Genomic DNA, 89,356 nt, shown 5'->3' on the forward strand with positions numbered 1-89,356 from the left:
TGAGCTCCAAGGCCGCCGGAGGCATGTGGATCATCATGACCCACCGCTCAGCCCCTCCCCAATAACTCCTCGTCAACCTATCGATACCGCAACCCCCTTCTTCGGCCGGATAAAGAAAAACAACCCCGCGACCGTCAGGATGAGCAGCAAGAAACCGACAAGAGTTATGCGAAGCCCCATCTTAAAATATGGTGGCGTGAACAACCATTCGACCTCATGGCGGCCTGCCGGAACAGGAATGGCCATAAAGGCGTGATTTGCGCGAACCACCGGCACTTCCTGCCCGTTCACGAAAGCGCGCCAGCCGCGATTATACCCATCGCCAAAGAACAACATGCCGGCCTGCGGCGCCTCTATAGTCATCGTCAACTCATGATGGCGCTTCTCTTCGTATTCGACTTTTCCTCCGCGGCCCGGTGAGGCAGGAAAATCCGGCCGGTAGCCCATGAGGAGCAGGCCATTCCGGGCTACAAAGTCAGGTGCCGCGATGCGATCCAGAACCTGATTACCATTTTGGTACACTTCGAAATTTGAGAAGAACATAAAGCGCGACAGAGCCGTAGGACGGATCTCCCGTCCCTGACGATAATTCGGGTCATAGCCGTTCCCAACAAGATCGTTCAGTACGGGTGAGGCGGCTTGACTGTAAAAGCCGGCCGCATTGAAATTTTCCGGTTCCAGGCGCCGGATTATCTCGCCCAGCAAAGCCGGAACATCGGAATTCAATCCGCCATATGACCGCAGGCCATATACCGACGGAATGTTGGATTGTAGTTCGCTTCCGCTCAGTTGAAGAAAAATATGAGGATAATTTACGCGGTAGTTTACGAGCTCGGGATCAAGCGGCTGCATCCATTCGCCGTCAAATCCCTGCTTCAGCGGATCATCATGATCCTTGTCATAGCCGAACGGCAGCAATTTCGGGCCGAATGCAAGTTTGGCTCCGTCATACTCGACAGTGCCGTTTGCCGGCACATAAAGATGCGGGCGGATGTATCTGGCAGTCGGCTCGACCTTCAGCGATGCCTCCAGCCATTGCCAGCGGCCGTTTCCGGAATAGGGCGGTGATCCACGGCCTGTCGTTCCATCTGTCAGCAGAATCTGCGGCAGGCCCGGACCATCAGATCGCGCCCAGACCCCAAAGCTCACGAGCACAGTGCGGTCTGGCGCAGGCCTGTCCTGATAAAGATTGCCTCCATTCACAGACTTCAGCTGCACGGCATACTCGCCACTCACCGGTGAAGGAATACGCGCGGCCGTCATCTCCCGCCCACCTAGAACCCAATCAGCAACACCCCCGCCACTGCTCCACTGTTCCATGGAAGGATTCTTGAGGAGATTCGGCAGCGCTTCCGTTTGCGATGAGGATTGAGGCCGAATAATGGAGTTGCGATCCGGGAAAAGGCGGTCCAACTTCCAAAAGGCTTCTGTGATCTGCCGGGAGTAATTGATGTTGTAAGGAACCAAGTCCACTACAGTTAGCGCCATCAGCAGCAGGAATACATTACCACTCGCCAAGCGTCCGGCTCGAAGTGCAGCGATACTCCCCATAATGATCAGTGCAAATATGATGTAACGCACCATCCCGCCGGCAGCCAGCTTTATCAAACTGGACGGATCAGGCCATGGCATCGACACCGGGAATGGGCCGGCGAGAATGGCGACCGTGAGCGCCAGCAATATCAGGCCGGTATAAGCCGGCCCCAAGGCACCCGCTTTCTGGGCAGCAAACACGGCAAGCCCTGCCAGGACGGCGAGTCCGATGTAGTAGAGTGCCGAAAACATCATCGGCGAAGGCAGCAGATCATAGATCAAGATCAACAGGGCTGTCCCTGCAAGGCCGGCAACCGCCATGACGTACAGGGCATACCGTTCGGGCCGGTACATCACCATGACATAGCTTAATACCATGCAGCCGATGATCGCGAGCAGAAGCCCGCGCAGCGGCCACAGCAAACCCGGCGCCAATACAATGCGCGGAATTATTGCAATGGCGACAAACAGAATAGGCGCTGCTGCCAATATGATGATTGCCCCCGCCGGCAACCGCCTGGAAGATTGTTCCAGATGCATGCCCATATAGCCAATCGCCATTGCCGCCGCGATTGGCAGCGACATTTTAGGGATGATCGTATGGACAAAGGGGAAGAACACGGCATCAAGAATGGTTGTGACCGGCGCAACCTGCAAAGACCAGCAAGCCGCGATCAACAGCCAGACGAGCCAGAAAATCGCCCGCTTGGGACGCCCTATAAGCGCGAGCAGTATCAGGCACAGGCCGACCACACCGAAATACGTGAAGCCATGAAACTGCGCGTGCCCTCCGTCGGAAGGCCAGAGCGCTCGAAAGAACGGCCTTGAATCGGTCGGCACTATTCCGAAGGATTCCGGGAAGGCCGCCATTGCCAGGGTATGTACCCGCCCGGGGATCGACTGAATCAGGCCATTCGCCTCGAAACGCGCGCCATCAAACATGATCGACAGACTGATCGGCACCCAGCGCACAGCCGTCAGCAGCAGGGCGGTAATGGCGGCCGAATAGAAAGTCAGGGTCGGAGCGATAGGACGCCACAGCGCCACGGAGTTCGGCCACCAGCGATAGAGAAAACAGATGGCAACAACGAGCAAAGACCCGAATTCATAAATGATATTCCCATCGAGGATGATGAGAGAAAAACACAAGACGAATAAGAGATAGTTCAGCAGCGCCGATCGCTTTTCCATGGTCCATATCAGGTACCCGCAGGCCGGCATCAGGAAAAAAAGCTGAACGCATGGATAAGTCGTAAGGCTGAGATATAGAAATCCACAGAGCTGATACGTCACCGCTCCGAAGAGCGCCCATTTATCATTCCGGATTTCTTCGCGAAAAAAGAGAAAGGCGAAAAACCCGACCGCCCATATCTCAAGAAAAACCCGGACCGTCTGCAAATAGAGATACCAGCTGGCAGGAAACAGAAACAGCAGCCAGTTGAATGGCGAATAAATCATGTTATGGGTGCTGCTGGAGAAGTCGATACCGGTCTGGATATACGGATTCCACAGACCAATATCCCCCGCCTTCAGTGACTTCACCGTAAACATCAGATTTGGAATCTGGTGATAATAGTTGTCGGTGCTGCCGACAAATATCCGGCCATTAAGCCAACCGGGCGATGTAATAAGCAGGGTGAAGAACAGAAAGACCAGTGCCGCAACTGTCTTCGGATGCCGCATCAGCAGCCCGGGGAAATCGGCAACTGCCTTATTCATATAGGCGATCATCTGTCCCACCTGCATCTCTATTTCCGGTCCGCATTTGCAACAATGATATCCGCCACGGCAGCGGCAAGATCTGCGGCCTGATAATCGGCAGTCGATATACCTGTTGCTGCAACCGGGTGATCCGGTGCAATGCGAATGGTCCGCACGCCCGCGGCATGGCCGCAGGCGACGTCAGTCTCCCGATCCCCCACCATCCAGCTGCGGCCGAGATCGATATTGAAACGACGCGCTGCTTCCAGCAGGGACGCTGGCGAGGGTTTGCGGCATTCGCACGGGCCGGAATAGCCCGGCTCGACTCCGTCCGGATGATGAAAGCAGACAAAGCTTTCCGTGAGTACGCCGCCGCTTTCCGCGATCAACGCCTCCACGCGCGCCTGCACGGCCTTCAGGTCATCCAGCGAACATTTGCCTTTCGCAAAACTCGGCTGGTTGGTGACAATGAACAGCCGAAAGCCCAGCGCGTTCAGCTGACGGATCGAGGTCATCGCTCCGGCGGCAATCGCAAGATCGTCGGGGTGTCGCGGCGCCTCCCATTCACCGGAGGACGCATAGTAGACATTACGGTTGATGACACCGTCCCGGTCGAGAAATACGGCCCGGGACGAGGACATTACCGTACGGCCTCCCACTTCATCTCGTTCTGCTTCAGATCGGGATGCGACACGATCAGATGCCAGACCACCGCCTGGAAAGCCTCGGCATGCGGCGTCACCGTCTCGGGGTTCACGGTCGGCACGATGACGCAGGCATCGGCCACCTGCGCCGTATAGCCGCCATCGCGGCCGACCACGCCAACAACCTTCGCACCCGCCGCCTTGGCGACTTTCAGTCCCTGCACGATATTGGCGCTGATATTCTTTTCCGCATTGCCGCCGCCGACGGAGAAGACAAACACGACATCCCGGCTGCCTACCTTGCTGACTTCCAGCCAGCGGGCGAAGACCGTTTCCCAGCCATCGTCATTGACGCGGGCGGTCAGCTCAGAAACGTTATCAGTCGGCGCATAGGATTCGATGGCCGCTATCTTGCGGAAGTCATTCACTGCGTGGCTTGCATTGCCGGCACCGCCCCCGACACCGAGGAAAAACAGCCGGCCGCCATCGGCACGCGTTTTTGCCAGAATCCGGACTATCTTGTCCACCTGGCCCTGGTCGATCCCCTGGGCGACCCTGCAGACTTCTTCCATATACATGGCTGTGTACGCACTGATCGTCATATCGACTGACTCCTCAGATAAATATCCGTTTCCGCGAGGCCCTGCTGCGAACCAATTTCGTAAAACCGTTCACTGACCTCATATCCCATCAGCATCTTGCGTTGCACCAGATCGGCGAAAACCACATAAAGGTCGAAAGGTGCCGTATCGGCATATCCTGAGAAAGCCTCTCTGCGGAAACCGCTGAGGCCGTAATCCACATGGCTCATCGCCGGCGTCGGATTGAACTTGTCGTAGCGATGCAGCATCGCGCCATCGAATTCGACATTGCTTTTTTCCCATCGCCCTTCATTGCGGAAGACTGTCATGACGCCAAGCGCCTCGCTGGTGCGGAACGCTTCAACGATTGGCGCAAAGGCGCAGGGCAGATAGGAATCGCCATACATCACCAGAAATAAATCTTCGACCTGTGGCAGAGCGCGGACCAGCGCGCCCCCGGTCCCTAGCAGTGCCGGCCCGTCCGGAGAATAGGAGACCCGGATGCCGAAGCGCGCACCATCGCCCACGAAATCCTCGATCATCTCACCCAGGTAACCGGTGCAGATCACAACCCGGTCGATCCCCTCACCGGCCAGCAGCCGCAACTGGTGTGCAATGAACGGCTCCCCCCCGACGTCCAGCAGGGCTTTCGGCACCTTTTCTGTCAGCGGACGCATGCGCGTGGCAAGCCCACCGGCCAGCAGAATCAGTGGTGGCATGGTCATTGTGCCAGCACCTTGGTTCCCTCGAAATCGAAATGGAACCGCACTTCTTTCAGACCAGCTGCCAGCAGGGCGTGGCGCAGCCGCGTCTTGTCCGCGCTGTAGAACATCAGGAAACCGCCGCCACCGGCACCGATCAGCTTGCCACCCACTGCACCGTTGCGCATGGCCAAGTCGTACCATTCGTCGATCTGCGGGTTCGACATGGCACCGGAGCGCTTTTTCTTGTACTGCCAGTGCTCGTGCATTAACTGACCGAAGGCGATCAAGTCGCCCTGTTCCAGCGCATCCTTGCTACGCAGGCCAAGGTCCTTCACGTAATGCAGGTTCGCCACCATCGCACCGGCATCGGCCTTGGATTTCGTCTGATCGTCCTGCTGCTTGAGGATATCGGCGGCACGGCGCGAATAGCCGGTGAAGAACATCACCAGGCCATCCTCCAGATTGTGCCGCGTCTCCTCACTTATGGCCAAGGGCCAGGCCTTCACCTTGCCATCCTTCTGGAAGCGGAAGCATGTGATGCCGCCATAGGCAGCGATATACTGGTCCTGCTTGCCAATCGGATCCTTCAGACGCTCGATCTCGATATGACAGGCCTGCTCGGCCAGCTCTTCGGGATGGACGATATTCCGCTTCAGGCTATGCAGCGCCTTGAGCAGTGCCGTGGTGAAGCTGCCGGAAGATCCCAGTCCGGTTCCAGCCGGAATATCAGCCATGCTGGTGATTTCCATGCCGCGCCCGTCCAGGTTCACCAGATCTAGTGCTTCACGGATGATCGGATGCTCCAACTCCTTGGCGTGGCTAACCTTCTCCAGCTTGGAATACTTGACGATGAACTCGTCGAAGAAGGTCCGGTGAATGGTGATGTAGACATACCGGTCGATCGCAGCGGCGATCAGGAAACCCTCATGGTTTTCATAGTAGGATGGAAGATCTGTGCCGCCGCCACCCAGGGTGATGCGAAGCGGGCTGCGCGTGATGATCATTTCCCACTCCGCCCGTATGTCGCATCGATGATGGCATGCATTGCCACCGCATCGTCAATATCGCCGACCGGACGACGGCCTTCCGCAATGGCGGCAGAAAAATCACGGTATTCACGGATCCATGAATCGTCCGGGAAGGGATATTCCCAGCTGGCGGTCTCCGGCGGTCCCATTTCGGGCAGCATTTTATGATAAGTCAGCTTTTCCACCCCGTACGAGCCCCCCAGCCCTTCCACGGTCAACTTGCCGTCGCGGCCATAGATTTCAAAACTGAATATGTTCTTCCACTCGCTCCAGCTTGCATGGAGCCAGGCCATCTCGCCTTTGGGGCCGCGCAGAGCCAGAAAGCAGTTGTCGTCGACAGAGATGTTCCAATAGCTGGTCAGCGCCGCACCGTAATCCAGCGTGACGTCGCCCAGGAACCAGCGTGACAGGTCGATCAGATGTGCCCCCTGATCGATCAGCTCACCGCCACCCGAAATCTCCGGCACGCAGCGCCATTCCTTATCGTAACCAACCCGTCCACCATGGCCGTATCGTCCACGGATAAACATCAGGGGACCAACCGCGCCTGTGGCGACCATTTCCCGCGCCTTCCACAGGCCGGGATGGAAGCGGTGATTGAAGCCGACCTTGATCAGCCGATTATGCTTCCTGGCCTCGGCTGCCACTGCCGAAACCTCGGCGCCGTTCAGCCCCGCCGGTTTTTCCACCAGGACATGTTTGCCGGCCTGCACGGCCGCAATACTGACCGGTGCCAGCAGGGCGTGAGTCGTGGCCACCACTACGATATCGCAGTCCGCCTTTACGGCTTCCTGCCAGTCCATTGCCACGCGCGCACCCGTGCTGCGCGCCAGAGCAGCGGCGCGTTCGGTATTGATGTCACAGACTACGGTGACAGCATGACCTTCCACGAGGGCAGCCGCCGCTCGCTTGCCGCCGATCAGCCCGCAGCCCACAATTGCCAGGCGCATCTCAGTTTCCCCAAGTCAAGCCGCGATCGGCCGGTACGATACGGCGCAGCGTGTAGATATCCTTCGCCTGCAGATCGTCGATATGCTCCGCCAGCGACGGCCAGGGATCCCATACGGCGGATATCAGCTTGCCCGTTATGCCATGGCTCCGGGGTGAAGCGAGGAAAGCGCACAGATCGGCGGCACGCCCCAGCGTATCTTCCGTGCCCGCTGCAGCCGTTTCCACGGCCTGGCGTTCCTTCGCATTGACGCCGGCGCCCGCCGCGAAGATTTCGCGGGTCATCCGCGTCAGCGCCGCTCCCGGTGCAATGCAGTTGACGTCGATGCCTGTGTCACGGGTTTCGACAGCCAGACATTCGCAATAGCGCACCAACGCTGCCTTGGTGCTGGCATACGCGGAGAAGTCGGCGCGCGGCGCCGTCGCCCCACCGCCCGAAAAGCAGATGATCTTGCCCCCGCCTCGGGCCGGCATGGCAGCCGCGGCGGCATTGCAAAGCGCAATCGCGGCGAAGAGATTCACTTCAAAGGCCGCCCGCATTTTCAACGGATCGTTGTTCCAGGCGGGACCGATCGGTCCCTGCACCGCGGCGGCGTGTACCAGGATGCCGATATCCTGCTGCTGCAGGGCCAGCGCGAGCTGCTGCTGGCCAGCGTGCTGCCCCAGATCGGCCGGCAGCAGATCGATGCGCGTCGCACCAGGCACAGCCTGTTCGAGCCTGGCGCGGGTCTCGGCCAGGCGCAGTTCGGATTGGCCGCTGAGCAGCAGATGCACGCCCTGCCGGCGCAGCGCCGCCGCCACAGCACCGCCGAACGCACCCGATGCGCCGGTCACCAGCGCTGACGTCGCACCGGCCTGCCATTTCGCATTGAAATCTGTGCGATCCATCTCAGCTGCTGACTCTCAAGCCGCGGCAGATCGGCCGATGGCCGTGATCTGCACCGCAACCTGAATGCGCGAATAGGCCAGATAGCTGTATGTCACATCATGTGCCGTGACGAATTCCTGGAAAGCCCTGAACTCATGCTTCTGCCAATTCGGGTAGCCAAAATACTCGTCGAAAACGATGACGCTTCCCGCCTGCAGGCGCGACCGCAGTAAATCGAAAATGGTTTTCGTCGATGAATAGAGATCGCAGTCCACATGCACGAAGGAAACCGGTCCCTCGTTGCGGTCCAGCCATGCGGGCAGGCTCTTGTCGAACCAGCCTGGATGCAGCCGGACGTTGGCTGGCACCTTGGGCAGACGGCCGTCCAGATTGAAGGTGCCTTTGTCCATCGTATAGCCCGACCAGCTTTCTGGCAGTCCCTCGAAGCTGTCAAAACCATTCACGCCGTCCTGCGGCTGATGTTTGGCGATATAGCGGATCGTGCCTCCACGAAACACGCCGAATTCCAGGTAATGCCCATTCCTGGCGGCTTTCTTCAGCGCGACATCCAGAACGCCTTTCGCCGTGTAGCAGCCCAGCGCATCGGACATGTTGTCCTTGATGTATTTTACGGTTTCAGCAAGCGCCAGCTTCTGCATTTCCCGGACGGGATGCAGATGGGCGAAATCGACGATTTCCTGAATTTCGCAAAGCAGCCGCTGCACGAAGGTCTTAAGTGAGAAGCTCGCAATAAACAATGTTATCTCCCGAACAAGGCGGCAAAGGCACGCCGGTATGTGGCAGGCGCGCCGACAAGCACCGCGCCCAGATCGGTTTTGCCCAGAAACGCCTCGAAATCGGCAAGCCGTTCATAGGGGATGGATGGCTCAAGATGATGCAGGAGATGGCGGTCAAATCCTGCCCCGCCAAATGTCGCACTGATCGGGCCGGCAACAAACATCCTAGATGTCGCCGCCCATGGCCCGCTTCCGTCCTGGATGCCCGTTGCCGCTGCCGTGACGTCCGGGCGATGCTCTAGCATGAGGCGCAGATCGGTCAGCAGCGGAAAAACGATGCCCCAACAGCCGAGCCAGGCCAGCACGAAGATCCATTCACCCTGCAACGCGGCCACCAGTACCAGCAAGAGATGAACCGTCACGCTGAAAAGGCGGAAGCCAGGGAAGGGGCGGCCCGGCACAAAGCCGGCATCATCCTTCGCGGCCGGGGTACCAGCCAGCTTGCGTAGGAAACGAAGCCCCGACAGCGCGCCTAGGAAAAAGGGCAGATCGAGACGCTCAATGTAGGAATTCTCCGGATCCCTGTCGGTCCCCAGATGTGCGTGATGCCGGAAATGGACTGTGCGGTAGGTCTGGATATCGTAACCGAACCAGAGCCCGAACAGGGCCGTCGCCAGACGATCGTTCCAGGTGCGATCTGCTGCTAGATTGTAGTGTGATGCCGCATGCAAAAACAGCGACAGGTAATGGAGGCAGTACCCCAGTGCAGTGCCGAACAAGACGGCCGATAGCAGGATGGCGGAAACACTGGTGACAGGCAGCCAGAGTGCACCACCAATCAGTGCCACCAGCGCGCCATAACCGAAACCAATATCCCGCCATACCACTAGGTAACGGGGCTTCAGGCTGGCGCGAAACTGCCGGTATTCAAGTCCATCCACGTTGCGCAGGGTGGATAGCCGCCGTGCATAGTCCTTGATTGCCAGAGCCGTAGGCTCCGCCGTGACGCCAGCCGAGTTTTGCGACCGGTCCCCCATGAATTCCCCAGATCCTCTTTACACCCGCTCGCCCCATACGCGGTCCGGCAATGCCATCGCATGAACTGCCGCCCCGGGCAACAGCAATTACTTTACCATATGTCGTGCCATTGGCCCTGCTCCGCACCCATTCCAACTCACTCGAATAATCTACTTATAATAGAATTAAAGTCTACTATATTGCTACTTTCCGACGCGGCGCGGCGAGTACCCACAGGAGGCCACCCGGCAGGGCCAACAGCGTTGTCAGCAGACCAAACAGGACCGAGATCACCAAGGCATTTTCAGCCGGAATTCCGACAATGGCCAGGGCGGTCACCAAGGCGACCTCGCGGGCACCCCAGCCACCGATCGAGATCGGCAATGAGACAACCAAGATGACCGGCGGCACCAGCGCGAAACAGGCCAGTACAGTGATATCGGTACCGATCGCCAAACCGAGCAGGTAAACCTCGATCACCACGAGGCTGTTGCCGAAAATGCTGAGCGCCAGGGCGAGCATGGCCGTGCCAGGTGCCCGAAGGATGCGGAGCATATCCTCAATGATGCCGCCAAGCCATACCAGCATCTTCCGCTGCATAAGGCGGGCAAGAACTGTAGCAGGCAGCAGCGTCAGCAGCAGGCCACCGACCAAGCCGCCAATCGTGACGAACCAGAATACCTCTATCCCGGGGATACGCGGCGCACCAGGAACAAGCGATATCACCGATACCATCAAAAATAGGGACGCGACCATAACCCCGCGTTCCAGAATGACGCTGCTGGCCGCAATCCGCAGTGACACCCCGGCTTCGCGGATTTTCAACACGCGCACCACATCGCCGCCGATCATGCCCGGTAGGAAAAGCGCTGCGAAAAAACCGATCCAGAAAATGCTGAGCGCCTGCAGGAAGCGGATATGGCCACCGATCGCATTTACAAAAATCCGCCAGCGGAAAGCCGCCATCGGGTATTGCAGCAGCTTCCACAGGACTGCGGCAAAAGCCCACCAGGGAGAGATGGTGGCCATCACCTGAAACACATCAGCCCATTCGACCTGCTCCATCAGATAAACGAAGAAGGCGATGGTCAGTAATGCCTTTGCAATAAACCCGAGGCCCTTCCTGCCGCTTGTGACTTTCCCGGCCAACATTCCTGCTTGTCCCCCCTCGGAGTAAGGGCTTGTGGGGTGCCCCTGAGCTAAGCTATCAACGATTCCATGTAGGAATGCAGCCTAACAGAGCCTTCCGCCAAAAACGAACCTTCCGCAGCGGAGAGCCGCAGCAGGTTCGATCCAGAAAGACGCATCATGCACTATCTTGTCACCGGGGGCGCCGGCTTTATCGGGAGCAATCTCGTAGATCACCTTCTGGCCCGAGGATTTCGTGTCACCGCCTTTGACAATCTCTCTACCGGCTTCGAACAGTTCCTGACCGAGGCCCGAAAGAATCCGAATTTCCGCCTTATCTGCGGCGACCTGCTGGACCGACAGGCACTGACTGACGCCATGCGCGGCGTCGATTTCGTGTGCCATCTCGCGGCGAATGCCGATGTCCGCTTCGGCACCGAGCATCCGAACAAGGATCTGGAGCAGAATACTATTGCCACCTTCAATGTGCTTGAGGCGATGCGGCAAAATGGTACCCAGCGCATAGCCTTCGCCTCAACCGGCTCGATCTATGGTGAACCGGAAACCTTCCCCACGCCGGAGACCGCTCCGTTCCCGGTCCAGACCTCGCTTTACGGCGCGTCAAAACTCGCCTGCGAAGGCCTTATCCAAGCCTACTGCGAAGGCTTCGGCTTCAGAAGCTGGATCTTCCGTTTTGTGTCGATCCTGGGCGAGCGCTATACTCACGGCCACGTCTTCGACTTCTCCCACAAACTGTCCTGCGACCCCACGCGCCTGGAAATCTTGGGAGATGGCAAACAGCGCAAGTCGTATCTCTACGTCCATGACTGCATCGACGCCATCTTCACCGCATTGGATAAAGCTGATGGCAAGGTCAACATCTTCAATCTCGGGCGACCGGATGTTGTCGAGGTGAAGACATCGGCCGGCATTATTTCCGATACATTGGGCGTCTCCCCTGAATTCTCCTTTACCGGCGGAGAGCGCGGCTGGATTGGCGACAGCCCCTTCATCCTCCTGGATATCGCAAAAATCACCAGCCTGGGCTGGCAGCCACGTCACAGCATTCAGGACGCCATCGTCCGTACGACGCAATGGCTGAAGGCAAATCAATGGGTATACGAAATCCGCAAATAATCCGCTGACCGCCTGGCCTGCAGCCACATCAGGCCTGCAGACCCTTTGCGATCAGCCGCTCAGCTTCAGGTACACTTCTGGCAATCCGGACTTCCTGCGGCAGATCGTCCCCTGATGTACTCAGGTCAATCCCGCCGAGACGATGCGGGATAATGAAGATACCATTCTGGAACAGGACCAGATTGCATCCGTCTACGCTTTTCAACAGCTTTGGCGTGAGCTGTAACGAACGCCGTGCCATCAGCCGTTCGTGGACACGTTCGATATCTGCATCCGCGATCCAGCCTTCGCTATCCTGTTCCGCCTGAGGCAAAGCGGTAACATCCACCTTGCCCAGGGCCCAGGGCAGACCGAAATAGCGGCCGCGATAGTAAACGATATTGGCTTCCAGATAGTCGACGCTCTCGATCAGGTGGGGTGGCTGGCTTGCTTCACCTTGCTGCACCAGATGGTCTATCTTCGACCGCGCCTGCTCGATCGTCGTGCCGACGTGATACCGTCGCAGGCTGTCCAGATGCCCTGCCGCATTTACGCCCTGCGGAATGGCATGAAAATACTCGGCGATCCGCACGATATTGTAACCGCAATAGGCTTCGATATTCTTCGGGAGCACCGCAAGTGTGGCCAGCCAAGCTGGCACGTCGTCCACGCCGACGGGTTGCAACGCTTCCTCTCCGCGCGGCGCCTTGTCCACTTTGGCCAGCAGCGGCGCCGTTTTCATATCCTGTAGTACGCTGGCCGGCACCAGATCGCGTCGTGGATTGAATGCTGCCGCATCCGCAGGCACGGCAAACAGCCGCCCGCCAATCCAGCACAAGATATAACCACGATAGCGATGCAGGCTGCCGTAAGGCAGTTCGGCCATATCGCTGGCCGTACCGACCGCTGCCTCAACCTGTTTCGTTAGCTTCAGCGAACGCCTGCGCCATTCCGCGATATGTGCAGGCGTATATCTATCGGAGAAACCAGCAGCAGTGTCGTATCCTAATGGCAGCATTACGTCGTCGCGCATCGCCTCGATCAGGGACCAGTGTGCCGTATTGAAATAGGCCTTATGCGCACCGATCTTTCCCTTGAAGAAGGTTTCGCTGCGTTCGAGCGCAATCGATTCCGCAAAATACTCCGGCCGGCCGGGGACATGCAGTTTGAGCTGCAGCGACCAGATGCAATGCCGCTGTTCTCGGGCATCGCCACCGCCGCGGGCACCCACCAGCTCCTCGTAGGAAACAGGAATGATATTGGGCAGATGCACCCACGGCACATAATGCCGCATCCGCTTGCGCAACGAATCGAGGATCGGATCTTCGTCGATAATCCGCAGTAGCAGCTCTTCGTCCGAAAACTGACGGGCATAATAGGCCAGGGCCGTCTTTTCCCGACGCTTGTAGTAATTCATCTCCGAAACGGCAATATCGCAAGGGTTGCGATACATAAAGACCGCCGGCGTGGCGAAGAAGGGGTGATCGGCGCCACCGCGCGGCGCAGCCGCCAGGCGGCGGAAAAAATCTTCTGCCGGCATATGCGTATGCGCATGGCCCAGACTTTTCCATTTGCTCGGCGCGGGCGGCTGATCGTCTGTCAGGTAACCCTGCTCGTCGTGGAATAGCCGCATGTCGCGCAGCAGATCGTAGAGCATATGCGATCCCGATTTCGGGACCGTGATCACATAAAGCCCCCGCTGCCGACAGTAATGCGGTGTCACAGGCGCCAGAATACGAGCCGGCCGGTCGATGAAGTGCATCAGCAGACCGGAAAGAGCGGCCGCATCCGGTTCCGGCAGTAGCAGCAGCTCGTCTGCCCCGCCGGCAAGGGGCGGTTCCCCGGAAACATCGACCGATAGCGTATCGCCAAACCTTTCCGACAGGAATTGCGCGATGGCCTCTCGCTCCGCTGCCGCACCCGCGACAATCCGCACCCGCGCGGGCCGGACGCCATAGGAGGCGATCGCGTCAGCATAGGCTGCCGGCTTGTGCTCACAGAAATCCAGCGAATACAAAATCCGATCGGTCAAATTCTGCTCCTCATCGGCACTCCGACTTGTATATCAAAGCGGCATACCAGATGCACGCCACAGGGCAACACGCACCCATTAACAATTTGAACCGTAAGTGTTTTTTTACCGAATGCAATGTCACAGAACAGTGCCGCCTGCATGGGTGGCAATGAATAGCCCCGGCAAAGTCCTCTGCCGGGGCTTTGCTACCGGGTTCATTACCGAATCCGGCGCTTCACTGCCTGTACCGTCCCAGCGAGATCGCGGTTTAACATTTGGGCAAGCGCCACCATCTCCACTATATGATCACGGTAGACTAGCATCTGCAGATCAGACGGCTAACTTCAACATTCCGTAAGATAGATCGCGTGCTGCGGCATCAGATCCAAGTCGACAGCGTCGCCAATTTCCCGTGGCGTTTCCATATCCACGCCCGATACATCCACCTGCAACTCACCCGTTATGGTCGCCACACAGTAGCGCATGCTGCTGCCGAGAAATTCGCGGTCGGTCACCCTGCCTGACAACCGCACCCTGCCCTCGACGGATCGAGACTGATCGGAAGCCAGCAGGATACCTTGCGGTCGCAGCACCAGCTGCGCATTACTCGGCGTACCGGCCGGAACCGGCAGAGCCTGCCCGTCCGTCAGTCGATAAAATCCCCCATCGACGTGACCAGCCAGGACATTCGCTGTACCGAGGAAATTGGCCACGAACAGGTTGGCGGGTCGGGCAAACAGCTCCATTGGCGCTGCCACCTGCTGCACCACGCCAGCATTCATCACGGCAATGCGGTCGCAAACGGTATTTGCCTCTTCCTGGTCATGCGTCACGAAGATCGCCGTGATGCCCAGGCTACGCTGAAGGTCGCGCAGCTCGCGGCGCACCTGGACGCGCATCTTGGCATCGAGATTCGACAGCGGCTCATCGAGCAGCAGCACGCGCGGTCGCACCGCCAGCGTACGCGCCAGCGCCACGCGCTGCTGTTGTCCGCCAGACAGCTGTGACGGTCGGCGGTCGCCCAGCGCGCTCAACCCCACCAGCTCAAGCATCTCGCCGACGCGCTTCTTGATCTCTGCTGAAGCCAGCCGGCGCTCCTCCAGCCCGAAGGCAACATTCTCCGCCACCGTCATATGCGGCCATAGCGCATAATTCTGGAAGACCAGCCCGACATCGCGCTGCCAGGGCCGCAGGTCGGTCACCTCGCGATCGCCAATCAGAATCCGCCCGCCCTGGGCATGGGCAAAGCCGGCAATCAGCCGCAGCAAGGTGGTCTTGCCACAACCCGACGGACCGAGGAAAGCGAAGAACTCGCCGGGCTGCACCTTCAGGCTGACATCCTTCAGGACCGCATTCTCGCCATAGCTGAGCGAAACGTGGTCGACGGTGACGGAAACAGGCGTGATGGCGTCGATGGTCATGCAACAACCTTAGCGAATGGCGCCGGAGCGGCGGCGATGCCGCTCGATCAGCAGATGCGAGATGAAGGTGCAGGCGGCGACCAGAATCACCGCGATGATGCCGAGTGCGGCACCCGGGCCACGGCCGGCCGGCGACTGCATGAAGACATACAGCCCGTAGGTGAGCGGCGCATCGGCATTCGACTGCACCAGCATGATGGTGGCCGAGAGTTCGACGGCGGCCGTGGCGAAACTTGTGACGAAACCGGCCAGGATGCCGCCGGTCATCAGCGGCACGATAATGCGGCGGATCACCCGTGCCTTGGTGGCACCGAGATTCTCGCCCGCCTCCTCCAATGCCTCGCTGACCTGCTGCAGGGCTGCAAAGCAGGCGCGCAGGGCATAGGGTAGACGCCGCACGGCCAGCGCCAGCACGATGACGATCCAAAGCGTGGCCAGCGGCGTGCCGTCGGGCAGCGTGATGCCGTAGAAGCTGCGCAGATAGCCGATGCCGAGCACCACGCCCGGCACAGCCAAAGCCGCCATCGCGCCGTAATCGAGCCACTGCCGGCCGACCAGCTTGGTCCGCAGCACCAGATAGGCAATCGCCACGCCCAGCACGATGTCGATGGCGGCGGCGAGGCCGGCATAGAGCACGGTGTTTTTCATATACACCGCGCTTTCCTCGAACACCTTGCCATAATGCGCCAGCGTGTAGGCATCGGGCAGCGGGCTGAAGGACCAGACGGTGGCGAACGACAGCAGGGTCAGTGCGATATGCGGCGCCAGCACCAGCAACAGAATGGCAATCACGGTGCCATAGGCGGCAACGGCCTGAACAGGCCCGAGCTTGCGGCGATCCAGCCCGCCGCCACCACGCTGGGTAGTGGCATAGTCGCGGCCACGCAGGGCGAAAGTGGAAGCCCACATCGAGAGCAACGAAAAGACGATCAGTACCACCGAAATGACATAGCCCATCGGATCGGCAATGCCGATGGACGTGACGCGCAAATAAGCCTGCGGCGCCAGCATGTCCTTCACGTTGAGCAGCAGCGGCGTGGCTAAATCGTCGAATACCTTGATGAAGACCAGCGCCGCGCCGGCGATATAGCCCGGCATCGCCAGCGGGAAGACGATGCGGCGGAACAGACGGATGCCGCTACAGCCCAGGCTCTGTGCCGCCTCTTCCATGCTGCGGTCGATGTTGTTCAGCGCTGTCGTCAGGTTGATCAGGATGAAGGGGAAATAGTGGATCGCCTGCACCAGCACCACGCCGTTCAGGCCCTCCATAAATGGAATGGTGATGTCGAAATGATCCTGCAGCAGCAGGTTGATCGTGCCGTTGCGGCCGAACAGCAGCTGCATCGCCACCGCGCCGACAAAGGGCGGCATGATCAGCGGCACCACGCCGAGCGTCTGAATCAGTAATGCGCCGCGGAATTCGAACCGTGCGGTGATATAGGCGAGCGGCAATGCGATCAGCGTGGCGACCAGCACCGACATGCCCGAGACATAGAGCGAGTTCCAGAACGAGCGGACGAACAGCTCGGTATTGAAGAAGTCGACGAAATTGACCAGGGTGAAACCGCCGCCGCCCTTGGGCTGGAAGGCAGCGATCATCACCTGCGCCACCGGCAGGGCCAGGAACAACAGCAGGAAAGCGGCAATCGCGACGGCAGCCACAATCTGGCCCGCCGTCGCATTGCTGCCCGCCCGCCGCAGGCGGGGAAGCACAGAGGTCAGCATCGCGTCAGACGATCAGGTCAACGCGCCAGCTTCGCGGCCTGGTCGGCCTTATCCTTTGCCTTGGCGTAATTCTCCTTGGCGAACGCCGCCCATTTTTGCTCCAGCTCAGCCTGGCGGGCGCCTGGCTCCTTGCTGCCGGTGAAGGCCTTGGCGACGGCATCGCTGGCGACCTCGGCTTCGGTCACCGGCATCGTGCCGATCAGGTCTTTCGCCTCCTTCACCAGCGTGCGACCCTGCGCATTGTCCTTCTTGGCCAGCGCAGCTTCAGCGTCATGCACCGCCTTGGTCGCGGCCTTGAGCGCTTCATGCTGGAAGGTGATGGTCTGGTCGTAGAGCGCATCTACCGCAGCCGTGCGCTTCTCCGAAGCATCGACATCGAATTTCACGCGCGCGCCCAGCGAGGTATCCTTGAACGGATTGGGCAGGCCTTTCGCGGCCGGCTTGTCATAGACCGCCGGAATCACCGGCAGGCGACGGATGCCCGGTTCGAGCAGCACTTCCTGGCCGGCGGGCGAGAGCAGGAATTCGACAAAGGCCTGCGCGGCAGCCATGTTGGGTGCATTGGCGACGATGCCGACATTGGCCGGCACCAGCGTGGTCACGGTGGGATAGGCAAACTTGACCGGGAAGCCGGAGGCTTCCGACGAGAAGGCGAAGAAGTCAATCACCACGCCGAGGCCGAACTGGCCGCTGTTGACGCCTTCCGGCACGCCGAAACTGCGTTCGGTGATCTGACGGAAGTTGCCGGCCATCAGGCGCAGTGTCCGCCAGCCCTTCTCCCAGCCCTCGCCCTGCAGGATCGTCTCGACGGTCAGATGCGTGGTACCCGAGCGCGACGGCGCAGCAATCGCGACATGGTCGAAATAAACCGGCTTCAGCAGGTCATCCCATTCTTTCGGCTCGGGCAGTTTCTTGGCCTGCATGTAGCGCGTGTTCCACATGATGCCATAGCCCGAGGCGGCGAAACCGAAGTAATAGCCTTGCGGATCGTTGATCGGATAGGAGCCGACCTTCTCTGGGATGCCGGTCGCCTTCGGCTTGTAGGCCTGCAGCAGGTTGTTCGACTTCAGCACTTCGAAGGCATCCGGCGCCGAGGCCCAGAACAGGTCGACCTGGTTATTCGCCTTGGTTTCCTGCAGGAACTTCACGCCGGCATTGGTATTGCGGTTCTGCACATCCAGGTTGGCGCCGGGATAGGCTTTCTCAAAAGCCGTCTTGATCGGCGTGGTGACATCCTTGGAAAATGACGTGACCACCGTGACCTTGCCGGTCTGAGCATGCACCGAGACTGAGATCGACAAAGCACACAGGGTGCCGAGAAGCAGGTGCAGGCTGCGGGTCATGATATTTCCTCCGGATGGCCCTTGGATGGGCGTTATGGTTTTCATCGTCACAAATATGAAAAGAAACTGCAATATTCCCGCGGAAGTCCTAATCTGTCGCCGCAAGGGGATTCGATGACGGCTGCAACTGTAACTGCGCGACCGCGGCCAGCCAGCCAGGGGGTCTGGAACTGGCTGACGCTTGGCTTTATCGGCTTTGTCCTGCTGCCGTGGTATGCGCTGCCGGGCAGCGGCCTGTTCTCGCTGTCCTGGCTCTATGGCTATCCCTCGGCTGGATCGGCATCGGCTTTCTGGCAGATTGTCGCGCAGGATCGCGGCTGGCTATTGCTGCCTGCGCTGCCGCTGCTCGGCATTGCCGCTGCCATAGCCGTGCCGCGCGATGCGCCGCTGCATGGCCGCCTGCTGGTCTGGTGCGGTGCAGCAGGTGTCGCCCTGCTGCTGGCACAGGGTTTCGCCATCGATCATCGCGGGCCGACGCTCGGCAGCCTGCACCTTCTGCTGCCGCTCGATGCCAAGCAGCCCGGCTTCGGCCTCGGCGCCGCCCTGCTCGGCTTTGCCTATCTGATGCTGTTCGCACGCGGCCTGGCACGGCGTGGCTTCTGTCGCGGCGACGCCTTCACCGTCGGCGCCATCACGCTGATCGTGGCGCTGATCGTGCTGTTCGTTTTCTTCCCGGTGCTCAGCGTGCTGCTGCAGGCCTTTGCCGGACCGCCGGCCGAGATCATGGCGAAAGGCTTCGACCGTTCGATCTGGGGGCTGGGCTGCCTGAGCAGCAACCTGCGCTGCGGCGTGGCCTGGAACACGCTGTTCCTTGCCGTCATCGTCGGCGCTGGCACAACCTTGCTGGGTCTCGCCTTTGCGCTGATCGCGGTACGTACCGGATTTCGCTTCAAGCCGCTGCTGCGCCTGCTCACCGTGCTGCCGATCATCACGCCACCCTTCGTGATCGGCCTGGCGCTGGTGCTGCTGTTCGGGCGCTCCGGCGCGGTGACCGCGTTGATGCTCGACCTGTTCGACATTCCGCGCTCGCGCTGGATTTACGGCTTCACCGGTATTGCCATCGCGCAGCTGCTGGCCTTCACGCCGATTGCCTTCCTGGTGCTGATCGGCGTCGTGCAGGGCATCGCACCCTCGCTGGAAGAAGCGGCACAGACCCTGCGCGCCAACCGCTGGACCACCTTCCGCACCGTGACCTGGCCGCTGCTGCGCCCAGGCATTGCCAATGCTTTCCTGCTCGGCTTCGTCGAAAGCCTGGCCGATTTCGGCAATCCGCTAGTGCTCGGCGGCTCGTACGATGTGCTGTCGACCAAGATTTTCTTCGCCATTGTCGGCGCCGCACACGACGAGAGCCGCGCCGCCATCCTCGCCATCATCCTGCTGGTGTTTACGCTGGGCGCCTTCTGGGTGCAGCAGCACTGGCTCGGCAACCGCACCTACACCACCGTGACCGGCAAGGGCGATTCCGGTGTGCCTGCGCCACTGCCGCGCAGCGTCAGCTTCATCTGCTATGCGCTCGCCCTGCCCTGGGCTTTGTTCACCGCCGTGATTTATCTGACGATATTGTTCGGCGGTTTCGTCAAGGCCGTCGGCCGCGACCACAGTTTCACGCTATCGCATTACATCGCAGGCTTCGCCATCGAATGGGGCGCACATGGCCTGATCTTCACCGGCTCGGCCTGGGGTTCCTTCGGCATCACGCTGTGGATTTCGGCGATCAGTGCGCCGCTCACGGCCGGGATTGGTGTGCTGACCGCCTGGCTGCTGACGCGCCAGCAGTTTGCCGGTCGGCGGGCCTTTGAATTCGGCACCATGCTCAGCTTCGCCATTCCCGGCACGGTGATCGGCATTTCCTATGTGCTGGCCTTCAACGTGCCGCCGCTGGAATTGACCGGCACCGGCATCATCCTGGTGATCTGCTTCATTTTCCGCAACATGCCGGTCGGCGTGCGCGCCGGCATCGCCACGCTGAGCCAGATCGACAAGAGCCTGGACGAAGCGTCGCTCACGCTGGGTGCCGGGGCGGCGGGAACCTTCCGCCGCATCATGCTGCCACTGCTGCGTCCCGCCGTGGTGGCCGCGCTGGTCTACAGTTTCGTGCGCGCCATGACGGCGGTCAGCGCCATCATCTTCCTGGTGACGGCACAGTATAATATGGCCACAGCTTATATTGTCGGTCGCGTCGAGGCCGGCGAGTTGGGTCTGGCGATTGCCTATTCCTCGGTCCTGATCGCGGTGATGGTGCTTGCCATCGCCGTGATCCAGTTCATCGTCGGCGAGCGCAGGCTTGGCCGCCGCAGCATTGCCGCCAGCCCGTTGCCGGCGGCCGGTTAAACCCCAACAGGAGCGCATCATGAAACTGGTCCGCAAAAGTCTGATCGCCGTCATCGCCCTGCTTGCCTTCGGGCAGTCCGCACCGGCGCATGCGCAGGCACAGGTCACCGTCTATTGCAGCCTGCTGGCCGAATGGTGCGAGATCATGCGCGCCGAATTCGAACGCAGCACCGGCATCAAAGCGGCCGTGAGCACCAAGAGCACCGGCGAGACCTTCGCACAGATCCGCGCCGAGGCCGAAAACCCGCGCGGCGATGTCTGGTGGGGCGGCCCGAGCGATTCCCACCTTCAGGCCGCCGAGTTGAACCTGCTGGAGGAATACCGCTCGCCGACGTTGGCCAAGCTGCATCCCTGGGCGCAGCGTGCCGCCGAGATTTCGAAATACCGCAGCATTGGCATCTATGCCGGCACGTTGGGATTGGTCTGGAACACCGAGGCACTGGCCAAGCGCAAGCTGCCCGCGCCGCGCTGCTGGGCCGACATGATCAAGCCGGCCTATCGCGACGAAGTGCAGATGTCGAACCCGACCACTTCGGGCACGTCTTACGTGATGCTGGCGACGCTGGTTCAGATCATGGGCGAGGAGCCGGCCTTCGCCTATCTCAAGGCGCTGCATGCCAATATCAACCAGTATCCGCGGTCTGGCGCCGCCCCGATGGCCAATGTGGCGCGTGGCGAGTCTGTCACCGCGATCACCTGGATGTTCGCGGCGGTGGCCGAAGCCCAGCTCGGCGCGCCGGTGACATCGGTCGCGCCCTGCGAAGGCACCGGTTACGAGATCGGTTCGATGTCGATCATCAAGGGCAGCCGCAATCTGGAAGCTGCGAAGAAGTGGTATGAATTCGCCCTGACTCCGGCCGCGCAGGCGACCGGCGTGAAGGCCAAGAGCTTCCAGATCCCGAGCCATGTCGATGCCCCGATCCCGCCCAACACGCCGAAGCTGGAAGAGGTCAAGCTGATCAACTACGACTTCGCCAAATACGGCCAGGCCAGCGAGCGCAAGCGCATCCTGGATCGCTGGGAGAAGGAAATCTCCAGCCTGCCGAAGTGACCACATAAGATTTCATAAAGGAGGAAACCATGTCTGTCCGTCTTCTGCCGGCGCTTGCTGTTGCTGGTATCGCCGCCCTCGTCAGCCCGCCCGTCAAGGCGCAGTCCACCGGCGAACTCACCGTATATTGCAGCGCGCTGATCGACTGGTGCCAGTTGATGAGCAACGAGTTCCAGAAAAAGACCGGCGTCAAGGTGACGATGACGCAGAAGGGTTCGGGCGAGACCTTTGCCCAGATCCGTGCCGAGGCCAGCAATCCGAAAGGCGATGTCTGGTGGGGCGGCACCGGCGATCCGCATCTGCAGATGGCTGAGCTGGGATTAAGCGAGGAATACCGTTCGCCGACTTTGGCCAAACTGCATCCCTGGGCACGCCAACAGGCGGAACAGTCGAAGTATCGTACCGTCGGCATTTACGCTGGCCTGCTCGGCTTCGCCTACAACACTGAGCTGCTGGCCAAGAAGAAAGGCGCTACCGCGCCGCAATGCTGGAAGGACCTGCTGAAGCCGGACTTCAAGGACGAGATCCAGATCTCCAATCCGTCGTCGTCCGGCACGGCCTATACCGCCATCGCCACGCTGGTGCAGCTGATGGGCGAAGACCAGGCCTTTGCCTATCTGAAGCAGCTGCATGGCAGCGTGAACCAGTATACCCGCTCCGGTCCTGCGCCGGCACGCAACACTGCGCGCGGCGAAACCATGATCGGCGTGATGTTCCTGCATGATGCCGTCGCCGAAGCCGTCGAAGGCTTCCCGGTCGCTGTACAGGCGCCCTGCGAAGGCACCGGCTACGAGATCGGCTCGATGTCGATCATCAAGGGCGCGCTCAATCTGGAGAATGCCAAAAAGTGGTATGAATACGCACTGTCGGCCGAAGGCCAGGCACTGGCAGTGCGTGGCAAATCCTATCAGGTGCCATCGAATGTCGACACCCCGCTGCCGCCCAAGGCGCCGCGCCTGGAAGCCACCAAGCTGATCAACTACGACTTCGCCAAATACGGCACCGCCGCCGAACGCAAGCGCCTGATCGAGCGCTGGGAAAAAGACGTCGGCAGCCAGGCCAAGTAAGGGAGTTACATTGATGTCGCAGTCCGGTCCGGCCTCGGTCGAGTTCCGCCAGGTGTCGAAGCGTTATGGCGAGGTCACGGCGGTGAATGCCGTGTCCTTCACCATCGCGCCCGGCACGCTGGTGACCCTGCTGGGGCCGTCGGGCTGCGGCAAGACCACCACCCTGCGTCTCATTGCCGGACTGGAGATGGCGAGCGAAGGCCAGATCCTGATCGGCGGCGAGGATGTCACGCGACTGTCGGCGGCCGAACGCGGCGTCAGTATGGTGTTCCAGTCCTATGCGCTGTTCCCGCATATGAATGTGCTGGAAAACGCTGCTTACGGCCCGACCGTCAGCGGCCTGCCGCGCAAGCAGGCCGAGGCGATGGCGGCCGAGAAACTGGCGCTGATGGGCCTGACGGGTTTCGAGAAGCGCCTGCCGTCGGAGCTGTCGGGCGGCCAGCAGCAGCGTGTGGCGGTGGCACGCGCGCTGGTGCTGGAACCGCGCGTGCTGCTGTTCGACGAACCGCTCAGCAATCTGGATGCCAAGCTGCGCCGCCGCGTGCGCGAGGATATCCGCGAGTTGCAACAGCGACTGAACCTGACCGTGGCCTATGTGACGCATGACCAGGAGGAAGCGCTGGCGGTGTCGGACCGCATCATTGTGATGTCGAATGCCGTGATCGCGCAGGAAGGCACGCCGCGCGATCTCTACGAACAGCCGGCCGATCTCTTCGTGGCCGACTTCATCGGTGATTCCAACATTGTCGATGCGGAAATTCTATCCGTCAGTGGTGACATTGCCGATGTTCGCCTGGGAAATCTGAGACTGGCCCTGCCGCATCGCGGCGTGGCGAAAGGCCCCGCCAAACTGGCCGTCCGCCCCGAAGCCGTGACGGTCACTGCCGCTGGCGGTCAGGACGGCCTGGCCGGAGATATTACCAAAGCCGCCTATCTGGGCAGCCATATGGAATACAGTATCCGCACGGCAGAGGGCACATTCTTCGTGATCGATGAAGATGTGGCCCGGCCGCTTGCCCTCGGCACCCCCGTGACAATTTCCTGCAGGTCCACCGGCGCCACTTTGCTCCTCCCGACCTGATGCCGGACAGCTGCCGCCTTCGTTACTGTCCCCGCACTGCTGGCGTGCTGCATTGGCAGGTCAGGTCAGATCTCCGGCCACAGCCTTGCGGAATACGGCTTCGAGCGCCGCCGCATTGACCGGCATTGGATTGCCGCCGGCCGAGGGATCCTGTTCCGCCATGCGGCCGATTTCGGCAGCCCGGTCTGCCGGGACCTTGATATCGGTCAGGCTGTTCGGAATGCCGAGATCTTTGCGGAATGCCAGAACCCAGTCGAAAACGGCATCGAATGTCTGCTGCGGCAGGTCGAGTACCTGGGCCAGCAGTTTCATGCGATCCGCGATGGCGTTGCGGTTATGCCGCATCAGGTAGGGCAGCAGCACGGCATTGGTCAGGCCATGATGGGTGTCGTAGACCGCGCCGATGGGATGCGCCAGCGCATGCACGCCGCCCAGGCCCTTCTGGAACGCCACGGCGCCCATCGAAGCGGCGGCCAGCATGCGCGAGCGCGCCTCTATATCCCTGCCATCGCGATAGGCGCGCGGCAGATACTGCTTGATCAGGCGCATGCCTTCCAGTGCAATGCCGTCGGCCATCGGATGGAAACCCGGCGCGCAATAGGCCTCGAAGCAATGCACGAAGGCATCGACGCCGGTGGCGGCGGTGATATGCGGCGGCAGGCCGACGGTGAGCTCCGGATCGGCGATCACCAGGGCCGGCAGCATGCGCGGGTGGAAGATGATCTTCTTCTCGTGGCTGGCCTCATTGGTGATCACCGAGGCGCGGCCGACTTCGGAACCGGTGCCCGACGTGGTGGGCACGGCCACCACCGGCGCCATGCCGGCGACGTTGACGCGGTCAGCATTGTCACCGACATCCTCGAAATCCCAGAGCGGCCGGGTCTGTCCCGCCATCAGCGCCACGGCCTTGGCGGCGTCGATGCCGCTGCCGCCGCCAAAGGCTATCACGCCGTCATGGCCGCCGGCCTTGTAGGCGGCAACGCCGGCATCGACATTCTCGCCGGTCGGATTGCCCTTCACCCCGGCAAACAGCCCGGTCGGCAGACCATTGGCGGCATTGCGGTCAAGGCAGGCTTTCACCATCGCAGACTCCGCCAGGCCCTGGTCGGTGATCAGCAGCGGCCTCTTCATGCCGAGCGAGCGGCAGGCCTGCGGAAGTTCTGCAATGCGGCCAGGACCGGACCAGATCGTGGTCGGGTAATTCCATTTGCTGACGAGAACAGGGGCGGGCATGGGATGGACTCCAGAAATTACGTAGCAACACGCAGGTGGAAGGATTTCGGCCGCGTCAGCTGTTCGAAACCGACGCTCGACAACGTGCAGCCGCGTCCGGAATTCTTCACGCCGGTCCAGGCCAGGGCCGGATCGAGATAATCGCAGCGATTCATGAAGACGGTACCGGTTTCGAGTTGCGAGCCCAGTCTGGCGGCCGCGTCGGCATCGCGGGTCCACAATGCCGCCGTCAGGCCATACTCACTGTCATTCATCAACCGGATCGCCTCATCGTCGCCCGACACTTTCATGATACCGATAGCGGGACCGAAGGTTTCCTCGTTCATGATCCGCATGGAGTGATTCACACCGACCAGCACCTGCGGCGCCAGATAGGGCGAACCAGCCTGATCAGCGGCAAAGTCTTGCACCGAGATCAGCGCCTTTGCGCCCTGCTGCACCGCCTCAGCAATCTGGCCGCGCACGAAATCGGCGGCCTGGCCGCGCACCATGGGGCCAAGGTTTGTTTCCGCCGCGGTTGGGTCGCCCAGCTTGTACTGCTTCGTGAGCGTGACGAAACCATCCACAAACCGGTCATACAGCGAGTCATGCACATAGATGCGCTCAATGCCGCAGCAGGACTGACCGGAGTTGAAGAAGGCACCGTCAACCAGATTCTCCACCGCATGGGCCAGATCGGCATCGGCCCGCACATAGGCTGGATCCTTGCCGCCCAGCTCCAGGCCGGCCCCGATGAAGCGGTCGCTCAGCGCATGCTGCACGGCACGACCGCCGGCGACCGAACCGGTGAAGGCAACATAGCCGACTCGCGCATCGCGCATCGCCGCCTCGGTATCCGCATGAGTCATATGCAGGAACTGGAACACGCCCTCGGGCAACCCGGCTGCACGGAAGGCTTCGGCATAACGCTCGGCACAAAGCGGCGTCTGGTGCGAATGCTTCAGCAGCACCGTATTGCCGGCCAGGAGTGCCGGAATCACGGCATTGACAGAGGTGAGATACGGATAATTCCACGGCGCAATGACGAAGACGACGCCATGCGGTTCGCGGCGGATGAAACGGCGGAAGCCGTCCTTCGCCGCCGGCTGCAGATCGGCCAGTGCTTCCGGCGCAATGGCGATCATGTGATTGGCACGCTCGGCGAACCCACGCACCTCACCCGGCGTCTGGCCGATCGGCCGCCCCATCTGCAAGGTCAGTTCCTGCGCGATCTCGGCACTTTTTGCGGTGAAAGCAATCACAGCGCGGCTCAGAATCGCGCGGCGCTCATCCAGCGGCGTGGCGCGCCAGCCGGCACCTGCGGCGGCTGCCTTTGCCAGTGCCGTCTCGATGGCAGATTCATTGGCAAGCGGGCGTTCGACATAGACGCGGCCATCGACCGGACTGATGCACTGAAACGAAGCAGACATGAAGACCAGACCTCAGATGATTTCGAAATAGCGGGCCAGCTGCCAATCGGTGATCGCCTTGCGATACTCGCGCTCTTCCCAGTCGCGCGTGGCAGCGTAATGTTCGACAAAAGCTTCACCGAACAGATTGCGGGCCGGTTTGCTGGCATTCAGTCGGGCCGCCGCTTCCGACAGCGTGCGCGGCAGCTGGTATTTCGCCGGCAGTTCCTTCTCATAGGCATTACCCTGGATCGGCGCGGTCGGCTCGATCTTGTTCTCCACGCCCCACAGGCCGGCCCCGATGGCGGCTGCCATGGCGATATAGGGATTGATGTCGGCAGCAGCGATGCGGAATTCGACGCGCTGCGATTTCGGCGAGCCGGGAATGGCGCGCAGGGCCGTGGTGCGGTTCTCCACGCCCCACGAGGCTTGCGTCGGCGCCCAGAAGCCGGGGATCAGGCGGGTGTAGCTGTTGACCGTGCAGGCGACCATGGCAAGGAATTCCGGTAGCATCGCCTGCTGCCCGCCGATGAAATGACGCATGGTGTCGGAGATCGCATGCGGCTTTTTCGCATCATGGAAGGCCGGCTTGCCGTCCTTCTTCTTGAGCGAGAGGTGGATATGGCCGCTCTGACCCGGCCAGTCATGCGACCATTTCGCCATGAAGGTGGCCATCAGGCCGCGACGTTGCAGCGCCGCCTTGGTGAAGGTTTTGAACAGCGCCGCCTTGTCAGCTGCCGCCAGCGCCTCGTCCACCGTAATGGCGGCTTCCAGCACGCCGGCACCGGTTTCGGTATGCAGGCCTTCCAGCGGAAAATCCATCTTCAGGCCGAGGTCGATCAGTTCGTGATACAGTTCGGCTTCCACGGAGTTGCGCAGCACCGAATAGCCGAAGAAGCCCGGCGTGATCGGCTGCAGTTTGCGGTATCCCTTCTCGCGAATGCTGTTTGGGGTTTCGTTGAAGACGAAGAATTCGAATTCGCAGGCACCAAGTACGGAGTAGCCCATATCGCTGGCGCGCTTCAGCACGCGACGCAGCACGGCGCGCGGACAAACGGTGTCGGCCGGCGGCGAAAACTCGCCGAGGAAGAACAGCGTATCCGGTTCCCAGGGAATCTCACGGCAGGTATCTGGCAGCACGCGGACAGGGGCATCGGGATAGGCGGTATGCCAGCCGGTGTATTTCACGTTGTCGTAAAGCTGGTCGTTCGAGTCCCAACCCAGCACGACGTCGCAGAAGCCGAAGCCGCTATCGAGTGCAGAGAGGAATTTCTCGGCCGAGATGTATTTGCCGCGCAGGATGCCGTCGACATCGAAAGCACCAACCTTGACCCGGTCGATCTTGCGTTCGGTCAGAATTTTGCGAGCATCGGTCGCGGTCCTGACCTGTCTGGGTTTCATCGCCATTCACCAGCCCCCGTTTATCGCCCTGTTCATCCCAGCAGTGTTTCCAGCGCCCAGCGGTGCAACGCGGGCGTGGCAGCCGCCACCACGCGGCCATCCGCCCCCAAGCCGAGCGACTGACCGTTCCAGTCAGTAACGACGCCGCCAGCACCTTCGATCACCGGCACCAGCGGCAGGTAATCGTAAGGTTGCAGCCCGACCTCGACTACCAGATCGATATGACCGGCTGCCAGCAGGGCATAAGCGTAGCAGTCGCCGCCGAACCGCCGCAGGCCGATCTGCCCGCTCAACCGCTCGAAAGCCGCAAGATCCGTGCCAGTGAACATGTCCGGCGAAGTGGCATACAGCGTGGCCTTGGCCGGATCGCTGCAGTCGCTGGCGCGGCAGGGTTGGCCGTTCAGGCTGGTGCTCTGCCCAGCCTGACCGACCCATAACTCGTCGAGTATCGGCATGTCGATCAGACCGAGTTGCGGCCGACCATCGTCCAGCAAGGCAATCAGCGTACCGAACAACGGCATGCCGGTGACGAAACTCTTTGTGCCGTCAATTGGATCGATCACCCAGGTGAACCGCGCGCCGAGACGCTCCGCACCCTGTTCTTCGCCGAAAATGGCGTGTTCGGGATGTCGGGCGGTCAGGATCGCGCGCAGCTCGGCTTCGATACCCCGATCAGCGACAGTCACCGGACTCGCATCGGCCTTGCGCTCCACCGCAAGTCGCTGACGGAAATAGCGTCGCGCGATCGGCCGGGCCACCGCCACCAGATCTCGCGCCGTGGCCAGGTGGATTTGGGAATTGTTGCGGGCCGATGCTGAAGCGACAGGCGACTGTTGCATTTTTGGGCATTTGTGGATTTCTGTGTAATTTTTTATAGACGGCTTTACGGGGGTCTGCAACAATTCCGCATGGTCGCCCGGATACAGGGTCCGGATGCCGGCCGACAGACGGGGGATACTCAATGCTCGAGCGTTTCAAATCCATGCTGCTCGCTGGCGCCGCCAGCATGCTGATGTTCACCGCCGGCGCCGCACAGGCTGGCACCATCACGGTCTACACCGCGCTGGAAGAAGACGAGATCGCCGATTACGTGGCGCTGGCCAAAAAGGAAATTCCCGATGTGACGGTGAATGTGCTGCGCCTGTCCACCGGCGACCTTGGCGCGCGCATCATGGCCGAAGCCGGCAACCCGCAGCATGACGTGATCTGGGGCTGGGCCGTCACCAACATGATGGATCCGCGGATTCTGGCCCTGGTCGAGCCCTACAAGGTCAAGGGCAGCGACAAGCTGGGTGCCGCCTATCAGGCAGCCGACGGCAAGTGGTTTGCCGCCACCGGCTATATCGGCGCCTTCTGCGTCAACACCGAGCGGTTGAAGCAAAAGAACCTGCCGATGCCGAAGAGCTGGAACGACCTGCTGAATCCCGCCTTCAAGGGCGAGATAGCGATGCCGAACCCCGTCTCCTCGGGCACCGGCTATCTGCAGATCGTCTCGATCCTGCAGAAGATGGGCGAGGAAAAGGGCTGGGCTTTCCTCAAGCAGCTCGACGCCAACGTGAATCAGTATATCAAGTCCGGCTCGCGCCCGTGCCGCTCTGCCCGTGCGGGTGAATTCACGGTCGGCACATCGCTGGCCTTCGCCGCGATCAAGTCGATTGAGGAAGGCTTCCCGCTCGCCATGGTGCTGCCCAGCGAAGGCGCCGGCTACGAACTTGAGGCCTCGGCACTGATGGTTGCCTCGAAGAACAAGGCCGATGCGAAGAAATTCCTCGACTGGACCATGTCGCCGGGCGCCTCCGGTCTCTATGCCAAGTACAAGGAACTGGTCACGCTGCCGGGCTACAAGCCTGCCAAGGCCGCGCGCGATGCCGGCATGCCTGATGATCCGGGCAGCATCCTGTACAAGATGGATTTCGCCGCCTCAGCCGTGCAGCGGGAAGCGATCCTGGCGCGCTGGACCAAGGAAATCGGCCGCTGAGCCTGCTACACTGACGGGCGGCTGGAACCCGGCCGCCCGTTCTCGTTTCTGCTGTATCAGGATGTTGCATGCATCTCGCGATTGAGCAGGTCGCCAAGAGTTTCGGTCCCGTTGTTGCCCTGGATAATGTTTCGCTCGGCGTCGGCGCCGGCGAATTCGTCTGCCTGCTTGGCCCGTCAGGTTGCGGCAAGACCACACTGCTGCGCATCATCGCTGGACTTCTCACGATGGATTCCGGCCGGCTGATCCTGGCCGGCCGCGACCTGACACAGGTGCCGGCCCGCCTGCGCGGATTCGGCATCGTCTTTCAGTCCTACTCGCTGTTTCCCAACATGAGCGTGGCCGCCAATATCGGCTATGGCCTGAAACTGCGCGGTACGCCGGCGGCAGACATCGCAAAGCGCGTGAACGACCTGCTGGCGCTGATCAAGCTGCCGCAGATCGCCGACCGCTATCCCTGGGAATTGTCCGGTGGCCAGCAGCAGCGCGTCGCCCTGGCGCGCGCCATTGCCGCCGATCCCGCCCTGCTGCTGCTGGATGAACCGCTCTCGGCGCTGGATGCCAAGGTGCGTGCCGAACTGCGCGAAGAAATCCGCGACCTGCAGCGCCGGCTTGGTATCCCGACCGTGATGGTGACCCATGATCAGGAAGAAGCCCTGACGCTGGCAGACCGCATCGTCTGCATGAGCAAGGGCCGCATCGAACAGGCCGGCACGCCAGCTGACCTTTACGCGCGCCCCACCACGCGCTTCGTGGCCGATTTCATGGGCGTCAGCAACCTGATCCAACCGTCTACGCTATCCGCCCTGTTGCCGCAGATGATGCAGGGCTATCCCGGCGGCGATCACCTGCTCTGCCTGCGGCCCGAACATCTGGCTGTGCGTCCCGGCACGCTGGGCAAGGTGGTAAGCACCACATTCCTTGGCAACATCACACGGCTGAAACTCGACACACCGCTGGGGATGTTGGTCGCGGAGTTACCCGGGCAGGCGAGCTTTGCCCCCGGCGACGGCATCGATATCGCGCCTGATCCGGCGCATGGAGCCTGGGTCGTGGCATGACCGCCGTCAGCGCAGCGCCACCCCAAACGGCTCCTTTGGCGCGAGAACGTACCGACCGGATATTCGATCTCGCCTGCCTGTGGATTCCGGCTGCGGCGCTGCTGCTGTTTTTTGTCTATCCGATCGGCATGATGGGTTACCGCAGCCTGCTGCTGCCCGACGGCTCGCTAGGCTTCAGCAATTTTGCGCAGATCATCGGTTCGCGCAGCTTTCTCAAGGCGCTGGTCAACAGCCTGACCATGGGTCTGGTCACCACGGCCGTCACGGTCGGGCTAGGCCTGCTGCTCGCCTTCGCGCTGCATCGCTGCCGCATCTGGCTGCGCATCGTTCTGCTCGGCGCCATCAGCCTGCCGGTGATCGCGCCTTCGCTCGTTCAGGGCCTGGGCCTGATCTTCCTGCTGGGCCGCAATGGCCTGATCAATAAAACCTTTGGCATGCAGATCGAGATCTACGGCTTCTGGGGCCTGCTGATCGCTAACACGCTCTATGCCCTGCCGCAGGCCGCCATGATCATCGGCGCGGCGTTGCGCAACGCCGATGCACGGCTATTCGAGGCCGCCGAGGTGATGGGTGCCACGGGCTGGCGCCGCTTCATCGACCTGACGCTGCCCAATATCCGCTTCGGCCTGCTCAGCGCCACCTTCGTGGTGTTTACCGTCACCATCACCGACTTCGGCAATGCCGCCGTAATTGGCGGCGACTACACGGTGCTGGCAATCGAGATCTACAACCAGGTCATCGGCCAGATGAACCTGAATCTGGGCGCCGTGGTCGGCATGCTGCTGCTGCTGCCCACCGTACTGGCCTTCTATTTCGAACGCCTGGCGACGCAGCGCCAGTTCGGTACCCAGTCGGAATTAGCCGTGCCCTACCGGCCGGACCGCGATCCGTGGCGTGACGGCATTGTCGGCACACTGGCCTGGCTGGTCGCGCTGGCACCGGTCACCGTGGTCGGCGTCGTGGTCTATGCCAGCTTCATGCGCCTGTGGCCCTACCGCCTCGACTTCACCTTCAGGCATTACGACATCAAACTGGCCGGCGGTTACGACCCGTTGTGGATCAGCATCGGCATCTCTGCGGCTGCCGCCGGATTCGGCACCATTTTCCTGCTCTTTCTCGGTGTGGCGCTGAAACGCTTGGGCGGCCCGGCGGCGCGGGCGATCTATTTCGTTTCCATGCTGCCGGCTGCGGTGCCGGGTCTCGTGCTTGGTCTGGCTTATGTCTTTGCCTTCAACCAGCCCGGTACGCCGCTGATCCTGCTCTACGGCAGTGCGGTACTGCTTGCGATGTGCAATTTCTACCATTATCACACGCAGGGTTTCGCCACGATGACGACCGGCCTGCGCCAGATTCCGCCGGCGCTGGAGGAAGCCGCCACCTGTATCGGCGCATCGGCTTGGGCGGTGCTGCGCGACGTCTACATCCCCTATACCCTGCCGACCCTGATCTCGGTGTTCTTCTTCCTGTTCATGAGTTCGATGGTCACGCTGTCTGCCGTTATTTTCCTGGTCACGCCGAGCCTGATGCTGGCGGCCGTGACGGTGATGCGTCTCGACGAAGCCGGCTTCACGGCCCAGGCTGCTGCCTTCTCCACGGCCATCATGCTGGTGGTCACTGCCGCCCTGCTGATGGCGCGCGGCACGCTCTGGCTGGCGCAGCGACGCATCCGCCTGCCGGCGGAGGCCTGAGCCATGTGGTCGCAGGATCGCCATCGCCGCATCCAGGGCCTGCTTGGCCATCACAAGCAGGTTTCAGCCGATGAACTGGCCCGGCAACTGGATGTTTCGCGCGAAACCATCCGCCGCGATCTGGTCGAACTCGAAGCGGCCGGGCTGCTGCGACGGGTGCATGGCGGCGCCATCCTGCCCGAGCAAACCGGCAAGGAAGCGCCGTTCGCCGATCGTATGCAGGTGCGCAGGCGTGAGAAACAGGCGATCGCCCGCGCCGCCGCCCGGCTGGTGGAACCCGGCCAGACCTGCTTTGTCGACGCCGGCAGCACCACTGCATTGCTGGCGGTCGAACTGGCTAAAATTCCCGGTATCACGGTGATCACCAATTCGATCGATGTGGCCGGCACGATCAACCGCGACGGCATCGAAGCCACGGCCCTGCTGTTGGGCGGGCAGTTGCACAGCGATGTGCCCGGCACTTTCGGCGAGCTGACTTTAAGCGAGGTTGCGCGCTTCCAGGTCGATATCGCACTGCTGTCGCCGGTGGCAATCCACGCCGAGCGCGGCGCCAGCAACTTCGTGCTGCACGAGGCCGAAGTGGCGCGCGCCATGATCCGCTATGCTGACGAATTCGTACTTCTGGCCGATCACGGCAAGATCGGCCAGGTCAGCCGCGCCAATATCTGCAGCTGCAGCCACATCCACCGCCTGGTCACCGACAGCGCGGCCGGCCGCAAGCCGTTAGCCGAGTTGCGCCGCGCCGGCATCGGCGAGATCATCGTCGCTGACTAGTGCCAGGCCCGGTCCGGCTCGTTGATCTTTGACACTTTACAGGCAGCGCTTCTGCATTTGGGCCACGACACCTCCTGGTGGCCTTTCTTCGTCGGCACGACTTCACGAAGATAACGGTCCGGCGCGTCGTAGAGCGTCGTCCGCTCCGCCTCGCTGCGATCGACAAAACCGCCCGCGGCATCTCCGATTCGATGACGAGTTCAAACTTCTCGGCCTCGGTCTTCGTCCGCACATGTTTTCACAACGGTCGGGTCGCCTTTACGGCGGATCCGCACTTCGTAACCCGAGCCACGCTTCCTGATACTGGCCATCGCTGCCTTCCTTCGGTTGGGCCGAGTGTTCGGGCCAGGCCGGTGAAAGGATGGAGACGGGTCTGCCGTCTCCGCTTGCTGCCAGTGGAGCGTTTTTGCATTTGGCCGAATGGCTAAGTAAACAAAAAACCCCGCACAGGCGAACCTGGCGGGGTTTTGATCTTGGTTGCGGGAGTAGGATTTGAACCTACGACCTTCAGGTTATGAGCCGGAACTCGGCCCTTTTCCTGCACCAATCTGGAAACCCAGTTCCAAAATTCTCAAGCACTTAGCTGCAATCCCTTGCACCGGCGCCGACCGCTTTGCATTCGGCAGTGGAGCAAAATTGGAGCAAATGGATCATAGCAGACCCGAGCCAGCCAGCCAACCCAGCCCCCCTGTTCACAGCCCACACATATATAGATGTGTGAGATCGGCCTTGTGGCCAAAAAACTCTCCGACCGCTGGCAGTGCTCGGTCTCGTTTATAGATAAACGGCAGCCTGCCGAACTGCCGCCCCGGTGCGGGTGATCCCGGACAGGCCTGTACTGCCTAACCGACATTCTCCGGTTTGAGACCTCCCGGGTCGATGCTTCTCATACCTCAGGAGCCAAGGCCAGTCCTCAGGGCCCAAACTCTCGGCCGCCCGATACCCGGCTTCCCGATTCGTCTACCTGTTACGGGAAAGGCAGATCGCGCCGGATCAGAGTCCCAGTCAGCTCCGGCCATCCAGGACAACAAGCCTGGTAGATTCCAGCCTAAATGCTATTCAGGCTCTTTTCCGGGCCGGTAAATGGCTTCAAGCGCCGAACCATCGATGCTTCAGACCAAATAATTTCAAATTAGCGCCTCGAAACACGTGTTCCAAAATCAATGGCACGTCGATTAATTTCAGCGCCGTCATAATCGATTGTTGCTACATGGAAGCTTTTCTCGAGCGCAACGTACTCAACTGATTTCCCGAGTTTATCTCTCACCAATGCAGCAGACCCTGGGGGAATAATGTGATCCTGTTTGCTATGCAGTAGGAGAGTGGGAACTTTGATATTCGCCAGCTTCGGCTTCAGCGCTTCCAGGCCATTGATCAGAGACAGCAGGCTTTTCGCCGGGGAACGATCATATCCCAACTCTTTTGCGCTTGGATCTGCAATATCGCCAGCGACTCCAGGAAGGAAGACGCCGCCTGCATCAATCACGCCTTGAGCGCCGGCAACAAAATCTCCGAAATCGTCGGGTTCTACAGCGGGATTCACAAGCACAATGCCGGCAATCTCTGGGTGCCTCTCTGCCAACCACAGAGTAAGGCTTCCACCCATGGACAGGCCACCAACCACGATCGAGTCGGTTCGCGCTGATAGGTCACGATAGGCATTTTCAACAGCGGCCGCCCAATTGCCCCAATCAGTTTCCGCCATATCCTCTGGCGTAGTGCCATGGCCGGGTAGGCGCGGCAATTCCACGGAAAAGCCTGCCGTCGCAAAAGTCTCTGCCAGCGGTCGCATTGATTGCGGACAACCCGTGAAGCCATGCAGGATCAAAGCGCCGCGCCGATCGCCCGCTGCCGAGTATGATTCGGCGCCTTTCATAACCTTGACCTGGTCACTCATTTGGATTCCTCTGGCATCTATGTAGCTGCGCGACGGATTCTCACAATTTAGTTTGAAAGCGTCGCTTCGAGTTCGGGCAGCAGCTTGAACAGGTCGCCGACGAGGCCGTAGTCGGCGACCTGGAAGATCGGCGCCTCTTCGTCCTTGTTGATGGCGACAATCACCTTCGAGTCCTTCATGCCGGCCAGATGCTGGATCGCGCCCGAGATGCCGACCGCGACATACAGCTGCGGCGCCACGATCTTGCCGGTCTGGCCCACCTGGTAGTCGTTCGGCACGAAGCCGGCGTCCACGGCCGCGCGGCTGGCGCCCACGGCGGCACCCAGCTTGTCGGCCACGGCCTCGATCAGCTTGAAGTTCTCGCCCGAGCCCATGCCACGGCCGCCCGAGACGATGATCTTGGCCGCCGTCAGCTCCGGACGGTCCGACTTCTGCAGCTCCTGGCCGATAAACGTCGACAGGCCCGGATCGGCAGCCGCCGTGCCCTTCTCGACGCTGGCCGAGCCGCCTTCGGCGGCGGCAGCGGCAAAGCCGGTCGTGCGCACGGTGATCACCTTGATCGTGTCGCTCGACTGCACGGTCGCCATGGCGTTGCCGGCATAGATCGGACGCACGAAGGTATCGGCAGACTTCACTTCGACGATGCCCGAGATCTGCATCACATCCAGTAATGCTGCCACGCGCGGCATCACGTTCTTGCCCGAGGTGGTCTCCGGCGCCACGATGGCGCTGTAGCCCTTGCCCAGCTCGGCGATCAGCACCGACAGCGGCTCGGCCAGGCCATGGCCGTAATGCGGCGCATCGACATGGATCACCTTGGCCACACCGGCGACTTTCGCTGCCGCAGCGGCGGCCGCGTCGGCAGAGGCGCCGGCAACCAGCACATGCACATCGCCGTCGATGGCCTTGGCGGCCGTCACGGCATTGAGCGTGGCGCCTTTCAGCGTGGCGTTATCGTGTTCAGCGATTACCAGAACGCTCATCTCAGATCACTCCCGCTTCGGTCTTCAGCTTCTGCACCAGGGTCGCAACATCGGGCACCTTGATGCCGGCCTTGCGCTTGGGCGGCTCTTCCACCGACAGCGTCTTCAGCCGGGGCGCGATATCGACGCCGAAGTCTTCCGGGGTCTTCTCGTCAATCGGCTTCTTCTTCGCCTTCATGATGTTCGGCAAGCTGGCATAGCGCGGCTCGTTCAGCCGCAGGTCGGTGGTGACCACGGCAGGCAGCTTCAGCTCCACCGTCTCCAGGCCGCCGTCGACCTCACGCACCACGTTGACCTTGCCGTCGGCCAGCGAGGCCTTGTTGGCGAAGGTGCCCTGGGCCCAGCCCATCAATGCCGCCAGCATCTGGCCGGTCTGGTTGCTGTCGTCGTCGATCGCCTGCTTGCCCACGATCACCAGCTGCGGGCCTTCGGCTGCCGCGATCTTGGCCAGGATCTTGGCCACCGCCAGCGGCTGCACTTCGGCATCGGTCTTCACCAGGATGCCGCGGTCGGCGCCCATGGCGAGCGCAGTGCGCAGGGTTTCCTGGGCCTGGGCCGGACCGATCGAGACGGCGATGACCTCGGTGGCCGTGCCGGCCTCTTTCAGGCGCACGGCTTCTTCGACGGCGATTTCGTCGAAGGGATTCATCGACATCTTGACGTTGGCGAGATCGACACCCGTCTTGTCCGCCTTGACGCGGATCTTGACGTTGTAGTCCACCACGCGCTTGACCGCGACCAGTACCTTCATGGACATCCTCTTTTTTGATAATTGTCTAAACTACTTAGTCGACGACAGCCCCGGAGGCCTTAATTACTGGCGCCCACTTGGCAATCTCTGACTTTATAAATGCATCATACTCTTCGGGCCCCATGGGCGCAGGTTCCGCTCCGATCTCGCGGATACGCGCACTGACCTCAGGACTATTCACAGCCGCTACCACTGCACCAGCCAGCTTTTTAATGATCTCGGGTGGGGTGCCAGTGGATGTGGACAGTCCGAACCAGCTGTAACCTTCCAACTCCCTGATACCGAGCTCAACAACGCTTGGGACATCAGGCGCAAGTGCGGAGCGAGTGCCTTGCGTTACAGCAAGAAGCTTGACCGCACCGCTCTTCACGTGCGGGACGTACAGTGGAAGATTGTCAATGGCGAAAAGCACTTCACCCGCCAGGACACCCGCCATATTTGCAGCCGTACCTTTGTACGGAACATGCGTTGGCTCGGTTCCGGTCTTCTGCCCGAAGAGAACGCCCGAAAGATGCGATGATGTTCCAGAGCCTGCCGATCCGTAGAACGCCTTATCCGGATTGGATTTGATATAGGCCACCAATTCCTGGAAGGAATTGATGCCACGGTCTGAGCGGACAACGACGGCATTGGTCATCCTGGCCATAAGGGCCACTGCAGGCAGTTCCTTGTCCGGATTGAAGGTTGGTTTCTTATACAGCGTCACGCCGATGGCGTTGGTCGCCGAGTTGCTTACGAAAAGATTGTAGCCATCTGGAGGGGAACCCGCCGCAATACCCGCCGCGAGCATGCCGCCCGCACCGGGACGATTATCGAGATACATCGGCTGGCCGAGTTTTTCCCGAACATGAGGCTCGATCAGACGGACATAGATGTCGCTACTTCCTCCTGGCGCACCCGCCGAAAGCACCCGGATAGGCTTTGTAGGCCAGTCCTGACTCTGAGCTGCGCCTGCAAGCAAAGCGACCGCACTGAGCAGACTCAGTCCGAACACCACACAGCGACTACTGCCTAACATTATGTCCTCCCACGTGAGATATTCTCAGACCTTGCGCAAATGGGCTTGCTGTCACTCACCTTGGTCGCGTAATTGGCGGCGCAGCAACTTTCCTGTGGGTGTTCTGGGAAGGCTTTGCACCAGCCGGATTTCCTTAGGCTGTTTCATCCGCCCCAGCCGCCTCTTGCCGAATTCCCGCACTTTCTCCAAAAACTGCTGCGCTTCCATATCCGACAAGCTTGCGCGCACCTGAATGAACGCCACAGCTTTTTCACCAAAGTCTGGGTCAGGAAAACCGGCTACAGCGCAATCTAAGATCTCAGGTATCTCAAGAAGGGCAGACTCAATTTCCTGCGGGTAGATATTCACACCGCCAGAGATGATCATGTCGTCTTGACGGTCTCTCAGGAAGAGGTACCCGTCTGCGTCGACATATCCGATATCTCCGAAGGTTTGGTAACCTTGGGCTGACGTCTTGGCAGCAGTTTTCTCCGGAGCATTAAAATACTGGAATGGAGCAGTACCTGAGAAATAGATTCGCCCTGTGACTTCTTTTCCTGCAGGCCGATCCCCTTCATCAAGGATATGCAGATCTCCTTTACGCGCCTTTCCCACAGATCCTGGCTTTCGGAGCCACTCCTCGGACGTGATAGAACACAATCCCACTCCTTCAGAGCCAGAATAGTATTCGTGCAGAATTGGCCCCCACCATTCGATCATCGCTCGCTTAACGACACCGGCGCAGGGAGCCGCACCATGGATGGCATATCGATGATGTGAAGCCTCAAAAGCTCTGCGCTGAGCGTCCGGTAGACTCAGTAGGCGCTGAAACATAGTAGGCACCCACAGCGAATGGGTTATTTTCTCATCGACCAGAAGTCTTAGCGCTTCGGCTGCGTCAAACCGATCCATAACCGTAACGCGTCCACCAGCCGCAAGGAAAGCCAGGGCAAATCTCAGCGGTGCGGCGTGATAGAGCGGAGACGTGGACAAGTAATGTGCATCCGCAACGATCTCAAACAGGGACAGTAGATCGCGAGCGAATGTCGGTGCACCGCTTCCGACTTGCTCCAATGTCGGCAGTGGCCGCCAGATGCCTTTGGGTGTGCCGGTTGTACCCGATGAATACATCATCAGGCCTCCGGGCTGCTCATCAGAGATTGGCGTCACAGGCAACTGAGACGCTTCACGCTCCAGCGAAACAAATCCATCCAGCTCCCCATTCGCAGCTACCCATTTAACCGGCCTTTCGACCATAGCCTGGAGCGAAGTCGCCAAATCCTTGTACTTGGCATCCAGGATCATCACCTGTGCCTGGCAATCTCGCACAATGTAGGCAGCCTCGGCGGCAGAAGCTCCGCTGGGAATCGGTGTTAGATAAAGGCCGGCTCTATAAGCGGCCCAGACGGTTGCCAGAATCAGAGGGCCGTTGCTAAGCAGGAGTGCAACATGGTCACCTTTTCTCAAACCGGCGCTACGCAGGAAGTGGGCAATCCGGTTGGCGAGTGTCTCGATATCCGCGTAGGTGCTCTGACTCCCATCGCCCATTCGAACAGCGAGCCGTTCTGGATCACGTTGAGCCCAGTCACGCAAGCCAAATTGCATCGCGCTATTACTCACCACCCTCTCCGTCAATGTCCTTTACGGATCAGGCCGATAATGGCTGAGTAATCAAGGGCACCACGCCCTGTATCCACGAATTCGGCATACATAGTGGTTGCCTCTGCACCAAGGGAAGTGTGCACACCTGTCGTCCGAGCCGCTTCCTGCGACAGCTTCAGATCCTTCAGCATCAGTTCGGCCGCGAAGCCCGGCTTGTAGTCGCGGTTGGCCGCCGAGGTTGGCACCGGGCCCGGCACCGGGCAGTGATTGAGCAGTGCCCAGCACGAGCCCGACGAGCTGCCGACGATGTCGAACATCGCCTGCGCGGACAGCCCGAGCTTCTCGGCCATCACGAAGGCTTCGGAAATGCCGATCATGGTGATGCCCAGCACCATGTTGTTGCACACCTTGGCAGCCTGGCCGTTTCCGGCGCCGCCGGCATGCACGATCTTCTTGCCCATGGCTTCCAGGATCGGCTTGGCCTTGGCGAAGGCCGCGTCGCTGCCGCCGACCATGAAAGTCAGCGCCGCATTCTCGGCGCCAGCGATGCCACCAGACACCGGCGCATCCAGCATCAGCATGCCCTTGGATTCGGCAGCCGCAATCGTTTCACGTGCCGTCTTCACGTCGATGGTCGAACTGTCGATGAACACAGTACCCGGCTTTGCCACCGACAGGATGCCCTTGTCGCCGGTATAGACGCTGGCGACATGCTTGCCGGCAGGCAGCATGGTGATCACGGCATCGACATCACGGGCGGCATCGGCAGCGGTTGCCGCCTTGGTGCCACCGGCATCGACCACCTTTTGCACCGGCTCGGGCATCAGGTCGAAAGCCTTCACGCTGTGGCCGGCCTTCAGCAGGTTGCGCGCCATCGGGCCGCCCATATTGCCGACGCCGATAAAGCCGATATTCGCCATCACCATCCCTCCCGAAATATTTATAGTCACTCAGTCGTTAAACGAACCGGACATCAGGCTGCGCGAAATGATCACGCGCATGATCTCATTGGTGCCTTCCAGGATCTGGTGCACCCGCGCATCACGCAGGTAGCGTTCGATCGGATAGTCTTTCAGATAGCCGTAGCCGCCGTGCAGCTGCAATGCCTCGTTGCAGATGGCGAAGCCGGCATCGGTGGCAAAGCGCTTGGCCATGGCGCAGTACATGGTGGTTTCCGGGCTCTTGGCGTCCAGCATGCTTGCTGCCTGCCTGATCATCAGCCGTGCGGCAGCAAGGTCGGTGGCCATGTCGGCCAGCTTGAACTGCGTGGCCTGGAAGTTGCCGATGGCATTGCCGAACTGCTTGCGGCCGGCGACGTATTCGCGCGCAGCATGCAGGCAGGCTTTGGCGGCACCGAGCGAACAGGCGCCGATATTGATGCGGCCGCCGTCCAGTCCGGCCATGGCAATGCGGAAGCCCTCGCCTTCGGCGCCGATGCGGTTGGCCTTCGGCACCTTGCAGTCGTCGAAATTGACCATGGCAGTCGGCTGGCTGTTCCAGCCCAGCTTGCGTTCCTGCGCCCCGAAGCTCAGCCCCGGCGTGCCGTTCTCGACCACAATGCAGCTGACGCCACGCGCACCCGCCTCGCCGGTCCGCACCATGCAGACATAGATATCCGAACGTCCACCGCCCGAAATGAAGGCCTTGGTGCCATTCAGAATATAATGATCGCCGGCATCGGCCGCGCGTGTCTGCAACGCGGCGGCATCGGAGCCGGCATTCGGCTCGGTCAGGCAGTAGGACGCAAACTTCTGCATGCTGCACAGATCAGGCAGGAAGCGCTGGCGCTGCTCGTCACCGCCAAAGCGGTCGATCATCCAGGCCGCCATGTTGTGGATCGAGATATAGGCTGCCGTCGATGTGCAGCCCGCTGCGAGTTCTTCGAAGATCAGTGCGGCATCCAGGCGGCTGAGCGCCGAACCGCCAACATCATCGGCGACATAGATCCCGCCGAAGCCGAGCGCCGCCGCCTCACGCAGCTCATCGACCGGGAAATGCTTCTTCTCGTCCCATGCCGCAGCGTTCGGCTGCATCCGGTCCAGCGCGAAACGCCGCGCGGTCTCCTGGATGGCAACCTGATCTTCGTTAAGCGTAAAATCCATTGACCTGCACCAGGAAAAGTGGGGGTGACAGACGTCACCCCCGAGTTGGAGCGTCAAGGGAGGCTCGACGCTCGATTCCAGATGATCTGGCTTACTTCATGGTCGGGATGTTGAACTCCGCGCCGGACCGGATGCCGGTCGGCCAGCGCGCGGTCACCGTCTTGATCTTGGTGTAGAACTTCACGCCTTCCGGGCCGTGCTGGTTGGTGTCGCCAAAGGCCGACTTCTTCCAGCCGCCGAAGGTGTGGAAGGCCAGCGGCACCGGGATCGGCACATTGATGCCGACCATGCCGACCTGCACCCTCGCTGCGAAGTCGCGGGCGGCATCGCCATCGCGGGTGAAGATCGCCACGCCGTTGCCGAATTCATGCTCGGTCGGCAGTTTGGCGGCTTCCTCGAAGCTCTCGGTGCGCACGACGCTGAGCACCGGGCCGAAGATCTCTTCCTTGTAGATCTTCATCTCCGGCGTGACGTTGTCGAACAAGCAGCCACCCATGAAGTAGCCACCCTCGTAGCCCTGCAGGTTCAGGCCGCGACCATCGACCACCAGCTTGGCGCCTTCCGACACGCCGGTATCGACATAGCCCTTCACCTTGGCGAGGTGTTCCTTGGTCACCAGCGGACCCATCTCGGAGTCCTTGTCGGTGCTGGGGCCGACTTTGAGCGCGCGGACACGCGGCGCCAGCGCCTCGACCAGCTTGTCGGCCGTGCCCTTGCCGACCGGCACGGCGACCGAGACTGCCATGCAGCGTTCGCCGGCCGAGCCGTAGCCGGCGCCGATCAGCGCATCGACCGCCTGGTCCATGTCGGCATCCGGCATGATGATCATGTGGTTCTTGGCGCCGCCCATGGCCTGCACGCGCTTACCATGCGCCGCTGCGGTGGCGTAGACATACTGGGCGATCGGGGTCGAGCCGACGAAGCTGACCGCCTGGATGCGCGGATCGGTCAGGATGGTGTCGACCGATTCCTTGTCGCCGATCATGCAGTTCAGCACGCCCGGAGGTGCGCCGGCTTCCAGCATCAGTTCGGCCAGGCGCAGCGGGCAGGACGGATCCTTTTCGCTGGGCTTGAGGATAAAGGTGTTACCGGCGGCAATCGCCACGGCAAACATCCACATCGGCACCATGGCCGGGAAATTGAACGGGGTGATGCCGGCGACGACGCCGAGCGGCTGGCGCATCGAGTAGACGTCGATGCCGCGCGACACGCTGTCGGAATACTCGCCCTTCAGCAGATGCGGAATGCCGCAGGCGAACTCCACCACTTCCAGGCCGCGCTGCACTGAACCACGGGCATCGGACACCACTTTTCCATGCTCGTTGGCCACCAAAAGCGCCAGCTCGTCGGCGTGTTTCTCGCAGAGTTCCTTGAACTTGAACATGACACGCGCGCGCGTCAACGGCGACGTGGCGCTCCACTCGGTAAATGCACGCTGGCTGTCGGCGATGGCGGCTTCGACTTCGGCCTTGGTGGCCAGCGGCGCCTTGCTGGCGACTTCGCCGGTGGTCGGGTTGTACACGTCGAGGAAACGACCCGATTTGCCGGCGACCTTCTTGCCACCGATGAAATGATGCAACTCTTTTGCCATTATTCTCTCCAGAACCGCGTCTTCGTTTTCGGGTGCGACAATCGCACCGATTGAAATTCAGAATTCCAGCATTAACGCAGTGCGGATCACCGCAGGGTCATGCCGACCACATTATTGCCCCTTGAAAGCAGGCTTTCGGCGCGCTGCGAACGCAGTAAGTCCTTCCCATGCATCGTCCGTTGCAGATATTTGCGCCAAGGCCTGGGCCTCCTCTTCCATTTGAGATTCAAGGCCAAGAATCCTGGCCGAAAGCATCGTGCGTTTGATCGCGCCATATGCCTGGGTCGGCCCGTTCGCCAGTCGAATAGCGATTTCCTTCGCTTGATCAAGAACGGAGTTTGCATCGGTAACGGTATCGACCAGACCAGCAGCCTCAGCCTGATGCGCCGTAAGAGTTTCAGCGAGAAGCAGGAATTTCTTAGCCCGCGAATAGCCCATGCGGGCTGAAAGCGATAGCGTGGATCCGCTATCGGCATTGAAGCCAATCATCGGGAAGGCTGCTGTGAATTTCGCCGTTTCTGCTGCCAGCACAATGTCTGAGAAAGCTACAAGCGATACGCTTCCGCCCGCGACATCACCGTGAACTGCAGTAACAACCGGGGCGTTCATCCGCTGGAAACGCGATAGACCCGAGTGCAAGTCGGCAGTCCAGGCCTTCACGATGTCCGGAAGAGCAGAACGATCGTTGATAAATGCCTTGATGTCGCCACCGACGCTAAAGAAGCGGCCCTTAGCAGTGAGTAGAACAGCACGCACATCTCGGCGATTACTGAGGTGGACAGCGACTTCCCGAAACTCACGGGCAAAAGTACCGTCGATAGGGTTCCCACGTTCAGGCTGGTTAAGCGTTAGCTGCGCGAGGCCAGCTTCCACGACGCACGTAATGCTCTCAAAATGCATGACGTTCGATCCTCCCATGATTGGAGAAACTGTAAGAAAAATAGACCTAGTACGCAAGCGAATAATAATATACCGTACATAAAGTACGTATTTGTCTGGGGAATACCAAATGCGCGCGCCGCCGACCCTGAAGGAATTCCGGCTTGAAGAGATAGCCGATGGGATTGGTCATCTCATTTTCGATATGCCCGGCAGAAGCATGAATGTGTTCTCCAACGCGGCAATCCATGAGTCCGAGCTTGTGGCCGACTGGCTTCCTTCCAGCGGCTTGAAAGGGCTTCTGATATCATCCGGGAAGGCCAGTGCCTTCTGCGCAGGAGCCGATCTGGCAGAGCTATCTGAAGCCTATGCCATGATCGTCTCGGCCCCCGAAAGCGAACGCAGCCAAGTCGCTCGCTCACATTTTGCGCCGATCGGGCGCGCCTTCCGTAAGTTGGAGACTGCTGGCGTACCTATCGCGGTCGCCATCAATGGTCTGGCTCTTGGCGGTGGCTGCGAATTCGCCCTGGCCGGCCATTACAGGGTGCTGACTGATACGCCCAACACCGCGCTTGGGCTGCCGGAATCGCTGGTCGGACTCTTCCCTGGTGCCGGCGGAACGCAGCGCATGCCCCGATTGGTCGGCATCGATGCAGCCTGGCCGATACTTCTGGACGGTGCCAGACTGTCGCCGGCCCAAGCGATCGAGGCGGGAGCCGCACATATGACTGTGCCGGTAGGTCAAGAAATCAACGCTGCACTGGCCTGGCTGCAGACTGGTCCTGAGCCAGTCCAACCGTGGGATCGCAAGGATTGGCCACTCTCCAATGTGAATGATGTCCGGCGCAAGGTGCTGGAAGTCCGCATGGCACGTATGGCAGAAACCAAAGGGCACTATCCAGCGATTACAGCCATACTGGATTGCGTGAAACTAGGCCTACCGGTCACGATGGATCAGGCCGTAGCAATCGAGATCGACATCTTTGCCGAGTTGATCAAGCGGCCTGAACCTCGCGACATGATCAGAACACTTTTCCTCGGCAAGCAATCCTACGCCAAACTGCACAAGAGCAGCACTTTACCTCCGGCTTTCACGCCACTCCTGAAGGATGTCGCGTCAGCTCTGGCGGGCGTCGCTAAAGCGATCGGCCGCGATCAAGCAGACACGCATCGCACTGCCGCCGGCTTTACCAAAGAACTGCCAGAAGGCGATGTCGGGACAGAGCTGACCACAGAAGGACTCCCGCAAGTAAAAGCGATTGCTGCCACCGGCCTGTGGATCGAAACACCTGACAAAGACTGGCAGCGCACTGGGGCCCGGTTGCTGGCCGCCGCGGCAATTGCTGCAGCGCCGTATCGTGATGAGCTGTCGCTTTCTGACCAGCAGGCTGCAGATTATGCAGTCGTAACCGAATTGGGCTTTCCAGCTTACCTCGGTGGGCCCTTTGCGTTGCTGGAGAGTGTGGGCAGCGCAGGTGTGGCAAAGATGTGGGCAACCTGAACGTCAACCGATCTCGGCGATCCCCTGATCCAGCACTTTGCGTTCGCCGACAAAGGCGTCGAACCACACAACATCACCGCTATGCCAGAAGCGGAAGCGAACTGCGTCGCCTGGGAGTACAATACCGGCAAACCGGACACGCAGTGCCTTTAGCCGCCTAGGTTCTGCATCGCAAAATCGCATCATGACAAGTGCGCCAGCCAAGCCATACGTGGCCAAGCCATGCAAGATCGGCCGCTCGAAACCTGCGCGGCGCGCAATTTCATAGTCTGCGTGGAGCGGGTTGACGTCTCCCGAGAGGCGGTAAATCAACGCGCCACGAGGCGAAACTGTCACAGTTTCGTCGAGGTCCGCCTCACGTCCAGGTGGCGCAAGCAGCTCCATATCTGGAGGTGCGGAACCACCAAAGCCTCCGTTGCCACGCAACAGCAGCGTCTGATCAATTGAACAGTAAAGCTCGCCGGTCGATGCATCGCTGATCTCTCGTTCAACGACACAGATTGCCCCCTTGCTGACGCCTCGATCATGCAGAGACTTGATCCGCGCCCGGCCGATAATCCTGGCCTGTGGCGGCAATTCTGCAATAAAACGGGCCGCCTGTCCGACATGTAACAATTTCGGCCAGTCGATGCCGAGCTCAGGTGCTTTGACCCACATTCCTGGGCTCGCCAGAGTCACGGCATAGGTCGGCAGCACCCGCAAGCGGTCTTCCATAAGGAAGCGCAAGTCCGGAGTGTCACCGGGTGTCAGAGGCAACCCCACGCCGAGCGCATAAAGGATGGCATCACGAGCATCGTAGCTATGCTGCTTGTCTTCGAAGCGCCAGTCGAACAGGCGCTGAGGATCGAACAGAGCGCTCACACGGGATCCCAAGTAAAGACATCCCCCGACTTGTGGAGCGGGTAGAAGTCATTGGCGAACTGCGGGAAGACACGCTCAGCGATCGCATCCGGAGTCCAGCCGTCTGCGGTATGGGCTGTTCGGAATGGGCGGGCCTGGGAAAAAAGATAGATTTCGTTGTTGCGGGCACCAAAAACCTGCCCCGTGACCTTGGCCCCGGCATCCGAGCAAAGCGCCACACAAAGAGGCGCAACTTTCTCCGGTATTAGCTTTTTGAGGCCTTCCACGCGTTTCTTCTGCTCCGGGGTTTCCTCTGGAATGGATTCCACCATGCGGGTCCAGGCAAATGGCGCCACCGCATTCGAACGGACATTGAATCTGGCCATATCGATAGCGATGGTTTTCGACATGGCTGCGATGCCAAGCTTGGCCGCAGAATAGTTCACCTGCGCCATATTACCGATCAGACCGCTGGTCGATGTCATATGAACATAGGCGCCAGACACCTGCTGCTTGAAATGCGGCGCAGCTGCCCGGCTGACGTTGAAAGTACCTTTGAGATGCACGGAGATGACGGCATCGAAATCGTCTTCCGTCATCTTGTGGAAAAGGACGTCGCGAAGGTTTCCTGCGTTGTTCACGACTGCGTCGATGCGGCCGAAGTTATCCAGAGCCGCCTGAACCATCGCATGTGCGCCGTCCCAGTCGGCAACGCTATGCCCATCTGCGACGGCTTGCCCACCTAGCTCCGCGATCTCGTCCACGACCTGCTGGGCCGGCGAAATGCTGGCAGCATCGTCACCTTTCAATGAAACGCCGAGATCATTGACGACAACGGCAGCACCTGCCTGAGCCATTGCCAGCGCAACGCCCCTACCGACGCCACGGCCGCCTCCCGTTACCAAGACAACCTTGCCTTGCATACTGGCGCTCATCTCATACTCCTTAATATGACTTCGGCAGGTCGAGGACTTTTTCAGCAATGAAGGACAGGATCAGCTGCTCGGTAATTGGTGCAATACGCGTCACCATCACTTCCCGGAACAATCGCTCGACATGATATTCCTTGGCATAGCCAAAACCGCCGTGGGTAAAGATGGCGCGTTCGCAAGCATCGTACCCGGCGCGCGCACCCAGTAACTTTGCGGCATTGGCTTCGGCACCACAGGGCTTTCCTGCGTCATAGAGATCGGCGGCCCTCATCGCCATCAGCCAGGCCGATTCAAGATAGGCCCACCGCTCGGCGAGTGGGTGCTGGATGCCCTGGTTCTGGCCGATAGGACGATCAAACACCACGCGTTCGCGCGCGTATTTCGCGGCTCGGCGCAAGGCGTCCTGCCCGATGCCAATGGCTTCGACAGCGATAAGCACGCGCTCAGGGTTCAGGCTGTCCAGGATGTAGTAAAAGCCCTTGCCTTCCGCGCCGATACGATGCTCTTCGGGAATGAACAGATCTTCGATGAAGATCGCATTCGAATCGACCGCCTTGCGACCCATTTTCGGAATTCTCTGAACCTCGATCTTGGTGCGATCCAGATCGGTGTAGAAAATCGTTATTCCGTCTGTCGGCTTCTTGCAGTCCTCATACTTAGTGGTGCGCGCCAACAGCATGATCTTGTTGGCGACCTGCGCCGTCGACGTCCAGACCTTTTGGCCGCGTACGCGGTAACCGCCAGGAACCTTTTCGGCGAAGGTGCGAATCCGTGTCGTGTTGAGGCCCGCATCGGGCTCAGTGAATCCGAAACAGCATTGATCCTTGCCTGCCACGAGGCCTGGAATCCACGCAGCCTTCTGCTCTGGCGTCGCATGTACCACGATGGGATGCGGCCCGAACAAATTGATATGGACTGATGAAGTGGCGGCCATACCACCGCCATGGCTGGCTACTTCATGCATCATGATCGCAGCTTCGGTGACGCCGAGGCCAGAGCCACCGTATTCCTCGGGCATCGTAATGCCTAGCCAACCCGCATCTGCCATCGCCCGGTGGAATTCGCGCGGGAATTCTCCGTCCTCATCGCGCTTCAGCCAGTATTCATCGTCGAAACGCGACACAACTCCACGCACGCCTTCGCGAATGGCCGCCCGGGTTTCTTCCAGGGACTCCCTATCCTGAGCTTCCTGCGTCTTGCTCATGACGCTATCCTTCCATTGCGGCCACCAAGGTGCGGCGTGCCAGTTTCAAATGCGGGATGTCATACATCTTTCCGTCGATACCGATGGTGCCGAGGCCGGGGTTGGCCTCAAAAGCAGCAACGATGCGACGCGCCAGTTCCAGATCCTCTGCGCTCGGCGCAAAGGCCACATTGATGCCGCTCACCTGGGCCGGGTGAATAGCCAAACGGCCGGCGAACCCGTCTCGCCGCGACAAGCGGCAGGCGCGCACGAGGCCTTCATCATCTCGGAAATCGGCGAAGAGGGTATCGAGCGCCGGAACGTCAGCCGCGGCTGCACCCATCAGGCATAGCGTCCTGGCAAGCTGATACGGCGTAGACCAGTCGCCATTATCATCCTTATTTGAGGTTGAACCGACCACAGCCGCCAGATCCTCGGCACCCCATGTCAGCGCCACAAGTCTGGGATGAGCTGGCGCATAGCTGCCAAGGGCAAACATCGCAAGCGCCGTTTCAGTCGCAACGACGATGATTTTTACCGTTCCGACCACCATGCCTGCGCGTGCTTCCAATGCATCCAGGCAGTGCCCAAGCCTGACCACATCATGACCGCCATTGCTTTTTGGCAACAGGATGCCATCCAGACCCGGCCTCACCACGGTAGCCAAGTCCTCCATTGCAAGGCCGGTATCGAAGGCATTGATCCGGACCCAGAAGCTCCAATTGCGGGGGCCGGCAGAGGCATCGATCCAGGTCGCCAGCGTTGCGCGTGCCGCCGACTTCATCGGCGGCGCAACACTGTCTTCAAGATCAAGGATTAAGCCGTCTGCGCCGGCTTCACGCGCTTTTGTGAATTTCTTCTCGCTATCCGCCGGGACAAAGAGAAGCGAGCGTAGCCTCATTCCGGCCTCCGCATCATCAGTGCCAAGCGCCGGCATTCGCATACGACTTCGTCGCGCTGGTTCAGGCCTCTATGCAGGAACGTGACGATGCCCTGGGTCGGGCGTGATTTGCTTTCACGCAACGTAACCACTTCGGTTTCCGCATGTATGGTATCGCCGACGAAGACCGGCTTGGGGAATCGAACATCCTCCCAGCCGAGATTCCCCACTGTCGTGCCAAGGGTGGTGTCAGTAATCGAGAGCCCGACTACTAGGCCAAGAGTGAAGACGCTATTGACCAACGGCTTGCCGAATTCAGTCTTGGAAGAATAGTCGTGGTCCAGGTGGATTGCTGCCGTATTCATGGTCAGCGTCGAGAACAGAACGTTGTCGGTTTCGGTTACCGTGCGACGAACATCGTGCCGAATCACTTCGCCCTGCGTGAAGCCTTCATAATAACGGCCCGCCATTCATTCCTCCCTAATTCAGCCGGCCAAGAACCGACACTGCCGCCACACTGTTGGATGGCTGGCCACCAAGATTATGGGTGAGGCCGAAATCGATTTTCTTGATCTGGCGTGCTCCGGCACGGCCAAGCAGCTGATTGTATACCTCATAGGCCATCCTCAGGCCCGATGCGCCAACTGGATGCCCGAAGCACTTCAGGCCGCCATCTGCCTGACAGGGCACTGCGCCCTCCCGATCATAACGACCATCAAGAATGTCGAACGGCGCCCGCCCTTCGTCCGAAAGCCCCAGGTCTTCCATCGTCACCAACTCTGTAATCGAGAAGCAGTCATGCACCTCGGTTAGCTTGAGATCGGCGCGCGGATCTGTCAGGCCCGCTTCCTGGTACGCTCGGCCGGCAGCGATACGGGTATTTCGCACATACGAGCCATCCCAGGCGCCGTACTGCATTTCCCAGCCATTCGAGGCACAAAGCTGGACCGATTTGACAGTAACCAAGTCGGTCTTACCCAGGCCACGGGCGATATCCGGCGTTGTGACGATGGCACACGCCGCCCCATCCGATACGCCACAGCAATCAAAGAGACCCAGCGGGTCCGCAATCATCGGAGCATTGAGGATTGTTTCCATCTCCACCGCTTTTCGCAGATGGGCCTTCTCACTCATTGCGCCGTTCTGATGGCTTTTCCAGGATACATGGGCCATCGCCCGCTTCAGATCTGTCGCTGTAATGCTGTGACGCGCCGCGTAGGCACCAGCAAGTTGAGCGAATGTCCCCGGCGCGGAGCCGTAGGGCATCCACAGGTCGTTTACCGAGCCCTTAGTACGAATCGGGAGACCGCCAAAGCCGGTATCCTTAAGCTTTTCAACGCCAAGGGCCAAAGCGATGTCGCAAGCCCCTGAAGCAACAGCGTAGATGGCACCACGCAGCGCCTCAGTGCCGGTTGCGCACATATTTTCCACACGCGTCACCGGCATCGGAGGCAAGCGCAATGCAGTGGCCAGCGGAATTGCCGAATTGCCAACGTTGAAATCGTCCAGCGCCGCACCAAACCATGCAGCATCGATTTGCCGACGCTCGATTCCGGCATCCTGCAAGGCCTCTTGAAAAGCCTCGACCATAAGCATGTCAGAACTCGCATCCCAACGTTCACCAAAACGGGTGCATCCCATGCCGGCGATGACAACCTTGTCCTTGATACCGCTCGCCATCACACCTTCTCCCGCGCAGAGACCGAGCGCTTGGCCGGTGCGCCTTTCCAGAAATAGGTACGGAAGTCCCGTTGCCGATCGATCGCCTTTATGCGGAAGCGCATCCGCAAGGGATCACCTACGGCCGGCGTATTGCCCTCCACATCACAAATTTCCATTGCTACTCGCGCGCCATTCTCGAACTGGACCAGACCGAAGTAGAATGGTGGATCGGGCGTGAAATTCAGTCGATCGGCGGTGATCGATGCCACTTGAGCCGGCACATCACGCAAGACGACATCGACATAATCTTCAGGCCCGGTTGAATCGGGCGACACCGGCATCGGTGTTTTCGGGAACTGTACGTTGCCGCGCTCATCCCTGCCGCCAACAAAACCATGCATCTCACGCCCGTGCCGCGCCAGCACGGAGGCATTGGTTTTCTGGTTCACTTCGGCACGTGGCCCCCATTCCAGAGGCAGCATGCCAGTAAGACTCAGGAAGCGAGAATAATTTCGCAGCGGTTGACCTTCGGCCAAGGCCTGGGCCGTCAACTTCTCACGGACTGTTGCCGTTACTTCAAGGATGAGGGCTTCGGCCCCATTCCCAAAGCCTACCAGTAGTAGGCGGTCGCCTGGCACAGAGCGCTCCAAAGCAAGACCGAGGCCGAATAGTGGCATTGCGGCACCGAGATCTCCCGCCTCGACCGCAATGTCGCTACAGATGTTTGGGGCTTTAAGGCCAAGCGGGCGCGATACAGCGGCATAAGTGCCCGCGACCGGTTCCGGGACAACGGCAAGCGCAATATCGCTGCCCTGAACGCCGGCCGCGGCCATCGCACGCCTGATCACCGGGGCGTAAACCTCGGCAACCGCACTGTCGCGGACGAAACGCTCCTCCGTCACATACGGCAAACCGATTCCCGCAGTGGTGTAGCTGTCGAGCAGGTCGCGATTGATGCTGGCAGCCCCCAGCAAACGGGCCACACCGGGACCTTCCCCCACCAGAGCTGCTGCGCCGCCATCGCCCCAGGTGAGATGCGGCCCACCGCCTGGCCGTGCCTGGCGTTTTTCACCGGCCGCGATCAATTCCAAACCCTCGGTAGTGCTTTGCAAAGCACGCAAGAGAGCCGCCACGGCACAGCGCCTCGTACCAGCCACGTCGAGCGCGTCGACGAAAGGATCAAGCTGCAGGGCATCAACAAGAATGCCGGCCTGCGAACGGTCCAAGAAGGGTGCAGATGTAGAGGCGAAGGTGACGCGAGATATGGATCCAGCGGCACCCGCGTCCAGGACTAGCCTGGCTGCTTCAACGGCCTGTGTGAGGGCATCTTCATCCCAGCCAGCGACTGCGCGACGCCCGCGACCAGAACCACCCAAGCCTGCCCACCGGAGTTCAGACTTGGCGGTCGCCTGCTCAAAGCGCAATAGTGGTAGGTAGCCCCCCACGCCGTGCAATGACTTCGCCGACATGCCAATTCCTCCCGTCTGGAAAAATTACCTTGCAAGCGTATGGTACGCAAGCATATTATTAGGAGGCAGATCGATTTCCGCTTAGACGGTTACGGTCGGAGGAACTGAGAAAGGCACTCAAATGAATGATCTAAAAGGAAAAATTGCCATCGTCACTGGCGGCGGCCAAGGCATCGGCAAGGCCATCACCTTGCGCCTGGCAGCGGAAGGCTGCCTTGTCGCGATCTTCGACCTCCGCCCTGACGCAGCAGAAGAAACCGCACAGGCCGCCCGCTCCACCGGAGGCAATGTGAAGGTCTACGGCGTCGATGTTAGTGACCAAGCCGCCGTGAATGCGGCCGTCGCTTCAGTCGAGGCCGACCTGGGTCCGGTCTGGCTCCTGGTGAACAATGCCGGCTGGGATCAACCTGCCCCGTTCCTCAGCACCGACAGCACGCTTTGGAACAAGATCATTGCCATCAATCTGATGGGCCCGCTGAACCTGCATAAGGCAGTCTGCCCGGGCATGGTTCAGAGGGGCGCGGGCCGTGTGGTCAATATCGCTTCCGACGCCGCGCGCGTTGGCACCGCTACAGAAGCCGTCTATTCCGCCTGCAAGGGCGGCATTATTGCCTTCACCAAGTCGGTAGCGCGCGAGTTGGCGCGTAACAATGTGCTCCTCAACGCGGTCTGCCCTGGCCCGACTAATACGCCGATGATGCAACAGGTACTCGGCACCGGCGAACAGGCCGTAAAATGGAAAGATGCCATGGTGCGCGGAATCCCGCTCAAGCGCATGGGCGAACCGGAGGACTATGCCGGCATTGTTGCCTTCCTAGCGTCGTCCGATGCCGGTTACATAACCGGCCAGACCATCTCGGTATCCGGCGGACTGAATATGATCTGAAGACCAGCGGTCATACCGCTCCAGGGAGGAAAAATGATACTGACAGAAGATCAGAGGGCGCTGCAGGATGTCGCGCGCCGATTTGCGCGTGAAAGACTACTCCCCGATTACCAGAAGCGCGAAATTGAGGGCACGATGGACCGCGCCCTGCTCCGCGAGATGGGTAAGCTCGGCTTTCTTGGTGCCGACTCGCCCGAGGAGTTGGGCGGCCTGGGCGTCGACGCCGTCACCGCTGGCCTCATTGCCGAAGAGTTGGCCTATGGCGACTTCAATATTTCCGCCCTGTCGGTGGCAACGTCACTAAACATCGCGATCCTCCTGAATCACGCCAAGCCTGACGTCATTCAGCAAGCCGTTCCGAAAATGATCAGCGGCGAGCACATCATGGCGATCTGCTTGACTGAGCCGCGTGGTGGATCGGATGCGGCAAACTTAATACTTCGCGCACGCCGTGATGGAGATTCGTATGTCCTGAATGGCGAAAAGACCTCGATTACCTTCGCTGGGTGTGCCGATATTTTTCTGGTCTTTGCTCGGACCGGAACACCGGAACAAGGGGCGAAAGGTGTCTCGGCTTTCTTCGTCCCCGAAGGAACCAAGGGCATCACATGCACAAAATTCAACGATCTGGGCGGCGCCATTAGCGGTCGTGGCTCAGTCTTCTTTGACGATGTGCGAGTGCCGGCGAGTTGCATGATCGGCACCGAAGGCAAAGGCTTCTCGCAGGTCATGCAAGGCTTCGACTACAGCCGAGCCCTGATCGCTCTGCAGTGTTGTGGCGCGGCACAAGCCTCTTTGGATGAAGCCTGGGCTTACGCGAAAGAGCGCGAGGCCTTCGGGCGACCGATTGGCCAGTTCCAGGGCGTCACCTTCCCGCTCTCCGAAGGGGAAACACATATCGCGGCAGCGCGACAGCTTTCATATCACACACTCTCCTTGCGTGATGCGGGGCTGCCCCACACAGCTGAAGCGGCAATGGTGAAATGGCTCGGACCTCGCACGGCTTTCGATGTCATTCATCAGTGCCTGCTCACTTTCGGGCATTACGGCTGGTCGAAGGACCTTCCGCATCAACAGCGGCTACGCGACGTGATGGGTCTTGAGATCGGGGACGGCACTGCGGGCATCATGAAGCAGATTATTGCTCGGGAACGTATCGGTCGCGCGGCTATTGCCTACTGAAAATCAACAAAAATTCTGGATTGAGGAGACAGCATCATGGCGGACAACACATTCGAAGATGTGATCTATGAACTGCGCGGTCGCGCCGCATGGATCATCATCAATCGTCCAAAGGTGTACAACGCCTTCCGGGGTCGCACCGTGGAAGAACTGATCCAGGCGTTTCAACTGGCCGGCAACGACAAGAATGTCTCCAGCATTGTGCTGACGGGCGCCGGCGACAAGGCCTTCTGCACTGGCGGTGACCAGTCGGCTCATGAGGGCAACTATGACGGCCGTGGCGTCGTGGGCCTGCCGATCGATGAGCTGCAGAGCATCATTCGCGATGTTCCCAAGCCGGTGATTGCCCGTGTTAACGGCTTCGCCATTGGCGGAGGCAACGTTCTTGCGACGCTCTGTGACCTCACAATCGCAGCCGAGTCCGCCCAGTTCGGCCAGGTTGGCCCGAAAGTCGGCTCGTTCGATGCCGGCTGGGGTACTGCCTTCCTTGCTCGTCACGTCGGCGACAAGAAAGCGCGCGAGATTTGGTTCCTCAACGAGCGCTACACTGCTCAGCAGGCCGCAGAAATGGGTCTGGTGAACAAGGTTGTTCCGCTCGCCGAGCTGGATGCGGCCGTCACGGACTGGACTGATAAGCTGGCCGAACGTTCCCCTACAGCGTTGGCCTTCCTGAAGCGGTCGTTTAATGCGGACTCGGATGCGATCCGCGGCATTTCCAACATGGCCCTTCATGCCGTGAAGCTCTACTACGCCACTGAAGAGTCTAAGGAAGGCGTGAACGCGTTCAACGAGAAGCGTAAGCCTGATTTCCATAAGTTCGTGGAGTAATGCATGGCCCCGGCACCAATTCACCCGAGCGACCTGCACCGCCATCTCCCTAAAGAGGGTTTGGTCTGGTGGCACGGTTGCTCGGGTGAATCGGCGGCCTTCAGGTCAGCACTAGCCGCGAGCGATCTGCATAACCTGACGCTTACTGGGATTTACGTTCCTGGCCTGAATCGTCTGGATTCTCTGCTGGCGGCCGGAGCTTCAGCGCAAAGCTTTTTCATGCTGCCCGAACTTGCCGCAAGGCAGGAGAAGACCAAGTTTCTTCCGCTGTGCTATCGCGACATCGGACGTACATTGCGACAGCAGCCGCCGGTTGCGGCAATCTTTTCGGTATCCCCCCCCAATGCCAATGGTTACTGCAGCTTTGGCACGGTCACCGATTTTCTCGCCGACCTTTGGCGTGACATTCCCATTCGCATTGCCCATATAAACCCGCTCATGCCAACGACTCTTGGCGAGCATGGTATTCCGTTCAAAGAATTGACTTTCTACACCGAAGTACCGGAACCATTAATGGAGTCAGATCCCGGTATTGACGCCGTCGCGGAACGTATCGGTGCCCTGGCGGCGGAAATCATCCCCGATGGCTCCACCATTCAGGCCGGACTTGGACGCGCGCCGGAAGCGGTGTTACGCAGCCTCGTTTCTCATCGCGGCCTCGCAATTCATTCAGGGCTGATCGGCGACTCCACATTGCAATTGCTGAATGCTGGCGCGTTGCGGGCAAATGCACCGATCACGGCTGGAGTGGCTATAGGTACGCGCCAGCTTTATGACGCAGTGAGCAGTGCCGCCTTCCAATTCTGTCCGCCGTCACACACACACGATATTCGCGTGCTGGCTTCGCTGAAGCAGTTCGTAACCATCAACTCGGCGATCGAAGTCGATTTGTCCGGTCAGGCGTACGCTGAAGCGGTGCCTAAAGGCATGATTTCCGGACCAGGAGGCGCCTCTGATTTTGCTGCCGGTGCGCGCGCCAATGACGGGCTGCGCCTCGTTGTCCTACCCGCAACGACCGGTAAGGTCAGCCGTATCATCACGCCTGATCTGGCCAGCGGCCCAATCTCTCTGGGCCGCTTCGACACTGACATCGTGGTGACAGAATACGGAGTTGCTGATCTGCGCGGTTTGAGCCATCGCGGTCGAGCAGAAGCCATGATCCGGATTGCAGCACCTGCGTTCCAGGAATTGGCTACGCCTTACCTCACCCGGATCATCAACTAGTACGCTTGCGTACAAGCGACATGCCTGATAGAAATAGTACGCTAGCACACCAAAAGGGATCAGCGGCATGATCGAACGGACCCTCTTTCGCGAAGAGCACCGCATTTTCCGCGAAACCGTGCGCCGCTTTGTCGAGAAGGAAATCGTCCCCTTCCATGCCCAGTGGGAGAGAGACGGCATCGTGCCTCGCGAACTCTGGCTTAAGGCCGGTGCCCAGGGCCTGCTCTGCTGCACGGTGCCGGAAGAGTACGGCGGTCTGGGTCTCGATTATTTATTCGACGTCATTGTCTTCGAGGAGCTGTGGCGTGCCGGCGCCAGCGGTCCCGGCTTCCTTATCCATACAGATCTGGTCGCCACCTATATCCTGAGCTTCGGCACCGAAGAGCAGAAGCGTAAATGGCTGCCCAAGATGGTATCGGGCGAGGCAATCGGCTCGCTCGGCATGACCGAGCCCCATGCCGGTTCGGACCTGAAGGCGATCCGTACGCGCGCCACACGCGACGGCGACGACTTCATCATAAATGGCCAGAAAGTATTCATCTCCAATGGCCAGCTCTGCGACATCCTGGTGCTCGCCACCAAAACCGACAAGGATGCCGGCGCAAAAGGCATAACCCTGTTCCTGGTAGAAGGCGATCGGGAAGGCTTCCGGCGCGGCCGCAACCTTGAAAAACTCGGCATGCACGCCCAGGACACGTCCGAGCTGTTCTTCGAGGACGTTCGCATTCCAGCATCTAACATGCTGGGTGAGGAAGGGCGTGGTTTTGCGATGATGATGACCAAGCTTTCGCAGGAGCGTCTCGCACAGGCCGTTCGCTCAGCTACGGTGGCAGAGATAATCATCGAATGGACGCTGGAATACACTCAGCAGCGCGAGGCATTCGGTCAGACGATCTTCGACTTCCAGAATACCCAGTTCAAACTGGCCGAACTCAAGACCCAGGCGATGGTCGGTCGCGTCTTCACCGACAAATGCATCGACCTGTTCATGCAGGGCAAGCTCGATCCTGTGGATGCCGCCATGGCGAAGATGTTCACAACAGAGTTGCATTGCAAGGCAGCAGATGAATGCCTGCAGCTCTTTGGTGGCTGGGGCTATATGTGGGAATATCCGATTGCCCGTGCCTACGCCGATGCGCGCATCACGAAGATCGCTGGCGGATCCATTGAGGTCATGAAAATGATCATCGCGCGCGACATGGCAGAGAGCCAGAGAGCGCGCTAGAAAGACCGCGACGCCATATCAGGCGCCGCGTCCCTTTCGTTCTTTCTCCGCCGATTCCCGCAGTGCGTTCCGCGCCGCAGCCCAATCTGCCTCGGAAAGCGACGCAAGATCGGCGAAAGTACTCGGCGCCGCCAGATGGTGGCCACCATCGACAGCGATCGTAGCACCATTGATATAGTCGCAAGCATCGCTCATCAGGAAGGTGGTCAGATTGCGCAGCTCATGCATCTGGCCAAAGCGGCGCATCGGTACTTGGTCACTCTGCGTCGCCCCTACTGAAGTGCCCGGGATCGGATTGAGCTTCTCCCAGGCATTCGGCGTCGGAAACGGGCCTGGCGCAATGGCGTTCAGACGGATTTTCTTCGGCCCCCACTCCACAGCAAGTGACATAGTCATCGCCTGAATTGCTGCTTTGGCCATTGCTGACGGCGTAACGAATGCTGATCCGGTCCATACCCAGGTGACCAGATTGCTCAAGACCGTTCCGGGTAACCCCGCCTCGATCCAGCGCTTCCCGCAGTACAGGGTGGCAAAGAATGAACCATCCATCACCGTGGACGTAATGGCCTGATAACCCCTGGGCGAAAGGCTTTCCGTGGGTGCAATAAAATTGGCAGCCGCGTTGTTGACCAGGCCGGTCAGCGGCCCGGCCTCCCAAGCGCGCGCAACGGTCTCCTCCATACTGGCCGCATCGCGGACGTTTGAGAGGAGATAATCGGCCTTTCCGCCTGCAGAACGAATTTCATCCACTGTCTCGCCGAGCACCTGCTCACGTCGCCCGCAGACGTAAACATGAGCTCCGTGAAGGGCGAAGCCGCGGGCCATCTCCTTGCCAAGTCCGGTACCACCTCCAGTGATCAGGATGCGTTTTCGGTTCAGCAGATCATTGCGGAATGGCGAGTTCATGACGTCCTCATTGATGCAGTTTAGAACGCGACGTTATTGCCACCCTTCAGACCCAGCATAGCCCGGGCTTCTTCGGGAGTGGCGATCTCGATAGAGAGGTCTTTCAGAATTCGTACAATCTTTGAGACCTGCTCGGCATTTGATTTTGCGAGCTCGCCGCGTGCAATGAAGATGCTATCCTCAAGGCCGACGCGCACATGACCGCCCATGGTTGCATTGTTCATGGCGATCGGCATCTGGTTCCGCCCCGCAGCCAGCACCGACATGTAGTAATTGTCACCGAACAGCCGGTCCGCCGTCGCACGCATATGTACCAGATGATCAACATGCGCGCCGATACCACCAAGGATGCCGAATACGCCCTGGATGAATAACGGGCCCTTCACCAGACCGCGGTCAACGAAATGCGCCAGATTGTAAAGATGGCCTATGTCGTAGCATTCGAATTCGAAGCGCGTACCGTTGGCCGAAAGCTCCGTCAGCCCGCGTTCGATCTGGGCGAATGTGTTCGACAGAATGAAGTCACGCGTCATTTCGAGATACGGACGCTCCCACGCGAACTTGAACTCGTGCATCTTCTCGGCAGCAGCTGAGATGTTGAAATTCAGGGACCCCATATTCATCGACGCGACTTCGGGCTGCGCCCATTTGGCTGCAGCCAACCGCTCATCGATGGTCATGCCAAGGCCGCCGCCGGTCGTAATGTTAATGACCGCGTCGCATTCGGCCTTGATGCGCGGCAGGAAACGCGCAAAGGCTTCCGGCTTTTGTGTGGGCTGACCCGTTTCCTCGTTTCGCGCATGCAGATGCAGGATCGCTGCGCCGGCCTTGGCGGCGGCGATCGAGTCACTGGCAATCTGCTCGGCCGTAATGGGCAGATACGGCGTCATGGTGGGGGTATGAATCGATCCCGTGACGGCGCAGCTGATGATGACCTTATTGGCTTTGCGCATTTGGACGTTTCCCCTCGATTAATAATATCACCGTACCGTATGCTACCGTATTAATTAAGTAAACCCATGCAGATGACTGGAGTTAGGCGCTCGGATCAGTGTTTCACATTGCAAGCAAGTAAATGATATGTTAGCTAATAAAGATGATTTCTTACTATTATGAATGAAAGTGATCTGCCGGCATGGAAAGTGAAATCCGACACTGGGGTCTGCGTCTCGGCTACCTGATCCATGACGTATCACGGCTCCGCCGGGTTAATTTCGACCGTGAGCTGTCGCCGCTCGGCATCACACGCTCGCAATGGTGGGTCCTTGCATTCATCTCCCGCAACAATGGCCTGCCGCAGACGCAGCTCGCCAATGAACTGGACGTTGGCAAGGTAGCGCTGGGCTCGTTGATCGATCGGCTCCAGGAAGGCGGGTTCGTGACGCGCGAAGCTGATGCGAAGGACCGCCGTGTAAAGCGGGTTTTCCTGACCAAGAAAGCCCACAAGCTCATGAGCGACATCGAACCGGTCAGTTCCGAGTTCAACAGTCGCATACTCGAAGGTGTCAGCCTTGAAGAGATGAAAAACACTTCGCGAATGCTGGCGAAGATGAAGGAAAACCTGGTCGCCCTATCAAACGGTAATCGCCCGAAAGGCGGTGCGGAAAGCGACGACGGACTGGACTAGCGGCCAGAAAATATAGTTCGCTTCATTACCATTATCTTGCGTACTTATTTCCATCCCGGCATAATTTCAGTCTGCAAAATGGAACCGCCGGGAGGAAACCATGCAGGCCCCTACTCTTTCCACGCCAACCGCCGCTCCGACCCCGCGCGGTAGCCGCGGCCAGGCAGAGACCCTGCTTCGCCGTCTGCGACTACCAGTCGTCGGCGCACCGATGTTCATCATCTCAGTCCCTGACCTAGTGATTGCGCAATGTAAGGCTGGAATCGTCGGTTCCATTCCGGCGCTGAATGCGCGCCCCAAAGAGTTGCTGCGCGACTGGATCGATCAAATCAAGGACGCGCTGACCGCACATGACGCAGCCCATCCGGAATCCCCGGCCGCACCCTTTGCCGTGAATCAGATCGCTCACCGCAGCAATGAGCGCCTGGGTCACGATATGCAGGTCATTGCAGATGCAGAGGTGCCAATTGTTATTGTCAGCCTAGCGGCCCCGGCGGAGATATTTTCTGCGGTCCACAGCTATGGCGGCCTCGTCTTTAACGACGTGGTAAGTGCCCGCCATGGGCGCAAATGCGCCGAGGCCGGCGTCGATGGCCTTATTGCGGTCTGCGCCGGCGCAGGCGGCCATACGGGCACGCAATCTCCGTTTGCGCTGGTTTCCGAGATCCGCGAGTTTTGGGACGGTCCACTTGGCCTTGGCGGGGCCATCAGTACAGGTCGCGGAATTCGTGCCGCGCAAATGCTTGGTGCGGACTTCGCCTATATTGGTACGGCCTTCATCGCTTCTGATGAGGCCAGTGCACCTGCCGCCTATAAGGATATGGTTCTGGGCGCCACGGCGGAAGATATTGTGATGTCGGATCGTCTAACCGGCGTGAAAGCGAACTTCCTGCGCCCGTCGCTCGAAGCGCAGGGTATCGACTACAAAGCGGCATCTGAAGAAAAATCCGCATTGAAGGCATTCGGGGAAGAGGGCGCAAGCGCCAAGGCATGGCGCGATGTCTGGAGTGCCGGCCATGGTGTCGGATCGATCCGGCAACGGATTCCAGCGGCCGACCTGGTCGACCAGATGCGCCGCGAGTATGAAGCTCTATCGGCTTGATATCGGGACGTGGAAATTCTGGCAATGATGAACCGACAATGGGTGCTCGATCACTATCCTGATGGCCCAGCCACACTAGATACGTGGCGTCTGATCGAAACACCGATCCCGGAACTTGGCCCCCGCCAAATTCTGGTGCGGGTGCAATGGCTCTCGCTCGACCCCTATATGCGTGGCCGTATCAGCCCAGCACAGAATTATACCGCGGGCGTCAAGCCAGGTGGCGCCATGCACGGAGGGGGGGTCGGTGAAGTCATCGCTTCCAGCCACCCCGATTGGGCCGTAGGCGATCTGGTCGAGACCATGGCCATGAACTGGCAGGAATATGCTGTGGTCACACCGGACCTGCCCGGTGCCGCCCGCGCAAATCGGGTGCCGAAGGACGTACCGCCGCAGGCATGCCTTTCCTGGCTGGGGATGCCGGGTCTGACCGCCTATGTCGGGCTCCTGGAAATAGGTCGGCCCAAACCTGGCGAAACAGTGGTCGTTTCAGCTGCTTCAGGCGCCGTGGGCCAGGTCGCGGGACAGATTGCCAAATTGATGGGCGCCCGCGTTGTGGCAATCGCCGGCAGCGATGACAAGCTCGCACATTGCCTCGGTCTCGGTATGGATGCCGGGATCAATTACCGCACGACCAAAGACCTCGATGCCGCCATTGCCGCTGCATGCCCGGATGGCGTCGACGTCTTCTTCGACAATACCGGCGGCCCCATCCATGATGCCGTGCTGGCCAATCTGGCCGTTCGCGCGCGCGTCATCATCTGCGGGCGTATTGCGGTCGTGGACAAAACGCCGGCCGAGGATATCGGCTTGCGCGCCAGCGCCCGCCTGATCGTTACCAGAGCCACCATTCAGGGACTCGTCGTTTTCGATTGGTGGCATTTAAGGGATGAAGCCTTCAAACACCTCGCCGCCTGGCACCGCAGCGGCCATATCCGTTTCCGTGAGGATGTGCTGGATGGCCTTGAACGTATGCCCGAAGCCTTCCTGCGGATGATGGCCGGCGGCAACCATGGCAAGCAACTGGTAAGGCTCTAGAGCAGGCCGCTGGGCCCCAACTTGGCGAAGCGTTTGCCGGCAGCAAGAAATCGGTTCGACTGCTGAGGATCGGCATAAAAGGGGTCATGCCCCTTTTGATGCGAGAAGTCGTACAGTACCGCCATTTTCCAGGCTGCCATGGCGGCGTACCAGTGCAGCTCGGTCAGATCGCGGCCTGAACGCGCTGCATACCGCCGGAAGATCTCCGCCCTGGTCGGGAATCCAGGTTGGAGAAACGCGGCGCTCAATTCCTGGTTTGGTGTCAAAGACTCGTCCTGCTCCGGATAGCAGACCGCCATATAGCCGAGATCAAGCAGCGGGTCTCCGATGGTCGCAAGCTCCCAGTCGAGAATGGCCAGCAGACGTGGCGGTGCCTCGGAATGCCACATGACATTGCCCAGGCGATAATCGTTGTGGACGATTGTGCCGTCGGATTCAGACGGGCAGTGCTTCTGTAGCCAGTCCAGCATTTCGAGGAAATCGGCCGGTACCGGACCGCGACGCGAACGCAGCAATGCTTCGATACGCCCTAGATGGCGGGCATTGAATCCTTCTGGACGACCGAAGTCGCTCAAACCCCGTGAGCGCCAGTCCACGGCATGAAGGTCCACCAGGGTGTCCACAAAAACTTCCGCCATAGGCCGTCGAAGGTCCGGGGAACCAAGGCTCGGCGGGAGGGTATCCGTGATCACGACCCCCGGCAGCCATTCCATGATGTAGAAAGGAACATCCAGCACTTCGCCCGCGGAGGCTGTTGCCAGAATGCGTGGAACGGGCAGGCCACTGCCCTCCAGCGCGGCAAGAATACGCGCCTCTCTCAAGACGTCATGGGCGCCCTTGGGTTGCGGCGGAGGAGGCGGCCGTCGCAGCACAACGGCCTGCGCGTCATGCCGCAAGACATAGGTGAGATTGGAGTGGCCATCCCCGATCCTCTGCAGCTGGGACACCCCCTTCAGCAGATCCCGGGTCACGAGGAACTCGGAGATTCGTTCTTGTGTCTCGGAAGTCCAATCCCAGACCATCAGTTGGCCTGCAGAGCAATGAGGCGGTCGAGATAAGTCTGTGGCCAGAAGGTCTCATACTGACCTGCTGCCAACTGGCCATCGATACTGGCTGTACAGGCAGCTTCCATAATCATGGTGGGATGCCGCCCTCCAGCCGGCAGCTTCATGATGCCGAAGCGGTTCATTTCCAATACGCAGGTGTTGCCGACCGTGTCGGCAATATCGAGCCGCAATGACCTCTGCGTCATGTCGCGGTCAAAGCCTGCCTGCTGTTTGGTCGTGGCAATCGGACTGAGTAGCCCATCGCGCACAATATATCCGGCCGCGCCCCAGTCCCCCCTCGCCTGCCAAAGCCAGGCATTGACGATACGTGATGCATCAGGGGTATAGGCAATCAGCCATTTCCAGTGCTGCGGCATCGCCCACTGGCGCATACCCCAGGAATGGTCACGGTGAGCTACGTGATCCAGCACGATCTCGCGATCACCGAACCGCACAATTCCGCGTACCCAGCCGGTTTGCTCGAAGCGGTCGATGGCAAACCAAGACGGCAATCCATCTGGATTCTGGTGATAACTGAAAGGATCGTGCCGGCCGGTGAAATCGAAATTCAGCGTAAGCCGCTCACTGCGATAGGCAAGGTTCGCTGAATTCGAACCGGCCGGCTGGACAAGGCTCAATCCCTGGAGCGAAAACGCGTCAAAATCCATTTCTGCCGGGACTTCACCCTGAGCTAAATCCATCACAAGCGGCTCTGACCCTTCGCCCCAGATGACCACATTGAAACCGGCTTTTCCGTCGTCGGTCAGATAAAGATACGCCTGCAGGCCGACCCGCTGTTCCGGCACGACACATTGCCAGAACAGCGAATCACGCATGCGTTGACCAGGGGCGGCGCGATGCCGCAAATCATCGGTTGCCGTAATCTTGGCGGCCGGCATGCCGGTAATGTTGCGGATCATGGCCCGTCCAGATCAAAGTGGAGTGGCGTTCTGGCCTGCACGGCCACGGTCTGACTTGGAGAAGAATGTCTCGGTGCGAGACTCTACAGTCGGATTTCCGCCGCACAGAGCGTAGCCATAGAGACACTCGACTTTGAGCTGTTCGTCCAAGGTACGGCCGATCACCTCAAAAATGGTTTCCTTCGCCGATTCCACCGCGCGACGATCATTCCGCAGGATGCGCTGCGCCATGTCTTCTGCGGCCTGCATGAGCTGGTCATGCGGCACGACCTTAGAGACCAGATTGGCCGCGAGCGCCCGTTGAGCATTGATCGGTTCGCCGGTCAATTCCAATTCCAGGGCAATCCCGACGCCGCAGATATTCACCAGCCGGACAATCCCGCCGTCGGCCGGATGCATGCCACGCCGCAGCTCGAACGACCCAAATTGGGCGCGCTCGGAGGCGATACGGATATCGCAAGCCAGCGCCAGTTCCAGCCCCCCACCCAGCACCCAGCCATTGCAGGCTGCAATGATCGGCTTGTAAATGCGATGCAGCCCGCGCGTGATGCCACCGGCGAACCCATCAGGAAGCTTGTCGCGGCCAAGCGCCGGCCCGGCATCGGACCACTCCGGCACATGCGTCTTCAGGTCTGCACCTGCAGAGAATGCATCACCGGAACCGGTCAGGATGGCCACGCGAACCGCGTCGTCATCGCGAAAATCCTCCCAGACTTCGCGAAGCTGGACATGCACATCGATATCGATGGCGTTCTTCACCTCTGGCCGGTTCAAGGTGATATAGGCGATTTCGCCCTTCTTCTCGTACAAAACCTTCTTCGACATGTTTTCCTCCTGGTATTAACGTTGCGTGGATACGCTGAGCACGTCGGGCGCCGTCGCCCGGTGGAAGCCATTAAATGGCTCATTGTGTTGTGCAGGCTTTAGCTTCCACCACAGCCTGCGGGCGTTCGGGGCCCCGCCATCTATCCGGATACACGATCCAGTGATGAAGCTGGCTGCAGGCGACAGCAGATATACGATCGCCGCCGAAACTTCCGCCTCAGTGCCAAATCTCTGCATCGGAATCTCCGGCGCGACTTCATTACGCAAGAACTCGCGGTCCTTCGGCTCATAGGTGTCCAGTCCACTGGATGCGATGGCACCTGGTGCCACGCTATTCACCCGCACGCCGGCAGAGGCCCATTCGCAAGAAGCGCTCTCGGTGAGTGTGTGCATTCCACCCCGGGCGGCTGCGGAGTGGGCGAAATTTGGCCAGCCATTCCAGATATCAGCGATCATATTCACGATTGCACCGCCGTTGGCTTCCATCCAGCGATTGTAAACTTCGCGCATGAAAATGAAGCCGCCGGTCAGGTTATTACGCACCACCGCTTCGAAACCCTTCGTAGAGATGGAGCGCAATTCGGCGCGGTACTGCCCGCCAGCATTGTTTACCAGGCCGTCGATGCGACCATGCTGCTGCAATATCGAGTCGACCGCGGCTATGACGGCCGCTTCATCCCGGATATCACAAATGTGCGCGCTTGCTCGTCCGCCATCGTCGGTAATCTCACGCCGTACAACCTCGAGCTTCTCCGCGTTACGACCGACAACAGCGACTGTGGCGCCAAGATAGGCCAGTTCGTGCGCCGTACATCTGCCGATGCCACTGCCACCCCCAGTGACGATAACCACTTGACCCTCGAATATCCCTTTTTGAAAGACCGAACCGTATTGCATGTTTCCTCCTGGTTTTTTGCTGGATCAGGCTGCGGTAAGGCGGGCAATCACGCCTTTGTCGAAAGACAGGATCAGCTTACGCAGCAGATAGTCGAACTGCCGAAACTCTTCCTCAGTGAATTCTGCAAAGGCAGCTTTTAGAGGAATAGCCAATTTCGGCACGCCCTCTCGTACCGCTTTGCGACCGGCCGCAGTCACTCGGATCACTGCCCGACGGCCATCGAGTGCATCGGTTTCCCGCGTTGCTAGGCCGCGCCCCACCATCCCATCCAGAATGCGAGTCATGTTTGCGCGCGTAACACCAACCAACTCGGCAAGATCGGCCGGATAGGCTGAGCCCCGGTCGTTCGACACCAACAGGCACAGCGCGTGGAATGAGCTTTCATTCATCCCGATGTCACGGAAAACCGGCTCAAAATACTGCCCCATGCCATACAGAGTGATCCGAATAAGCCGGACCATCAGAGCAGTGTCCGTGGGCAAATCCGGAATGGCCCGCTCCATGCGGGGCGTAGTCGCTTCAACCACGGCCAGACGTTCTGTTCCTCGCATTTAAGTACCTCGATAGTTAATCGGTGAACTACCTTGCAAACGACTATCCGACATTTCCAGAAACACCCAGACCAGATGATTCCTCAGGCATTCGACAGTGGTGGCGCTAGGCGTAAAGCGCCTCAATCACATCGCTGTATTTTTCAGCGACGATCTTGCGCCTTACCTTCATAGTTGCGGTGACCTCGCCGTCGTCGTGATCGAGTTCTTTCACCAACAAATGGAATTTCCGCACATTCTGAACCTGCGGCATCTTCTGATTGACCTTGTCAATCTCGCCCTGGATCAGCGCCTGCACACCCTCATTCTCCGCCAGACTGCGGAACGTCGTATAGGTGATACCGGAATCTTCCGCCCATTTCGAAACTGCGTCGTAATCAATCTGTATAAGCGCAGAGACAAAGCGGCGGCGGTCGGCAATCACAATCGCTTCCTTGATATAGGCCGAGAAGCGGAGGGCATTTTCGATTTCGGACGGCGTAATATTCTTGCCGCCGGCGGTAATCATGATGTCTTTCTTGCGATCGATAATGCGCAGCTCACGACCGCTTGAGGCATCCACCCACTCACCGATATCGCCGCTGTGCAGCCAGCCCTCTGTGGAAATCGCCTCGCCGGTGGCTTCCGGATTGCGGAAGTAGCCCCGGAAGACAGCTCCACCACGCATCAGGATCTCGCCATCTGGACCCAACTGCACTTCGTAGCCTGGCAGCGCAGGACCAACCGTACCTATGGGAGAAGTCTCAAGCTGAATAGTCGAGGGCCCTGAGGATTCCGTCATGCCGTATGCTTCGCGAACCGGGACTCCGATAGCGCGGAAGAAGGCGAGAATCTCGGGTGTGATCGGGGCACCTGCAGACACAGCAATGCGACAGTCCCGCAATCCGATGAAGTTGAGAACCGCACGGATGACGGCAAAGTACCAGAAGGTCCAGATAAGACGCTGGCTCAGAGACCAGGTCGACCGGGGCTTGGTGGCAAAGCCAGAAATACTCCGCATTGCCGCGTTGTAGACCCATTCCCGGAAACCACCGGCTTCACGCACTTTCGTCTGGATGCCAGCATGGAATTTCTCCCAGATGCGTGGCACACCAAAAAATACCTGCGGAGCAATCTCGCGCAGATCCTGTTGGACGGTCCGCAGACTCTCGGCAAAGTTCACGACCGACGCAGTCTTGAGCGGTATCTGGACGGAGAACATCTGCTCTGCCACATGGCAAAGCGGCAAATAGGATACCAGCTGATCATTGTCGGACTGACGAAGCGCCGAGTTCAGACTGATCGAGCCTGCATTAAGGGAGCGCCAGGTGAGCAGTGCGGCCTTCGGCTTTCCGGTAGACCCGGAGGTAAAGACCACCAAAGCAACGTCATCAGGCTGCTGATGGCTTAGCCGGTGCGCCAATGCATCAGGATCAGCGGAGTTCCGCGCCTTACCCAGCTCTACAACCTGGTCAAAATAGTGCAGTCCAGCATTGTCATAGCGCCGCAAACCGCGAGGGTCGATGACAATGATATGGCGCAGATGCGGTAGGTGCTCGCGTACCGCCAGTACCTTGTCGACCTGCTCCTGGTCTTCGCAGACCACAACAGGCGCTTCCGAAAGCTGCAAAAGGTACTGGACTTCATTTGCCGGCGATGTCGGATAGACTCCTGCGGTCACTGCCCGCACCATGCCGGCACCAAGCTGTGCCAGAACCCATTCCTGACGGTTCTCGCTCAGTATCGCTACCGCTTCACCCTCGGCGAGCCCGAGTTCGATCAAACCTGCCCCGAAATTCCGGGCGGTCTCAGCATATTCTTTCCAGGTCAGGGGCTGCCAGATGCCCTCGCGTTTCTGCCGCAAGGCCACGGCATTGGGCTTTGCCTGAGCCCAGTGCAGCAGATGATGTGGTAAGGTCTTGAAAGAGGAATCCGGGGCGGCCTGCATATTCACTGCCTCACGAAAGCCAGCGCTTGCGGCGCTTGTAATGCTTGATGTCGCGGAAGCTGGCCTGATGCTCGCCACCATCGGCGCTACCGAAATAGAACCGGCGGACATCTGGATCATTTTCAAGGAAATCGCTCGTTCCATCGATGACAATACGGCCATTTTCCATGATGTAACCGTAATCGGCGATCTTCAGCGCCTGGCGGGCATTCTGCTCGACAAGCAGAATTGCAACGCCATGCTCACGATTGATGCGCTGGATGATACGGAAAATGTCGGCCACGACCATGGGTGCGAGCCCAAGAGAAGGCTCATCAAGAACGATGAGGCGTGGCTGGCCGATCAGGGCGCGACTGATCGCCAGCATTTGCTGTTCCCCGCCCGAAAGATACCCGGCAATCTGCTTACGCCGCTCCTTCAGTCGCGGAAAATACGAGTAGACCATATCGAAGTCCGGCTTGACAGATGGTCGACCCTGGAGCGCGTTTGTTGCCGCGATCAGATTCTCCTCTACTGTCAGCTCATCGAAAACGTGCCTGCCTTCACGGACATGGGCCAGCCCGCGACGCGGCAAATCATGCGGCGCAAGGTTCAAAATGGATTCACCAAAGAAGGCAATATCGCCACTGACCACCCGGCCGTTTTCCAGCGGCAGAATGCCGGAAGCGGCCTTGAGCGTCGTCGTCTTGCCGGCGCCATTGGAGCCTAGAAGGGCCACAATGGCGCCGGACGGCACGTCGATCGACAAACCGCGAAGCGCCTGGATACTGTGGTGATAGACAACTTCTATCCCAGTAACCGAAAGCGCCTTTATGGTACTTGCTTCGGTCACACGCTGATCCAGTCACCGCCCGGCTCCATGGCCTTGGAGGTCGAGTTGTACTTGTAGAGGCGACCAGAAGCGATCTGGTGACCACTGAGGTTGACCGGGAGGCCGGAAATGCCGCCAGAGTCCCACGCCGTCATCGATTCCAGAGCCGCCTTCATATTCGGCAGCGTGAACGGCTTGTTCGCCTTGATGCAGCGTTCAGCGATTTCCGCGAATACCATGCCCGAGAGCCAGGCATTGGTATAGAAGAACGAGATGTAGTTCATCTGCGGACGCGTCTTCTGCACATACTCCCGCATCGTGGCCAGCATGGGAGCGCCGGTCTCATAGAAATAGCGATACGGGGTCACGCCGGTGTAATTGCCGCCAGCGGCAGCAATGGCATCATAGGTGAGCTTGTCACCGCTCCAGATCGTACCCATGATCTGGCTCTGCACGCCGGCTTCGACAAGCTGCTTCACGAATTCCGGCAGCGGGGCCAGGATATATCCCTGGAAGACGATGAAGTCCGGTTTCGCGCGGCGCAGTTTGGCGACTTCCGGCGCCACATCGATGCCAGACTGCTTCGTGACGATCTCCGCAACGATCGGCAGGCCGAGCTTCTGCGCACGCGCCTTGGAAGCGGGGATGCCGTCGTTGCCGAACTCGGTTTCGGTATAGACCAGAGCGATCGTCGGCTTCTTGCCCGGATTGCTGCGGGCAATATGCTCCATCAGCACTTCGTGCATAGCGCCGTAGCTCGGACCGGAGATGAAGTGATGCGGCATGTTGACCGGATCAGCGAGCGCCCCAGCCAGTGACGGCGAGGCAGTGATCACCGAACCGGAAGCGATCGCTTCCTGGGCCACGGCCTTGCACCATTCGGTACGATCACCGTAGAAGAAGGCCGGCTTTTCCGAGGCCATGATCTTCTTGAAAATGGCGACGCCCTGGTCAACCTTGAACCCACTGTCTTCTGCGACGTAGCGGAGCTTGCGCCCCATCACACCGCCATTCTCATTGCGCCAGGCAATATAATCACTGAGCCCTGCATTCAGACTCGCCCCTGCAAAGGCGAAGGGGCCAGTGATCGGCTGCGCCGCGCCGATCACAATTTCAGGGTTGGCAGACTGACCAATGGCGAAGCGCGGCACAGTGGCAACTGCAGCGGCTGCACCGGAAGCGGCAAGGAACTTTCTACGCGTTGTCTTGAGCATGATGACCTCCCTGGTTTTCTGTTATCTCGTCAACTGGTTTTGAACGGCCAAAGGTGGAAAAACCGGCGAACACGGGCCCAGATCTCAGCCAGGCCATGCGGCTCGCAAACAAGGAAAAGGATGATCAGGGCGCCGAACACCACCTGGCCCATGGGCAACACGATCTTTGCCGCCGACGGCACCCATTGCGACAGTACGTGCGTTCCAAGCCTCAACGCTTCAGGCACAAAGGCCATGAAGGTTGCGCCGAGCACACTGCCAAGGATGCGCCCCAGACCGCCGACAATGGTCGCGGCCAGGTAAAAGATCGCCAGGGTGAGGCTGAAATACTCAGGATTGACGGCGCCATAGTAGTAGCCCAGAAGCGCCCCCGCTATACCGGCATAGAATGCGCCCAAGGCGAAGGCCGTCAGTTTGGCTTTCAGCAGGTTGACGCCAATCACGGCCGCCGAGATATCGCGGTCCCGCACTGCAATCAGGGCACGGCCGATATGCGTCCGGAACAGGTTCCGCGTCGCGATCCCAACGACAAGGGCGCAGATCATGATGATGTAGTAGATTCGACGATCCCCACCCAGATCGAAACCGAACAGGCTGGGTGACACGACATTTGTCCCGCCGAAACCACCCGTAACCGCACGCCATTCCCGGAATATGAAGGTCAGCACGAAATGTGCAGCCAAGGTCGCAATGGCCAGATAGAGGCCTTTGACGCGTAAGCTGGGCAGGCCTGTCACAATGCCGGTGGCTGCTGCCGTCAGCCCCGCCAGCGGCAACACGAGATAGAACGGAACCCCTTGCTTGGACAGCCAAGCCGCCGAATAGGCGCCCACACCAAGGAAGGCTGCATGCGCCAGGGATATCAGTCCGGTATTTCCGGTTGTGATATTAAGCCCAAGCGTCGCAATGACATGGATTCCAATAATGCAGGCGATGGCAATCAGGTAATCACTCGCGACAAGCGGAAAGAGAGCGAGGATGGCAACAAAGGCAACCATCCAGTAGCGCGCCGCAGGAGAATCCCAAAGCTGCTCCTCGGCCGCATAATTCTGGAAGAAAACGCCGCTGCGCATAGCTTAGAGCCTCTCGATCGTTCTGGTACCGAACAGCCCGTAGGGCCGGAACACCAGGATCGTCAGCACGACGATGTAGGGAACTACCTCGCGTACTTTTCCGCCCATGTAACCAACCATCACGCCATCGAGCCAGCCGATCACGAGGCCTGCGATGATGGCTCCAATGATGCTGTCCAGCCCACCGAGAATGATTACCGCAAAGACCCCTAGTGCCGTCGTCGCCAGCAGTGGCGAGAGACCGGCAGTGGCGGCAACGAGGACGCCGGCAACAGTCCCGGACAGTCCGGCAAGCATCCAGGTCAGACGCTGCGCATTGCGAATATCGATACCCATCGTACAGGCAGTAACCGGATCATTGGCCACAGCGCGCAGCGTGACACCCGTGCGGGAGTACCGGAAAAACAGAAGGAAGGCAGTAATGAGTGCAGCCGCAAGAATGAAGTTTCCGAACACATAACCCGGAATCAGGATTTCTCCGAGATTCAGCGGCATGCGAGGTAACAGTGACGGAGTGCTGTGGGTGTCACTTCCCCACACGACTTCGGTTAGGCCGTGCAGAACCGCAGAAATGCCGATCGTTGCCATCAGAACCGAAATCACCGACTGACCGCTCAAAGGGCGCAGGACCGAACGCTCGATAATAAATGCGAGCACCGCGATTCCAATGATCGAAAGCGCGAAGGCGATCAGGAGCGGCCAACCGAGCACGACATGACAGGTGTAGTAGAGGTACGCGCCGAGCATCATTACGTCGCCGGTAGCGAAATTGATAACCCGTGTGCCCTTGTAAACCAGCACGAAGCTCAGGCCGATCAAGGCGAGGACACCGCCCGAAAACAGGCCCAGCAGACTGAATTCCATGAATTCGTAGAAACTGCTCATTGGATGATCAGCCCCTCTCATCGCCGAGATAAGCACGCACCACTTCGGGGTGGCGGCTGACTTCATGCGGTTTGCCGGCTGCAATGACTTCACCGAAATTCAGCACGACGACATGGCTCGAAATGTCCATCACCATGCCCATGTCATGCTCGATCAGCAGAACGGTTGCGCCCCACTCTTCCTGGACGTCCAGGATGAAGCGCGCCATGTCTTCGGTTTCCTCGCGATTCATGCCTGCAACCGGCTCGTCCAGCAGCAGAACGCGTGGCCGCATGGCTAGCGCCCGGGCAAGCTCAACGCGCTTTTGCAGACCGTAGGAAAGGGACTCGATCGTCCGGTGGCGGATATGGTCGATCTCGAGGAAATCGATGACACGGCGCTCGATTTCAGTGCGCAAATCCATTTCTTCACGCTTCGCAGCCGGACTGTAAGCCAGGGCACTAAGCAGGCCGGCCTTCATTTGATGATGACCACCAAGCTTGATGTTCTCGAGTACCGAGAGGCCACGGAACAGAGCGATGTTCTGGAAAGTGCGCGCCAAGCCGAGACGAGCCCGGTCATGCATCGGCACCTGCGTTATGTCCTGGTCGCCAAGGCGAATGCGGCCGGCCTTGGGCCGGTAAAAACCGGAGATAGTATTGAATGCGCTGGTTTTACCCGCGCCATTTGGGCCAATGATGGCAGTTATTTCGCCTGATGGTGCAGCAAAGGAAACATTGCGCAGCGCATGGACGCCTCCGAAACTGAGCCCAACTTCCTGGACTTCAAGCGAAAGCGCAGACGAGGGCCGGCCTTTCCCGACCGTATCCGCCGCCACCGCCTGATGCGCGATTGAAGCTTCTGAGACCATCCCTAGATCCACCTATCGCCTTGTTCTGGCGCTTATTGGCAGATCGTATACTACCGTACCGTACTAATGCAAACCTTTTTCCGGAAGAGAAAAACTGCATCCGTTTTCAAGCCGCGCGCGTAGAGACCTAATACCTCGTCCCATGAAATAGACAAATAAAATCAATATAATAAGCCCTGCTCCCTAACGAAACTCAAACAATCACTTGTTTTAGCCTGAGTTCCGTCAGCCCATCAGACATGAAACCAAATCGGCCGATATCTTATGGAATGTTTGCCTACGCACCCACATGCCCTGCCGTTCGCGACCAGCTTGATATGCGCCATGGTGCCGTCGAGGCGCCCCATAGGCGAGCTTCACACGGCCATCGCCTAGACCGGCGTGGCTGACCTTCACGACCTCCTGCGGCTCGCCGCCGCTCCATTCCCTGAGCTTCGCCATCAAACGCTCCACGGCCCCTATAAGAGCGAATGCTTGAGCATCCGGGGCATGCGCGTCCACAGGATTTGCGCAACCTAACCTTCGCATGCGGTTGTAATCGCCTGCGCCACCTCCGCTAATCGCGGCGCCGACAAGCAATCTCCAGGCGCGGATTATCAGATTATTTGCTTGTTTTCTTGTTTTGTTCTATAATAGCAAAAAGACTACAATAGGTTGTTTAGCTCCTCTTGAGAGAGTAGACCCAAATGCTGTCACTCGGCATGCGAATGACTCGGACGACATGGCCAACGGGTGGTTGGCAGTCGCCGAATAGGCATATGGGGAGGCTTGAAGTGGGATTCCTAACAGAGGAAGAAAACCGCTCGCTGCGGATTCGTAGCATGATCTTGCACGTCGTCGGCGGTGAGGCTGACTTCGAGCCAAAAGAAGCCAGGGACGTGGTGCACGACGAGTTCTTCATTAACCGCATCCGGGACACGGACGTCGCCCCCATCTTCCAGTTCAAGGATGATTCCGGCACCCGCGACCAACTGGTCGCGATGGCAGGAAATCCGGTGACGTTTGAGGCCGGCGCCCAGGCATTGTCCCGCCAGTTCTCCTTGCTCCATGTGACTGCCAGCCGCGATGGGGCATTCTTCATTTTCGAACTCGAATGTGATGTCCCCGGCGTCACCATCTATAGCCTGATTAAATATGACTACCGAGAAGCCATCGAGCAGGATGATGCCGAGGGCAACTTGCGTCGTATTGTCCACGCCTTCACGGACGACAAACGCTCAATCCAAAAGGCCGCGCTGATACGTGTAGTGAACGCCGCCGCCGACCCGATGGTCTCTGCAACTGACCGCGTTCGCCCGTCGCCAGAAATCAGCGACTACTTTGAGCGATTTTTGGGGGTGAAGCGGTCTCGGAGCGACCAAGAGTTGAGTACGGCGGTAAAAGAGCTGTTGCGCAAGACGCTTTCGGAGTTTCAGGACGTACTGCCTGGCCGCGACGTCGCTGGCGCCATTACACGAGCCGTCGGCAATCTGCGCGATAGACATCAGATTACCGAAGAGGCAATCGGGGAAGCCATCATAGCTGCTGCTGGCGCGCCCGATGACGAAGACCTGCGCGTGAGAATGCAGAACAGGGTCTTGAAAAAGATGCAGCAAATGAAGCTGGATGGCTTGGCATTCCGCCCCGACCGCAACGTTTTGCGCCGCCCGCCGCAACGCAAGGTCAGGACCGCCGAAGGCGTTATATTGATTTATCCCGATGAGGGGGCCGAAGGTACCGTCGAGCGCAACAGGCGTCCCGACGGTAGTGAAACAATCACCATTCGAACGGCGCGTATCGAGGAAGACACCGTTGTCCGTGATAGCACTCGCAGAATTGCTTGACCAACTAAAGGCCGAAGAACCGGCCTTTCTGATTGAGACAGCAGATACAGTTACTGTGTCGAGCCTACAGCTGGCCGACGCACGTGCGGTCCTTGGTGCATCAGATGCGGCAGGCTGCCAAGCACGTGTTTTTGATGGCGCGAACACACCATGGGAGCGTCATGAGCTCGACGAACACATTGCACCATTTCGAATTGTCATCAGTAAGCCGCAGCCTGCCGCTGGCGGCCTGCAGATCCTAACGAATATTGCTCTCAAGGCATTCCTGAAGACTGGCACCCCCCACACGATCTGGAATGTCGCGCGTCTGCGGACAGATATTTTAACACAAGGCCGCCTGTTGCGGCCGTGGGAGTCGAATGTCGCTTTCCAGCCCAGCTTGGCGACAAAAAGTCCAAGGCAACTTGTTCGAGAGTACGGTGCAGAGCGCTCCGTCCCTAAAGATATTCGCCCTTGGCTGATGACCGATATCAAGGGCATCCGCCTGAATGACCCAGCGTTCAAGGTCTGGGCCGATGCGTCGATTCGCGCGCTGGTGCTGGCATTGCCGGATGAAATTGAGGTCGATACCGGCAGGTTAAAATTCAAAGGGCCGCCGCGTCTAGCCCTCACGCCTCCCGATGCGTATGACGACTCTGCTGATGCCATCGGCGCCGAAGCTTTCAAAGAGCTTCAGGAAACTGTCGCATGGGTGTTCGAAAACGAACGAGAAGCAGAGCAGCGTCACATCTTCCTCTCGAATGAGCTTGCCAGATCCGCTGGGAATACAGACAGCACGCTTAACTGCATCAAAGACCATGTGTCCGCCGCGCACGAAGGCGCGCGGGTCGCATATCAGATGTCCGTCTCTGAGGTCAGCCGCGACACGCTCAAGGCGCTCGGCGATTTGCGGAAATCTGTCACTGACGACATCGTTAAGGTGAATGATACGACCCGCCAGCTCATTACCTCGCTGGCCGGTGCAATTGCTGTAGGCATTGGCTTGATTGTCGCTCGATTCACAACCAGCATGGACGCCAATCTACTGCGATGGGTGATGGCAGTCGTTGTGGTCTATGTTGTTTCGATTTGTTTTTCAGGTGTGCAATTCATTTTGTTGCAGCGGACACTTCGGAAGGAATGGCAGGCTAAGCTTTATCGGTTTTTACCCGCTAAAGAATTCAAGGAGATGGTGACAGCACCGACCGGCACAGCAGAGAAGACGTTCTTCTGGGTATCTGGCGTCAGCTGTCTAGCGGTATTCGGTTTAGCGTATGCAATTTTCACGACGCAAACCCCTAACCCACCTCCATTGCCTTCGCCTGCTCCTGCGCAGCAATCAGGCGCCAGTCCGGCCGTACCGGTTATTCCAACGGCCGCAGTCCCGGCCACGCCGTCAAAGACCCCGTAAAAAGCAACCGAAAGTATCGAAGGCCTATACTTTATCCTGCGCCTGAGACTGCCGCCCATCATTGCCGCCAGAACTTCGTTGGCCGACACGCTCAGCGGTGCCAGTATGCACTGGCTCACCCAAAATGGCCCAAGTAGATAGGCGCAAAGTCCGTCTGCAAACCAACAGAAAATACAAAGGTATGCCGGATTGAGATCTTGTTGCTGACTCGCTGATCCGCCAATACCTTGACCCTACAGGCTGACGGCCCAGGGGTGGGTCGCAACACATATCAGTGCGTAACCACAGGGCTGGCAAATGCTAGCCCGAGGGAGGACGTATGAAGCTGGTCTTTGGACTGGAAGCGGATAGCCGTGTGTATCCTGACTTTCCCGGACCCGGTCCCGGTGTCCTGGATGAGGAAGTCGTCGGCCCTCGCGGGCTTGTAGGACTGCTGGAGCTTCAGCTGGGTCTGTCTGGTCCCACCAAGTCCGAAGCGGTGCGTATCGCAGCTTATGCGGCGAAGCTGCAGATTGTGCTGGCTGAACGGAAGACCGTTTTCTTTGCCGCCTCCTTCAGCAGGGACCCTTGGGCGACTGCGGAGCGCCTGCTTCATTGGCGTGACAATCTGGTACTGGCTGGCTGGGCTGGTACAGCCATCGGAACATCCCGAGCGGATGACCTAGCGGCCGCCGAGGCCGCAGGTAATCCGTTGCCTTTTGGATTTGCCGACCGCCTGGCCGCAGTTCAACGCGCATTGGCCTCTAAGCGCACCCTGCGGGTTATTGAAATCGAGGTTATCGAACTACCTTCAAGCCTGCCGCCGCATATCAACGAACTTTTTAAAGCCCTGACGGCTTGTGGTGTCACGCTGAACCAGCGGCCGGTGGGCCAGGTGGCCGCGACGGGCAATGATCTCGCCAAGGTCAGCAAGTTCCTGAAAGAAGCGACGATCGACCCGCTGGTTGGTGATGGCTCATTTATGGTCGTCCAGGCTGACACAGCCCTGATGGCTGCCGAAGCCGTCGCCGAGTGGCTGGCTGCAGGTAGCGAAGCCGACCTGAACGAGACAGTCATTCTAGCCCCCGGCGGCGATACTGCGCTGTTGGATGGTGCACTGCTCGCTCGTGGGCTGCCCACACTGGGGCAGTCGGCATCATCACCGTGGCGGGGCGCCTTGCAGGTCCTTCCCCTGGCATTCGCGACTATCTGGAAGCCGTTCAATCCTAAGCCGCTGCTCGACCTGTTGCTGCTGCCGAAGCCGCCGATTGGCTTCGGTGCCGCCCGGACATTGGCTTATGCCTTGTCCAAGGAGCCCGGCATTGGCGGCAAGGCCTGGAATACCGCATGGGAGAGAATTGAAGCTCGGCAGGTTGAAAAGGAAGCTGCCAAAGGTCACACCGACGCAGAAGCGCGGGTAGCCAAGAAGTTCAAGCGCTGGCAGCAATGGACCACCGTAGGCCAATACGACCGCCACGAAGGCATCCCAGCGGAAGCAGCCAAGGCGATCGCCAGCCGGGTCGCTCAATGGGCATTCGCGACGAACAGCGCGAAGAATGACCCCTTGCTGTTCGCTGTAGCTGCAGCCGCAACGGCCTTGGTCGACGCAATCACAGTCATCGGTCGCGAGAGTCTTCCCGCCCTGCTGATTGAGCGCATGATTGAGCAAGTGCTGGCCGAAGGCGCCGAGAACCCCAACCATATCGCACAGTCCGGTGGTCTTCGGTGCATCAGGCACCCAGCAGCGCTATGGGGGACGGCAAAGCGTGTCATCTGGTGGAACTTTACCGGCCCTGGTGAGCGGGTTCGCCCGCCGTCCGAGCCCTGGAGCAAGGAGGAGCTGGAAGCGCTGGAGAAAGCTGGATGCAGGCTGGCTTCGTCAGCCGACATCGCGCGCCAGGTGAGCGCAGCCTATGTGAACGCCGCCTTTCGGACCTCGGAATGCCTGCTTCTGGTCCGGCCATCGCTGTCAGGGAGTGACGAGACCACCAGCCATCCGCTGGCGCATCAGTTGATGCCCATTCTGAAAGCATCAGATCATCGCGAAATCTGGCAGGCGGAGCAAATCCTGGCCAGTGCGGCGACTAATCTCTCCAGTCGGAACCTGGCGCGCCAACTGAGCCCTCAGGCGTCCCTGCCGAAATCGCGCAAAGCCTGGACACTACCGGCCGCCGCAATTGCCAAGGTCAAGGAACGCGAGGAAAGCCCCACCGGCCTTGAAAACCTGGTGAATTGCCAGATGCGCTGGTTGCTCGCCAATGTCCTTGGACTGTCGGCCGGTCGCTTTGCCGAGATCCCGGACACCGACCAGCTTCTCGGCAACCTGGCTCATGAAATCGCTTCTCACGTCTTCAAGCCGGGCAATGTCCCCGACAAAGACAAGATGAGAGCCGATGTTGGCCGGATTTTCGATGAACTTGTGGACGCCATTGCGGCACCGCTAAATCAGCCTGAGCACGCCGGTGAACTTATCCGCGCCCGCGTCCATGTTCCGAGCTCCTTGGCCCACTTGGCCGACTACCTCAGAAGCAAAGGCCTAGAGGTCGTCGGAACCGAACTGCCCCGCACAGCAGATCTCGGCGACCTGAAAATCGCCGGGCGTCTCGACATGCTGGTCAAGAATCCAGAGGGCGTACTCGGCGTCATTGACCTCAAATGGAGCCATAGCGCCCGGCGCCGTCTGACTGAAATTACCGATGGTCGGGCAATTCAGCTCGCTGCCTATGGCACGATTGCGGATGCCTCGACTGCGGGCACAGCTGATGGCGCCTATTACCTGCTCAATCAGCGCCGCCTGATTGGTCAGGAAGGCGGCCTGGTATCCGAGGAAGAGGTCGAGGTCGATAAAGACCTGTCGCAGACCTGGCTCGACCTGATTTCTACCTGGAAGTCCTGGCGGGACCAGGCCATTGCCGGGAACGCAATCGCAGGCGGCATCGAAGGAGTGCCGGAACCACCGGCCGGAATTGGCATCCCTGCGGACGAAAAGCCCTGCAAGTACTGCGACTACACCAGCCTGTGCCGCGTCAGCACGAAGGGTAGCTGAGATGAGCAAGCTCAACATCAATACAGTCACCGCCTCAGCTGGCGCAGGTAAGACAACACGTATCGTGCGCCGCATCGCGGCCGAGGTGAAGGAAAGGCCGCCCGAAGAGATTATGGCGACCACTTTCACCGTGAAGGCAGCGGATGAGCTCATCGAACGGGCCCGCGCTGAGCTTTACGAGACCCACCAAGAAGACAAGGCCGTTCGGCTGCTTGGCGCGCGCTTCGGCACTGTCAATTCCGTATGCGGCCAGATTGTCGCCGAGCACGCATTCGAATTGGGCCGGTCGCCTCGCGCGGAAGTTATCTCCGACGACAGCGTGAACCGGATTCTGGCAACGGCTGCCAGCGAAGCCATCTCCAAGCATGCCCCGGAACTGAACCATATTGCTGAGCTCTTCGGATATTCGGACCCGTATCCTCCGCACGTTACCCGACCTGACTGGCGCACGACACTCAGGAAGATTATCGACCTGGCCCGCTCCAATGGCTTGAATGCCGATGGATTGCAGACTTCTGCCGATAAGTCCGTGGCTGGCTTCCTGGACCTGCTCCCCAAACCGCAGCCAGGTTTGACGTCGGAAAAGCTTACGGCCGACCTTACAGCTGCGGTGAACGAAGCCCTGAAGCACTCGGCCACGATTACCAGCGGAGACGGAACAAAAACCGTAAAAGAGCTGATTAAGATTCGCGGCAAGCTGAAACGCAAAGCCGCCTTAAGCTGGCCGGAGTGGGCGCGCGCGTCCAAGCTTAAATATGCGAAGACCAAGGATGTAGAAGTCTTCAAGAAGGCTGTCGAGAACATCAAAAGAATCGCGAGCAACCATTTCGGCCATCCACAACTCCGGACGGATTGCGAGACGTTCATCAGGACACTGTTCGCTTGCGCAGCAGACTCTCTGGCGGCATACGACGAATACAAGGCCACCCGCGGCCTGATTGACTTCACTGACCAGGAAATGCTGGCGCTCCGCGTCCTCTCCGATGCCAAAATGCGCATGCGTCTGGCCGAACGGGTCAACCGCGTCTTCGTTGACGAATTCCAGGATTCCAGCCCGCTTCAGATTGCCATTTTCACTTCGCTGGCCGAAATCGTGGAAGCCAGCACCTGGGTCGGGGACCCCAAGCAGGCCATTTACGGCTTTCGCAACGCCGACAGCGCTCTGACGCAGGCCGCGTTCCTCGGCGCCGGTCAGGGCACAAAACCTGATGACCCGCTGCGTACGTCTTACCGAAGCCGCAAGGGCATCGTCGATTTCGTCAATGAAGCATTCTCGCCTTCGCTCGACGCCATGGGCTTAAAGCCTGAAGAGCATCGTTTCACCGGCACCGACCGCAAGGAGGATGGCTTCAAGCGGCCTCCGTTGCATGTCTGGTGGGTTTCTGGGAGCAACAACGACAAGCAGTCCGCTGCCTTGGCTCATGCGGTAAAGGCTGTCATCGATTCCCCCGAAAACTGGCCCGTGGATACCCGCAAGGGGGCCGTCCGCCCGTTGCGGATTGGTGATATCGCCATCCTGTGCCACACCAACAAGGAAGTGGAGCGGGCGGCGGCGTCCCTGAGCGCCATTGGTATCCCGGTCGCGGTCGAACGCGACGAGCTGTCCAAGACTCCACATGTGGAACTGGCCATGGCAGCTCTCCGCTGGGTGGCCGACCAATCCGACCGGCTTGCCCTGGCAGAGCTAGCCCGCTTCTTCTCCGACGACCCGGAATCAGACGCCTGGCTGCAGGCAGTCGGCGCGGAAGACCCGGATGCTGCCTTGAAGGCTGCGAACCCGATTTCCGATGCTCTAGAAGTCCTGCGTCAGCAGATCCTGGAGCTGACCCCGGCCGAAATGGTCGATGCCATCATCACCCTGCCACCGCTGCTGAGCCGGATTGAGCGCTGGGGTAACCATGGCGCGCGCCTGGATGACCTGGAGGCTATGCGAGGGTTCGCCAGGACCTATGAGACGGAGTGTGCGGGTTCAGGCGCTCCCGCAACGCTGTCCGGACTGATCCTGACGTTCGAGGAAGCCGAAGCCAAACGGCCGAAGAGCCTGCGCCCCGACGCCGTCAACGTGATGACCTATCACAAGGCCAAGGGCCTTGAGTGGCCATTGGTCATCCTGTCCAGCCTGCATAAGGACCCGGAGCCCCGACTGTTCGAGCCGGTCGCGGAGGTCGACGGCAAATTGGACTGGATGAACCCGCTCGCTGGACGGTGGATTCGGTACTGGCCGTGGCCGTATGGAACGCAAAAGGACAATGTCGGACTGGATGAAGCCGCAGCCAATTCTGAGGCGGGCAAACTGGCGTTGCTGCGCGCTAGGCAGGAAGCCACCCGCCTCCTGTATGTCGGCGTAACGCGAGCCAGAGACTACGCTGTATTCGCGCCGAGCACCAAGAACGGCGCCGAGTGGCTGAAGGTTCTGGATACCGGCACTGGTACCGCAGACTACGTCGTGCTGCCGAAGGCTGCCGAACCTATCGCCGCAGGGCCCCATAAATTCGAAGCTGAAATCGTAACCCTCGCCGCACCTGAAGACGAGGAGACCGCGGCACCAATCATTCTGCAGACCCACGTTCGCCTGGGCCGGGAGGCTGTCGTTCGCAATCCGCTGTTCAGGACACCCAGCACCGAGATTACAGCCGTTCCGTACAAAATTGTCGGCCGCGCCGAGATTGGTCATCGCATTCCCATCGTTGGTGATGCAGACATGGCCATCGTCGGCGAAGCCGTACACGCCATTCTGGCAGCGGACGATGTGTCGGCGCCAGCAGATGCCAGACTTAAAATGGCCCAGGACATCCTGGACCGCTGGTCCATGAAGCTGTTGAAAGCCGCCGATATCCTTAAAGCGAGCGATGCCCTGAACACCCATCTGCTTCAAACCATCCCCGGCGCGACCGTTTTCAAGGAGGCTCCGGTCTCTGCACATATTGCCGACCAGCTGGTATCGGGGCGCATTGACCTGCTGGTTGGTCATCCTGGCGGCTACGCCATTGTCGACCACAAGTCATTCCCCGGAGCAGGTGAAAGCATCGACACCAAAGCCCTGAGCTTCGGTCCGCAGCTTGGCCTCTACAGGGATGCTGTCGAAACAGCCACCGGCAAGAAGGTCACAAACCTGCTGGTCCACATGCCCATCAGCGGGCATCTCATCGAGATCTCCATGTAACGAGGCAGCAAGACTGAGAGGGAATCATGGGACTGGATTTCAGAAATCTTGATGACCGTACCCGCGCGCTTATGGTCGAGGAGATCGACCTGGATGGCGACAACCTGTATCTCAGTCGCTTTCTCACCGATGATGGCCAGGCACAGTGGCCAGGCTTGCTGCGAGACGCTGCCTTGAATGGCAACGACGACACCCTGGCAGCAGCCGTGCGCGGCGGGCGACTGCTACGGCGCCAGTATCAGAGGCGGAAGCCTAAAGGTGGCTTTACCATGGCGGAGGTGCCCGTTACCGCACACCGGACCCTCGCCGAAGGCCAATTCAATGTCTACTACATGAGGGCCCTTGCTCGACGGGCCATCGAAGAGCGCCGCAGCATCATCGTGTATCGGGCGAAGCGTGTTCAGGAACCACGGCCAGAGTCGCAGCGCATGATTGACCGACAACTCGAACCGAACTTCGTTCTGGAAACACTGAGGGCCGACCATGGGGTCGAGCCAGAAACAGGCATTCCACTTCCCAATTCTGGGCTTACCGTCGAACTTCAGTAGGCACTTGATGGTGCCGTTATCGGCGCTCTGGGATGCGACCCCTAAGTTATGAAGGCAAAAGTCAGTTGTCGCGGCCGTGAACGGTAGTGAGAGCAGACACGTTCTAGGCGTCTGTTACGCGTCCGTTCATAAGCACGAACGAAAACATCCTTCGGCCTCGGCACGGATTTCTCCATGTCGATCTCCTCTTTCATCTAAAGCTGGATTGCCCAGCCGCTCCGGCTGCCAAACGCAGCCCGCGTCGCGTGGAGCCTGACCAAAGGTCAGCGAATCAAGAGGCCGATAACGGCGACACCGATTCGAGCCGATCAGTGTCCGCCTTGCAAGTTTCGATGATTAAAAACACATTTGAATGCCAAGTTATGCAAATTCAAATCTGTATACAGACCATGCTTTGCGCGATATCTAGAAGATAGGTTCATCCATTTGGCCAGTGGACGAGCGGAGTTGCGAATTGCAGTCTCTGGCCCATGGACTCTCAGGATCGCGTCAAACCGCAAATTCCCGCAACGGTCACCGATGACCCCTTGCTCTCAAATCGCGACTTGGCCCGGCGATGGCAATGCTCACCCTCTTACATAGAGAAAAAGCCGCCAACGGAACTGCCTGCGCGTTGCGGCGTGCTCCCTGGCCGCCATCGTTATCGGCTCTCGGATGTGCTGCGCTTTGAGGCCGCAAGAGTCGATCCGCGTCACCCGCTGACATTTGCCGCCTATAGTGGCGGACCGTGTCACACATTAAGTGACAATAAGTCACAGACCGGATTTCCAGTTCGACTAGACGTCACGGGAGCATCGACCAAGCGACGAACCGGACGCAAACCAGTGCCGGCGATATCATAAAGCGGCATCTCGACTGAGTGCCATCGCTCTATCATCCCGCACGACGCCCTCTTGGCATCGGTTTCGGTTTCGGAGCACCCGGCAGTGGTTCGACAAACAGCTCCACGATTCTGACCTTCAGGGCTTCGGCCACTTTCTCCAGTGTATCGATGCTGGAATTTACGGTCGCCCGTTCAAGTCGGCCAATGAAGGAAGCGTCTACTCCCGCCTCTCCAGCTAGATCCTCTATTGTCAGGCCGCGCTCGACGCGAACCCGCCTGACATTCCAACCGACAATTTTCCTCGCATCCATAAGCGGAAACGAGCAGCTTGCTCACAATTATAACAGGGCATATATTCCCTTTATATATGGAGGTGATATGCAGCGCTCATCGACACCGCAGCTAAAGGCGTCTGGTCGCAGAACACCCATCGAGAGCTTTCCGCCAGAACCGCTATATCCGCGTCTTCGAAAAGTAGCGAAATGGAGTGTTGCCTTGATTCTGGTCTTGATGGCTATAGCCGCCATGACAGACTGAAAGACATGCGCCCTACAGTGACTATAAAGCCCGGCTCCGACCTAGTGGCCGGCAGCGCGAATAATGTCTGGAACCGACACCAATCCCGCCGGTGTATATTTGAAGTTCTTAAGATTCGCCCACCGCGCGATTGAAAAACGGATGAGGAGCAATGCCACGTCGAAGCTTAATATTTGCCGATATCGAAGCATCCGGCCTCCAATTCTTGAGCTACCCCATCGAGATCGGATGGGCCTGGGCGGAGCGGTCACACATCGAGTCACGCAGCATTCTCGTCAAACCTTCCGCAGAATGGCTCAGCTGGAAAACAGGATGGAATCCAGAAGCCGAACGGCTGCACGGTATTTCATTGGAACAGCTGCTGAGAGAGGGAATCGAAGCTCCAAAGGCCTGCGGAACCTTGAACTACGAATGGCACGATGCCGAAGTATTTTTCGACACAGGTTCAGGCGCACACGACTCTCGGTGGCTGTCAACTCTGTATAGAGCGGCATCGCTCGAGCCTTCATTTTGGCTCTCCGATCTTTCATCCGATCGTTGCATCCTGAGCTATGCCCGGATGTCCCGCATCACTGACACCAGGATTCGTGCCCTCGAAATCTTGGCACCCAAGCACACTCATCGAGCGGCCCAGGACGCCGCTAAATGGGCATGGCACTATCTGGCAGTGAAGCTGATCGCAGATCGTGAAATCATCTCTGAAAGTGAGATAGCAGATTTGGCCAGCTCTATTCAGATCAAATTCAAGCCAACCATGGATCAGAAATCTGAGTAACGCTTAAGAGCGATCAAAACGACAAAAGCAAGGCTCAGAAGAATGGCGATGCCGAGTAGACACTCAACTGCATGTGCATATACGATTCCTCTTATACTTGAAACCAAAGTCCGGCCGGCATTATTACCTTCAATCTTTAACATATTGAGTTCCTCCCCATCGGAAGCATCAAGTTGCTTATGCATTGATGCCTGCAACGCCGAGGCCTCCGGCCGGGCATACCTTCTTGAATCAGTGTCTATGAGCAATTTGACCAATCTATCTATGTGAACTGAATCTCCTTCAGTCGCTCTGAAGTTCTTCTGAATGATTGGCGTCGCCAGTTGAAGATCGAAATCGTGCCTGACTAGCACTAGAAGTATGTGCATAACTGCCACATGTCGATCAGACGGCATGTAGACATCTACCCTGAACCGGCTCTTTCCGCTCCCCTCCTGCTTACGCCGCGCCATAATCGCCCCCTCCAGATTGGACATCGTCAACGAGCGCACTCCCGTGATCCAGGTCACCGGGCGCACCCGGCACCGAAAAAGGCATTGCGCTGCTTCAACCTGGTTAGACGTCAAAATCGGGGCTCCGGTTTCATAGGAAATGGGAAATTCCGCGTCTCGCTAGGATTGCTGTTTCCCATCACGTCAGTCCCAGCCACTATCATCCCCCCGGAAACCACCACGCCCCCCGGTTGACGAAATATGAAGATGGGGATTTCACCAAGCTTACCGGGAGCCACACCGGTAGCTGTGTAGTGCAACGCCACATCGGGGAAGCGCAAAGAGGCAGCGGATAGGTACCGCAGGCCTTCAACAACTGACGCCCTACTCTGGTAATCCGCACTGATACGACACACGGCCTGCGTAACTATCTCCGCAGGCACGCTGGGGAGCCCCTGACATTAAGTATCCGGTAGCCAGTCTGCTGCTGCATAGGGGCGGAACGTGTCCGTCAGATACAGCCACCTACACTAGCCACAAGCCAATGATGTAACCGCTGGAGCCAAAGCCGCGTCTAACTCCTGGAACAACATTTTCCATGGGAGTACCCGGTGAAAGCAAACAGGCTCAATTACGAAAGCGGACTACCAAGCATCAAGGCCCGAGTTGAGGAAGAGTGGCGCATTGGCCGTCTGGAAGACGACGACGACATCGCGACAATGCTGAAGCGGATACTCGGGCAAACCCGGCGCCAGGGGCTTTCTACCGGAGGCCCGACACGAACGTTCCACCTGAATGTGAAGTCGTTTAAAGTGGTGGCACCTCGTCGCGGGCGGCCAAATTCGAGCCGGCCGGGCGAAGATCAAGGCAAAATCCACAGACACTCAGGCGGGCAGAGCCCCAAGCTGCGCCGGCGGGTTCTACTCAAGCTGTCTTATATTCAGCGCACAGACGCCTATAAGCAGCATACAGACCTGCTGGCCGTTGGCGGCAGCCCGGCACACGCCATGCTGTCCTGCGCCTTCGCCCTGGCAGCCGGATCGGCCCGCTCGAATGCCAATATCTTCTACACGCTCGTGGTCGAGTTGCCGCGAGGCATTGACACTGAGCAGTGCAGGCAGGTCGGCGATGCATTGGCGCAACACTTCGCCAGCCGTCTTTGCCCAGCCACCTATGCAATCCACGATCCCGACAGGCCGCATCTGCATCTCATCGTCGCGGCACGCCCATGCCGCGAAATTTCCGCAGGCTACTGGGTAGCCGAGTGCCAAGGGCGTATGGGCCACCCCGGATTCCGCCTCTTCAATGGCAGGGCCGAGATTCGGGAGTTTCGCAATACCGTGGCCGACATGATCAATGAAATTTGCCAACCTGAGGTCAAATTCCATCCGGGACGTCGGGCCGCCACCGGTTTAAGCGGAGACCCGGAGCGGCGCTTGATCCGGAACGAACTCCGGCGGCAATTCAACGGCATCAAATGGTTCGTGCTTGAGCAAGCCACGAGACTCCGAAATTCCCGACTGGTGGACACAGTCCAAACCAATGACAACATCGCAGCGAGTTCGAAACCGGGGAATGCCCCAAGCATCCGGTTTAGGGCGCCGGCAGCGCCTGGAGGCGCGCAACCGCAGATGACTTCTGATCGTGAATTTCCCCCTGCTGTCATCCGGGGCAGCCGGCCAGCCGGTGAAATTCAGATCACTCGATCCGACCGCTCTTCCGGTCCTGAAGCGCCACCCCGAATCCACCCCTCACGCCCCAAAACTCCCCAAGGGCCAATCCAGCAGACGGATTCCGGATTTAAGCCGGGCGTGACGAAGCCTACAAACCAAGCGTCCACTCGGGGGATTTTCCCGCCCAACAGCCACCCTGTGGAGCCTCGATCAAAGTTCAAAAGACCACCCCCATCTGGGATGGCACCAGGTGGCTCAGCGCTACGCCCGCCCGTGTCAACTTCTGACATAGAAACTCTCGTGGCCATCTCGAAGAGAATTTGGCGGGATCCGGCTGCAGAGACCGAGGGGCAACATCATTCACGTCTCAGAGCCATGCCGCGGGCTAAGCTTGAGCAGGCCCAGAGATGCACCTTACGGCTGATCGAGCTTTATGCTCCACAGTCGGCGGGGGCATCCAGCCAGATCCAGGAGGTGTTGGAGATGCTGCGGCAAGGCAACCGGGTCTCTGCCACGATTCTGGCAGAGCCGGAGCGGATGCCCCCACGCAGAAATGGCAAAGCCTCCGTCAATGCCAGTAAGCGGAAGCGTCCTGGCGATCGCGAGCAATGAGCGCTTGTTCGGTTTTCGCGGGATCAGTGGGATAGACGCCCCAGCGCAATCCTATCGGAAGCACCTCCCATTCGATCCTCAGCAAGCCTTGATAACGACTCAGCTGGCTCTCGATGGCTGCCACCAGTGGGCCGACATCCGCCGAGCGACAATATGCATCGCTTCTGTAGTCGAATGCTGGCATCCATGGCGGTAACCCAGCCTCCATACACGCCAGCATGGAAGCAAAAACACGTCCATGAACGATGAGGTCAGCCAGAATCGGCCGCAATACCCAACCGGCAGGAAGGTGCTCGGTGCTGGTCACCGCATCTTCCTGGCTTCGATAGACTGGCGCGGAGAGCAGCAGGTTTGGGCTGGTCGACCAGACATGTCGGGCAAACGGAAGGTCGGCAACACTCTGCTCTGGCTCACCTTCACCGAGATAGATGCCAAGATCCGGATGCCAAATTACGTGGAAGCCGTGTAGGCGCATGGATTATCCCAGCTCCTTAGCGATATCTTCCGGCCGCAACTGGGTGTAGCGCTTCAGCATCTGCAGCGTTTGATGCCCTGTTATAGCAGAGACCTTCATCATATCGAATCCGCGTTCAAAAAAGCGACTGGTCGCCTCATGCCGCAGATCGTGAAAGGTCAGCCCCACGATATCGGCACGCAGGCAGGCCCGCTCAAAAGCTTGCGTGACACCGTCTCCGGTGATCGGGAATA

Annotated in this window: 77 protein-coding genes (2 of these 77 only partly in view); 26 read left to right on the plus strand and 51 right to left on the minus strand. The window is 59.4% G+C overall.

The annotated features are described in order from the left end of the window. Nucleotides 1-65: the 3' portion of a class I SAM-dependent methyltransferase gene (locus FNB15_RS03220; protein WP_185973696.1), read on the plus strand. The gene continues 898 nt to the left of window position 1, outside the view; only the last 65 of its 963 coding nucleotides appear in the window; its start codon lies off the left edge, out of view; it ends in the stop codon at nucleotides 63-65. 7 nt (nucleotides 66-72) lie between these two features. On the opposite strand, the gene FNB15_RS03225 is transcribed toward FNB15_RS03220, so the two are convergent. The 10 genes from FNB15_RS03225 to FNB15_RS03270 all read right to left on the minus strand — a co-directional run bounded on the left by FNB15_RS03225 (nucleotide 73) and on the right by FNB15_RS03270 (nucleotide 10,913). After that, nucleotides 73-3,264: a YfhO family protein gene (locus tag FNB15_RS03225; protein ID WP_185973697.1), complete on the minus strand. Its 3,192-nt coding sequence runs from the start codon at nucleotides 3,262-3,264 to the stop codon at nucleotides 73-75. Between the two features lie 17 nt (nucleotides 3,265-3,281). Then, the gene (locus tag FNB15_RS03230) at nucleotides 3,282-3,875 is read right to left on the minus strand and encodes a D-glycero-alpha-D-manno-heptose-1,7-bisphosphate 7-phosphatase (RefSeq protein ID WP_144067332.1); all 594 of its coding nucleotides are present in this window, start codon (nucleotides 3,873-3,875) and stop codon (nucleotides 3,282-3,284) included. Beyond that, nucleotides 3,875-4,480, minus strand: a complete 606-nt coding sequence (locus tag FNB15_RS03235) for an SIS domain-containing protein (RefSeq protein WP_221932737.1) — start codon at nucleotides 4,478-4,480, stop codon at nucleotides 3,875-3,877. Before FNB15_RS03235 ends, FNB15_RS03230 begins: the two co-directional genes overlap by 1 nt. Further along, nucleotides 4,477-5,184 carry a nucleotidyltransferase family protein gene (locus FNB15_RS03240; RefSeq protein WP_221932738.1) on the minus strand — a complete coding sequence of 236 codons (708 nt, stop codon included), beginning with the start codon at nucleotides 5,182-5,184 and terminating at the stop codon, nucleotides 4,477-4,479. The genes FNB15_RS03235 and FNB15_RS03240 overlap by 4 nt, the downstream gene beginning before the upstream one ends. Continuing rightward, nucleotides 5,181-6,167 (minus strand): GHMP family kinase ATP-binding protein, encoded by a 987-nt coding sequence (locus tag FNB15_RS03245; RefSeq protein ID WP_144067333.1) that lies wholly within the window; start codon nucleotides 6,165-6,167, stop codon nucleotides 5,181-5,183. Before FNB15_RS03245 ends, FNB15_RS03240 begins: the two co-directional genes overlap by 4 nt. Beyond that, entirely contained in the window at nucleotides 6,164-7,141 is a 978-nt protein-coding gene (locus FNB15_RS03250) for a Gfo/Idh/MocA family protein (protein ID WP_144067334.1), read from the minus strand. The genes FNB15_RS03245 and FNB15_RS03250 overlap by 4 nt, the downstream gene beginning before the upstream one ends. Nucleotide 7,142: 1 nt before the next feature. Continuing rightward, nucleotides 7,143-8,027 carry an SDR family NAD(P)-dependent oxidoreductase gene (locus FNB15_RS03255; protein WP_144067335.1) on the minus strand — a complete coding sequence of 295 codons (885 nt, stop codon included), beginning with the start codon at nucleotides 8,025-8,027 and terminating at the stop codon, nucleotides 7,143-7,145. Between the two features lie 15 nt (nucleotides 8,028-8,042). Further along, the gene (locus tag FNB15_RS03260) at nucleotides 8,043-8,765 is read right to left on the minus strand and encodes a TylF/MycF/NovP-related O-methyltransferase (RefSeq protein ID WP_144067336.1); all 723 of its coding nucleotides are present in this window, start codon (nucleotides 8,763-8,765) and stop codon (nucleotides 8,043-8,045) included. Between the two features lie 2 nt (nucleotides 8,766-8,767). Next, nucleotides 8,768-9,781 (minus strand): fatty acid desaturase family protein, encoded by a 1,014-nt coding sequence (locus FNB15_RS03265; protein ID WP_144067337.1) that lies wholly within the window; start codon nucleotides 9,779-9,781, stop codon nucleotides 8,768-8,770. A gap of 175 nt (nucleotides 9,782-9,956) precedes the next feature. After that, nucleotides 9,957-10,913, minus strand: coding sequence for a lysylphosphatidylglycerol synthase transmembrane domain-containing protein (locus tag FNB15_RS03270; RefSeq protein ID WP_144067338.1), 957 nt, complete (start codon nucleotides 10,911-10,913; stop codon nucleotides 9,957-9,959). A 156-nt stretch (nucleotides 10,914-11,069) separates the two neighbouring features. Between FNB15_RS03270 and FNB15_RS03275 the strand changes: the two genes are divergently transcribed. Then, nucleotides 11,070-12,026, plus strand: coding sequence for an NAD-dependent epimerase/dehydratase family protein (locus tag FNB15_RS03275; protein ID WP_144067339.1), 957 nt, complete (start codon nucleotides 11,070-11,072; stop codon nucleotides 12,024-12,026). Nucleotides 12,027-12,054: 28 nt separating this feature from the next. Here FNB15_RS03275 and FNB15_RS03280 read toward each other — a convergent pair whose 3' ends face one another. The 4 genes from FNB15_RS03280 to FNB15_RS03295 form a co-directional block, all read right to left on the minus strand. Then, nucleotides 12,055-14,037: a hypothetical protein gene (locus FNB15_RS03280; RefSeq protein WP_144067340.1), complete on the minus strand. Its 1,983-nt coding sequence runs from the start codon at nucleotides 14,035-14,037 to the stop codon at nucleotides 12,055-12,057. A 326-nt stretch (nucleotides 14,038-14,363) separates the two neighbouring features. Beyond that, nucleotides 14,364-15,440 (minus strand): ABC transporter ATP-binding protein, encoded by a 1,077-nt coding sequence (locus FNB15_RS03285; protein WP_144067341.1) that lies wholly within the window; start codon nucleotides 15,438-15,440, stop codon nucleotides 14,364-14,366. Nucleotides 15,441-15,449: 9 nt separating this feature from the next. After that, complete coding sequence (locus tag FNB15_RS03290; protein WP_144067342.1) at nucleotides 15,450-17,165, minus strand: ABC transporter permease; 1,716 nt, start codon at nucleotides 17,163-17,165, stop codon at nucleotides 15,450-15,452. 17 nt (nucleotides 17,166-17,182) lie between these two features. Next, nucleotides 17,183-18,508, minus strand: a complete 1,326-nt coding sequence (locus tag FNB15_RS03295) for an ABC transporter substrate-binding protein (protein WP_144067343.1) — start codon at nucleotides 18,506-18,508, stop codon at nucleotides 17,183-17,185. 114 nt (nucleotides 18,509-18,622) lie between these two features. Between FNB15_RS03295 and FNB15_RS03300 the strand changes: the two genes are divergently transcribed. From FNB15_RS03300 to FNB15_RS03315, 4 genes are read left to right on the plus strand one after another with little or no spacing between them, the layout of a single operon-like run. Continuing rightward, nucleotides 18,623-20,839 carry an ABC transporter permease gene (locus FNB15_RS03300; protein ID WP_144067344.1) on the plus strand — a complete coding sequence of 739 codons (2,217 nt, stop codon included), beginning with the start codon at nucleotides 18,623-18,625 and terminating at the stop codon, nucleotides 20,837-20,839. A gap of 19 nt (nucleotides 20,840-20,858) precedes the next feature. Next, nucleotides 20,859-21,890: an ABC transporter substrate-binding protein gene (locus FNB15_RS03305; protein ID WP_144067345.1), complete on the plus strand. Its 1,032-nt coding sequence runs from the start codon at nucleotides 20,859-20,861 to the stop codon at nucleotides 21,888-21,890. Between the two features lie 29 nt (nucleotides 21,891-21,919). Next, nucleotides 21,920-22,957, plus strand: coding sequence for an ABC transporter substrate-binding protein (locus tag FNB15_RS03310; RefSeq protein WP_144067346.1), 1,038 nt, complete (start codon nucleotides 21,920-21,922; stop codon nucleotides 22,955-22,957). A gap of 13 nt (nucleotides 22,958-22,970) precedes the next feature. Further along, nucleotides 22,971-24,038 carry an ABC transporter ATP-binding protein gene (locus FNB15_RS03315; protein WP_144067347.1) on the plus strand — a complete coding sequence of 356 codons (1,068 nt, stop codon included), beginning with the start codon at nucleotides 22,971-22,973 and terminating at the stop codon, nucleotides 24,036-24,038. A 60-nt stretch (nucleotides 24,039-24,098) separates the two neighbouring features. On the opposite strand, the gene FNB15_RS03320 is transcribed toward FNB15_RS03315, so the two are convergent. Genes FNB15_RS03320 through hisN form a run of 4 tightly spaced genes read right to left on the minus strand, consistent with a single transcriptional unit; the run spans nucleotide 24,099 to nucleotide 28,899 of the window. Then, on the minus strand, nucleotides 24,099-25,271 hold the full coding sequence (locus FNB15_RS03320) for an iron-containing alcohol dehydrogenase (protein WP_144067348.1): 1,173 nt from the start codon (nucleotides 25,269-25,271) through the stop codon (nucleotides 24,099-24,101). Nucleotides 25,272-25,288: 17 nt separating this feature from the next. After that, the gene (locus FNB15_RS03325) at nucleotides 25,289-26,680 is read right to left on the minus strand and encodes an aldehyde dehydrogenase family protein (RefSeq protein WP_144067349.1); all 1,392 of its coding nucleotides are present in this window, start codon (nucleotides 26,678-26,680) and stop codon (nucleotides 25,289-25,291) included. Nucleotides 26,681-26,692: 12 nt separating this feature from the next. After that, a complete protein-coding gene (locus FNB15_RS03330; protein WP_144067350.1) occupies nucleotides 26,693-28,060 on the minus strand; it encodes a glutamine synthetase family protein in 1,368 nt (455 codons plus the stop codon). A gap of 32 nt (nucleotides 28,061-28,092) precedes the next feature. After that, complete coding sequence (gene hisN / locus FNB15_RS03335) at nucleotides 28,093-28,899, minus strand: histidinol-phosphatase (protein ID WP_144067351.1); 807 nt, start codon at nucleotides 28,897-28,899, stop codon at nucleotides 28,093-28,095. Between the two features lie 122 nt (nucleotides 28,900-29,021). Here hisN and FNB15_RS03340 point away from each other — a divergent pair, with 122 nt between their 5' ends. The 4 genes from FNB15_RS03340 to FNB15_RS03355 all read left to right on the plus strand — a co-directional run bounded on the left by FNB15_RS03340 (nucleotide 29,022) and on the right by FNB15_RS03355 (nucleotide 33,561). Beyond that, nucleotides 29,022-30,038: an ABC transporter substrate-binding protein gene (locus FNB15_RS03340; protein WP_144067352.1), complete on the plus strand. Its 1,017-nt coding sequence runs from the start codon at nucleotides 29,022-29,024 to the stop codon at nucleotides 30,036-30,038. Between the two features lie 68 nt (nucleotides 30,039-30,106). Beyond that, nucleotides 30,107-31,099, plus strand: coding sequence for an ABC transporter ATP-binding protein (locus tag FNB15_RS03345; RefSeq protein WP_144067353.1), 993 nt, complete (start codon nucleotides 30,107-30,109; stop codon nucleotides 31,097-31,099). Further along, complete coding sequence (locus FNB15_RS03350) at nucleotides 31,096-32,787, plus strand: ABC transporter permease subunit (protein ID WP_144067354.1); 1,692 nt, start codon at nucleotides 31,096-31,098, stop codon at nucleotides 32,785-32,787. Before FNB15_RS03345 ends, FNB15_RS03350 begins: the two co-directional genes overlap by 4 nt. A gap of 3 nt (nucleotides 32,788-32,790) precedes the next feature. After that, entirely contained in the window at nucleotides 32,791-33,561 is a 771-nt protein-coding gene (locus FNB15_RS03355) for a DeoR/GlpR family DNA-binding transcription regulator (RefSeq protein ID WP_144067355.1), read from the plus strand. Between the two features lie 1,132 nt (nucleotides 33,562-34,693). Here the strand turns inward: FNB15_RS03355 and FNB15_RS03365 are convergent. The 9 genes from FNB15_RS03365 to FNB15_RS03405 all read right to left on the minus strand — a co-directional run bounded on the left by FNB15_RS03365 (nucleotide 34,694) and on the right by FNB15_RS03405 (nucleotide 44,384). Then, on the minus strand, nucleotides 34,694-35,458 hold the full coding sequence (locus tag FNB15_RS03365; protein WP_144067356.1) for an alpha/beta hydrolase: 765 nt from the start codon (nucleotides 35,456-35,458) through the stop codon (nucleotides 34,694-34,696). Nucleotides 35,459-35,505: 47 nt separating this feature from the next. Further along, nucleotides 35,506-36,441: an electron transfer flavoprotein subunit alpha/FixB family protein gene (locus FNB15_RS03370; protein ID WP_144067357.1), complete on the minus strand. Its 936-nt coding sequence runs from the start codon at nucleotides 36,439-36,441 to the stop codon at nucleotides 35,506-35,508. A gap of 1 nt (nucleotide 36,442) precedes the next feature. Beyond that, complete coding sequence (locus FNB15_RS03375; RefSeq protein ID WP_144067358.1) at nucleotides 36,443-37,192, minus strand: electron transfer flavoprotein subunit beta/FixA family protein; 750 nt, start codon at nucleotides 37,190-37,192, stop codon at nucleotides 36,443-36,445. 34 nt (nucleotides 37,193-37,226) lie between these two features. Beyond that, entirely contained in the window at nucleotides 37,227-38,189 is a 963-nt protein-coding gene (locus FNB15_RS03380; RefSeq protein WP_185973698.1) for a Bug family tripartite tricarboxylate transporter substrate binding protein, read from the minus strand. A 72-nt stretch (nucleotides 38,190-38,261) separates the two neighbouring features. After that, nucleotides 38,262-39,809: an AMP-binding protein gene (locus FNB15_RS03385; protein WP_246068775.1), complete on the minus strand. Its 1,548-nt coding sequence runs from the start codon at nucleotides 39,807-39,809 to the stop codon at nucleotides 38,262-38,264. Nucleotides 39,810-39,820: 11 nt separating this feature from the next. Further along, nucleotides 39,821-40,711 carry a 3-hydroxyisobutyrate dehydrogenase gene (gene mmsB, locus FNB15_RS03390; RefSeq protein WP_144067360.1) on the minus strand — a complete coding sequence of 297 codons (891 nt, stop codon included), beginning with the start codon at nucleotides 40,709-40,711 and terminating at the stop codon, nucleotides 39,821-39,823. Nucleotides 40,712-40,741: 30 nt separating this feature from the next. Continuing rightward, on the minus strand, nucleotides 40,742-41,893 hold the full coding sequence (locus tag FNB15_RS03395) for an isobutyryl-CoA dehydrogenase (RefSeq protein WP_144067361.1): 1,152 nt from the start codon (nucleotides 41,891-41,893) through the stop codon (nucleotides 40,742-40,744). 91 nt (nucleotides 41,894-41,984) lie between these two features. Continuing rightward, nucleotides 41,985-43,484: a CoA-acylating methylmalonate-semialdehyde dehydrogenase gene (locus FNB15_RS03400; RefSeq protein ID WP_144067362.1), complete on the minus strand. Its 1,500-nt coding sequence runs from the start codon at nucleotides 43,482-43,484 to the stop codon at nucleotides 41,985-41,987. A 111-nt stretch (nucleotides 43,485-43,595) separates the two neighbouring features. Beyond that, complete coding sequence (locus FNB15_RS03405) at nucleotides 43,596-44,384, minus strand: enoyl-CoA hydratase/isomerase family protein (protein ID WP_185973699.1); 789 nt, start codon at nucleotides 44,382-44,384, stop codon at nucleotides 43,596-43,598. Between the two features lie 109 nt (nucleotides 44,385-44,493). Between FNB15_RS03405 and FNB15_RS03410 the strand changes: the two genes are divergently transcribed. Continuing rightward, on the plus strand, nucleotides 44,494-45,864 hold the full coding sequence (locus tag FNB15_RS03410) for an enoyl-CoA hydratase-related protein (RefSeq protein WP_144067364.1): 1,371 nt from the start codon (nucleotides 44,494-44,496) through the stop codon (nucleotides 45,862-45,864). 3 nt (nucleotides 45,865-45,867) lie between these two features. Here FNB15_RS03410 and FNB15_RS03415 read toward each other — a convergent pair whose 3' ends face one another. Genes FNB15_RS03415 through FNB15_RS03445 form a run of 7 tightly spaced genes read right to left on the minus strand, consistent with a single transcriptional unit; the run spans nucleotide 45,868 to nucleotide 52,830 of the window. Beyond that, on the minus strand, nucleotides 45,868-46,725 hold the full coding sequence (locus FNB15_RS03415; RefSeq protein ID WP_144067365.1) for a MaoC/PaaZ C-terminal domain-containing protein: 858 nt from the start codon (nucleotides 46,723-46,725) through the stop codon (nucleotides 45,868-45,870). Continuing rightward, nucleotides 46,722-47,639 carry an SDR family NAD(P)-dependent oxidoreductase gene (locus FNB15_RS03420; RefSeq protein ID WP_144067366.1) on the minus strand — a complete coding sequence of 306 codons (918 nt, stop codon included), beginning with the start codon at nucleotides 47,637-47,639 and terminating at the stop codon, nucleotides 46,722-46,724. The genes FNB15_RS03415 and FNB15_RS03420 overlap by 4 nt, the downstream gene beginning before the upstream one ends. 10 nt (nucleotides 47,640-47,649) lie before the next feature. Next, entirely contained in the window at nucleotides 47,650-48,840 is a 1,191-nt protein-coding gene (locus tag FNB15_RS03425; RefSeq protein ID WP_144067367.1) for an acyl-CoA dehydrogenase family protein, read from the minus strand. A 4-nt stretch (nucleotides 48,841-48,844) separates the two neighbouring features. Next, on the minus strand, nucleotides 48,845-49,720 hold the full coding sequence (locus FNB15_RS03430; protein WP_144067368.1) for an HpcH/HpaI aldolase/citrate lyase family protein: 876 nt from the start codon (nucleotides 49,718-49,720) through the stop codon (nucleotides 48,845-48,847). After that, the gene (locus FNB15_RS03435) at nucleotides 49,717-50,169 is read right to left on the minus strand and encodes a MaoC family dehydratase (protein WP_144067369.1); all 453 of its coding nucleotides are present in this window, start codon (nucleotides 50,167-50,169) and stop codon (nucleotides 49,717-49,719) included. The genes FNB15_RS03430 and FNB15_RS03435 overlap by 4 nt, the downstream gene beginning before the upstream one ends. A gap of 10 nt (nucleotides 50,170-50,179) precedes the next feature. Further along, on the minus strand, nucleotides 50,180-51,379 hold the full coding sequence (locus FNB15_RS03440) for an acetyl-CoA acetyltransferase (protein WP_144067370.1): 1,200 nt from the start codon (nucleotides 51,377-51,379) through the stop codon (nucleotides 50,180-50,182). Continuing rightward, nucleotides 51,379-52,830 carry a hydroxymethylglutaryl-CoA synthase family protein gene (locus FNB15_RS03445; protein ID WP_144067371.1) on the minus strand — a complete coding sequence of 484 codons (1,452 nt, stop codon included), beginning with the start codon at nucleotides 52,828-52,830 and terminating at the stop codon, nucleotides 51,379-51,381. Before FNB15_RS03445 ends, FNB15_RS03440 begins: the two co-directional genes overlap by 1 nt. Nucleotides 52,831-52,951: 121 nt before the next feature. Between FNB15_RS03445 and FNB15_RS03450 the strand changes: the two genes are divergently transcribed. The 5 genes from FNB15_RS03450 to FNB15_RS03470 all read left to right on the plus strand — a co-directional run bounded on the left by FNB15_RS03450 (nucleotide 52,952) and on the right by FNB15_RS03470 (nucleotide 58,175). Then, nucleotides 52,952-53,716: an SDR family oxidoreductase gene (locus tag FNB15_RS03450; protein ID WP_144067372.1), complete on the plus strand. Its 765-nt coding sequence runs from the start codon at nucleotides 52,952-52,954 to the stop codon at nucleotides 53,714-53,716. A gap of 33 nt (nucleotides 53,717-53,749) precedes the next feature. Then, nucleotides 53,750-54,898, plus strand: a complete 1,149-nt coding sequence (locus tag FNB15_RS03455; RefSeq protein WP_144067373.1) for an acyl-CoA dehydrogenase family protein — start codon at nucleotides 53,750-53,752, stop codon at nucleotides 54,896-54,898. 36 nt (nucleotides 54,899-54,934) lie between these two features. Then, entirely contained in the window at nucleotides 54,935-55,726 is a 792-nt protein-coding gene (locus FNB15_RS03460) for an enoyl-CoA hydratase-related protein (protein WP_144067374.1), read from the plus strand. Nucleotides 55,727-55,729: 3 nt separating this feature from the next. Beyond that, nucleotides 55,730-56,950, plus strand: coding sequence for an acetyl-CoA hydrolase/transferase family protein (locus tag FNB15_RS03465; RefSeq protein WP_144067375.1), 1,221 nt, complete (start codon nucleotides 55,730-55,732; stop codon nucleotides 56,948-56,950). Between the two features lie 67 nt (nucleotides 56,951-57,017). Beyond that, nucleotides 57,018-58,175, plus strand: a complete 1,158-nt coding sequence (locus FNB15_RS03470) for an acyl-CoA dehydrogenase family protein (RefSeq protein ID WP_144067376.1) — start codon at nucleotides 57,018-57,020, stop codon at nucleotides 58,173-58,175. Nucleotides 58,176-58,193: 18 nt separating this feature from the next. Here FNB15_RS03470 and FNB15_RS03475 read toward each other — a convergent pair whose 3' ends face one another. Further along, on the minus strand, nucleotides 58,194-59,081 hold the full coding sequence (locus tag FNB15_RS03475; RefSeq protein ID WP_144067377.1) for an SDR family oxidoreductase: 888 nt from the start codon (nucleotides 59,079-59,081) through the stop codon (nucleotides 58,194-58,196). A gap of 20 nt (nucleotides 59,082-59,101) precedes the next feature. Continuing rightward, the gene (kce, locus tag FNB15_RS03480) at nucleotides 59,102-60,034 is read right to left on the minus strand and encodes a 3,5-dioxohexanoate:acetyl-CoA acetone transferase (RefSeq protein ID WP_144067378.1); all 933 of its coding nucleotides are present in this window, start codon (nucleotides 60,032-60,034) and stop codon (nucleotides 59,102-59,104) included. A gap of 182 nt (nucleotides 60,035-60,216) precedes the next feature. Here kce and FNB15_RS03485 point away from each other — a divergent pair, with 182 nt between their 5' ends. The 3 genes from FNB15_RS03485 (at nucleotide 60,217) to FNB15_RS03495 (ending at nucleotide 62,848) form a co-directional block, all read left to right on the plus strand. Continuing rightward, nucleotides 60,217-60,708, plus strand: a complete 492-nt coding sequence (locus tag FNB15_RS03485; RefSeq protein WP_144067379.1) for a MarR family winged helix-turn-helix transcriptional regulator — start codon at nucleotides 60,217-60,219, stop codon at nucleotides 60,706-60,708. Nucleotides 60,709-60,919: 211 nt separating this feature from the next. Further along, nucleotides 60,920-61,810 carry an NAD(P)H-dependent flavin oxidoreductase gene (locus FNB15_RS03490; protein ID WP_246068776.1) on the plus strand — a complete coding sequence of 297 codons (891 nt, stop codon included), beginning with the start codon at nucleotides 60,920-60,922 and terminating at the stop codon, nucleotides 61,808-61,810. A gap of 9 nt (nucleotides 61,811-61,819) precedes the next feature. Then, nucleotides 61,820-62,848 carry an NADP-dependent oxidoreductase gene (locus FNB15_RS03495; RefSeq protein WP_246068777.1) on the plus strand — a complete coding sequence of 343 codons (1,029 nt, stop codon included), beginning with the start codon at nucleotides 61,820-61,822 and terminating at the stop codon, nucleotides 62,846-62,848. Here the strand turns inward: FNB15_RS03495 and FNB15_RS03500 are convergent. The 11 genes from FNB15_RS03500 to FNB15_RS03550 all read right to left on the minus strand — a co-directional run bounded on the left by FNB15_RS03500 (nucleotide 62,845) and on the right by FNB15_RS03550 (nucleotide 73,848). Beyond that, entirely contained in the window at nucleotides 62,845-63,870 is a 1,026-nt protein-coding gene (locus FNB15_RS03500) for a phosphotransferase family protein (RefSeq protein WP_144067381.1), read from the minus strand. The two genes, FNB15_RS03495 and FNB15_RS03500, sit on opposite strands and share 4 nt — an antisense overlap. Further along, nucleotides 63,870-64,814: a DUF7064 domain-containing protein gene (locus FNB15_RS03505; RefSeq protein ID WP_144067382.1), complete on the minus strand. Its 945-nt coding sequence runs from the start codon at nucleotides 64,812-64,814 to the stop codon at nucleotides 63,870-63,872. Before FNB15_RS03505 ends, FNB15_RS03500 begins: the two co-directional genes overlap by 1 nt. Nucleotides 64,815-64,826: 12 nt before the next feature. Beyond that, complete coding sequence (locus FNB15_RS03510; RefSeq protein WP_144067383.1) at nucleotides 64,827-65,639, minus strand: enoyl-CoA hydratase/isomerase family protein; 813 nt, start codon at nucleotides 65,637-65,639, stop codon at nucleotides 64,827-64,829. A gap of 15 nt (nucleotides 65,640-65,654) precedes the next feature. Further along, entirely contained in the window at nucleotides 65,655-66,536 is an 882-nt protein-coding gene (locus FNB15_RS03515; RefSeq protein WP_144067384.1) for an SDR family oxidoreductase, read from the minus strand. A 24-nt stretch (nucleotides 66,537-66,560) separates the two neighbouring features. Beyond that, complete coding sequence (locus tag FNB15_RS03520) at nucleotides 66,561-67,088, minus strand: MarR family winged helix-turn-helix transcriptional regulator (protein WP_144067385.1); 528 nt, start codon at nucleotides 67,086-67,088, stop codon at nucleotides 66,561-66,563. Nucleotides 67,089-67,194: 106 nt separating this feature from the next. Beyond that, nucleotides 67,195-69,015 (minus strand): AMP-dependent synthetase/ligase, encoded by a 1,821-nt coding sequence (locus FNB15_RS03525; protein WP_144067386.1) that lies wholly within the window; start codon nucleotides 69,013-69,015, stop codon nucleotides 67,195-67,197. Between the two features lie 10 nt (nucleotides 69,016-69,025). Further along, on the minus strand, nucleotides 69,026-69,847 hold the full coding sequence (locus FNB15_RS03530) for an ABC transporter ATP-binding protein (protein WP_144067387.1): 822 nt from the start codon (nucleotides 69,845-69,847) through the stop codon (nucleotides 69,026-69,028). Continuing rightward, complete coding sequence (locus tag FNB15_RS03535; RefSeq protein ID WP_144067388.1) at nucleotides 69,844-71,040, minus strand: ABC transporter substrate-binding protein; 1,197 nt, start codon at nucleotides 71,038-71,040, stop codon at nucleotides 69,844-69,846. The genes FNB15_RS03530 and FNB15_RS03535 overlap by 4 nt, the downstream gene beginning before the upstream one ends. Nucleotides 71,041-71,069: 29 nt before the next feature. Continuing rightward, nucleotides 71,070-72,113 carry a branched-chain amino acid ABC transporter permease gene (locus FNB15_RS03540; protein WP_144067389.1) on the minus strand — a complete coding sequence of 348 codons (1,044 nt, stop codon included), beginning with the start codon at nucleotides 72,111-72,113 and terminating at the stop codon, nucleotides 71,070-71,072. A 3-nt stretch (nucleotides 72,114-72,116) separates the two neighbouring features. Next, nucleotides 72,117-72,998, minus strand: a complete 882-nt coding sequence (locus tag FNB15_RS03545; protein WP_185973700.1) for a branched-chain amino acid ABC transporter permease — start codon at nucleotides 72,996-72,998, stop codon at nucleotides 72,117-72,119. Nucleotides 72,999-73,005: 7 nt separating this feature from the next. Next, nucleotides 73,006-73,848: an ABC transporter ATP-binding protein gene (locus FNB15_RS03550; RefSeq protein WP_144067391.1), complete on the minus strand. Its 843-nt coding sequence runs from the start codon at nucleotides 73,846-73,848 to the stop codon at nucleotides 73,006-73,008. 821 nt (nucleotides 73,849-74,669) lie between these two features. Here FNB15_RS03550 and FNB15_RS03555 point away from each other — a divergent pair. The 5 genes from FNB15_RS03555 (at nucleotide 74,670) to FNB15_RS03575 (ending at nucleotide 83,797) form a co-directional block, all read left to right on the plus strand. After that, the gene (locus FNB15_RS03555) at nucleotides 74,670-75,671 is read left to right on the plus strand and encodes a hypothetical protein (protein WP_221932739.1); all 1,002 of its coding nucleotides are present in this window, start codon (nucleotides 74,670-74,672) and stop codon (nucleotides 75,669-75,671) included. Continuing rightward, entirely contained in the window at nucleotides 75,640-77,061 is a 1,422-nt protein-coding gene (locus FNB15_RS03560; protein ID WP_144067392.1) for a hypothetical protein, read from the plus strand. Before FNB15_RS03555 ends, FNB15_RS03560 begins: the two co-directional genes overlap by 32 nt. Nucleotides 77,062-77,380: 319 nt before the next feature. Then, entirely contained in the window at nucleotides 77,381-80,086 is a 2,706-nt protein-coding gene (locus tag FNB15_RS03565; RefSeq protein ID WP_144067393.1) for a PD-(D/E)XK nuclease family protein, read from the plus strand. A 1-nt stretch (nucleotide 80,087) separates the two neighbouring features. After that, on the plus strand, nucleotides 80,088-83,249 hold the full coding sequence (locus tag FNB15_RS03570; RefSeq protein WP_144067394.1) for a UvrD-helicase domain-containing protein: 3,162 nt from the start codon (nucleotides 80,088-80,090) through the stop codon (nucleotides 83,247-83,249). Nucleotides 83,250-83,275: 26 nt separating this feature from the next. Next, on the plus strand, nucleotides 83,276-83,797 hold the full coding sequence (locus FNB15_RS03575) for a hypothetical protein (protein WP_144067395.1): 522 nt from the start codon (nucleotides 83,276-83,278) through the stop codon (nucleotides 83,795-83,797). Between the two features lie 873 nt (nucleotides 83,798-84,670). Here FNB15_RS03575 and FNB15_RS03580 read toward each other — a convergent pair. Then, nucleotides 84,671-84,931: a helix-turn-helix domain-containing protein gene (locus tag FNB15_RS03580; protein WP_144067396.1), complete on the minus strand. Its 261-nt coding sequence runs from the start codon at nucleotides 84,929-84,931 to the stop codon at nucleotides 84,671-84,673. A 431-nt stretch (nucleotides 84,932-85,362) separates the two neighbouring features. Between FNB15_RS03580 and FNB15_RS03585 the strand changes: the two genes are divergently transcribed. Then, nucleotides 85,363-85,932, plus strand: a complete 570-nt coding sequence (locus FNB15_RS03585) for a hypothetical protein (protein ID WP_144067397.1) — start codon at nucleotides 85,363-85,365, stop codon at nucleotides 85,930-85,932. Here the strand turns inward: FNB15_RS03585 and FNB15_RS03590 are convergent. Continuing rightward, nucleotides 85,917-86,408 (minus strand): hypothetical protein, encoded by a 492-nt coding sequence (locus FNB15_RS03590; RefSeq protein ID WP_144067398.1) that lies wholly within the window; start codon nucleotides 86,406-86,408, stop codon nucleotides 85,917-85,919. The genes FNB15_RS03585 and FNB15_RS03590 overlap by 16 nt on opposite strands. Before the next feature lie 566 nt (nucleotides 86,409-86,974). Between FNB15_RS03590 and FNB15_RS03595 the strand changes: the two genes are divergently transcribed. Beyond that, on the plus strand, nucleotides 86,975-88,648 hold the full coding sequence (locus FNB15_RS03595; RefSeq protein ID WP_144067399.1) for a hypothetical protein: 1,674 nt from the start codon (nucleotides 86,975-86,977) through the stop codon (nucleotides 88,646-88,648). Here FNB15_RS03595 and FNB15_RS03600 read toward each other — a convergent pair. Both FNB15_RS03600 and FNB15_RS03605 read right to left on the minus strand, forming a co-directional pair. Continuing rightward, a complete protein-coding gene (locus FNB15_RS03600; protein ID WP_144067400.1) occupies nucleotides 88,605-89,123 on the minus strand; it encodes a hypothetical protein in 519 nt (172 codons plus the stop codon). The two genes, FNB15_RS03595 and FNB15_RS03600, sit on opposite strands and share 44 nt — an antisense overlap. A gap of 3 nt (nucleotides 89,124-89,126) precedes the next feature. Further along, nucleotides 89,127-89,356, minus strand: the end of a protein-coding gene (locus FNB15_RS03605; RefSeq protein ID WP_144067401.1) for a tyrosine-type recombinase/integrase. It continues 757 nt past the right edge of the window; only the last 230 of its 987 coding nucleotides appear in the window; its start codon lies beyond the right edge, outside the window; its stop codon occupies nucleotides 89,127-89,129.

The sequence above is a fragment of the Ferrovibrio terrae genome (genome assembly GCF_007197755.1).
Lineage (GTDB): Bacteria > Pseudomonadota > Alphaproteobacteria > Ferrovibrionales > Ferrovibrionaceae > Ferrovibrio > Ferrovibrio terrae.

Coding starts and splice junctions, on each gene's coding strand:
- FNB15_RS03225 (WP_185973697.1), bottom strand. CDS start 3,264: ATGATCGCCTATATGAATAAGGCAGTTGCCGATTTCCCCGGGCTGCTG.
- FNB15_RS03230 (WP_144067332.1), bottom strand. CDS start 3,875: ATGTCCTCGTCCCGGGCCGTATTTCTCGACCGGGACGGTGTCATCAAC.
- FNB15_RS03235 (WP_221932737.1), bottom strand. CDS start 4,480: ATGACGATCAGTGCGTACACAGCCATGTATATGGAAGAAGTCTGCAGG.
- FNB15_RS03240 (WP_221932738.1), bottom strand. CDS start 5,184: ATGACCATGCCACCACTGATTCTGCTGGCCGGTGGGCTTGCCACGCGC.
- FNB15_RS03245 (WP_144067333.1), bottom strand. CDS start 6,167: ATGATCATCACGCGCAGCCCGCTTCGCATCACCCTGGGTGGCGGCGGC.
- FNB15_RS03250 (WP_144067334.1), bottom strand. CDS start 7,141: ATGCGCCTGGCAATTGTGGGCTGCGGGCTGATCGGCGGCAAGCGAGCG.
- FNB15_RS03255 (WP_144067335.1), bottom strand. CDS start 8,027: ATGGATCGCACAGATTTCAATGCGAAATGGCAGGCCGGTGCGACGTCA.
- FNB15_RS03265 (WP_144067337.1), bottom strand. CDS start 9,781: ATGGGGGACCGGTCGCAAAACTCGGCTGGCGTCACGGCGGAGCCTACG.
- FNB15_RS03270 (WP_144067338.1), bottom strand. CDS start 10,913: ATGTTGGCCGGGAAAGTCACAAGCGGCAGGAAGGGCCTCGGGTTTATT.
- FNB15_RS03275 (WP_144067339.1), top strand. CDS start 11,070: ATGCACTATCTTGTCACCGGGGGCGCCGGCTTTATCGGGAGCAATCTC.
- FNB15_RS03285 (WP_144067341.1), bottom strand. CDS start 15,440: ATGACCATCGACGCCATCACGCCTGTTTCCGTCACCGTCGACCACGTT.
- FNB15_RS03290 (WP_144067342.1), bottom strand. CDS start 17,165: ATGCTGACCTCTGTGCTTCCCCGCCTGCGGCGGGCGGGCAGCAATGCG.
- FNB15_RS03295 (WP_144067343.1), bottom strand. CDS start 18,508: ATGACCCGCAGCCTGCACCTGCTTCTCGGCACCCTGTGTGCTTTGTCG.
- FNB15_RS03300 (WP_144067344.1), top strand. CDS start 18,623: ATGACGGCTGCAACTGTAACTGCGCGACCGCGGCCAGCCAGCCAGGGG.
- FNB15_RS03305 (WP_144067345.1), top strand. CDS start 20,859: ATGAAACTGGTCCGCAAAAGTCTGATCGCCGTCATCGCCCTGCTTGCC.
- FNB15_RS03310 (WP_144067346.1), top strand. CDS start 21,920: ATGTCTGTCCGTCTTCTGCCGGCGCTTGCTGTTGCTGGTATCGCCGCC.
- FNB15_RS03315 (WP_144067347.1), top strand. CDS start 22,971: ATGTCGCAGTCCGGTCCGGCCTCGGTCGAGTTCCGCCAGGTGTCGAAG.
- FNB15_RS03320 (WP_144067348.1), bottom strand. CDS start 25,271: ATGCCCGCCCCTGTTCTCGTCAGCAAATGGAATTACCCGACCACGATC.
- FNB15_RS03325 (WP_144067349.1), bottom strand. CDS start 26,680: ATGTCTGCTTCGTTTCAGTGCATCAGTCCGGTCGATGGCCGCGTCTAT.
- FNB15_RS03330 (WP_144067350.1), bottom strand. CDS start 28,060: ATGAAACCCAGACAGGTCAGGACCGCGACCGATGCTCGCAAAATTCTG.
- hisN (WP_144067351.1), bottom strand. CDS start 28,899: ATGCAACAGTCGCCTGTCGCTTCAGCATCGGCCCGCAACAATTCCCAA.
- FNB15_RS03340 (WP_144067352.1), top strand. CDS start 29,022: ATGCTCGAGCGTTTCAAATCCATGCTGCTCGCTGGCGCCGCCAGCATG.
- FNB15_RS03345 (WP_144067353.1), top strand. CDS start 30,107: ATGCATCTCGCGATTGAGCAGGTCGCCAAGAGTTTCGGTCCCGTTGTT.
- FNB15_RS03350 (WP_144067354.1), top strand. CDS start 31,096: ATGACCGCCGTCAGCGCAGCGCCACCCCAAACGGCTCCTTTGGCGCGA.
- FNB15_RS03355 (WP_144067355.1), top strand. CDS start 32,791: ATGTGGTCGCAGGATCGCCATCGCCGCATCCAGGGCCTGCTTGGCCAT.
- FNB15_RS03365 (WP_144067356.1), bottom strand. CDS start 35,458: ATGAGTGACCAGGTCAAGGTTATGAAAGGCGCCGAATCATACTCGGCA.
- FNB15_RS03370 (WP_144067357.1), bottom strand. CDS start 36,441: ATGAGCGTTCTGGTAATCGCTGAACACGATAACGCCACGCTGAAAGGC.
- FNB15_RS03375 (WP_144067358.1), bottom strand. CDS start 37,192: ATGAAGGTACTGGTCGCGGTCAAGCGCGTGGTGGACTACAACGTCAAG.
- mmsB (WP_144067360.1), bottom strand. CDS start 40,711: ATGGCGAATATCGGCTTTATCGGCGTCGGCAATATGGGCGGCCCGATG.
- FNB15_RS03395 (WP_144067361.1), bottom strand. CDS start 41,893: ATGGATTTTACGCTTAACGAAGATCAGGTTGCCATCCAGGAGACCGCG.
- FNB15_RS03400 (WP_144067362.1), bottom strand. CDS start 43,484: ATGGCAAAAGAGTTGCATCATTTCATCGGTGGCAAGAAGGTCGCCGGC.
- FNB15_RS03405 (WP_185973699.1), bottom strand. CDS start 44,384: ATGCATTTTGAGAGCATTACGTGCGTCGTGGAAGCTGGCCTCGCGCAG.
- FNB15_RS03410 (WP_144067364.1), top strand. CDS start 44,494: ATGCGCGCGCCGCCGACCCTGAAGGAATTCCGGCTTGAAGAGATAGCC.
- FNB15_RS03420 (WP_144067366.1), bottom strand. CDS start 47,639: ATGAGCGCCAGTATGCAAGGCAAGGTTGTCTTGGTAACGGGAGGCGGC.
- FNB15_RS03425 (WP_144067367.1), bottom strand. CDS start 48,840: ATGAGCAAGACGCAGGAAGCTCAGGATAGGGAGTCCCTGGAAGAAACC.
- FNB15_RS03430 (WP_144067368.1), bottom strand. CDS start 49,720: ATGAGGCTACGCTCGCTTCTCTTTGTCCCGGCGGATAGCGAGAAGAAA.
- FNB15_RS03435 (WP_144067369.1), bottom strand. CDS start 50,169: ATGGCGGGCCGTTATTATGAAGGCTTCACGCAGGGCGAAGTGATTCGG.
- FNB15_RS03440 (WP_144067370.1), bottom strand. CDS start 51,379: ATGGCGAGCGGTATCAAGGACAAGGTTGTCATCGCCGGCATGGGATGC.
- FNB15_RS03445 (WP_144067371.1), bottom strand. CDS start 52,830: ATGTCGGCGAAGTCATTGCACGGCGTGGGGGGCTACCTACCACTATTG.
- FNB15_RS03450 (WP_144067372.1), top strand. CDS start 52,952: ATGAATGATCTAAAAGGAAAAATTGCCATCGTCACTGGCGGCGGCCAA.
- FNB15_RS03455 (WP_144067373.1), top strand. CDS start 53,750: ATGATACTGACAGAAGATCAGAGGGCGCTGCAGGATGTCGCGCGCCGA.
- FNB15_RS03460 (WP_144067374.1), top strand. CDS start 54,935: ATGGCGGACAACACATTCGAAGATGTGATCTATGAACTGCGCGGTCGC.
- FNB15_RS03465 (WP_144067375.1), top strand. CDS start 55,730: ATGGCCCCGGCACCAATTCACCCGAGCGACCTGCACCGCCATCTCCCT.
- FNB15_RS03470 (WP_144067376.1), top strand. CDS start 57,018: ATGATCGAACGGACCCTCTTTCGCGAAGAGCACCGCATTTTCCGCGAA.
- FNB15_RS03475 (WP_144067377.1), bottom strand. CDS start 59,081: ATGAACTCGCCATTCCGCAATGATCTGCTGAACCGAAAACGCATCCTG.
- kce (WP_144067378.1), bottom strand. CDS start 60,034: ATGCGCAAAGCCAATAAGGTCATCATCAGCTGCGCCGTCACGGGATCG.
- FNB15_RS03485 (WP_144067379.1), top strand. CDS start 60,217: ATGGAAAGTGAAATCCGACACTGGGGTCTGCGTCTCGGCTACCTGATC.
- FNB15_RS03490 (WP_246068776.1), top strand. CDS start 60,920: ATGTTCATCATCTCAGTCCCTGACCTAGTGATTGCGCAATGTAAGGCT.
- FNB15_RS03500 (WP_144067381.1), bottom strand. CDS start 63,870: ATGGTCTGGGATTGGACTTCCGAGACACAAGAACGAATCTCCGAGTTC.
- FNB15_RS03505 (WP_144067382.1), bottom strand. CDS start 64,814: ATGATCCGCAACATTACCGGCATGCCGGCCGCCAAGATTACGGCAACC.
- FNB15_RS03510 (WP_144067383.1), bottom strand. CDS start 65,639: ATGTCGAAGAAGGTTTTGTACGAGAAGAAGGGCGAAATCGCCTATATC.
- FNB15_RS03515 (WP_144067384.1), bottom strand. CDS start 66,536: ATGCAATACGGTTCGGTCTTTCAAAAAGGGATATTCGAGGGTCAAGTG.
- FNB15_RS03520 (WP_144067385.1), bottom strand. CDS start 67,088: ATGCGAGGAACAGAACGTCTGGCCGTGGTTGAAGCGACTACGCCCCGC.
- FNB15_RS03525 (WP_144067386.1), bottom strand. CDS start 69,015: ATGCAGGCCGCCCCGGATTCCTCTTTCAAGACCTTACCACATCATCTG.
- FNB15_RS03535 (WP_144067388.1), bottom strand. CDS start 71,040: ATGCTCAAGACAACGCGTAGAAAGTTCCTTGCCGCTTCCGGTGCAGCC.
- FNB15_RS03540 (WP_144067389.1), bottom strand. CDS start 72,113: ATGCGCAGCGGCGTTTTCTTCCAGAATTATGCGGCCGAGGAGCAGCTT.
- FNB15_RS03545 (WP_185973700.1), bottom strand. CDS start 72,998: ATGAGCAGTTTCTACGAATTCATGGAATTCAGTCTGCTGGGCCTGTTT.
- FNB15_RS03550 (WP_144067391.1), bottom strand. CDS start 73,848: ATGGTCTCAGAAGCTTCAATCGCGCATCAGGCGGTGGCGGCGGATACG.
- FNB15_RS03555 (WP_221932739.1), top strand. CDS start 74,670: ATGATCTTGCACGTCGTCGGCGGTGAGGCTGACTTCGAGCCAAAAGAA.
- FNB15_RS03565 (WP_144067393.1), top strand. CDS start 77,381: ATGAAGCTGGTCTTTGGACTGGAAGCGGATAGCCGTGTGTATCCTGAC.
- FNB15_RS03570 (WP_144067394.1), top strand. CDS start 80,088: ATGAGCAAGCTCAACATCAATACAGTCACCGCCTCAGCTGGCGCAGGT.
- FNB15_RS03575 (WP_144067395.1), top strand. CDS start 83,276: ATGGGACTGGATTTCAGAAATCTTGATGACCGTACCCGCGCGCTTATG.
- FNB15_RS03580 (WP_144067396.1), bottom strand. CDS start 84,931: ATGGATGCGAGGAAAATTGTCGGTTGGAATGTCAGGCGGGTTCGCGTC.
- FNB15_RS03590 (WP_144067398.1), bottom strand. CDS start 86,408: ATGTCCAATCTGGAGGGGGCGATTATGGCGCGGCGTAAGCAGGAGGGG.
- FNB15_RS03600 (WP_144067400.1), bottom strand. CDS start 89,123: ATGCGCCTACACGGCTTCCACGTAATTTGGCATCCGGATCTTGGCATC.